We start from the raw sequence: 91,015 nt of genomic DNA, 5'->3' as shown, positions 1-91,015 counted from the left end.
CAACCAGATCAAAATCGAAAACCCACACTTGTGGGATGCCGGGATGAAGGAAGAAGCGACCCAGATGATTCTGCAGGGCACGCAACTGGAGATTGAATACGCTCGCGACACCATGCCGCGCGGGGTGTTGGGGATGAATGCGGCGATGATGGAGGACTACCTCAAGTTCATCGCTAACCGTCGCCTGTCGCAGATTGGCTTGAAGGAAGAGTATCCAGGGACCACGAATCCATTCCCATGGATGAGCGAGATCATGGACTTGAAGAAAGAGAAGAATTTCTTTGAGACTCGGGTTATTGAGTATCAGACAGGTGGAGCGCTTAGCTGGGATTGATTCCTAAGCCAATTAGCACTTGCCGGATTTGAGCTAATAGCTATCACGATCTAAAGAAGCCCTGACTAGCTCAGGGCTTTTTTGTATTCGCTGAACGCAAAAAATCCTACAAGGACGTAGGAAATTTCGTAGACGTGATAATGGCCGCTCAGTATCGTCCGAGGGTTTTCTACCCTCGGCGACTGTATGGATACGCAAAAAGGTAATGCAGGCTGGAGTGACGCGGAGCTTGAAGCTTCGGTCGATGCCTATTTGAAAATGTTGAAGCTTGAGCAGAGTGGCCAGGCGTTCAAAAAATCGGTGGAGAACCGTTTGTTACGCGAAGGGCCGTTGAGCCTGCGTAGCGCTTCGTCTATTGAGTACCGCATGCAGAATATTTCTGCGGTGATTCAGCTGTTGGGTTGGCAACCCATCAAAGGTTACGTGCCAGCTAAAAACGTTGGCGTCGGTGTGAGTGCTCGTATTCGCGCGGTGCTGGAAGCTAAAGCTGTTTTGGATGCAGAGACTTATGTCGCTACAGCCGATGAAGCGGAGCTTGAGGCGCGTGCCGCCACGTTGCAGAAACTGGCGATTACCGCAGAGCCACAAGGGATAGTGAACCCGCAGCAGGTCAGTACTACCAGCACTTCTTATGTGCGGGCCCCTCAGGTGCGAGCTTGGGTTCGACAAAAAGCAAAGGGCATTTGCGAAGGCTGTGGTGAACCGGCGCCGTTCACAGGACATGACGGCACGCCGTTTCTTGAAGTGCACCATGTTAAGTTTCTAGCTCAGGACGGTTCGGACCGGACCAGTAACGCAGTGGCACTGTGCCCGAACTGCCATCAACGTTGCCACCGGTCGAGTGATCGACACGTTTTTACAGCAGAGTTGTATTTGAAAATCGCGAGATTGCGGGAAGAGTAAACTCCGGCAGTTATAGAACATGTATTTCGAAAACCCGCTCCACAAAATCGAGACCATCCCGTGAACCCAGACATGCTCGAATCCGGTCCATTAGGCGCCAAGGTGCTGTCGGTCTTTGACTTCGACGGCACCCTGACCCACCACGACAGTTTTGTGCCCTTCCTGAAGTTTGCTTTTGGCAAGTGGGAGTTCAGCCGGAGAATGCTGAAACTGGCCGTGCCTGGTGTGCGGTTCCTGCTGCGCCAGATCAGTCGTGATGAGCTCAAGGCGCAACTGATCCGCACGTTTATGACCGGAGTGGAGAAAGCGTGGGTACAGCAGAAGGCCGAGGAGTACTGCCAGGCGAACTGGGCGCGATTGATGCGTCCGGCGGGCGTGCAATCGGTTGAGGATGAGATTGGGTCTGGGGCGGTGGTGACGTTGTGTTCCGCTTCGCCGGCGTTGGTGTTGCAGCCTTTTGCAGATCGGCTTGGGATCAAGTTGATTGGGACGGAGCTTGAAGTGGTGGATGGCGTGCTGACGGGGCGGCTCACGGGTAATAACTGTCGGTGTGAGAATAAGGTGCTTCGACTTGAGGCCGTTTATGGGGATCTGGGTGAGTATCGGCTCAGGGCTTGGGGCGATACTCGCGGGGATCGGGAGTTATTGGCGGCGGCGCAGGATGCGCATTTTCGGCACTTTCATTCGGCCAGGCGGCGGGGGCGGCAGCGCTGATGCCATCGCAGCCTCGCTAAAGCTCGACCCACATTGAATTTCCTTCGCGGCTGATATTTGGGCAATATCCCGCTATTAATAGCGAAATATCTCACGGACCCGAGCCCATGAAATTCGATACGGCCTACTGCCTGAGTCTCGACGAAAAGGTGTCGATCTACGACGTTCGGGATCTGAATTTCGATGAAACCGCCGCCTTTGATTCGGACAAGGACAGTTTCCTCTGCCCTAACGATGAATGCCGGGCGGCGTTTGCGGCGGGCAACGCGCTGGGCACATTCAACGCGAAGAACGTCAACTACCTGCGCACGCCCCACTTCAAAAACATCCCCAGCACCCGTCACATTGACGGCTGTCGCTACGCCAGTCACAGGGCAGCAACCGGCGAAGCCGAGGATGCACGCGAGGAAAACTTCCCGTCAGAGTTTGTCCTGGCCCGCCGTCAGTACGAGCGCAAAACGCCAGTGGTCGGAACCGAGGGCGCTGCTCTGCAGGCCCCAGTGGAAACACCCTTAAACCGCAACACCGAATCCCACAGTTCCAGCGACACCACGCCAGAAAAGACCAGCGTCTTCGCCCACCCGGTGGAATGCTACGTCTCCAACATCGACGACAAGGACAAGCTCAAGGGCATGCCGCTGAAGATCGGCGAGCACAGCGCGACTTACTGGACGTTTTTCAAGAAGATCGAATACCTGCAGGACAACAAGGGGCTGATCTACTGGGGACGAATCAAGGAGATCAAGGATTACCAACGCAGCTTTCGCATCGACTTCGAAAAGAAGGTCTGGCTCGACAAGAAGCCCTACTCAGTCAACGTCTACCTGAACAAGGCGCTCATCGAAAACTACCGCAAGCGCAAGGCGTTCCTGGAGCAGATCAAGGCGGCGGTGGACAGTGAGCGGGCGTTGTATTGCTTCTTCTATGGGGTTACGCCGGAGTTGAAACAGGTCCCGAGCAAGAAAGACCCCGAGCAGACGTTCGGGGTGTTCAGTGCCGATATTCAGAACCTGGATCACCTGATTATTCGGGAAGCGCTGGGACTGGAAGAAAAATAAAAAAATCGCACGCAGCTTTAGAACAGTTGAAGGCTAACATCGCAGTAGTCATGAAAAGGTTTGTATTGAAAACCTGGAAGTGGCGGAATAGAGCAGCGCAGACCCAGAGAAAAAATCCAGTTGATGAGCGGTCAAAACAACTGTACAAAAACACAGTATAGTTTGTCCTCCCCCGTCGGACTCCTGGAGAAAGCCCATGTCCTCTCTGGCAATGAGCAGCACCGTAGATCAACAAATCGTCCTCCATCAATTCACCCCACGGCACAGCGTCCAGGCCCGCGCGATGCTGGGCTGGAGCCGGGAAGACTTCTCCCGTGAAGCCTTGGTGGAGGTAGACGCGATTCAACACTTTGAAAGCCATGGCGAGGTCGATGACAAGACCCGCCTCACCCTGGGGTTTCGCCTGGAGGCTGAGGGGCTCGTGTTTTTCCCGGGGTTCGCGCCGGGCTGGGGAATGAGTGTGCGGCGCCCCACTGCCGTGATGGCTACTGCCGAGACTGCCCCAAGAGGCATCATCTCGCGGATTCTGGGCTCAGCACCTGCATCAACTGCCCCAGCAACGCCTCAACCGAATGGTGCGTAGAGTCCAGTCGAATCAGCGGGCAACCGAGTTCCTTCATCCAGGCTCCATGCCGGCGCAGGCTGTGGAGGCTATAGCTATGATGGCCGTCGTTGTAACGGGCGGCCAAGGCCGGGAAGGCGGTGCTTTTTTCGTAACGACTCAAGCATCCGGAAGGGTACTTTGCCGTAACGCCTGCTGATAACCCCGTACCAGTGCCTACAAAAAGCCCTTTTGCCAAAGCGGCCCTCAAGCCAGCCCGCGCCTCAACCCAAGGCGTGTTCTTCAACCCCATCAGGCTCGATATCCAGCCACCAGGCTCGTCCCCGATCAGGTTGCGTCAGCATGAATGCCTGGCCCATGGGCGGCGTGGCAATCGACACATTACGCTCCCAGGCCAGCACCATGATGCGATCAAAGGGTTCGTGCCAAGCGTGAAATGCCAGGTCGAAGGTGCCGTTGTGGATCGGCAGCAACCAGCGACCCTTGAGGTCAATGTGAGCCTGCAAGGTTTGCTCTGGTTGCATATGAACATGGGGCCAGTCGACGTTGTAGGCACCGGTTTCCATCAGGGTCAGGTCAAACGGCCCGTACTGCTCGCCGATGTGCTTGAAACCGTCGAAATAGCCGGTATCGCCACTGAAGAAGATCCGCCGCGCATCATCGATGATCACCCACGAGGCCCACAGTGTTTGGTTGCCATCGAACAGGCTGCGGCCGGAAAAATGCTGGGCCGGGGTGGCGACAAAACGAATGCCGTCGACCTCGGTGCCTTGCCACCAATCCAGTTGCCGGACTTTACTGGCGTCCACGCCCCACTTGATCAGAGTGTCGCCAACACCCAGCGGCGCCAGAAAGTAGCGAGTCTTGTCCGCTAGTTGCACCACGGCCTGGCGGTCCAGATGGTCGTAATGATTGTGGGAAAGAATTACTGCTTCAATCGGCGGCAGCTCATCAAGGCTGATGGGCGGTTGGTGGAAACGCTTGGGGCCGGCCCAGCTGAAGGGCGAGGCGCGCTCGGCGAACACGGGGTCGGTAAGCCAGAACTTGCCGCGCATTTTCAACAGGACCGTGGAGTGACCCAGGCGAAACACGCTATGGTCGGGGGCGGCGAATAGCTGCTCGCGGGTCAGGCGTTGCACCGCAATCCCGCCCACAGGGCGGGTACTGCGGGGTTTGTGGAAGAGCATTTTCCAGAAAATCCGTAAAGTCTTGCCAAAACCCGCGTGCTGCACGCAAGCGTGATTGCTGAAGTGACCTTCCTGCTGTTTGGAAGATTTCAGCGTAGAAGATGAAATAAGACGGGGCGATATCGTGGCCATTACGAGGTGACTCCGAAGCGTGCCAGTAACTACACTGTACAGTGTAGTTTCAAGGTTGCTACAAAACCCGGAACAAGTAAACTACCGAGTGTAATTTTCTCCACAGAGCCGAAATCCCCTCATGACTGCACCCCAGCGCCTCACCGACCGTAAACGCGAAGCCATCGTGGCGGCTGCCATCGCCGAGTTTCGCGACAACGGTTTCGAGGTCACCAGCATGGACAAGATCGCCGCCACGGCCGGTGTGTCCAAGCGTACGGTGTACAACCATTTCCCCAGCAAGGAAGAATTGTTCACCGAGATCCTGCATCAACTGTGGGCCAGCAGCGTGGCGCAACTGGACGTCAGCTACAGCAGCGAACACCCCTTGCGCGACCAATTGCGGGTGTTGCTGCAAGCCAAGATGAAGATGATGTCGGACGCCAATTTCCTCGACCTGGCGCGGGTGGCAATTGCCGCCACTATCCACTCACCGGAGCGAGCCCAAGATATTGTCAACCGCCTGAGCGAGCGGGAAGAAGGTTTCACCCTGTGGGTCCGAGCCGCACAAGAGGATGGCCGGCTCAAGGCAGTCGACTCGTGCTTCGCCGCTCATCAGGTGCAAAGCCTGCTCAAGGCTTTCGCCTTCTGGCCGCAAATCACCCTCGGCCAGCCCACCCTGGATGCAGCCACTCAGGCCAGTGTCATCGAGTCGGCCATGGATCTGTTTCTGGCTGGCTACGAGATCACCGACCGCCGTTAAGCCGCTTCCTCGCAAACGGCCCCAGCCGATCCTGTCGCCTGCGCGACATCAGCAGGTCGTTTTTGCCTAACCCCCCCGGTTTGTGCGCAAATGGCCTAGAAGGACACTGATTATTCCTGCGCGAATCGCTGACAATATTCGCCTATCATCTGGCATATATGGCCTTTCGATAATGTGCGCCTTCGTGTTCGCCAAAAAAAAAAACCTGACGCAGGAATCTATGGAAAACCTACGAGGCAAAGGGCTGTCATTTGCCAGACGCATTTATCGGCCAAGGATTATCGGGCTGGGCATTGGCAGCATCTGTGTGCTTGCCGCCCTGTACCCGCTGCCGATGCCGAGTTGGGTCTGGGGCTTGTGGCTGTTCAACGCCTTTATCTGGCCGCACCTGGCGTATCAGCTGTCGAGCCATTCGCCGTTTCCCTACCAGGCAGAGCGGCGCAACCTGCTCTATGACTCGCTGTCGGGCGGATTTTGGGCGGCGGCAACCCAATTCACACCACTGACCGCGGTGACAATCCTCGCGATGATGACCATGCACAACGTCGCGGCGGGCGGCAAGCAGCTGATGATTCGGGGTGCCCTCGCGCAATTGGTGGGTATCGCGCTGGCCTGGCTGGTGTTCGGGCCTTCGTTCAACCCCAATGTAAGCCTGATCCAGGTGTATGCCTGCCTGCCGATGTTGACCCTCTACCCGGTAGCCATCGGCATGGCCAGTTACCGTCTGGCCATCAAGCTGTCCGAACACAAGCGAGCCTTGAGCGCCCTCGGCCGTACCGACAGCCTGACCGGCCTGCTCAATCACGGCTCCTGGAAGGACCTGCTGCAACTGAAGTTTCACAAGTGTCAGCAGCAACAAACCCAAGCTACCATCGCCCTGATCGACATCGATCACTTCAAGAAAATTAACGACGCCTACGGCCACATCGTCGGCGACCGAGTGCTGCGGCAACTGAGTAAGGAACTGCGGCGCAGCGTGCGGGAAAACGACCTGACGGGGCGTTATGGAGGAGATGAGTTCTGTGTGATTCTTCCAGACGTGTCCCAGGAGCAGGCTAGCTATGTGATGGAGCGTTTGCGGGAAATGTTCAGCCGTTACCGCGACCCGCAAGCCCCTGAGCTACGGGTCAGCCTGAGCATCGGCCTGGCCTCCTACCAACCGCAATTCACCCAGGCCCACATGTGGCTCAATGCTGCTGACAAAGCGCTGTATGCCGCTAAAGGCACGGGGCGCAACCGCGTTGCTGTCGCAGAAAGCGTGATTGCCCGTTCTGCCTGAACATACGCTGATAACAGGTGCGAGCGGCGGGCCTGTAACACCCTTCGCCCCTGTCACGGCCTTCGAGGGCAACAGCGGGGATTTTCACGTGTTCGACAGGGTCATCGGTCTATAGTGGATCACTGTCTTATGCCGATGATCCGAGCCCGCCATGACCCCAGATAAACCTCAAGCCAAAGTCGATCACCTGCGTTTCCATCGCGCCCACGCTCACCTGGAGCCGACCTTTGGTAACGACACCTTCGCCCTGAAAGCCGAAGCCTTTGCGCGCTTCTTTGGCACGCCGACCTTCCTCGGTGCGCAAACGGCGATTGTGGTGCTGTGGGTGGTACTCAACGGGACAGGCGTCACCCACTTTGACGTCTACCCATTCATCCTTCTCAACCTAGCGTTCAGCCTGCAATCGGCCTATGCCGCTCCGCTGATTCTACTGGCCCAAACGCGCCAGGCCGCCCGGGACAAAGCCCAGTCCGACGCCGATGCGCAACACCGCGAAGCCCTGGCCGTAGCCAATACCGAGCGCCAAGCCCAGGCCGCCCAGAACACCGCGCAACTTCTGGAGTTGCTGGAGCAGAACACCCGGCTGACGGAGATGACCAAACAGCTGACCGAACGCATCGAAAGCCTGACCAGCGAGATGCATCAGCAGTTTGTGCGCAAACCTTAGCCCCCAGGCAACCGCACATGCTGGCCCAACTCATCGAATAAGGTCACCACTGAGCGCAGTGCTCGGCAGTCAGGCCGGGTCAGCAACCACAGGGCCGTGTCATGTCCGACGAGCGCCGGCCCCAGGGGTTGTAAGCCGTGATGCTCACCCAAGAGAAAATCCGGCAACGCCGCTACGCCCAACCCGGCGCGCACCAACTCAGTGACTGAAAGCATGCTGTTGCAGCGGTAGCTTGGCAGCACTCCCGGCAAGTGCTGGCGGCGCCAGGCCACCGTCGGGTGATCGGGCAAAAAGTCATCCGGCGCGATCCAGGCCAGGGCCGCCAGGTCATGCCCGTCATGCTGCTGCCCGTAACTGGCGCTGGCACAGACCCGATAAGCGACCGTCCCCAGGCAACGGCCCACCAAATGCTCCGGTGGGGCCTTGGTCAACCGCAGGGCAATGTCAGCGTCGCGGCGGCTGAGGTTGGCGAAGTCATTGGATGTGCTCAACTCCAGGGTCAACGCCGGGTACCGGGGCATGAATTGCGCCAGGGCCGGCAGCAACAAGCCTTGCAACACCGAGTCGGTGCAGGTCAGGCGCACCGTACCGCTGATCACCTCACCGCCCTGCTCCACGCCGATGCGCGCGGCTTCCAGAGCCTGCTCAGCGCGTTCGGCCTGCTCGGCGAGAGCGGTGGCCAAGGTGGTGGGCAAGTAGCCAGCGCGGCTCTTTTCAAACAAGGCCTGGCCCAGCGCAGCTTCCAGACGCCGCACCGCCCGGAACACCGTGGACACATCGACTCGCAGCAACGCCGCCGCCCGCGCCAGGGTGCCGCCGCGCACCAGGGCGAGAATCAATGAGAGGTCGGGGTAGTCGATTCGATAGTGCGCAGCTGCATTGAGCATGTGTAATAACGCCAATATTGATTGCGTGAACGCCAATCTATAGTGGCCACTAGGACTCAACAAGCCAAGGAATACAACCGATGACTAAAACCTCCGTGCACCTGGCCCTGATCGGTGACTACGACCCGCAGGTCACTGCGCACCAGGCCATCCCCGTGGCCCTGCAACTGGCTGGCGATGCTTTGGGGCTGACCGTGGATTTCGACTGGTTGGCTACCGACACCATCAACTCCATTGAACAGTTACAGCACTTCGACGGATTCTGGTGTGTCCCCGCCAGCCCCTATCGGGACTTGGATGGCGCGCTCCTGGCGATCCGTTATGCCCGCGAACAGCAGCGCCCCTTCCTCGGCACCTGCGGCGGTTTTCAACATGGCGTGCTGGAATACGCCCGCAATGTGTTGGGCTGGGCCGATGCCGAACATGGTGAACTAGCGCCGGATTCGCCTCGCGCGGTGCTATCGCCACTGAGTTGCACACTGGTGGAGACGACCGACAGCATCCATCTACTGGAAGGCTCGCGTACTGCCAACGCCTATGGCAGCCAAGACATCAGCGAAGGCTACCGCTGCCGCTACGGCGTCAATCCCGACTTCGCTAACGCCCTACTGAGCGGTGCCCTGCGTGCCACCGGCCATGACGCTACTGGCGATTTACGAGTGGTGGAACTCGATGATCATCCGTTTTATGTCGCGACGCTGTTCCAGCCGGAACGGGCTGCCTTGAAAGGCATCGTCCCACCGTTGGTCAAGGCATTGCTCAGGGCCTCGGCATGATCGCCCAAACACCGGCCCCGCCCTACTACGCGGTGATTTTCAGCTCACTGCGCACCGAGGTGGATCAAGGCTACAGTGAAGCCGCCGAGCGCATGCTGGAACTAGCCCACGAACAGCCAGGCTTTCTCGGCGTTGAGTCGGCCCGAGGTGAGGATGGCTTGGGGATTACCGTGTCCTACTGGAGCAGCGAGGCAGCAATCCTCGCCTGGAAGCAGCATGGCGAACACCGTGAAGTGCGTGAACAAGGCCGGTCCACCTGGTACTCGGCGTTTCATACGCGGGTATGCAAGGTGGAGCGCGCCTATGCGTTCGCTTAACTGACCAGACTGCGCACCGCACTGATCTGCGCGATTTCCACCCGGCGCATGTACACATGCAGCGGTTCGGTGATGTTGATGCGGTCGTCGATGTTCTGGTCCAGCAGCAACTGAATGTGCTCACGGGACAGGGTCATGGTCTGCTCATCAACAGGCAGCCAGACAAACTCACTGGTGGGGATGATGCCGTCGTCGGCGACGTCCATGCCGAAGGAATCTTCGCTGAAACGCACGATGTAATGGCCGGTCTTGCGGTTCAGGCCAACAAAGCCGTTGAGTTGGTCGGCTGCCTGGCAGATAAGCTCGGACGTGATGCGCATGGTAAACCTCACTGAAAAGTCCCACAGGGGAAGTGAACGATGGTTTACACACGAGGCAAGAAAAGAAGGCAATGCAGGTTTCCCTCTAGTGGGGAAACTCGGGCCAAGAGTACTGCAAAGCACGGCACAAAAGCGCAGAAAAATGGCCCATGCGCACGTTAATGTCGGTTTGGTGATAGCGCGTTTTGCATTCAATTGTTAAAAAGGAAGCCTTCTTGAAGCTACCTCCACGAAAGGACCTCGCATATGCCTGTCACGTTTACCAAGAGTGCCCTGCTGCTCGCCCTGATGCTGGGCCTTGGCCACGCACAGGCTGCCAGCCCGATCAGCTCGACTGAACTGGCAACCAAGGAAGGCATTCCCCATCCTGCGGTCATTGCTCATCGAGGCGCGTCCTTTGATGCTCCGGAGTCCACCGCCGCGGCCTATAAAGTGGCCCGTGACCTGGGTGCCGACTACCTGGAACTGGACCTGCAACGTAGCAAGGACGGCGTGCTGTTCGCCCTGCACGACAACAACCTGCAACGCACCACCGACGTCGCCACCCAATTCCCTGAGCGCAAGGACAGCCCGGCCAACGAGTTCACCATGGCCGAGCTGAAAACCCTGGACGCCGGCAGTTGGTTCAACACCGTTTACCCGGATCGCGCACGGCCAGGGTTCGTCGGGCTGAAAATTCTTACCCTTGATGAAATCATCAAAATTGCAGAAAGCAACCCGCAACATAAACCAGGCTTGTACATCGAAACCAAAGAGCCGAAGCAGTTTCCGGGGATCGAGGGTGACCTGAAAAACAAGCTATTGGACAAAGGTTGGCTGAGTTCTACCGGTTCCAACCAAGCCCAGAAGGTCATTGGGGTCGGCCAAGGCAAGGGCCGCGTGGTGCTGCAAACCTTCGAGAAGGACAGCCTCAAGGAGCTGCAGAAGGAAATGCCTAACACGCCAAAAATCCTTCTGCTGTGGGTGGGTGAAGGCAGCATTGAACCCAAGTCCAAAGTGACCTTCGCCGAATCCGGCGAGACCACTAAAGCCGCCTACTACGCCAAGCAGGAACCCAAGGACAACGCCGAGTTCGAAAAATGGATCGACGAGGCCAAGAGCCTTGGCGCCATCGGCACCGGCCCATCGGCCCTGCTGACCAACAGTGGTGACCAAAGCTATTCGGATCTGGTCCAGCCATGGATGAACCAGATGACCCACGACAAGGGCCTTCTGGTGCACGTCTACACTGTCGACGAGCCGGTGGACTTCAAGAAAGTGATGGACGCCGGTGTCGATGGCATCTTCACTAACCGCGCCGCCGAACTGCTCAAGTACTACAATCGCGCGCCAGCTTCGAGCGTGTCGAACCTGCTGGAGGACAATGGTTACTGAGTGGCCCGCCCCAAAAAAACGAGTGGTCAGGTCACCTGTGGCTCGGCCGTTTTAGGCCCAGAAGCTGCAGCAAGTCCTGACCACTGCCGAACCCTCCCTTGAAACCCTGGACAACGCGCGAGTCGAGCGCGCCCCACAGGATAAAGGGCGCCAACCCCGCCGTTGCCTCCAGCATCTGGTGCGACGGATGTAAGGGCCCCTCGCTTTTGCAAAATCGCTTCAAACAAGATGAAAAAAAGCGCGGTCGTAGGAGCTGAGCGCAACCAGGTTGTTGGCTTGAAGTGCGTGCATGGTGCCGCATAATTTTGCGCCTTTTGAGTAATCTCCTCATTTCAATTGGGCATTGAAGTCTGAGTGTTTACGGATCGCGTATTTAGTTAAACGGCAATGGCATCCGACTGTTATTGGCTGCGTCCCGACAGGTCAGCCCCCTTGGGTAGTAATGACTGATCAAACTGTTGATGTTTTCGTTACTGCCGCGCTGCGGGTTGTGCGGATCGCAGAAGTAGGTCGTTATGCCGGTTTTCTGGGTGATCTCGGCGTGTCGCGCCATCTCCCTACCCTGGTCGTAGGTCGCGCTCTTGCGCATTGCCAGCAGCATGCCGTTAAGCGCTGCACGGAAGCCCTCCGTCGACGAAGTTGCCGTCGAGTCAATCATTTTTACTAGCATAAGGTGGCCACTGGTCCGCCCAGTAACGTGCCTATAGAAGAGGCGTTGCCTTAGCCTTAATCAGGTCGCACACTCCCAGTGCTCAGGCATCAGCCGGCCTTCGATCTCCGGTGGGCGCACGTGGATGCTGACCATATCGGGGATACGGCGACGCCAATCCATGCCGCCAGAGCGCGGCTATCGCGTCGTCTTGCTTTGGCGTAGGCAGATAATCAGCACCTTACCCAGTTCGCCGACCGGCAAGGCGTGTCTGCCGGACTCTTACGCTTAACCAAAGTTAGATTTTTTATCCCGGATTTTTATTCGTAATTCAGAAACAACGAGCCCGCATCCTCATGAAAGTGAGGTGCGGGCTCTTCACTGGCCAGATCTGTAATCAGAAACGCATGCCTTGAAACGGATTCCAGCTTTGTTCGCCTTTCACTTCTTTTAGATAGTAGGAGTAGTTGGCCGTGAGCGCATAAGTCAGGGAAACCGCGATATTCAGACCTGTGTTCAACGGCCGAGGAAAGTCCATACCAAAGATCGAAAAAATCACACTGAGCACGACGTTAATTGCAAGAGTGATACCCAGCATGGCAAGGTTTTTCTTCCAGAGGCCCAAGACGAATAGGTAGATAGGGCCGAAGAAAAATGCAATCAAGTTGGCGTTAATACGCATTTTTTTCTTGACGCCAGACTGCATTTTGATTGCCTCCTTGTATCGTGGATCGCTCGGCGAACCATAACTGTCAAAAAAATTAAAGCGTTCCTACCATTTTGCGTTGTATTTACCGGTGCTTTGCACTTGTTCATTTGTATTCATTTTTGCGGCTCCTGATGATAATCAATTTTTTACAGGCCATCACTTAAATAGATATAGGAAATACTCTGAATAAATGATGAGACTTTCCCAAAGTTAAAAGCCTGGCGATGCTGACGCCCCATCAAACACCTTAACTTTGTCAAGTATTTATTTTCTTCGGCAACATTTAACTTTCAGCCTCTCCTCTGGGACTGCTAGCGATCAGACTGGCACCACAGGCGGTTTTCATTCCGTGCAGCGCCACGGGAATACCGCCAACATCCAGCAAGGTGCTGCCCTGCGAAATCGGAAACACGCCTTTGCATAAAGGGCATACAACCTTATGCCCTACACCCGCCATGGGCTTGCCGTTCAAGTCGGTTTGAGGAAATGCTTCAATCACTGTTCCACCGTGGGTGGTGGAGTCGCCAAGCCGAATGATGTCCATGGCTGTGTCAGTCCTGTGTGTTCCAAAAGGTCGGACGCGTGCCGCCCGGGTGATGTCGGGTTTGGGCCGAGGTTTACAGATCATCCATCCAGTCGACCTTGGGTTTCAGGCTGGCGACGAACTCTTCGATGGCGTAATCGCCGTTTTCGAATTTCGCCAACGAAGGTGCTGGCCGCGGGCTTGTAGTTTCGGGCGCGGGGGGCACTTCATTGCTACTGGCGGTTTGCGGCATCAGGCTAACGCCGAACTTATTACCTACAGGTTTCTTGCCTGGTGTGGGTGAGGTGATAGTGATGATCGTGGCCTGGTCCTGGCGGCGTAGAGGGATGACTACGCTGGTATCGGCGTTCTGGTAACTGGCCATGGTAGCCAGGGCAATGCCAACGAAGGGTGACGCGGCGCCGGTATCGCCCAGGCGCTGGGTCAGATCATAGCTTTCGCGGGAGTCGAGCAGGTCGAGTGAGCTGTGGGCTGCGGCGAGAGCCGGGACCAATTCGGCCAGTGGCGTGCTATTCAAGCCTGCGTCGTAGAACACGCGTGCCGGTGTGGGGGCAATTCCGTCAGTGGCTTTTTTCCAGCCGCTGGCCAGTTGTGCGCTCAGGGCGTCACGTTTTAGACGCTCGCCATTGTCTGGACGTTGCAGGGATACGGTGACGGGCCGATGCATCTTGGCCAGCACCGGTAGCGCATCCCATTGCTCAAACGCTCGTTGCGTCCAGGGCTGCGGGATGAACTCGGATGGCTGGAACTCCACGGGTGGTTTGCGCCAACCCCAGCCGGTAAATTTGGGGTCGATTTTGTTGTCGTTGACCTTGGCGTACTGTGCGTAATAACGCAGCCATTCGACACGTTCGGGGCGGGCGACGACTAGAGCGACCATGGTGTCGGTGAGTTTGTCGGGTTGGCGTGGGCCGGCGACAGCACCGAGTGACTTAAGAGAAGTATCTCTACTCGATAAAGCGCCTGCCATATTGATGCCTTCGACGTTGTAAATCAGGACGGCAGGCAGGTCTGGGTTGTGCTCGAACAGTTGGAAGATGTTTTCAATGAGGCCTTCGGGTGTGTCGTTACAAACAACACCATCTTTTACATTACTTATGCGATGCCAGTGAAGACCAGCATCAGTACGAAAGCTATTGACCATACTCGTCAACATTTCGCGTGTTTGTTCAGGCGCGAAACGCAAGTTCGGTGTATTGGCGTTCCAGTCACGGACCACGGTAATAGTGGGGATCGGCCACTTTTCTATGAAGTCTCGCAACCCTAATTCTAATGCGTCAGCTTTTCGCTTGGAATAAGCCATATTTTTGTCATCGGCGGTGATCGGATACTTCTTCGTATCCACGGGCAGGATGCTGCCCACATGTAGGGTCTCCAGTTGCTTAGCATTTTGTTCGTGCAGCGCTTGCCAAATTTGTCCCTGACGAAATACATCTAGGCTAACACCAATACTGAGCACGTCCAAAGTTTCCAGGTGAGGTGAAGAGGACGGTGCACGAAAACGAGTGTCAGCGGACATAATAGAGGCCTTTGGGGTCGAGGTGTAAGCAGTCACCGAAGTGGCTGGAGTGGCAAAGCAACGGGCGGATGCCAGAGAGGACTCTGCCGCCAGAACTAAGTGGCTGTTTAGCAGCAAGCCGGTAATAGACAAGTAAGGGAGTATGCAGCGCATTAGGCTTCCCCCCCGAAGCGCACGGGTTTACCGAGTTTCTGGCCTTCCAACGTCTGTGTTGCGACTAACAAGGGCATGGTGCTCTTTACGGTATCTGGCAGCGTCCCGGTTTGACGGTACCTCACTGTGGAGTCGATCAAAATCCTATGTTCATCTTGAAGGTAGAGCTGCTGAACCTCTTCCTCTGGGCGTTCGAAGTCATCTTCATTTTGACCGATTATGTCGCCGTCGGTCCTTTTCCAATCCAACCGCCAATCTGCCACCCGGCACAAATACGCATAAAAAGTCGTATCATCCACACTCTCCCCAGCGCCAATAGCCAAGTCATACGCCAATACTCGCCGGCTATGTTCCGGGTTGTTCGGAATGGCTGAGTGAAAGGACAACGGTTCCCGATACTCTTCCTGCAAACGCAGCCGTGCCTCATATGGGGTCTCCGAACGCGTGATTAACACTTGACCATCACCTTTGGCACGGGCAGCGAAAACGGAAGTGGAGTGCGCCTTGTCTTTACCTTCATTGAGAGCTCTTTCTACGCTGAGCGGGTCGCGTCCATATTTAAATGCATCGGGTTCACTCATCAGTTCGCTTCTTGCGTGTCGAGTGTCTTCGGCCGTCCAGCCTTTGTTGCTCACCGCTATCGCCGCGTCTACAGGGTCAAGCGTATCGGTGGACTGGTAGATCCCGCTTTTGGAATCATCTCCAGGGGCTGTCACCGTTCCATCCGCCGAAAAGTCGGTGTAGACAGGCACCGGCAGCAATGGCGCGGTGAGCATGACCTGACTTCCAGGCTCAAGCTCGCCACGCACAAAGGAAAGCCTCTGTTTAAAAGGCAGCCCCGTGTCATCCCAAGTACCTTCGCCCTTAATTCGCAGGGGATACACATAGGGCGGTGTGTGCAGGCCGATCAGCTCCTTTTCGCCGCCACGTTTTCGCAAGGTAAAAACGCGTTGGTGAAAGCGATTAGGCAACAGCGTACGTGCCGGTTTGCCATGCACCTCGTCACCCACCCCTTGCCAACCAATACCCTTTACGTTAGCCAGCCCCACGGTCTGGTCATGGGGCGTGAAATACAGGTAGGTACAACCGCGGTTGTCCCGCTCATTGAACGGGACTTTTTCTCCATCGATGTTGGCTGCGCTTCCTGCACTACCCATCCAGTCCGGACCGCCAATGGCCCCATAGCCCTGGCAGTTTTTAAGGGCAATCTTCGATAGCGCCGGGGACTGATTAGGAGCACCTGCAATGAACTGCAAGATGCCATTGAGGGTCGCCATACGCGCCTCGGCGGTTTGTTGGCTGCGGCCCGTCTGAAACTTTTCGGTAACGGGTTCAAACAGGCTATAGGGGGAGTTGATCATCACCACGCCGTCCGCAGGACGCACGCCCTCATCTTTGAGGAACGCATGTGCAACCAGATTGATCAGCGTCCCCTGGCTATGACCCACCACATTGACGGTGTCGTTGGGGTAACGCTTGCGGATGATCTTGATCAACATCGCCAAGCGCATAGCGGCCAGTATCATGTAGCGGCGCCCTGCGGCGGTGTACAACGGGTGGGTCAAATCGCCGCCAAGTGCATCCAGGGAAATGAAACCAAACAACTTGCCGTTAAACCCCTTACCCCACATATCCGGCAAGTTGGTGGTGGCATTGGCGAACTGGCCACCTTCCTTGGTACCTGCCTTGTCCAGACGGTTGTTATTACGGTCCAACCATTCACCGTGAGGTTCATTCTTTTTGATGAATTCCTCTTCTTCGCGAAAGCCCCAATAGAATGGGACGACGACGCTGCGATTCGTACCACCGTTGCTGGAAGCACCGAACTTACGTCGGTAATACATGGCATCGGGATTGGTCGCTTTGCCGTTGTCATCTTTAGGCTCGCTGTATCCGGCCGACGTCAGGTACCCGGGGTTGCTCGCGCCATTGGGCAGTGTCGGCGACAGGTCCAGGCGCTCATTGAGGCCTTTACACAAGCCGCGTTCGATACGCTCATAGCAACCGGCCAGATCATTGACACCATGCACGACAATGGTTACGCAGGGTTTTGGCGGCGGCGGGATCAGGTGTACGTCACCGCCACCCGGCATGGTGATCGATTGCGCAGAGCAGATTTTTTTCGTCTGGACAGCGTCATTCATCGTGCATCTGCTCCATGTGGTATTACTCCGTTTTCATCAACTGCCTGGATCATGTTCGACCTAAAACCAAACTTACGGCCGTTGATCGCCCCGTTGAGGTGGCCTCTGAAATTAACGTGCTGCGCCGATCGCTTTTACATTCTTCTTAGTAGCGAATCGACATCCGATTTACTCGCCGACGGATTTGATGAGCTTGTTCAAGGCCGCGTTTACGATGCTCACGGTGTCTTGTGAATAGCCACATTGACGATGTTCATCGCATCTTTTTGCAACAACTGCGTGGCGCCCTGTGCATCGGTAGTACCTGTGAGGATGTCCCCATTGCCCATGGTTATTTCGTACGGCATGTTGGGCATCGCTGAGTGCCCATCGATCTGCTTGAGCATGAAGCGTCGCTGGGTGTCACCAACCTTGAACTTCGGCAGCTCTGCCGCAAGACTGGCACCACCCAGCATGCTGTGTTTGGCTGCCTTGACCGTGAAGTTGCCCGGCATGCCCAGCTCAATATTGCCGCCCTTGAGGGTGAGGTAAGCACCGCCGCACATCAGAGTGATGTGCTCACTGGCTGAGATCAGCACGTGCTTGTTTGTCGCGCTGACTTCCACACTCTGATCCGCCTCCAGGCGGATATTGTTCTTCTGGGCCTGCAGCAGCATCAACCCTTGGTGGGTGATCTGGCGCATCTCGCCGCTGTGGGCAAATAACCCCAGATCCGTACCCGCATTGACTACGAACTTCTGTCCGGAGGTCAGATGCTGGTTCTCTTGGGCCACGCTGTCGATATGCTCGCCGGCCGCCAGCGTAAGACTGTTGGGAGACGTCACCGCCACACCCGCTTCGCCACTCAGGGCGATGGCGGGTTTGCCGCCGTTGCCTTTGTCAGGTTCATTGTTTGCACCGTAGCCCAGATCACGCACTGCCTCGCTGAGGTTTTTCTGATGGGTGGTGTCATGGCCAACGCCTTGGTTATCGGCAGCATAGTCACCCAAGCCCTTCGCCAGTTGCAGCGCGGCTTCCAGCACCTGCACCACCGTGCCACGGTCGAGATGTCCCCCTCCAGCATTGAGTTGTGCCTCTGTACTCAGTAGCAACCCTTTAGCAGCTCTCAACGCACCCTGTTCGTCTGTGCGTAGCTCAAAACCTTCGCCACGGGGCTCACCGCCACTCGGGCGAGGATGAGTCAGGTAGCCCAGGTGCAAGGCCGTGCTGCCGTGATCACTCATCAAGGCAGCACTGATCTGCTTGGTGGTGTCGTCAATGCGCAATTCGTTGGCCCGACCGCCCTTGTACTCTTTGCTTTTGATGGTGCTGAGCGTTTTGAAACTGGGCAGTTGGTAAGGAGGCATGTTGGTCGCACGATAAGTGCGGCCAGTGATAATTGGCTGGTCACAATCTCCGTCGAGGTAATCAACAATGACCTCCTGACCAATACGCGGGATTGCCATGGGGCCCCAGTCAGCACCGGCCCAGTTCTGCGACACCCGAATCCAGCAGGAACTGAAGTCATTGTTTTTGCCTTCTCGGTCCCATGGAAATTGAACCTTTACCCGGCCAAATTCATCGGTGTAGATCTCTTCTCCTTCGGGCCCCACCACACTGGCAATCTGCGGTCCGTCCATACGAGGTTTAGGCAGAGGGGCAGGACGCCATTCCATTTGCTCAGGAATGATCTCGGCAGTGAAGTCGTAACTTACGCCCATTTCGGAGTCGGCAGACTCTTCTTGTTGGCTGGTGTGCTGCACGCCTTTATGTGTGATTCGTACCGTTCGCCACCAGCGGTTGAAGTCTGCCCTAGGATGACCCGTGAGTTGAAAAGACAGACCCGGAATCAGCCGCGGGTCGTCACCTTCCACGATGGCAACTTGAGCATCACGACGGTGGCCGCGCAGGCGATTTTGCGTAAAGGGTTTGCCAACCGTACTAACCTTATAGCGGCCCGGATAATCGTAGCGCTCATAGTGCGGGGCTTGGCGCTCCAGATCTTCGCCGACGGTATGCTGTTGCTGGTCGAAAGTGGGACGTTTGAAGGTGTAATCACGCTGGGTTTACTCGACCGTTCTCACGTTCTCCGTATAACTGAACGCATAAAGCACCGGCTGCATAGCATCTGCGGCAGGCTGCGTGGTGTACAGCACCGGTCCACCCTGGATGCGCTCTTGAACATAGAGCTTGTCGCTCTGGATCAACGTATGGGTGGTTGCGTCATGTTTGAAGAAATAGAACAGACCTTCTTCGGTGGACAGCCGATCAAACAGGTAGAGATCAGTGTCCCCTGCTTGAGCGCAATATTCGCGGGGCAAGTGCTCGGTATTTATGCGTTGTTCGTAATCGAGTACGCCGTGCTCGGACAGCACCGATTTGAGTATGTCGGGCACGTTTTTCTGTTGGAAGATGCGCCAGTCGGAACTCAGCGAAAGGCGGGCCAAATGCGGTTCAACCAAGACACGGTAACGTGTACGCCGGAACCCTGTCTTGCCTTGGGTGAAGCTTGAGATCATCCCATGAACATGGCGAACAGCTGTGGCGCCTTGCCAGATTGTGAGCAGTGCTGGTTGATCGAGTACTTGGCTAAAATCGATATTGGCGTTGAAACTGGCCAGCTCTAGCGACAGCCGATATGGCTCGGAAATAGCTTCCTCCAACCGAAACTCAACGACCTCAAACTCTGTCCGACCGGACGGCACAGAAAAGGTGAACCTCAAATCCCTTTGACGCATATGACCGTTCCCTATTCCAAATAACGAGCGTTGAGCAAGGAGGAAAAAACCTTCGTATAAGGCGCTGATTCTTGAGCTGAAGAGATAAGCAAAACCCGATACTCAAACCACAGCCTGAGCACCGCACGCTAGCAAGACGGCAAAGGGATTGATGTAAGAAGAGTCCTAAAGTTCGCGCGAATTTTCGTTTTTTCAGAGCCCTATGATTCGTTCAACTAAACTTATGACTCCCCACCAAGTTCACGCCATGCTGCTCTTAAGTAGCGAACATCCAGGACCTGTCCTGTACATCAACCCGTTAAAACCGTAGAGCCGCTGCACACTGTGATGCACCGCGTGCAAACGCCGCGGGCAACGATCCCGTTGCGGCGCTGTCTACCAACCACAGCGCCCATCCGATAAACACCGCGCAGAATAAAGGCGCGCACACCCTGGCCATCAACTGTTTCATCTGTGTCTCCCATGATTGAGACAGCAGCATGAAATCGCGCTGCGGTAGCCGCTTGAACAAACGACGCAATCGACCGGCCAAATTAAGGATAAGTTAAGTTGCGCTGGTTAACCTGATCCCACTTAAACAGCTCACCCAGAAGGATCCACACCATGAAAAAGCTGACTGCTCTGTTCGCCGCTACCGCCCTGACCCTGACCGCAGGTCTTGCCCAGGCCGATGTCCGTCCTGATCAGATTCCAGGCCTGCTCAAGTCCGGCGCCGTCATGGATTTCGAGAAGCTCAACGCCGCAGCCCTGGCTAAACACCCTGGTGCGACCATTGTCGACACCGAACTGGAAGATAAAGCCGGCCGCCTGATCTATCAGACCGAACTGCGTGACACCAGCAACGTGAAATGGGACGTGGACCTGGACGCCAAAACCGGCGAAGTCCTGACCAACAAACAAGACACCTGAGTTAAACCCTGAAAACGCCGCGCCACCCTCGGGTCGCGCGGCGTTTTTTATGGGCGTTAATCCTACCTGTCACCCAATTCTAAAACCGTCACAAAACCGTCAAATCGACTTGCCATGATGCGCTCAAGCGAACCTGTGAAATCTCCTTCAGGCGCTTCCTCTGTGAGCCTCCATGAACCACAGCATCGACCACGGCCATCAGGATTCAGATCTATTTGGCCTGCTTTACGGTTTCCGTTTCAGGCCGGGTGAAAAAGCCGAGCAGATTGATTCGGCTGCTGCTCTGAAAGCCTTGCAGCAGCCCGCTGATCCCGACGAATTTCTTTGGCTGCACCTGAACCTGGCCCACGCGGCGTGCGAACGCTGGATGCAGGCGCATCTGGAATTGCCGGAAGAGTTTTTCGAGACCTTGCACGAAGGCTCGCGCTCCACTCGCATTGAGCATGTGGACTCGGCCTTACTGGCGGTGGTCAACGATGTGGTGTTCAACTTCAGCAGCATGATGTCTTCGGACATCTCCACCCTGTGGGTCTGCGCCCGTAGCCGATTGCTGATCAGCGCTCGCCTGCAACCGCTGCACTCGGTGGACAAGCTGCGCTCCTCGGTCAAGGCCGGCGAACGCTTTCGCTCGCCCCTGGAATTGCTCGTGCATTTACTGCGGGACCAGGGCGAAGTGCTGACGCAGATCGTGCGCAAGACCAGTATCAGTGTCGACCAGATCGAGGATCAGTTGCTGTCCTCACGCCTGTCCACCAACCGCTCGGAACTGGGAGCCATGCGCCGAGTACTGGTGCGCCTGCAACGCCTGCTGGCGCTGGAGCCGGGTTCGTTGCTGCGCTTGCTCAACCGCCCGCCGCAATGGCTACAGAAAGAAGACGTGAAGGAGCTGCGCAAGTCCACCGAGGAATTTGCGCTGATCATCAACGACCTGATGGCCCTGGGGGAGCGGATCAAACTGTTGCAGGAAGAGATCGCCGCCAACCTCAACGAACAGAGCAACCGCACCCTGTTCACCCTGACCGTGGTCACGGTACTGGCGCTACCGATCAATATCATTGCCGGTTTTTTTGGCATGAACGTCGGTGGCGTACCGCTTTCCCAGGACCCCGAGGGCTTCTGGGTTCTGGTGGCGCTGGTGGCAACGTTTACCTTGATTGCCGGGCGCTGGGCGTTTCGCAAGCGCAAGGATTATTGAGCCCCTCTTGCCTTGAGAATAAGGGTGCAATGCTCCTCGTAGCAGTCGAGCCCCAGCGAGGCTCGACAATTGCTACGGCCGGTCATGCCAGAGACTGATTTATGGACCAGCGGCACACTCAATCCTCTAAACACTGACTTACCGCAGTATCCCTGTAATATTCTGCAATGATCATGGACGGCATCCTTCCTCACTGGATGCCCCTGCATGGCCACCTCTTCCCTGACCGCTTCCACACGGGCTCACGCAGCCGATTCAAAACCCCAGTTGGACCAGAAGCCCAGCCTGTTGACGGTGATCACTTTCTTCACCGTCCTCGCCATGGGCCTGCTGTTCACCGCCTACAGCCTAATGCGCGACATGCACGAACTGGGCACGGTGGTGACTACCTGGACGCCATTCCTGCTGCTGGGTGTGGCGCTGCTGATCGCCCTGGGCTTCGAGTTCGTCAATGGTTTCCATGACACCGCCAACGCCGTGGCGACGGTGATCTACACCAACTCGTTGCCGCCACATTTTGCCGTCGTGTGGTCTGGATTCTTCAATTTTCTCGGGGTGCTGATGTCCAGTGGCGCAGTGGCGTTCGCCATCATTGCCTTGCTGCCGGTGGAGTTGATTTTGCAGGTCGGTTCATCCGCCGGCTTCGCCATGATCTTCGCCCTGCTGATCGCGGCGATCCTGTGGAACCTCGGCACCTGGTGGCTGGGCCTGCCGGCGTCTTCGTCCCATACCTTGATCGGTTCGATTATCGGCGTCGGCGTGGCCAATGCCCTGATGCACGGGCGTGACGGCACCAGCGGCGTGGATTGGAGCCAGGCATTCAAGATCGGCTATGCGTTGCTGCTGTCACCGCTGATCGGCTTCGTCTTCGCGGCACTGCTATTGCTGGCACTGCGCGCGTTTGTGAAAAACCGCTCGCTGTACAAGGCACCCAAGGGCAACACCCCGCCGCCGTGGTGGATTCGCAGCATGCTGATCGCCACCTGCACCGGCGTCTCTTTCGCCCATGGCTCCAACGACGGACAGAAAGGCATGGGCCTGATCATGCTGATCCTGGTGGGTACGTTGCCGATGGCCTACGCGCTGAACCGCACCATGCCGGCCGACCAGTCGCTGCAATTTGCCGCAGTAGCCCAAGTCACCCAGCAAGCCTTGGTGAAAAGCGCACCGCAACCGGCCCCGGCCGACCCGCGTCCGACCCTGTCGACCTACGTACGCACCAAGGAAGCAACGCCGCAATTGATCCCCGCCCTCGCCGCCCTGACCGGGCATATCGGTGAAGAAGTGAAAGGCTATGGCTCGTTGGCCAAGGTGCCCGCCGAGGCCATGGGCAACGTGCGCAATGACATGTACCTGACCAGCGAAACCATTCGCCTGATAGACAAGGGCAAGGTCGGCAATTTCGACGCCGACACCCAAGGCAAGCTGCAACTGTTCAAGCAACAGATCGACAACGCCACCCGTTTTATTCCGCTGTGGGTGAAAATTTCCGTGGCCATCGCCCTAGGGCTTGGGACTATGGTCGGTTGGAGGCGCATCGTGGTAACGGTAGGAGAGAAGATCGGCAAGACCCACATGACGTACGCCCAGGGCGCTTCGGCGGAGATGGTAGCGATGCTGACCATTGGCGCGGCGGACATGTTTGGCTTGCCGGTGTCCACCACCCACGTGCTGTCCTCGGGCGTGGCCGGGACCATGGTCGCCAATGGCGGCGGCTTGCAGATGAAGACCATCCGCAACCTGCTGATGGCCTGGGTGCTGACCTTGCCAGCCGCGATTGTGTTGTCGGGGAGTTTGTACTGGTTATTCACCCAATTGTTCTGAGTTGTGGCGAGGGGGCTTGCCCTAATTGCTCGCTGACGGCAGCAACTGGATCACCGGCCAGCGGATCGAAGCGTCGGGCGGGATGTTCCTGTAATACCAGCGGTGCAAACGTCGGAGCCGTCTTACACCGTGAGCGCCCGACGTTGCATCAGTTTCTCGCGCAGTACGTCGTACCCCCAGTGGTACACGTAGGTGTACGGCAGGAAGAACAGCAGCACGCCGATGTCGAGGATAAACGCCTGCAACAGGCTGATATTCAGCCACCAGGCAATCAGCGGGACACAGCCAATCACCAGGCCGCCTTCAAACAGCAAGGCGTGCAGCACACGGGTCCAACCGCCGTTGGCCAGTTGCAGGCGCGCCTTGAGGCGGTCGAACAGGCTGTTGAAAATGATGTTCCAGCTCAGCGCCATCAGGCTGATCGCCAGGGTCACCATGCCCATTTCCAGGGCCGGTTTATCCATGATCCATGCCAGCAGCGGCGTGCAGATCGACAAGGCCATGACCTCGAAACCGATGGCCTGGAAAACGCGTTCAGTAATTGACTTGGTAGGGTTCATGACCCAGCTCCATGAGTGACGACGGTTGCCATAATTACCCCTCAGACCGATACTTCATAACTAATAACCATCGACCAAGGCGATAGATCGTGGCCTCTCATGAAGTGTTGCAGGCGTTTGTCCAGGCGGCGACCCAAGGTTCGTTTTCAGCTGCGGCGCGCAAGCTTGGCAAGAGCCAGTCCACCGTCAGCGCGGCGGTGGCGAGCCTGGAAATTGACCTGAACGTGGTGCTGTTTGATCGCAGCAGCCGCAAACCCACCCTCACCCCGGCCGGCCATGTCTTGCTGCAACGGGCCGAACAGGTGCTGGAGGCCAGCAGCCGCCTGGAACTGGCGGCCAGTCAACTGTCCCAGGGGCTGGAGCCCAGGCTCAGTATCGCCATGTCCGATACTTACCAGTCGCAGCGCTTTGAAACCGCCATCATCGCTTTTGCAGAACGTTACCCCGACCTGGAGCTGGAATGGCTGATCGCCGAATGCGATGACCTGATCGATCTGGTGCAAAGCGGCCGGGCGCAGATTGCCTTTATCGAACAGCAGGAGGTTTATCCGCCGGACCTGACCAGTTCCCCGGTGGAAGAACGCACGGAAATCGCCTTGTTCGTTTCGCCCCAACATGTGCTGGCCAGCCTTGAGGTCGTCGATCAGCAGACCTTGCAGCAACACCGCGAGCTACGCCTGGCGAGCATCGTCAACCCTTATGACAACCGCGCCACAGGCCGGGTGTGGTCGGCGGCCAGTTACCTGATGCTGATGGAAATGGCACAGCTGGGTTTCGGCTGGGCGCCGCTGCCGCGCTGGCTGGTGGAGCGTTTCGGCAACGATAACCTGCAGGAACTCAACGTGCGCGGCTGGCCGCGTTCGGTGGCGGTGGATGCGCTGTGGTCACGCCAACGTCCGCCTGGGCCAGCCGGGAGTTGGATGTTGGGGAAGATACTGGAGTAATCCCGGATAGCGACGCGCCAGCCAGCGTGGAGCGCGCTGGCTCGTGTCTACAGGCGATCATCCATGTTCAGTTGCATCAGACGCCGCTCGATAAATCGCCGCTCCGGTGTTTGCTGGGTCAGTTCCAGAGCCCGCTCAAAGGCCACCCTTGCCTCCTCCACCCGCCCCAACTGCCGACAAAACTCCCCCCGTGCCGAATGCGCCAGGTGGTAGTCCAGCAATTTCCCACGCGCCAAAACCCCATCGACTTGCCGCAACCCCGCCAACGGCCCGTCGCGCATGGCCAGCGCCACCGCGCGGTTGAGTTCGATCACCGGCGACGGCATAGCCCTGAGCAGTACGTCGTAAAGCCCGACAATCTGCGGCCAATCGGTCACGGCGGCGCTCAAGGCTTCAGCGTGCACGGCGGCAATTGCCGCTTGCAGGCAGTAAGGCCCGAAACGCCGGGTGGTCAGCGCCTTCTCCACCAGGAGACAGCCTTCGGCAATCAAGGACGCGTCCCACAATGAACGGTCCTGTTCGTCCAGCAGCACCAACTCACCGCTTGCCGAGGTACGCGCCGGGCGCCGGGATTCGTGGAGCAACATCAGCGCCAGCAAGCCCATGACTTCCGGTTCCGGCAGCAACTCCATCAACAACCGCCCTAGGCGAATGGCTTCGCGGGTCAGGTCATCACGGGTCAAGTCCGCGCCCATGGATGCCGAATAACCTTCGTTGAACACCAGGTAAATCACCCGCAATACACTGTCCAGGCGTTCGGATAATTCGGTCAGGGACGGCACTTGATAGGGAATCCTGGCCTCACGAATCTTGCCCTTGGCCCGCACGATACGCTGGGCGATGGTGGCCGGCGAAACGAGAAAGGCTCGGGCGATTTCCTCGGTGGTGAGGTCGCAGATTTCACGCAAGGTCAGCGGCACCTGAGCATCCGCCGCCAGCGCCGGGTGGCAGCAGGTGAAGATCAGGCGCAGGCGATCGTCTTCCACGTCTTCAGCGCTCCAGTCGGCCTCTTCCAGCGCTTCGGCCTGGGCCAGCAGCAGCGTCTGGGACGCGGCTAACCGTGCCTGTCGACGCAAGCGGTCAATCGCCTTGAAGCGCCCGGTAGACACCAGCCAGGCGCGAGGATTTTCTGGTACGCCGTCCTGCTGCCAGCGCTCGACGGCGACGAAGAACGCCTCGTGCAAGGCTTCTTCGGCGAGGTCGAAATCGCCCAGCAAGCGAATCAGCGTGGCGAGGATGCGCCGCGACTCGCTGCGGTAAACCGCTTCAACCTGGGCCTGGACTGTCAATCGAGCATGCCTTCAGTGACCAATGTCACCAGCCGATCCAGGCTCTGGCCCCAGCCCTCATGAAAGCCCATGGCTTCGTGGGCCTGCTTGTCGGCCTCGGTCCAGTGCATGGCCCGGGCGGTGTAGAGGGTTTTACCGGCGACTTCTTCGAGGGTCACTTCGGCGGTCATGAACGGCTTGCCCGACGGAATCCAGCCTGGAGTGAAGGCGTCGGTGAACACCAGCCGCCGTGGCGCAACGATCTCCAGGAATACGCCCTGGGTCGGGTACTCGGTGCCATCCGGGGCCCGCATCAGGGTGCGAAACAGCCCACCGACCCACAGGTTCATTTCGCACTCGGGGGTGGTCATGCCATGGGGCCCCCACCATTGTTGCAACAACGCAGGTTCCGTCCAGGCGCGAAACACCCGGCGGCGTGGCGCGTCGATCAAGCGGCTGATGGATAATTCGAATTGGGCGGGCTGTACACCCGCCTGGGGTTGAGTGCTCATGGGTAAATCTCCTGAGTTTTATGATTATTTTGTTCAGAGATTCAATTCACGCACAGGGCGTACTTCCACGCTGCCGACCCGCGCCGCCGGAATGCCCCCGGCGAGCTGGATCGCTTCATTCAGGTCCCTGGCGTCGATAAGGTAAAAGCCCGCCAGTTGCTCCTTGGTTTCGGCAAACGGCCCGTCGGTGATCGACAACTTGCCGTTGCGCATACGCACGGTGGTGGCTGTCGTGACCGACTCCAGCGCCTCGGCGGCAATCATCCGCCCGCTACCTTGCACCGATTCGGCATAGGCCTGGCATTCGGGATCATTCGGGCTTTCAGGCAAGCTGTGAAGCAACTGCTCGTCGCTGTAGACCAGGCATAGGTACTTCATAAGATTCTCCGTTTTCGGACTATCAACTATGGCTGCAGATGAGCGGGTTGGCTGAATTCCCGACGATCAGGGTTTGAGCTCAAACAAGCCCGCACCGGTTGCCATGTCAAAGGGTGTCGGCCAGTGTTCATGGCGATGCTCCTTTTATGGAAAAAATCACGGAAGACACCCTTAGTCGAGTGGGCATTCGGCAAATCGACAAGTCGGTGAAAAATAATTGCGCTCACGGCAAACCCGCTAGAATCCGCGCTTCTTTGTAGGATTTCGGATGCCCTGCCGATGGAAACCCGCCTTGTCGCCTATGAGACGCTGAACGCTGTGCAGCAACAGCAACTGAGCGCCCTTGAAGTCCATCCCGAGCAACTACCGTATTCCGGCGACATCTACTGCGCGCTGAACACGCTGCTGGTCAACCCCAGCCCCGGTATCAAAGGCTTCGCGCTGTTGGCCGACGAGATTCCCGTCGCCTTTCTGCTGCTCAAACGCCCGCCCTGCCTGCCCCATTGGGCCGACGAACACAGCGCCACCCTGCATGCCCTGCAAGTCGACCGCAGCCAGCAAGGCCAGGGGTTTGGCAAAGCCTGCCTGCAGGCGTTGCCCGCCGCAGCGCAATTGGCGTGGCCGCAGATCAAGGCCCTGGAGTTGTCGGTGGACAATGACAATGTGGCGGCGATGGGGCTGTATTTGCAGCAGGGTTGGGTAGATAGCGGTGAGGCTTACAAAGGACGAATTGGCTATGAGCGCCGGCTGGCGTGGGTGTTTGCTCAGGAGTAAAAGCCCGACTACTCCGACTCGGGCGCCCCCAAAGGCTTCAAGAAGTAAACCACTCGTTCGGTTTCAGCGAAGCCCAGAGATTGATGCATGGCGTGGCTCCCCTGGTTATCCAGCAGCGCATCCGAGGCCAGTTCCGTGCAGCCCATTTCCCTGGCCCACTGTTCGACAGCCGCCACCAATTGCCGGGCCACCCCGTTACCACGACTGGCTGGCACTACGTACAAACCTTCGAGAAAGGCCACCGGAGAGGTACTGGTACCGTTGACGTAATCACACCGGATCGACGCCTCGGCAAAACCGAGGGCGTTGCCGCTGTCATCGTTGAAAGTCAGCACAAGATAGCGGTCTGGAGCGCTCAACAGAGTGTGCATTTCATGCTCATTGCCCGGTTCCGAATCCGAACCCGGCCACAGGGCAACGCGCAGAGCCTGCCAGCCAGTGAGGTCGAGCAAAGTACAGTGCCTGATCATCAAAGGGTCACTCGAGAGAAAACGACCAAAGAGCATAAATCATCTTTGGCCACGGTTTCAGGCCTTTGCTTCAACCGGCAACCAAATCTCCACGGTGCCAGTGCCTTTATCTGCATTGAAGTCGGCGCTATAGCGCTCAAAATCAGGCCCTACGACCTTGTATCCAGAACTTGGCAGCCATTCATATATAACCCGCTCATAGGTCTGTTTAAGTGCCTGCACCGGGCCGTAGTGGGGGAAGACCGCATAGCGGTGGGCCGGAATTTCAATCGACTGGAAGTTGCTCGGCACATCGCTCTTGGCAGGCACTTCGACCCCAGCGATGTAATCGAACTCATCGTGCCTAGAGTTGTAGCAGACGCCGTAGCTCATGCCGCCAACGCGTTTACGAATACCCTTGATGCAGCTATCGAACAACTCCCACAACCTGGGAATATCCCCCATCGTGGCCTTGCCGTAACGGCCGCCAACACCCGCGATCACCAGGGCCTTGCCCTCTTCCATGCGCGGTTCCAGTGATAGCTTTGCCTGTTGATTCATCTGAACAGTCTCCATCAATGAGTGAATAAAGCCTTACCGAGTATAGGGTCATACAGGCGTTTCACTCAAAGCACAAAATATTCATCGCGCCATCTGGACAACTGGCCATCATCGCCCGTATCGTCTGCCCGCAGGCCACCGCAGTGGCCGACGTCGCTCGGACGGTTCCGGGCGCTTACGTACTTCGAGGCAACACATGGCAGACCAAGGTTCGCCGCGCCGCTTTGCGCGCATAGATCGACTCCCCCCTTACGTATTCAATATCACTGCCGAGCTGAAGATGGCCGCCCGTCGTCGTGGCGAAGACATCATCGACTTGAGCATGGGCAACCCCGACGGCCCCACTCCACCGCATATCGTGGAAAAAATGGTGACCGTCGCCCAGCGTGAAGACACCCACGGTTACTCCACTTCCAAAGGCATACCGCGTCTGCGCCGGGCGATTTCGCGCTGGTACAAGGACCGCTATGAAGTGGACATCGACCCGGAAACCGAGGCCATCGTCACCATCGGTTCCAAGGAAGGCCTGGCGCACTTGATGCTCGCCACCCTCGACCAGGGCGACACCGTATTGGTGCCCAACCCCAGCTACCCGATTCACATCTACGGTGCCGTGATTGCCGGTGCCCAGGTACGTTCGGTGCCGCTGATTCCCGGCGTGGATTTTTTCGCCGAGCTGGAACGGGCAATTCGCGGTTCGATCCCCAAGCCGAAGATGATGATCCTGGGCTTTCCGTCCAACCCCACCGCACAGTGCGTGGAGCTGGACTTCTTTGAACGGGTGATCGCCCTCGCCAAGCAGTACGACGTGCTGGTGGTGCATGACCTGGCCTACGCCGACATCGTCTACGATGGCTGGAAAGCCCCCTCGATCATGCAGGTGCCCGGCGCCAAGGACATCGCGGTGGAGTTTTTCACCCTGTCCAAGAGTTACAACATGGCCGGCTGGCGCATTGGTTTCATGGTCGGTAACCCGGAGCTGGTCAACGCCCTGGCACGGATCAAGAGTTACCACGACTACGGCACCTTTACCCCGCTGCAAGTAGCCGCGATTGCTGCATTGGAAGGCGATCAGCAGTGTGTGAAAGACATTGCCGATCAGTACCGCCAACGCCGCAACGTACTGGTCAAGGGCCTGCATGAGTTGGGCTGGATGGTGGAAAACCCCAAGGCATCGATGTACGTCTGGGCGAAGATTCCCGAAGCTTATGCGGTGATGGGTTCGCTGGAGTTTGCCAAGAAGTTACTGCTGGAAGCGAAGGTTTGCGTATCACCGGGGATCGGCTTTGGCGAGTATGGGGATGATCATGTGCGCTTTGCGCTGATCGAGAACCAGGACCGGATTCGCCAGGCGATACGAGGGATTCGCGGGATGTTCCGGGCGGATGGGCTCGTGCAAAAAACCGGCGCCTGACACACATGTAGGAGCGAGCTTGCTCGCTCCTACAGTGGTTCGCTGATGTGGCCTACACCACCAACGACAGCAACATGATGAACCCCAACGCCACGATGGACAGAATCGTCTCCATCGCCGTCCAGGTCTTGAAGGTCTCGGCCACGGTCATGTTGAAGTACTGCTTGACCAGCCAGAACCCAGCATCGTTGACGTGAGACAGAATCAACGACCCTGCACCCGTCGCCAGCACCAGCAACTCCAGGTTCACCCCCGGCACCATCCCCACCACCGGCACCACGATGCCTGCACCAGTAATGGTCGCCACCGTCGCCGAACCGGTCGCCACGCGAATCACCGCCGCCACCAGCCACGCCAGCAGAATCGGATTGATCTGCGCTGTCACCGCCATATGGCCAATTACGTCACCCACGCCACTGGTCACCAGCATCTGCTTGAAGCCGCCGCCTGCACCGATGATCAGGATGATGGCTGCGGTCGGCGCCAGGCTGGCGTCGAGCAACTTGAGAATCTGTTTGGAACCGATGCCCTGGCGATGGCCAAAGGTGTACAGCGACAGCAGCAACGCCAGGAGCAAGGCGCTGATGGGGTGGCCGATCATGTCCATCCAGTTGCGCACGATATGGCCGTCCGGCAGGGCAATGTCGGCGAAGGTTTTCAGCAGCATCAGGAAGACGGGCAGCAACACGGTGATCAGGGTTACGCTGAAGCTCGGCAGCGTTTTGGAGTCTGATTCGCGAGCCAGTTGATCCACCAGTTCCTGGGACGGGTTGCCGGGGATGTACTTGGCAATGAACGTGCCGTAGAGCGGGCCGGCAATGATCGCCGTAGGCAGCGCGACAATCAGGCCGTAGAGAATGGTCTTGCCGATATCGGCACCAAACACGCCAATGGCCAGCAGCGGGCCCGGGTGCGGTGGCACCAGCCCGTGGACCGCCGACAGGCCGGCCAGCAGCGGGATACCGATCTTGATCAGCGACACGCCGGTGCGGCGGGCGACGATAAACACCAGCGGGATCAACAGCACAAAGCCGATCTCGAAGAACAGCGGGATGCCCACTAGGAACGCCGCAAACATCATCGCCCACTGCACCCGCTCCTTACCGAAGGCGCGGATCAGGGTCTGGGCGATCTGATCAGCACCTCCCGATTCGGCCATCATCTTGCCAAGCATCGTACCCAGCGCCAGGATAATCCCGACAAAGCCAAGCACCCCGCCGAAGCCGTCCTGAAACGCCTTGATGATCTTGTCCACAGGCATGCCCGAGGTCAGACCAAGGAAGCCTGCCGCGATGATCAGCGCAATGAACGGATGGAACTTGAACCGAGTGATCAAGACGATCAACCCGATAATGGTGACCACTGCATCAAGCAGCAGGTAGGAATCGTGGGACATGCCAAACATGGGGGGTGTCTCCTGTTTGTTGTTGTTATTAAAGCGGGTATTGAATTTCCTGCGTCAGGACAGCGCTACCTTGTCCGGCAAAAAATTATTTGATTGGTTCAAAGCCGTGTTGGCGCCACCAGGCATCGGTTTGCTCGGCCAATTGCTCGACGCTGTCTTTGCTGGCATTCAGCGCCAGGGTCAACGGCTCGCCCACCGGGGATTCGAGGGTGGCAAACTGGCTGTCGATCAGGCTCGCTGGCATGAAATGGCCGGGGCGATGGGAGACGCGGTCGGCGGCGACCTCACGAGTCAGCTCCAGGAAGACAAAACCCAGGCCCGGCGCAGCCTCGCGCAGGTGGTCGCGGTATTTCTTCTTCAGGGCAGAACAGGTCAGCACCGGATGCTCGCCAGCTTTAAGCGAACGGCGCAGCTCCTCACAGAGGATGTCGAGCCAGCCGGCACGGTCGTCGTCGTTGAGGGGGTGACCAGCGCTCATTTTTTCGATGTTGGCGGCAGGATGAAAGCTATCGCCTTCGATGGCCGTGGCGCCGTTCAACAGGCACAAAGCCTCGCTGACGCTGGACTTGCCACAGCCAGAAACACCCATGATCACCAGGGCAGTAACAGGTTGACTCATGAAACACCTCAGGACGCAGACAGCGCTACCTTTGCCAGCCGTAAGACTAATGCAAAAATAGGCTTTCCCGCGCCTTCTTGTCATTTTTATGGAGTGACGCGTGCATCCTCGCCAGGGACTCAAACAGGATCAGGCAACCCGACGCTCAAGTATTTGCAGGCTTCTGGAGACAGCGCTACCTTAGTGCCTCGATTTTTGTTTGGCAAGCCGCCTGATGACCTCCAAGAACGATAAGAATACCCGCACGACGGGACGCCCCACCCTCAACGAAGTTGCACGCCTGGCCGGTGTCAGTCCGATTACCGCCTCCAGGGCCTTGCGCGGTATCAGCACCGTGGCCACCGAACTGGTGGAAAAAGTGCAGAAGGCCGCCGCCGAGCTGAGCTACGTGGTCAACCCCGCCGCCCGCGCCCTGGCTTCGGCCCAGAGCCAGTCGGTGGTGGTGCTGGTACCGTCGTTGTCCAACCTGTTGTTCATCGAAACCCTAGAAGCCATTCATCAGGTGCTGCGGCCCAAAGGCTTTGAGGTGCTGATTGGCAACACCCATTACTCCCGTGACGAAGAAGAAAACCTGCTGCGCAACTACATGGCCTATCAGCCGCGTGGCTTGCTGCTGACCGGATTTGATCGCACCGAAAGCTCCCGCCGCATGGTCGAGTCGAGCAATGTGCCATGTGTATACATGATGGATCTGGACCCTGGCGCTGGCTTGAACTGCGTTGGCTTCTCGCAAACCAGCGCCGGCGAAACCGCTGCCAAGCACCTGATCTCGCGGGGCCGCAAGCGCTTGGCCTACATCGGCGCGCAACTGGACCAGCGCACCCTGCTGCGAGGCGAAGGCTTTCGCCGGGCATTGCAACAGGCCAGGCTGTATGACCCAGACCTGGAGCTGCTGACACCGCGTCCGTCATCCGTTGGCCTGGGCGGTGAACTGTTCCTGCAAATGCTGGCCAGCCATCCCGATGTGGATGCGATCTTTTTCGGCAACGACGACCTGGCCCAAGGCGCCCTGCTGGAAGCCCTGCGCCACTCAATCAAGGTGCCGGAACAAGTGGCAGTATTGGGTTTCAACGACCTGCCCGCGTCCTCATTCATGGTGCCGCGCCTGAGCAGTATCAGTACGCCTCGGGAGGCCATTGGCCGACGGGCAGCTGAGCATTTATTGACGCTGTTGGCGGGTAACAAAATTGCCAAGCCGGTGGTGGATATGGGGTTTGAGTTGATGGTGCGCGAGAGTACCTAAGCCGATCGCGCATGACTCAACCCCTGCGTACTGGTGGCGCAGAGCGTGGGAACGATCTTAAACAACCTCGTTGCCATCCCACGTCCCTGCTAAATTGCCTGCTGCCAATTCACCATTGTCAGGGAAGCACCATGGGACACACGCTGAAAATCTTGGGTCGCACTTCGTCCATCAACGTACGAAAAGTCCTGTGGACCTGCCAGGAACTGGACATCACCTACGAGCGTGAGGACTGGGGGATCGGTTTCTCCCCAACCCAGTCGCCCGAATTCCTGGCCCTGAACCCCAATGCCCAGGTTCCGGTGATCCTCGATGAAAACGGCGTGCTGTGGGAATCCAACACCATCTGCCGCTACCTGGTGGGCCTGCACCAACGCCATGACCTGCTGACGACCGAACCGGCTGCGCGGGCACGCGTCGAGCAGTGGATGGACTGGCAAGCCACCGAACTCAACCCCTCCTGGGGCTATGCCTTCCACGCCCTGGTGCGCAACAACCCCGACTTCCAGGACACGCAACGCATCGCCGCCGGCGTACGTGGCTGGAACGACAAGATGGGCTTGTTGGAACAACAGCTGATTCGAACCGGGGCTTACGTGGCCGGTGAAGACTTCACCCTCGCTGACATCCTGATCGGACTATCAGTGCATCGCTGGCGGATGACGCCCATGGCGCGTCCGTTCTACCCTGCTGTCAGCGCTTACTACGAAAAGCTCAGCCAACGCCCTGGCTTCAAGACCTTCGCCCTCGACGGTCACAACTAAGCACAAGGACTACACGATGAAAGGACTCAACGCCTTGTGCATCGACGCCAAGCGCCTTGCCTGTCACCGGCAATGTTTGACCGTCTACAGGACAAACGTTGCCTCAACCACCGCACCGCAGCCCGTAAACCGGGCATTTGCCCCTCGGCACGCTAATTGCTCCACCTGACGCACCGCCCACACTCACAGGTGCCCGATCATGTTGGTCAATACCCAAGCTGCTTCAGTGATTCAGCAATCCAAGCGTTCCGACATGGACCCCGCCAACGCCGCCGCCAGCGCGCTGTACAGCGGCGTCATGCAAAACGTGCAGAACGCCGTCACCGCCACACAGGTACAGGCTACGCAAAAGGCCAAGGATACCACCGCCGACAACGTCGAGGCAGCCTTTGCCAAGACCCGCGTACAACTGCAAACCACGCCAGAGACCACCGCCACGCCAAAAACCGAGGCCAGCACCCAGGCTCGGGCGGACTTCAACGAGTACATGACCAAAACCCCGGCCGAGCGTATTCGCGATCAGATCCTCAAGGAAAAGGGCCTGACCGAAGAGGATGTTAAATCCATGCCGATTGAGCAACAGACCTCGATTGCCAATGAAGTGGCCGACCGCTTGAAGGCACAAACTGCGGAACAGATCGCGGCTAAAACCGCCGACCCGCAAGTGCAGGCAGTGAAAGAGACCCTGGCGGCGATTTGATCGCAGCTGAACATGCGCTGTCTCCCGTAGAGACTCTGTCGAGCCCCAGCGAGGCTGCGTTGGGGGCAACTTGGTGCTGGGGGCTGATCTGATAGCCTCGCTTGGGCTCGACAACTGCAGGGGGTTATTGCAACTGCAACGTCGAGTTGAACTGACTGATAGCATCCACCACATGCCGTGAGCCTTCCTGAATTTCCAGAATCACTTGCCCCGCCTCATTGGCCAATTCCACGCCAAGCCCGGTGCGACTCAAGCTCGACTGCATGCTCGACACCGCGCTCAACGACAGGTCGTGGTTCTTGCGCACCACATCGACAATCTCCAGGGTCGCCTGACTGGTGCGAGCCGCCAGGCTGCGCACTTCATCGGCCACCACCGCAAAGCCTCTGCCATGCTCGCCGGCGCGAGCTGCTTCAATGGCGGCATTGAGTGCCAGCAAGTTGGTTTGATCGGCAATGCCGCGAATGGTCTGGACGATGCTGCCAATGATGTCCGACTGCTTACTCACCGCATCGATGCTCAGCGCCGCCTCGTTGAGGTCGCGGGAAATTTCTTCGATGATCTGCACCGTTTGCTGGACCACTTCCGAGCCTTTTCGGGCGCAGACGTCGTTTTGTACCGAGGTGCTGTGGGCCGACTCGGCGGCGGTGCGCAGGGTGGTGACTTGATCGGTAATATCACTGGCGAACTTCACCACTTTGTACAGCCGCCCGCTAGCATCGAAGATCGGGTTATAAGAGGCTTCCAGGAATAACGTCTGCCCGTATTTGTCCTTACGTTCAAACCGATGAGAGTGGTATTCGCCGCGATTGAGAGAGGCCCAAAACGCCTTGTATGCCGGCGAATCGGTTTCGTTGCGATGACAGAATATGCTGTGGTGCTGACCTACGATTTCGTTGAGGGAGTACTTCACCGTCTTCAGAAAATTTTCGTTGGCATTGATGATCTGGCCCTGCGGGGTGAACTCGATCACCGCCATGGAGCGACCGATGGCGTCCATCAGGCTTTGGTTCTCATGTTCGTGATGGACCCGTGCCGAGATGTCCGACGCCACCTTGATTACGCTCTGCACCTTGTTGTCGGCGCCGATCACCGGCATATAACTGGCTTCCAGCCACACTTCCTGACCGCTTTTATTCAAGCGCATAAAGGTGCCACTGATCGGTTCGCCTCGGGCGAGGTCTCGCCACAACTTGGCGTAGGCGTCGCTGCGGTAGAACGACTCTTCACAAAAAATCCGGTGATGCTTGCCACGGAGTTCTTCAGTGCTGTAGCCCATGGCCTTGCAGAAATTCTCATTGGCATCAAGCACCATGCCGTTGCAATCGAACTCGATCATCGCCATGGATCGGCTAATGGCCGCCAGCTTGGCTTTGGCCTCGGTCAGCGCGCAGGAAAAACGCTCGATTTCCAGCAGGGCGGATTTGTGTTGGCGGTTAAACATGATCGGATCACCTTCAGCGCTGTCTTTGATTGACGGTTAGTTTTTGTATTTGACCCACTACCACTTTCCACAAAACAGGCAAACGCAGTCGTCCAGAGACAGGACAAGTGTCAGGCGATCGATAAGTGATGGTTAATCGGAGAGTCCATGAGGCAACACTCTTATCAAGTCATCCTTTTCTTGATGGCCCCGTCTGGGGCCTGCTTCAACCGACACACGCAAATCCATTTAAACCACCACTCCCTTTTTCCCGGCGCCTTGGCATGCGCACTCGTTTCATTCATATTTTCAATAGTGATAGTTGATCACTATTGAAATCCACTCAAAACGCTTGATATGGCAAGCGACATAAATGGTTATGGGTGAGCATAGACAGGGCTTGGCGCTATGCAAGGCCATTAATCGGCCAGCATCTGTAATAACGCATTGATAGTTGTTGACCAGGACGACGTCGCGGGGGGATTGGCCAAGGCATGACCTGAAATGCCATTACCAGAGGAGTGCGCCGCTGCCTATAAACGCAGCCAAGGCCAGCACATCCACTGATCCCGAGCGATCCTGATCCAGGTGGGCCACCTGACTGCGAACGGCCCGATGGATATGCTCGGCGCCCTCCCCTAATCGAACCGTGCCACGCAGGTCCACCGCCTGCGCCGCCACGATCAATTCGATACTGGCCAGCCACAACACACGCTGAGTAAGCTGGCGCGTCTTCTCAATAACCGCCAAGGCCTGCCCGGCATAATCCTCAACGCGATCCGCCACCGGCACGCTCACCGCCGGCAGCGGGTTGGCCAAGTGCCCTATCTCGGCCAGCAACGCTGCGCTGGTACGTTGCAACGCCGCCATGCCGACATGGCCGGGTTGGCTGACCAGAAAGCGTGGTAACTCACTGGAGGTCGGTGACAACAACTTGGCAACCCGTTCAGCCGAACAAGCCGCCACGCGACTCAGCGCCAACCCCAATCCCTCTCCCGCCAACGCCAGATGGGTGCTGTCGAAATTAGCCGTCGCCAGCACTTGCTGTTCTTCGCTGATCAACGCCGGGTTGTCAGCACCGCTGGCCAGTTCCAGCTCAATCTGTTCACGCAACTGCTGCAACGTTTGCTGCGCCGCGCCTTGAACCACCATGGCACAACGAAAGCTCAACGGGTCTTGCAGACGACGCGGGTTGGCGGCCAACTCACCACCCTCCAGCAGCCGCAACAACGCCGCCGACTGCTCGGTTTGCCCGGCCGCCGGACGCAACCGCGAGGCCCAGGGCTGGAACGGACTGAGGTTGGCGCGATAGCCCTCACAGGACAGTGCGATGCCTGCCAACAACGCCTGCAACGCCCGATCGGTCTCGGCAACAAGTAACGCGCCAAGGCCGACACTGGCCGAATTCGCCGACACCAGCGCCAGGCCATCCTTGCCTATCAGTCGCGCCGGTTGCAGCCCATAGCGTTGCAGCGCCTGGTCGGCAGGCATTCGCTCCCCATCACATCGCACCCAACCCTCGCCCAACAGCGCCAGACTCAAGTGCGCCAGCGGTGCCAGATCGCTCTCACCGAGGGAACCCAGCAACGGCACCTCAGGCTCGATCCCGGCATTGAGCAAAGCCAGCAGACTGTCAGCCGCTGCCGGGGAAATCCCCGAACGTCCCTGAGCCAGCCCCGCCAAGCGTGCGGTGATGATTGCCCGCAACTCCTGACGATTGGCCAAACGCCCAACGCCCACGGCACGTCCCAACGGGATGCGCGCTTGCAACAGCGGATCGTCCAGAGGCACCTGCACATCCACCGCCGCGCCGAGGCCGGTGGTCACGCCGTAGATCGGCTGGCCCTCGGCAGCAAGTTTGAGCAGCAGTTGGTGCCCGGCATCGATACGCTGGCGGGCTTCATGGCTGAGGGCTGCCGGCGTATCCCGCAAGGCGATATCGAGCAGATCCGCCAGCGCCAGCCCACTTGGATCAACGTGAATCATGCAAACCGCAACCGCTGGCCGATGCCCAGACGCTTGGCCTTTTCCAGCAGCGCATGGCCGAGGGCGATGTCGCTGAGGCTCAAACCTCGATGCCAGAACAGGATGGTTTCTTCGGCGTTTTCCCGGCCGCTTTTCAAGCCAGCGACAATCTGCCCCAACTCGGCGTGCAAGGTCTCGGCGCTGAGTTTCCCGGCATCAACATGCGCCCGCAACGAACCGAACAAACCGCCCTTGCACTGGCCCCAATCGTCCACCACCTGCTTGCTCATGATGTCGGTCAGCGACAACTCCACCGCGCTCATGGTGCCGTAGGGCACCACAAAAGCGCCAGGTTTGATCCACTCGGTGCGCAACAATGGCTCGGGCTGTTCGAGGCGCGAAGCCTCGACCACGATGTCGGCGCCACGCACCGTTGACTCCCAATCGTCGGTGACAATTACCGGCTTGCCAAGGTCGCGGCGCAGGCGTTCGGCGAAGGCTTCGCGGCTCTCGCTGCGCCGCGAATGCACGCGGATCTCCTCGAAATCGAACAGGTGATCCAGCAGCCGCACGTTCCAGTACGCCGTGCCTCGCGCGCCGATATGGGCGAGGACTTTGCTGTCCGGCCGGGCCAGGTATTTGGCGCCGATGGCGGTGACTGCGCCGGTGCGCATGTCGGTAATGGCCGAGGCGTCGAGGATTGCTTTGGGCACGCCAGTAGCCGGGTCCAGCAGGTTGAGAATCGCCAGCTCCGACGGCAGGCCCTTGCGGTAGTTGTCGACAAAATCCCCCACCACTTTGACGCCGGCATAGCCGATATCACCGCCCAATACGCCGCGCAGCACATTGAAGTGACCGTTAACCTCGCCACCGGGAATCAGGTGCGTGCGCGGTTCGATCACCGCCTCGCCACGGCCCTGGATCGCCAGGCTGGTTTCAATGGCGGTGAGAATTTCGTCGTTGCTCAGTTCCAGGGCATCAATGTCCAGGCCGTTGAGAAAATCGATGTAGATCGGTTGCATGGTCTGCTCACAGATAAGTTACGGGGCCTTGAAGACGATCTGTTGCACGTCGACCTTTTTCGGGATCAGGCCATTGGCGAAAAACAGGTCGGCGGTGCGCTGCTGGTTGGCGATATCAGTCGGCCCCAGCGAATGGATCGGCTGGCTGGCGCGGTGATTGAAGTAGCTTTCCACCACCGCCCGTTGCAGGCCGAGGGCCTGGGTCATGCGGTCGATGCTGTCGTCACGCTGGGTCAGCGACAGTTGCTGGGCCTGGCCGAACACCTTGAGAATCGGCGCGATGGCCGTCGGGTGCTGTTTGGCGAACTTGCCGTTGGCGATGAAGAACGTACCGCTGGGATTCAAGTCCTGGCCGTCACTGAGCAACCGCGCCGAACCGTCCAGCAACACCGCCGAGTAGTACGGGTCCCAGATCACCCAAGCGTCGACCTTGCCCTGTTCAAAGGCGGCACGACCGTCAGCTGCCGACAGGTAGACGAGGTTCACCTCCGTCAGTTTCAGCCCGGCCTTTACCAGGCTTTTGAGGAACAGGTTATGAGCGCTGGACCCCTTGAGCAGGGCCACGCGTTTGCCCTTGAGGTCGGCCAGGGACTGCACGGTGCTGGCCTTGGGCACGATGATCGCCTCGGTCTTGCCGTCGCTGGGCTCGACGCCGATGTACTGCACATCAATACCGGCGACCTGGGCGAAGATCGGCGGGATGTCACCGATGTTGCCGATGTCCAGGCTGCCGCCGTTCAAGGCCTCGATCAGTTGCGGGCCGCCGGGAAATTCGATCCATTGCACCTGGGTGCCGGGCAGCGCCTGTTCCAGCAACTTGTGCTCGCGGGCGAGGACCATGCTGACGGAGCTTTTCTGGTAGCCGATGCGCAGTTGAGCGGGTTCGGCGGCCAGCAGTTGGCCGGCGAACAATGACAACAGGGTTGCAGCAAAAACCTTCAACATCAGAGACTCCCTTTAACCTTCGTCGCCACATCCGCTGGCACCCACTGCTGCCACACCTGTGGTTGCTCCTTCAAAAATGCCAGAGCCACTTGCCGGGGCTGCTGACGTTTTTCGCTCATCTGCCCAAGGATGCCGTTGAGCAGGTCAATCGGCAGGTCGACTTTTTCAAAGAACGTCACCAGTTCCGGGTACTTGGCCTTGAACGGCGCCGAGACACCAATCGCCAAACGCGCCGGCATTGAGCGGGTGCCTTGTGGGTTAGGGTTGTTGGCGTCGGCCAGAGTTTTCCAGGCTTGGGCGTTGAACTCAGGCTCTTCGAGCTTGATCAACTTGAAACGCCCCAGCAGCGGCGTCGGCGACCAGTAGTAGAACAGCACCGGTTTGCCACGGCGGATCGACGAGGCGACCTCGGCATCCAACGCCGCGCCAGAGCCGGTGCGAAAGTTGACGAAGCTGTCAGTCAGGCCGTAAGCCTTGAGTTTCTGACTGTTGACGATCTCCGAGGTCCAGCCAGTGGGGCTGTTGAGGAAGCGCCCGCGCGTCGGGTCTTCGGGGTCGCGGAACACGTCTTTGTAGCGTGCCAGGTCGGCGACGGATTTCAGCTCGGGCGCCAAGGGCTTGATGCCGCGCTCGGCGTCGCCCTTAATCACGTATTCCGGCACCCACCAGCCTTCGGTGGCGCCCTTGACCGTGTCGCCGAGGCCAAACACCTTGCCTTCGCTTTCGGCCTTGACCCAAGCCGGACTGCGCCCGGCCCACTCTTCGCCGATCACCTGAATATCGTCCTTGGCTAGGGCGGCTTCCAGGCTCACGGTGCTGCCAGGCAAGGTATCGGTGGGATAGCCGTAGCCTTTTTCGACGATCAGCCGCAGGACTTCGGTGATCAGGCTGCCGCTTTCCCAAGTGATGTCGCCGAAGTGGATGGGGTTGGCAGGCTCGGCGGCGGGGGTTTGTTGGGACAGCAGGCTCAAGGCCAGGAGGCTGCCGCTCAGGAGCTTTTTCAGGTGGGTCATCGTCAACCTCGTCGTTGTTCGGTGATTTACAGACGCCTTGTGGCGAGGGGCAAGCCCGCTCGCCACAAGTGCTCTATGGGTTAAAAGTCATAACTGAGCCGCGAGTAGTAAAACGCCCCTTCCGGCGCCGACGGCGACAGGTAGCTGTACTGCTGGCCCGGGGTCTGGCGCAGGCGGGTATTGAAGTCGTCGGGTTTGCTGTCGAACAGGTTGTTGGCGCCCACCGATAGACGCAGTTGCTTGGTGAAGGCGTAGTTCACGTCCAGGTCGGTGTTCCATTGCGCGCCAAAAGTCTGGTCGTACTGGGCGTTGGCTTCGGAGGCGGCGTATTTGCGGTATTTGCCGTAGCGGGTTTCGCTGAGGGCGATGGTCCACTGGCCGATCTTGTGGGTCGCGCCAAGTACCAGTTTGTCTTCGGGGTAACCGTGTTCCAGGAAGCCGCGGGCCTCGCGGGTAAGCACGTCAAAACCGTTGGGGTTCTCGTGGACCTTCTCGATAGTCGTCTTGGCCCTGGTGTAACCCGCCGACAGGCTAAGGCCGCCGTACTGCGCCAGATCGAGGTTGTATTTGCCGACGATATCGACGCCACGGGTGCGAGTATTGGCCGCGTTGGTCATGAACTGCGCCCAGGTGTACTGGCCAAAACCTGCGTCCTTGAGGATCTGTTCGGCACGCGGTCCGGAAATACCACCGCTGTAGAGCAGGCGATCACGAATGGCGATCTGGTAGGCGTCGATGGTCAGCGAGGTTTGTTCGGTGGGGCGCAGCACCAGGCCCAACGAGTAGTTGGTGGACTTCTCGGGCTTGAGCGGTTGCGCACCAAGGGCTCGGGCGGCCGGGTTGTCGGCCGGTAGCATGCGGGTCAGCACCGGGTTGCCGTTGATATCGACGTTGGTGGTGGTGGTCCACGACGTGCCGATCTGGCCCAGTGTCGGTGCGCGGAAGGAATTGTTCACCGTGGCCCGCAGGCCAACTTGCGGGGTGAAGTCATACCGCGCCGAGAGTTTGCCGGTGGTGGCCGAGCCAAAGTCCGAGTAGTGCTCGGTACGGCCGGCAATACCCACCTGAAACTTGTCGGTGATCTGGTTTTCCAGGCCAAAGTACACGCCGCCCACATCACGGGTGTAGGTCCCGGCATCGTCCGGGGTCAGGCCGGACGCCTGCACCGCACCGACTTGCACGCCATCGATACCGCCGTAGGAGTATGAATCGTAGTCGCCCGCCTCCAGCCGATACTTTTCATTGCGGTAGGCAATGCCCGCCGAAACGGTCAGTGGGTGGCTGGACCAGTTGACGTCCAGGTCCTTGGCGTAATCCAGGCCGATGTTGGTCTGTTCGTTGATCAGCGTGGCGACGTCAAATTTGGTCGGACTGTTCAGGCCATAGCTGGGGTTGACGGTGTTGAAGGCCAGTTCATCGTGTTTGTCGCGGCCATAGGTGGCGCTCAGGTCGAAGCGGCCCAGGCTGTCGTCTTCGTAGCGGCTGCCGATGGTGAAGGCGCCGTCTTCATAGCGGTAACGGTATTTGGGGATGGTGCCGTTGGGGTAGATCCCCGGCACGTTGTTCGGGTTACTGGCCAGCAGCGGTGGCGTGTTGTTCACCGATTTGTCCTGGCCGAAGGTGGCAAAGCTGTAGAGCCGCCACTGGTCGCTCAGGCCAATCTCGGCGTTGGCCGCCAGGTTGTATTTGTCGCGCCCGGCGCCGCCCCAGCGCGGGTCTTGCAACTGGCCGTCGGCGACGTATTTATCACCGATATCGGTGGGTTTGTTGTTGAGGCTGTTGAAGCTCAGGGTCAGGAAACCGTCACCCGGCAGGCCCAAGCCGTACCAGCCATCGGTGGTCTTGCTGAAGCCGTCGCCCTGGGCGTATTGGCCCAGCTGGGTATTGAGCTGGCCGCCGCTGTCTCGCTCCTTGAGAACGATGTTGACCACACCCGCTACCGCATCGGAACCGTACTGGGCCGAGGCGCCGTCACGCAGCACTTCGACGTGGTCGATGGCGCTGATGGGGATCATGTCCAGGTCCACCGGCTGCGCGCCAATGAACGGCACGCCACCGGAGATATTGACCACCGCCGAGGCGTGGCGACGCTTACCGTTGATCAGCACCAGGGTCTGGTCCGGCGACAGGCCGCGCAGGGAGGCACCCTTGGGATTCTGGCCACGGGTGGCGCTCTGGTTCTGTGGAAAGTTGAACGAGGGCAGCAGTTGGAACAGCGCCTGGTTGAGGCTGGTGGCACCGGTTTGCTTGAGTTCTTCGGCATTGATCACGTCCACCGGCGCGCTGCTGGTCAGAGCCGTGGCATCGCTGCGACGGGTGCCGATGGCGACCACGCGGTCCAGGGTTGGCGCCTGTGCAGCAGTGGTTTGTGCCTGGACATTGCTGGTGGCTTGGACGCTTTTCGCGGCGCCTTCCTTGATGATGAAAGCGCCGTCCGGGCTGACTTGAACTTGCAGGCCGGTGCCCTTCAAGGCCGCGTCCACCGCTTGTTGCGCAGACAACGAACCGTCGACGCTGGCCGAGGAATAGCTGCCCAGTTGCGGGGTGAAGGAAATCACCTGGCCACTTTGCCGGCTGATATTGAGCAGCACTTCATCCAGCGGGCCGGGCGCGATGTGATAGACCTGACGCGCATCTTCGGCGCTGGCGGCAAAGGATAAAAACAGACTGGCCAACGGCACCAGGGCAAAGGTTCGAAGCGGCACACGGATAAACTGGCTCACATTGGCTCCCCCCAAGGAAACTCCATAACGCTGCTCCCCGCAGCGCTTATGGGAGTGATGTGGGATGGCGCGGGAAAAACTTGCAGATCGTTTGGTTATGTTCTTAGAACTGACCTTTGGACCCGACACATTCCAATGCGAGAGCCCCATTTTCTGTAGGCGCTCGTGCTCATTGGGTTTGTAGTGGTCTTCAGGCCGCACCGACAGTCACCCACAACCCCGTCCGGCGGGTAATGTGAATCGGTAAAGTGCGCGCCAGGGTGTCGAGAATTTGCTGGGGATTGTCCAGCCGGTACAGGCCGCTGACCCGCAACCCGGCCACAGCGGGATCGAGGCGCAGCACGCCGTTGTGATAGAGGCGCAAGGCGTCGAGGACCTCAGCCAGCGGCCGGTCGCGCACTTGCAGGAAGCCGTCGATCCAGGCCGTTGCGCCCTTCGAACTGGGCTGCACCTGACCAAACCCATAACGGTCGTAACTGACCTCGTGCCCGGCCATCAACTGCAGGCGTTCGCCATTCTGGCCGTCGATTTCCAGGGAGCCATTGAGCGCCACGACATGGCCCTGCCCTTCCCGCTCACGCAGCAACAGGCGATTACCATAGGCCCGCAGTCGCGCTTGATCGGTCTGGATCAAAAACGGCCTGCTCGTGTCATTGGCGATTTTCACCAGCAACTCCCCGTCTCGCAGACGCACCAACCGGCGTTGCGGGTCGAACTGGATGTCTGCCGCGCTGCGGGCATTGAGCAACAACTCGCTGCCGTCGGCCAACGCCACCGTGCGCCGTTCGCCGGTGCCAGTGCGCACATCGGCCATCAACTCTGTAAGGGGCACGCCCAAGGGCTTTGCCAGCAGGCTGGCGCCTAGCACCACGCCAGCACCGATCAAGGCGCCGCGTAACAACGTGCGTCGGCTGGCGGGTGCGTCCAGCGCCCGCTGCAACACCTTGCCGCTGACGCCCTGGGCCAGCGGTATCTGAAATACGTCGAGGCGAGTTTCGAGCTGTTGGCACAGGATTTCATGACGGGGATCTTCAGCACGCCATTGGTGATAGCGCTGCCAGTCGGCGGCACTGGCCTGACCCGAGCGCAGCAGGACGATCCAGCGGGTAGCGCTGTCGATCAGTTCGTCATTCATTCCAGGCACAGCCGCAGGCAACGATTGACGGCGCGGGTCATGTAGTCGCTGACCGAGCGCTGGGAAATCCCCAGTTCTGCGGCAATTTGCGGGTAGGTCAGGCCATTGAGTTGCGACAGCAGAAAGGTTGCCTTGACCTTGGCCGGCAGGCCGTCGAGCAACTGATCGATGGCCTGCAAGGCTTCGAGCATTTGCGCCAGGTCTTCGGGCGAAGGCGCCGACGATTGTTCGTCGTGCTCCAAGGCGTCGAGATAGGCGCGTTCCAGGTCGCGGCGGCGCCAAAGCTGATACATCAAGCGTTGGGCAATGGTGGTCAGCAAGGCGCGGGGCTGGCGGATCGGCACCACGCCGGGGGAACTCAGGAGTTGGACAAAGGTGTCGGCGGCAATGTCTTCGGCGTGGGCGCGGGAATCCAGGTGCCGATGCAAACGGCTGCACAGCCAATCGTAATGACTGCGGAACAATCCGCCCACGTAGTCGCTGTGAGAAGTGTCGGCGCCGGACATAGTGGCTCCATTTGAGAAGGTTGCACGGTATGTCCGGTGTTCCGGTGAAGCGATCCTAGCAAGGCTGCTTATTCTTTAATAATATTTAAAGGGTATTTTTATATAACTTTATTGAAGTTTCGCAAAACCCGCCGACCGGGCCTGCTGCTGGTAATCCAATAGAGTCTGGTAATCCGCTTCGCTGGCAGGAAGCACTTCCTGCACACCAAGGACTTCAACCACTTGGGGCAAGTCCTGCAACGCCAGGTTCATCGCCTGACGAACCCTTGCGACTTGCTCATCATTCAAGCCCAACGCGCCGATGTAGGGCAGCGTCGGACTGATCGCGCTGCGAGTGACGATGCGCAGCCCGGCGACTTCCTCTGGAGCAAACCGCGCCAGGTAGGCGAAGGTCACGCTGTCGATGGCAGCCAGGTCCGCACGGTCCTCGCGCAACCAGCGCAGGCTGTCGCGATGCCCGCCGCTGATGGCGACGCTGGCGAAGAACCGACCCTGGCGATGCAGGGGCGCCAGGCGCTCGCGCAACAGGTTCATGCCGCTGTTGGAGTCTTCGCCATTGATCACGCCGCGACTGGCGTAGAAGTCCGCCAAGGTTATCCGGGGATTGTCGTTGCGAGTCAGCAGCAAGCTGCAATGATTGCCCGCGCTGCTGTCGGGCAGTTCATAGCGGGGCCGACCGATAACGCGCACTTGGCCGCGCAACTGGGTCATCAGCGGATAGCCGCAGGTTTGCGTCAACAGCAGCTTGGGAGCACACCACAGGCTTAACAAGTCAAGGTGGCCGGCATTCAGGCGCGTCGCGCCCACGTGTTGAAGGATGCGCGTCAGCCATTGCTCGTTGGCCTGCACGACCTGTTGCGGCGCCGTGTACATCAGCAACTCAGCGTAGTGTTCGCTCATGCCTACCTCTTCAAACAAAGGGATGCCGTGGGCTGTCGATGGCCTTGAGTCCGTGGCGGCCGATCAACCGACCATAACCCTGCACCACAAAACCGCCACTGCGAGCCTGCCATTGTTCGCGGCGCGCACGGTAGACCCTCGGCAGGAAATACCACGGCAGTTTCGGCACGTCGTGGTGTACCAGATGCAGATTGAGGTTGAGGAACAACCAGGTCCAGGGCCACCCGGCTTCGTTGATCACCGTGCGCTGTTCGGGTTGCGGGTGCGGGCGGTGTTCGTAGTAGGAACGGATCATCGCCACCGACAAGGCCGGCACGCTGACCAGCGCCAGGTAATGCCATACCGGCAGCGCGCTGTAGCGGGCGATGAAGGCCAGCATCAGCAGGGTCAGAGTGCCGTGGGTCAGCCACATCAACCAGGCCTGGCGCTGGCCTTGACGCAAGCGCTGCAACGCTTCCCACCCCAACGCCCACAAGGCCAGGGGCGCGCCCAGCAGGAAACGTCCGACGATGGTTTTGTTAAGCCAATGCAGCCCGCGTTCGAAACGGGAACTGCCTGCCCATTGTTGCTGGTTGAGGTAGCGGCTTTCCGGGTCGAGGCCGGGAATGGTCAAGTCTTCGTCGCGGTGGTGCAACAGGTGGCTGTCGCGGTACAGGGTGTAGGGATACCAGACCGCCAGGGGCGCGTAGCCGAGAACTTTGTTCAGGGTATTGAAGCGGGTGGGATGGCCATGCAGCAGTTCGTGTTGCAGGGACAGCCAGAGCACCACAATCGGGATCAACAAGGCGGTGCTCAACCACAAGCCGAGCCAGGAGCTGGCGAGAATCACCACGATCCAGCTGGCATAGACGCCGATCAGTAACAGCCAGGTAGGCCATTCCGTGCGGGCGGTGAAGCTTTGCTCCAGGGCTTCGATTTCCTGGCGTTGGGTTTCATCGAGGTAATTGGACATCGGCGGGCTCAGGGCAGGCTGGGCCGACGAAAAAGTCGGCTTCATCCTGCTCTGTGCAATGAGACGGGGAAATCTTGCAGATCGTTTGGTGCTTAGCTTAGAAGCAGATGTTGCGGTGACTACCGAGAATCAATGCCCAAACAAACCCGCTTCGGATTTTTTGGTTTTCTTGTCGGCGCGTTTTTCATCGGCGGTCTTTGCCGGTTTTTTCTTCGCGGCTTTCTTTGAATCCATGCCTTTGGCCATGATGCGTGCTCCACTTACAGGGGATGTAACAAGGGGTATAACACCTATTGCCCGACAGAAGGTGCTTTGCCCGACTTATAATCCCCGGCCCACGATCACGGCTGTCAAAAAACCATGCCTGAGTTGCATATTGATCTGCTGGCAGAGCCTTTATGGCCGCTGCTGAACAAGTTTTACCGCAGCCACAATTCGCCGATGAAAGCCGTCAAGGGCGGGCAATTGTGGGTGGCTCGGCACAGCGAGATTGTCGCCGGATTGTGCTTGAGCCCTGTGGTCGGCGGGCAATGGCTGACCGGGCTGTTTGTCGAGCCGTTGTGCCGTAGGCAGGGGCTCGCGGCGCGACTAATTCGTGAGGCCGTTGCGCCGGTCGAAGGCACCGTTTGGCTATTCTGCCATCCGGAGCTTGAAGGGTTTTATCAGGGGATCGGGTTTACTCAGGAAACAGTGCTGCCGCAGTCTCTGGCGGAACGACTGGCGCGCTACAAACGCAACAAGCCAATGATCGCCATGGGCTTGGAACCGTTGGAGACGGTCGACCGACGATAATGTGTGATCGGCGGTTGTGAGCTGCTGCGACCGATGCGCATAGATATCTACACATCTTGAAGACAGCAACTGACGCAGTTGTCGAGCCCCAGCGAGGCTACGTTGGCCGCACCGTGTGAGCCGGATCACTCATCGGCAGTAGGATCCATATCCGGAAACATCACATCAATAAATCCAAACTTGCTGAAGTCGGTGATCCGCGACGGGTACAACCGACCGATCAGGTGATCGCACTCATGCTGCACCACCCGCGCATGAAAGCCGTCGGCAATGCGCACAATCGGCTCGCCCTTGGGATCAAAGCCTTCGTAGCGAATCTGTTGATAGCGGTCCACCGCGCCGCGCAAGCCAGGCACCGACAGGCAACCTTCATAACCCTCTTCCAGCACCGGGCTTAGCGGCGTGATCAGCGGATTGATCAGAATGGTCTGAGGCACCCCCGGGGCATCCGGGTAGCGTTCGCTGCTCTCGAAACCAAAGATTACCAGTTGCAGGTCGACGCCAATCTGCGGTGCGGCCAGGCCCACGCCGCCAACGTGCTCCATGGTCTGGAACATGTCGTCGATCAACTGCCACAACTCAGGGCTGTCGAACATTTCCAGCGGGACCGGTGGCGCGATACGCAGCAGGCGCTCGTCGCCCATTTTCAGGATTTCACGAATCATGTTCAGGCTTCGTTGGTAGTGGGTGCGAATGGTCCCGGCCAAGGCCCGAGACGTGCTGTTTTTCATCGTGTTCGCCGAAGTCCTTTTCACCAGGAGCCTTGCCTTCGGTGGACATGTGCTCGATCACCGCATTCATCTCTGCGCCGAGCAACAGCACGGCCGCTGAAATGTAGAAGTACAGGAGCAAGACGATGATCGCGCCGATACTGCCATACATGGCGTTGTAGTCGGCAAAGGTTTTGACGTAATAGCCAAAGCCCAGGGACGCGATGATCCACACCACCACCGCCAGCACGGAACCTGGGGTGATAAAGCGGAATTTCTGTTTCACGTCGGGCATCACGTAGTACATCAACGCCACAGCGAACATCAGCAAGATTACGATCAATGGCCAGCGCAGGATGGTCCACAAGGTGACCACGAATTCCTGCATGCCGATCTGCATCGCCAGCCATTCCATCACTTGCGGCCCGAGGACCATCAGCGCGGCTGCGGCCAGCAACATGCCGGCGATGCCCACGGTGTAGAAAATCGACAGGGGGAAACGCTTCCAGATCGGCCGGCCTTCGACCACGTCGTAGGCGGCGTTCATTGCACTCATCATCAGGCGCACGCCCGCAGAGGCCGTCCACAGCGCAATGACGATACCCACCGACAGCAAGCCGCCCTTGGATTGCTGCAACTGGTCAATCACCGGGTTGACCTGCTCCAGGGCCTGGGGCGGCAACACCAACTCCGACTGCAGGCGCAGCCAGGTAAAAAAGTCCGGCAGGTGCAGGAAACCGATCAGCGCAATGAGGAACAGCAAGAAAGGAAACAGCGAGAACAGCATCTGGTAGGCCAGTGCCGAGGCGTAGGTAGGCATCTCGTCATCGACGAACTCGGTGATGGTGCGCATCAGCACGCGATGCAGCGGCAGATCTTTTAATACTGGAAAAATCATAGCGTCTCCTTTCGCCGCAAAAGGTTGAGTTCGTGGGCGACTCAGGGGCCGTTTTCTACATCAAAGTAGCCTATTTGGCGACATTGAAACAATTTCGAAACTTTAATCACTGCGTGTGACACAAAAACGGCCATCCGTAGATGGCCGCCTCGCTGCTCAAGTGCAGTCAACCGGGTCAGGCTTTATCGATGGTTTTCTTTACCGCATCCTTGGCCTTGCCGACGGCTTGCTGAGCTTCGCCTTTCTTTTCCTGAACCTTGCCTTCGACCTGCAACTTATCGTTGTCAGTAGCGTTACCGACACCTTGCTTAATGTTGCCGATGGCTTCGTTCGCCAAACCTTTTGCCTTATCCGCTGTGCTGCCCATGGTATTACTCCTGTGAACATTCAAGGGTTTTGGTCATTACGCAAGGGTTGACCCTGGGCCTTTGTGCAGAGTTTCAATTATTTTTACCCAGGCATTTCATCGCACTGCACAGGTTTGGCTTTATGTTTTGCGGCCAACCCACGAGAATGCCCGGCACATTCAGGCTCAAACGCTGAATAACAGATCCCGTAGGAAGGTTATGAAACTCAATAAAACACAGGCCATCGCCCGCAGAAACCTGGAACTGGGCGGTGCCGTGCTCGGCGTCAACAACTGCCACTTCACCGACCTGGACCGCAAACGCAACATCTGGTGGTTCGACCTGCCGGTGGGCCGTATTGCCGTGGGCCAGTACGAGTGGATTCATTTGTTGATGCACAACGCAGACAGCGACCAGTTGCTGCACTTGAAAGTGCCGACGGCGTTCCTGCGTGAAAAGCTTGAAGGGTTGGTGGTGCGCAATGCTGGCAAGCGCAAGCCGGAGATTACCCTGGAGCTGAGCGCCGACAAGGATTCGTTCCTGAAAGATGTACGCCCGGCAGGTGCCGGTGTGAGCTTTACGCAATTCATGTTCTGACACTGATCGTCCCCACGCAGACCAGAGCGCAGGAACGATCACTCAACAAAAAGCCCCGCAAATGCGGGGCTTTTTGTTGGATGGCGTGTTACTTCTTCATACCCAGTTTCTTCAGTTCTTCATCGCGCAACTCTCGTCGCAGGATCTTGCCAACGTTGGTGGTCGGCAATGCATCGCGGAACTCCACGGCCTTGGGCACCTTGTAGCCGGTGACGTTGGCGCGCATGTGCTCCATCACCTGTTCTTTGGTCAGGGTGGCGCCCGGCTTGACCACGATGAAGATCTTGATGATCTCTCCGGACTTCTCGTCCGGCACACCGATGGCCGCGCATTGCAGCACGCCCGGCAGGCCGGCCAGTACGTCTTCCAGTTCGTTGGGGTAGACGTTGAAACCAGAGACCAGAATCATGTCCTTCTTGCGGTCGACGATGCGCATGTAGCCGTCTGGCTGGATAATCGCGATGTCACCGGTCTTCAACCAGCCTTCGCTGTCAAGGACTTCGGCGGTGGCGTCCGGGCGCTGCCAGTAGCCTTTCATCACTTGCGGGCCCTTGACGCACAGCTCGCCGATTTCCCCCAGGGCCAACTCCACGCCGTCATCGGTGATGATCTTGCACAAGGTCGATGGCACCGGAATACCGATGGTGCCAATCTGGATGTGCTGGATCGGATTGACGGTGGCCACCGGGCTGGTTTCGGTCATGCCGTAGCCTTCGCAGATGGAGCAGCCGGTGACCGCTTTCCAACGCTCGGCCGCCGCTAGTTGCAGGGCCATGCCTCCGGACAGGGTGACTTTCAGCGCAGAGAAGTCCAGCTTGCGGAAACCTTCGTTGTTGCACAAGGCAACAAACAGTGTGTTCAGGCCGACAAAGCCACTGAACTTCCACTTAGACAACTCCTTGACCATCGCCGGCAGGTCGCGCGGGTTGCTGATCAGGATGTTGTGGTTGCCGATCAGCATCATTGCCATACAATGAAAGGTGAAGGCATAGATGTGGTACAGCGGCAGCGGCGTGATCAGGATCTCGCAACCTTCGTTGAGGTTGGAACCCATCAGCGCCTTGCACTGCAGCATGTTGGACACCAGGTTGCGGTGCGTCAGCATCGCGCCCTTGGCCACGCCGGTGGTGCCGCCGGTGTATTGCAGCACCGCCACGTCGTCGCTGGTGGGGCTGACTTCGGTGACCGGCTGGCCGTACCCCTTGGCCAGCACGTCGTTGAACTTGATCGCCTTGGGCAAGTGATAAGCCGGGACCATTTTCTTCACATACTTGATGACGCTGTTGATCAGCAGCCGCTTGAGCGGCGGCAACAGGTCAGCCACTTCGGTAACGATCACATGCTTGACGGAAGTCTTGGGCACCACGTTTTCTGCCAAGTGCGCCATATTGGCCAGGCAGACCAGGGCCTTGGCCCCGGAGTCGTTGAACTGGTGTTCCATTTCCCGCGCGGTGTACAGCGGGTTGGTATTGACCACGATCAGGCCGGCACGGATAGCACCAAATACGGCGACCGGGTATTGCAAAACGTTAGGCAGTTGCACAGCGATTCGATCACCGGGCTGCAAGTCGGTATGCTGTTGCAGGTACGCGGCAAACGCTCCGGACAGCTCGTACAACTCACCGTAGGTGATTGTCTTGCCCAGGTTGCTGAAAGCCGGTTTGTTGGCGAAGCGCTGGCAGGACTGTTTCAGTACCGCCTGAATATTTGGATACTCGTCTGGATTGATCTCTGTAGCAATCCCGGCGGGGTACTTATCCTTCCAAAAGTCTTCGTTCATGGAAGCCCACTCCTCAGCGACGCGAATTCATCATCGCATTTGATGCGATTATTATTTGTTTGTATTTTTTAGGGTGAGTCTGGCTGTTTCAAGCAGGCCGAGAGGTCACAAAGCGCGCCGAGAGTAGCAGCTTTGCCAAGGGCCGCCTAGAGCCAAAAGCAGGCCCTACAGTCATAACCATGACTCAAGAATATCTAATGGTCACTTTTAGAGCAAAGATTCTATAACCAGAGAAAAGGCTCTGGAATGGGGCTTTCCCAGCCTCAAGAGCTGACGCGGAGCGTCCAAAGCGGCATTCCCACGCAGAGCGTGGGAATGATCTGACTTCTATCTAGGCGATATCGCGAAGCTCTCTGCGCAAGATCTTACCTACTGGTGTCATCGGCAACGACTCACGCAATACAATCTGTTTGGGCACCTTGTAGCCAGTGAAGTTGGCCTTGCAGTAGCTCTTCAGCTCTTCAAGGCTGACGCCTTGGGCGCGAGCCACCACAAACAGCTTCACCGCCTCCCCGGTGCGCTCGTCTGGCACCCCGATCACCGCACAACTGGCGACGTTTGGATGGGCCATGACCACGTCTTCGATTTCATTGGGGTAGACGTTAAAGCCCGAAACAATGATCAGGTCCTTCTTGCGATCGACGATGCGCACAAAGCCGTCGGGGTCGATCACTGCAATGTCGCCGGTCTTGAGCCAGCCTTCGGCGTCCAGGGTCTCGGCGGTGGCGGCTGGCTGCTGCCAGTAGCCCTTCATCACTTGCGGACCTTTCACACAGAGTTCTCCGCGCTCTCCTAATGGCAACTCCACGCCTTCATCATCAATGACTTTCATCGCCGTGCCCGGCACGGGAATGCCGACCGTACCCAGCCGTGACTTGTTGCCATAGGGGTTGGTACTGGCCACCGGCGAGGTCTCTGTCAGCCCATAACCCTCGCCAATAGCGCAGCCGGTGAGTTGCTGCCAACGTTCGGCGGTGGCCTTGACCAATGCGGTGCCGCCGGAGTTGGTGAGCTTGAGATGGGAAAAGTCCACGTTCTTGAAATCAGGGTGATCCATCAGCGCCACAAACAACGTGTTGAGCCCCAGCAGCCCGGAAAAGCGCCACTTTTTCAGCTCCTTGATAAAGCCGCCAATGTCTCGGGGGTTGGTGATCAGTACGTTGTGGTTGCCGGAAACCATCATGCACATGCAGTTCGCGGTGAAGGCATAGATATGGTACAGCGGCAGCGGCGCGATCATCACCTCCTGCCCCTCCTTGATCAGCGGATGGCCGTCGTCACCGATTTGCGACATGCAGGCGCGCACCTGCTGCATGTTCGCCACCAGGTTGCCGTGGGTAAGCATCGCGCCCTTGGCCAGGCCGGTGGTACCGCCGGTGTATTGCAGCACGGCGATGTCGTCGAGGGTCACCGGGTGAAGGGTGATCGACAGGCCAGCGCCCATGCGCAGCGCGCGCTTGAACGAGACGGCCTGGGGCAGGCTGTAGGCCGGGACCATTTTCTTCACTTTGTCGACCACGGTGTTGATCAGCCAGCCCTTGACGGCGGGCATCAGGTCGCCCATTTTCGCTTCGATCAGGTATTCGATCTCGGTATCGGCGGCGACTTCCTGGACCCGCGAGCCGAACAGATTGAGGTAAACCAGGGCGCGAATGCCGGCATCCTTGAACTGATGACGCATTTCCCGTGGCGTGTACAACGGGTTGGTATTGACCACGATCAGGCCGGCACGCAAGGCGCCGAACACGGCAATCGGGTATTGCAGGACGTTGGGCATCTGCACCGCAATGCGATCGCCCGGCTTAAGGTCGGTGTGCTGTTGCAGGTAACCGGCGAACGCCGCACTCTGGCGCTCAAGCTCGGCGTAAGTCAGGGTGACACCCATGTTGCTGAACGCCGGACGATCGGCAAAGGTCTTGCAGGAACGCTCGAAAACTTCGATCACCGACTTGTAGACGCTAAGGTCGATGTCGGTGGGAACGCCCGCCGGGCGTTTGTCATTCCAGAAATCAGGTTGCATTATTCTTGTCCTTTTACCTGAGTGTGCCCGACCGCTTACTGCTGATTATGGAAAGCGGAGCTTTGGGGACGTTAGCAGCTATGGCCAAACAGGCAAATACACAAAGTCATGTCATTGATTGTATGAATCTTGTCCCTGAGGCCTGGGCTGATCAGACGCCTGCCCACGGATGAGCTATACACTGCAACGACACCGAGCAAAGGAAGCGCCATGAACCACACCACTTTCTGGCTGACCGCGAATGACCGCAGCCGCCTGTACGTCAACCAGTGGCTCCCGGACGGGCCGCCCAAGGCGTTGATCATGTTGGCCCACGGCATGGCCGAGCACGGTGGTCGCTACACCCGCCTGGCCCAGGAACTGTGTGACGCCGGTTATGGGCTGTACGCCCCCGACCAGCGTGGTCATGGCCGGACCGCCGACGAAGGCACCCTCGGGCTGTTTGCCGAGAAGGATGGCTGGAACAAAGTGGTGGGCGACCTGGCCAGCCTCAACCAGCACATCGGCCAGCAAGCGCCTGGGGTGCCAATCATTCTGCTGGGCCACAGCATGGGCAGCTATATCGCCCAAGCCTATCTTTTGCACCACAGCGCCAGCCTGCATGGAGCGATTCTCAGTGGCTCGAATTTCCAGCCAGTGTCGCTATACCGCGCCGCGCGTGTGATCGCCCGCGCCGAACGCCTGCGCCAAGGCCTGAGGGGCCGTAGCGCACTGATCGAGTTTCTGTCGTTCGGCTCTTTCAACAAGGCTTTCAAGCCCAATCGCACCGCGTTCGACTGGCTCAGCCGCGCCCCGGACGAAGTCGACAAGTACGTCAACGACCCGCTTTGCGGCTTCCGATGCACCAACCAGCTATGGATCGACCTGCTGGGCGGCTTGCAGCAAATCAGCAAAGCGTCCAATCTCGCTCAAATCGATCCGGGCCTGCCGATCTTGGTGATGGGCGGTGAATGTGATCCAGTCAGTGAAGGCAAGCGTCTCAAGAACCTGGCCCACGCCCTGCGTGAAGCCGGCTGCCAGAACCTGCAGCTGAATATTTACCCGCAGGCGCGCCACGAATTATTCAACGAAACCAACCGTGACGCAGTCACAGCCGATGTTCTGGTGTGGCTGACCCAGGCCGTGAACCATCGTCGGCCTGCGCGATGCGAATAACTATTTCGTTTAAAATCAACGCATTAAGATTACTGATTAGCCACAGGATGCACCAATAGATGACCCAGGTTACCAACACTCCGTACGAAGCTCTCGAAGTCGGCCAGACCGCCAGCTACAGCAAAACCGTTGAAGAGCGCGATATCCAGCTGTTCGCGGCGATGTCTGGCGACCACAACCCGGTGCACCTGGACGCCGAATTTGCCAAGGCAACCATATTCAAGGAGCGTATCGCCCACGGCATGTTCAGCGGTGCTCTGATCAGCGCGGCGGTGGCATGTGAGTTGCCTGGTCCCGGCACTATCTATATCGGGCAGCAAATGACCTTCCAGAAGCCGGTGAAAATCGGCGATACCCTGACCGTGCGTCTGGAAATTCTCGAAAAGCTGCCCAAGTTCCGGGTGCGCATTGCAACCCAAGTGTTTAACCAAAGGGATGAGTTGGTAGTGGATGGCGAAGCGGAGATTCTCGCGCCGCGCAAGCAGCAGACGGTGACATTGACTCAGTTGCCGGCAATCAGCATCGGCTGATTATCGCCCACCCATGAAAAACCCCGCATTTGCGGGGTTTTTTTATCACTCAAACACGACTCAAGACTGAGCGCGCGCCTGGTTACGCAGGACTTTTACCTGATCGTGATTGCGTTGCACGCCATGGAACTGCCGTTCAACCAGATCACGAATGCCCAGCAAGTTATGTTTGTTGATTTTCTCGATGGCCTCTTTATAGGCCTTCAGTGCATGGTCTTCACCGCGCTCGGCTTCGTTCAACACGGCCTCTTCATCCTTGCCGGTCACCAGAGACTTCACGTCGACCCAGCCGCGATGCAAGGCGCCGCTGACGCTACCGGAGTCTTGCGGATCACCACCCAAGGCACGCACGGCGCTCTGCAATTCAGTAGCAGCGGTGGCGCAATCGGCAGAGCGCTTTTGAAACAGCGCTTTGAGTTCTGGATGCTTGATGTCTTCGGCGCAGGTCTTGAAGCCTTCCTGGCCGTCTTTGCTGGTTTCGATCAGGTCATTGAGAACGGAGATCGATTCTTTGTTGATGTCAGTCATTTTTCAATTCCTTCCCGGGTTAAGACGCTTGCCTTAGTGACTGCAGTGCCCGTGCCAGCTTTTAAAAACTAAATAATCTTTACTTTTCATATATTTACAGATTATCAAAAAACTGTATCCGCTTTATTTGCATGATCTGTCATTTGGCCTTCATGCAGAATGCCTGTATTTTCCAAGGTATCGACCTGATTGCCTGAAGCCCCATGAATCCTGAAAAACTCGAACTGCTGATTACCCGCCAAATGCCCTTCGGCAAGTACAAGGGCCGAATCATCGCCGACTTGCCTGGCCAATACCTGAACTGGTTCGCCCGTGAAGGTTTCCCTCACGGCGAGCTCGGAGGTTTGCTGGCGCTGATGCAGGAAATCGACCACAACGGCCTGTCCGAATTGCTGGAGCCGCTACGCGCCAAACACGGCAAGCCCGCCCCTCGTCATTAAAGGAGCCCGACCATGCAACGGAACGCAGACAGCACCCGCGACGAACTTCACTGGCAGGCCATCGCTCAGCGCTATGACCTGGAGCCCGGCCCCATCAACCTGGAAAACGGTTACTTCGGGCGCATGAGCAGTGCGGTACTTGACCAGTATCAGAACAATGTTGCCTTCATCAATCGCAGCAATTCGATCTATGTGCGCCAACATTACGAGCAGGGCGAAAACGTCGAGGTTCGTGACCAGTTGGCGCACTTGTTGGACGCCGATCCCGAAGCCATCGCCCTCACCCGTTGCGCCTCCGATGCGTTGCAATCGCTGATCCGTAATTACAACCGCTTGCAGCCGGGCGACCAGGTGCTGATCAGCGACCTGGAATACGACACCGTCAAAGGCGCCATGCGCTGGCTGGCGCGCCATCGTGGGGTGGAAGTGGTCGAGATTGCCCATGCGCATCCGGCCAGCGTCGATAGCCTGGTGCAGACCTACCGCGATGCCTTTGCACGTTACCCACGCCTAAAATTGCTGGCCCTGACCTATGTCACCCACCGCACCGGGCTGGTGATGCCGGTCGAAGCGATTGCCACAGCAGCCAGGGAACACGGCGTTGATGTCATCCTCGACGGCGCCCACGCCCTGGGCCAGATCGAATTCAACCTGGCACAGCTGGGCATCGCCTTTGCAGGCTTCAACCTGCACAAATGGATCGGCGCGCCGTTGACCCTGGGTTTTATCTATATCGACCCGCGGCGGTTGGCGGACATTGATCCAGACATGGGCGAGTTTCACTACCCGACCACCGATGTACGCGCCCGCACGCCCTACAGCACGCCGAATATTCCAGCGCTGATGACCTTGCCACTGGTATTCGAAGAGCATCGAGCATTGGGTGGCGCCAAGGCCAAGGTGCCCGCCTCAACTACCTGCGGGATTTGTGGGTGCGTGAGGTGCGGCCATTGCCGGGGGTTGAGGTGCTGACGCCGGATGATCCACGGCTGTATTGCGGCATCACGGCGTTCAAGTTCACCGGGCAGGTGGATCAGCAGGGGATGGTGGATCGGCTCTTGAATGAGTACAACCTGTTCACCACAACCCGCACCGGGGCGGCATTTGGCAGTTGTATTCGGGTGACGCCGGGGTTTGTGACTTCAGCAACGGACATCGGTGTTCTGGTTAAGGCGATTACCGAGTTGAGCCGTTGCTCGTGATTTTCACCAGACAAAAAAAAGCGGTGCACCGACCAAGGGCACCGCAAAAAACCGTAGAACACAGCAACAACGATTCGGTAGATCCAATCAGTCCAGCAGCGCCAAGGCCTCGGCGGTGCATTCCTGAATGCGGGCCCAGTCGCCGTTCTTGATCCACTCGGGGTCAAGCATCCAGCTACCGCCCACGCACATCACGTTTTTCAACGCCATGTAGCTCTTGATATTGGCCGGGCCTACGCCGCCAGTCGGGCAGAATTTCACTTCGCCGAACGGACCGCCAAGGGCCTTGATGGCGGCGACGCCACCGCTCACTTCCGCCGGGAACAGCTTGAAGCGGCGATAACCCAGGCCGTAGCCTTCCATGATGCCGGAGGCGTTACTGATGCCTGGCAACAGCGGAATCGGGCTGTCGACTGAAGCCTCCAGAAGGTCACGGGTAATGCCGGGGGTGACGATAAACTGCGAACCGGCAGCTTCAGCCGCCGCCAGCATGGAGCGATCCAGCACAGTGCCGGCGCCGGTCATTAGCTCCGGGCGCTGCTCGCGCAGCACCTGGATGGCCTTGAGGCCAAACTGCGAACGCAGGGTCACTTCCAATGCGGTCAAGCCCCCAGCCGCCAGGGCATCGGCCAACGGCAGGATGTCCTGTTCGCGGGCAATGGTGATCACCGGCAAGATCCGCGCCTTGGCGCAGAGGCTGTCGATCAGGGCAACTTTGTCCGCCATGGAAACGGTGGGTTGAGGGCTTTTCATCGCGGCTGATCCTTGGCTTATGGGCACCAGTAAATCTCTAAAGTAGGTTGCAAAAACGCGCGAACCGGCATGGCAGCGACATCGTCACTGGCCAGCGCTTCGCTCAGGGTGGTCAATTTCGAATTGCCGGAAATCGACAACACGGTGTACTTGGCGGTGGCCAGCAATGCGCGACTCATGGTCAGGCGTTGGTGAGGCACGGTAGGCGCCAGCATCGGCCAGCAACGGCGCGTGCCGTCCACTTTCAATGCTTCGGTCAGGTTCGGGCTGTTGGGGAACAGCGACGCGGTGTGACCGTCATCGCCCATGCCCAACACCAGCACATCAATCCCAGGCAGCTCTGCCAACTGGCGATCAGCCTGCTCGGCGGCGGCCTCCAGGTTAGCCGCGACACTGTACAGGCTCAGAAACTTGGCCTGGGCCGCCGGGCCTTGCAGCAAATACGTCTTCAACAGGCCGGCGTTGCTGTCGGCGTGTTCCACCGGCACCCAGCGCTCGTCGGCCAGGGTAATAACCACCTTGGACCAGTCGAGGCCTTGCTTGGCCAGGTTCTGGAAAAACGCCACCGGGCTGCGGCCACCGGAAACCACCAGGGTCGCCTCGCCACGGGCACTGATGGCCGCGCGCAGTTGCTCGGCCACGTCATTGGCCAAGCCCTCGGCAAGCAGCACCGGGCTGCGGTACTCATGGGCGCTAACGCCCTGAGGCAGTTTCAATTCAGATATCGCCATACCACGACCTCCCATCCCGCGTAATCAGTGCAATGGAGCTCATCGGCCCCCAGGAACCCGCCGCATACGGCTTGGGCGCGTCACCGGACTTTTTCCAGCCGGCGATCAACTGGTCACACCACTTCCACGCAGCTTCGATTTCATCTTTACGGACAAACAGGTTCTGATTGCCGCGCATCACTTCCAGCAACAACCGCTCGTAGGCATCGGGAATCCGCGCGCTACGATAGGTGTCGGAAAAATTCAGTTGCAGCGGCCCGCTGCGCAGTTGCATGCCCTTGTCCAGGCCCTGCTCTTTAGTCATCACGCGTAAGGAAATCCCTTCGTCCGGTTGCAGGCGGATGATCAACTTGTTGCTGATCTGCAGGCGCTGCTCGGGGGCGAAGATGTAGTGGGACGGTTCCTTGAAGTGGATAACGATCTGCGACAGCTTCTGCGGCATGCGCTTGCCGGTACGCAAGTAGAACGGCACCCCGGCCCAACGCCAGTTACGAATATCGGCACGCAGAGCGACGAAGGTTTCGGTGTCGCTCTGGGTGTTGGAGTTCTCTTCTTCCAGATAACCCGGCACCGGCTTGCCGGCGCTGTAGCCGGCGATGTACTGGCCACGCACCACCTGGGTGGTCAGACCCTCTGGGCTGATAGGCGCCAGAGCCTTGAGCACTTTGACTTTCTCGTCACGGATGCTGTCGGCGGACAGGTCGGCCGGCGGGTCCATGGCAATCAGGCAGAGCAGTTGCAACAGGTGGTTCTGGATCATGTCTCGCAGTTGCCCGGCCTTGTCGAAATAACCCCAGCGACCTTCGATACCGACCTTCTCGGCCACGGTGATCTCCACGTGGGAGATGTAGTTCTGGTTCCACTGGGTTTCGAACAGGCTGTTGGCAAAGCGCAGGGCAATGAGGTTTTGGACTGTCTCTTTACCCAGATAATGGTCAATACGGTAGGTGCGATTTTCCGGAAAAAACTGCGCGACGGCGTCGTTAACCTTGCGGGACGAATCCAGGTCCGAGCCGATGGGTTTTTCCATCACCACACGGGTGTTTTCCGAAAGGCCGACCTTGGACAGGTTCTCGCAGATCGCGCCGTACACTGCTGCTGGGGTAGCGAAGTAGGCAATCAGACGCTGCTCGTGACCGGCTTTTTCGGCCAGGGCGACGTAGTCGTCAACCTTCATGAAGTCGACGTGCAGGTAAGTCAGGCGTGCCAGGAAGCGTTGGACGATGCTTTCGTCCAGTTCCTGACCCACATATTTACGTAATTCTTTCTCGATGTAGGCCAGGTGCTGTTGCTCGGAACCGGCTTCACGGGCCAAGGCCAGGATGCGAGTATCGTCGTGCAAGAGCCCGGCACCATCAAGTTGATAGAGGGCAGGAAACAACTTGCGCAGCGCCAGATCACCCAAGGCGCCAAACAGGGCAAAGGTGCAGGGTTCTACGGTTATCGAAGGCATGATGTTTGTTCTTTTATCAAGTTAAGCTACAAATACCTTTTTTTAAGGCATCACTCAAGGAAAAATGTAGTAATAATCACAACATTTTCCCGAATTACTGATTGCAAGTGGTGGTGTTCAACTACCCTCAGTAGGATAGGCCACCGCAAAGGGCCGCTCGTCGATTGGTTGACGACCCTTATTTGCATCGTCGCCCTAAGGAAACACTGAATGGACCGCGTGCGAAATCTCCTGGAACAGATCCAGAAACGCCTCGAAGAATTGAACAAGGCTGAACGTAAAGTCGCCGAGGTCATCCTGCTCAACCCGCAGCAGGCGACCCGCTTCTCTATCGCCGCCCTCGCCCAGGCTGCTTCGGTCAGCGAACCGACGGTCAACCGCTTTTGCCGATCGTTCGGCGTCAGTGGTTACCCTGAACTTAAATTGCAGCTGGCACAAAGTTTGGCCAGTGGCGCCGCGTATGTCAGCCGCGCCGTGGAGCCCGATGACAACCCCGAGGCCTACACCCAGAAGATCTTTGGCAGCGCCATCGCGTCCCTGGACAGCGCCTGCCAGGCCCTGGACCCGAACCTGATCAGCAAAGCTGTAGACCTGCTGATCCAGGCCCGGCAGATTCACTTCTTCGGCCTCGGTGCTTCAGCACCCGTGGCCATGGATGCCCTGCACAAGTTTTTCCGCTTCAACCTGGCGGTGACGGCCCATGCCGATGTGCTGATGCAACGGATGCTCGCCTCGGTGGCCCACACCGGGGAGTTGTTCGTGATCATTTCCTACACCGGCCGCACCCGTGAACTGGTGGAAGTGGCACGCATTGCCCGGGAAAACGGCGCTTCGGTGCTGGGCCTGACTGCCGAGAACTCACCACTGGCGAAGGCCAGCACCCTGAGCCTGAACATTCCGCTGCCGGAAGACACCGACATCTATATGCCGATGACTTCGCGGATCATCCAATTGACGGTACTGGATGTGCTGGCCACCGGCATGACCTTGCGCCGTGGCGTGGATTTCCAGCCGCATTTGCGCAAGATCAAAGAGAGTTTGAATGCCAGCCGGTATCCGGTTGGGGATGAGTTCAACTAGGCCACATCTTTATCGACAGTACTGGCCTCATCGCGGGCAAGCCCGCGATGACAGCATCAGCAACACTGCAGATTCTGGACTAGACTCCCGCCCGCGCCTGCAAACTCAAATGCGCCCTCTCCCCCGGCGCCAGGCTGGTACCGGCCATCGCCGACTCAACGCAGACAAACCCCGCCGCCTCGTTAAAACTCACCCCCAGCAACGGCCGACTGCCCGGATGCCACACCACCGTGTCGGTGCTGTCGCCGGTATCGATGCACAGTTCCCGCTGCCAGGCATGGTCCTTTAGATGCAATTCGCCGTCATGTTGGAACACCCGCTGGCAACCGCCATCGACCCGCAGCTCACCTTCCTGCTGGCACGTCTGGCGACTTAGTTGATCATAACCCTGCACGCCATCGAGCCCAGACAGCGCTACCTCACCGACGTTGCCAATCCGCCAATAAGCGTGCAAAGCGTGGCTCAGTTGGCAGGGCAGTTCGTCCTGATGCTCGGTACCCAAGCGTAATTCCAGGCTCTCCCCAAGGTGCGCATGCAGGTCGACCTGCCAATCGCACAACTGCAATTGCCAGTGCAAGCGCACGCCATCGTCGTCGGTGCTGCTGTCCAGTAGTTTCCAGTCGATCAATCGTGCCCAGCCATGGGACGGCCAAGCGTTTTCGCTGGGGTGACGGCCATACCATGGCCAACACACCGGCACGCCACCACGGATCCCGCCCACTTGCGGCCACTTGGCCGCACACCACAGCCAGGGTTTCTGGCCCTTGGGCTGAAAGTGCAGCAGTTGTGCACCCTGGCGACTGAACACCGCCTGGCACAGCGGGTGGTCGATCACCAGCACCTCGCGCATCTGAAAGCGCTCCCACGCAAACACCGGACGTTCGCGCAGGGATGTGAAAAAGCGTTGCAGCGGATGCTCATGCATGTGCCACGGTCCTGAAAATCATCACAACGCGTCCCAAAAAAAACGGATAGCCAAAGCTATCCGCAAAATGCGCACAGAGAGAAGGAGCTTATCGCAACAGCGTTAGAACACCGACTGAATTTTCAGGCCGGCGACCAAGGCGTTGTCGACTTTATCCACGCCACCTGGATGCACAACGTATTGCAGGTTGGGACGCACGGTCAGCCAGTTGGTGACGTGGAAGCCGTAGTTGATTTCAGCGTTGTATTCAGTGCTGAGAATCGGCCGGTAGCCCATGTTGTCGTAGTCATCGATACCGTTGACAGCGTTAGCCAACTTGGCGTTCTTCGCAACATCGTCGTTCACGTGGATACGCGCAATACCAATACCCATATCATCCTTCGGACGGGAATCGAACGCGCCTTTGTACACCAGCATCACCGACTGGTAGTTGTCGACAGTGTTGGTGTCCTTGTCATGGAACGTAGCGTTGGCTGCGATGTTCAGGCCGCGCGACGCGTCACCGTTGTGGGTGGTGAGTTGCTGTTGGGCCACGAACCAGTAGCCGTGCTTACTGCTGTGGGTCGCGTAATCCTTGTTGTTCGGGCTTTGCGGAGCACCATTGGCGCCTTCATAGACGTCATTGGCCTCGGCGGTACTCTTGTAGTAACCGACACGGTATTCGCCCGGCAGGTTGTTCACCTTAGGTGACCAAACCAGTTCAACTGGCAAGATGGTGCCTTTGGTACCACTGCCGCTGAGCTTGAAGCCGTTGCCGCTTTCCAGTTGCGACGGGTTCTGGTTGTACGCACCGATCTGTGCGTAGAACTCAGGCGTGATGTTGTACTTCACGCGGATCGCCGCCTGGCTGACCGGCCAGTTGTACCAGATGCTGCCGACCCAGTTACCTACCTGGGAACCGCAGAACGCCAGGTTCTGGAATTCGCACGGGAAGGTGTTGAAGTCTTCGCCTTCGCCGAAGTAACCGGCCTTGACGTCCAGTTTACCGTCGAGGAACTGGTGTTGGACCCACAACTGGGTCAGACGGGTCATCTGCCCACGACCCCAGACTTCCTGGGAAGAACTGAAGGTGCCGGCACGCGGGTCGCCGATACGGTCGTTGGAAATGTTTCGACCATTACGGTGAGTGACCTGGATCTTGGCCTGGGTGTTATCCCAGCCGATCAGTTTTTCCAGGTCCAACGCCACGCCCAGGCCGTACTGGTCAGAATAACGTGCAGTCTTGTCGTCGTTGTAGCCGCCCTTGAGGTTGGCACCTACTTCACCGACGTAGTCCATCTTGATGTCGATACCTTGCTCGATCAGCTTGGTCCGCTCACCACCCCAATCGCCCGTCATCCACTTGGAATCAGCGCTAAACGCATCGTCCGCCATCGCATTAGCAGACAAGACCAGTGCTGCCACACCCGACAATTGGCAGATCAGCCGGGTATTGATGTGTTTCTGTTTCATCCGTACATCCTCGTCTTTATTGTTATTAAACTGTTTTTATCTAACGCGGTTTACATTTTTTATCTAAAACAATGAGTTATCTGCCCTTGCGGTGCTCTTAACGTCCCTTGAACTGGGCGACGTTGTCGGCACGATCCTGTGCGGGCAACGACGCGACAGTACCCAGGCGCTCGCCAGTCTTCGCGTCGAACAGCAACACCTTGGCCGGGTCGAACTGCAGGGTCAGGGTCTCGCCCACCTGTGGTGCCACATCGGGCGCCAGGCGGCAGCAGACCTTGCTGTCATTGAGCGTGACAAAGACCAGAGTGTCCGGCCCGGTCGGCTCGGTCACTTGTACCTCGGCACGAATGGTCGGCATGCCCGCCGACTCGCCGGACGCCAGCACGATCTGCTCCGGACGAAGGCCCAGAATGACCTCACGGTCTTCAAGGCCGATGTCGCTCATGCTCATCGGCAATTCACAACGCGCCTGGCCGCTGTCCAGCAGCGCCACCAGGCGGCCATCCTTGCGTTGCAAACGCAGTGGAATGAAGTTCATTGGCGGTGAACCGATAAAGCTGGCGACGAACAGGTTGGCCGGATCGTTGTAGATCTGTTTCGGCGTGCCGAACTGCTGAATGATGCCGTCCTTCATCACCGCCACTTTGTCGCCCAGGGTCATCGCCTCGATCTGATCGTGGGTGACGTAGACGGTGGTAGTTTTCAGACGCTGGTGCATCAGTTTCATTTCGGTGCGCATCTCGACCCGCAGCTTGGCGTCGAGGTTGGACAGCGGTTCGTCAAACAGGTAGATCTTCGGCCGACGGGCCAGCGCGCGGCCCATGGCCACACGCTGTTGCTGACCACCGGACAACTGGCCCGGCTTGCGATTGAGCAAGTGCTCGATCTGCAGCAGCTTGGCGACCCGCGCGACTTCCTCGTCGATGGCCGACTGCGGCATCTTGCGAATTTTCAGACCGAATTCGATGTTCTCGCGCACGCTCATGGTCGGGTACAGCGCGTAGGACTGGAACACCATGGCGATGTCGCGATCCTTGGGGCTCATGCCGCTGACGTCCTGGTCACCAATCATGATCGCGCCGCCGGTGATGTTTTCCAGGCCGGCGATGCAGTTCATCAGCGTCGACTTGCCGCAACCCGAAGGTCCAACAAGAATCAGGAACTCACCTTCCTTGATCGACAGTTCGATGTTCTTCAGGGTGTCGGGCAGGCCGGCGCCGTAAGTCTTGTTTACATTGCGAAGTTCGAGCGTTGCCATGATTACCCCTTGACTGCGCCGGCCGTCAGCCCGCGCACGAAATACTTGCCTGCGATCACATAGACCAACAGGGTCGGCAGCCCGGCGATCATCGCCGCTGCCATATCAACGTTGTATTCCTTGGCCCCAGTACTGGTGTTGACCAGGTTATTGAGCGCCACCGTGATGGGCTGCGAGTCGCCACTGGAGAACACCACGCCGAAGAGAAAGTCGTTCCAGATCTGAGTGAACTGCCAGATCAGGCAGACCATGATGATCGGAGTCGACATCGGCAAAATGATCAGGCGGAAGATCGTGAAAAATCCTGCGCCATCCAAACGTGCAGCCTTCACCAGCACATCGGGAATGCTGACGTAGTAGTTACGGAAGAACAGCGTGGTGAACGCCAGGCCGTAAACCACGTGCACGAACACCAGGCCGGCGGTGGTGTTGGCCAGGCCCATTTTGCCCAGGGTGAACGAGGCCGGCAGCAGTACGGTCTGGAACGGCAGGAAGCAACCGAACAGCAACAGGCCGAAGAACAACTGCGAACCACGAAAACGCCACATCGACAGCACATAGCCGTTCAGTGCACCGATGGCAGTGGAGATCAGTACCGCCGGGACGGTGATCTTGATCGAGTTCCAGAAGTAGCCATCGACCGTAGCCCAGGCCTTGACCCAGCCGATGCCGCTGACCACCGTCGGCCAGCTCAGCAGGTTGCCGGTGCTGATGTCTTCCGGCGTCTTGAAGCTGGTCAACAGCATGACCACCAGCGGCACCAGATACAGCAGCACGGCGAGGATCAGCACCGTGTAGATCGCGATGCGACTCAGGCTGATGGAGGATTTATGGGCGAGACTAGTCATTGCGCTTGGTCCTCAGCTCGGAGTACAGGTAAGGCACGATGATTGCGAGAATCGCACCGAGCATCAGAATCGCACTGGCCGAACCCATGCCCATCTGACCGCGACTGAAGGTGAAGGAATACATGAACATGGCGGGCAGGTCGGACGAGTAGCCCGGACCACCGGCAGTCATCGCCGCCACCAGGTCAAAACTCTTGATGGCGATGTGCGCCAGAATCATCACTGCGCTGAAGAACACCGGACGCAGGCTGGGCAGCACCACTTTCCAGTAGATGCGCGGCATGCTCGCGCCATCGATCTGGGCGGCACGAATGATCGATTGATCGACACCGCGCAGGCCAGCCAGGAACATCGCCATGATAAAGCCCGAGGCTTGCCACACTGCGGCAATCACCAGGCAATACACCACACGATCAGGGTCGATCAGCCAGTCCAGGCGAAAGCCTTCCCAGCCCCAGTCACGCAACAGTTTGTCCAGGCCCATGCCTGGGTTGAGCAGCCATTTCCAGGCGGTACCGGTGACGATCATCGAGAGCGCCATCGGGTACAGGTAAATGGTGCGGATAAAACCTTCGCGGCGGATGCGCTGGTCGAGGAACACCGCCAGCAGCACGCCGATTACCAGGGTGATGCCGATGAACATCCCGCCGAAAACCGCGAGGTTCTTGCTCGCCACCCACCAGCGGTCGTTGTCGAACAACCGTGCGTATTGCGCCAGGCCTACCCATTTGTAGGACGGCAGGAAAGTCGAGTTAGTGAACGACAGAAGGAACGTCCACAGGATATAGCCATAAAAGCCCACCAGAACGATGAACATGCTGGGCGCCAGCACCAGTTTGGGTAGCCAGCGCTGCAGTGCATCGAACGGCGAGGCTTTGCTGAACACAGCAACAGAACTCATGGGGAAAATCCGCGCAAGGGAAAAATTACAAAGGCATTCCTTGTGGGAGCGGCGGTGCGCCGCTCCCACAAGGGTTTACTTGGCAGACTTGATCGCTGAGCCCAGTTGCTTGGCGGTTTGCGCAGGGTCGGCCTTCGGGTCGTTGATGAAGTTGGTCACCACGTCAAAGAACGCACCCTGTACGGCCAGCGTGGTCGCCATGTTGTGCGCCATGCTCGGTTGCAGGCCGCCGGACTTGGCATCCACCAGGAAATCCTTGGCCGCGGTCTGGGCGCAGGAGTCAAAACCGTACTTGCCCATGTCGCTCAGCATGTCGTTACGAACCGGGATCGAGCCCTTGTTGATGCTGAAGACTTTCTGGAAGTTCTCACCCAGGACGACCTTGGCGATGTCCTGCTGACCCGCCGCAGTACCCTTGTCTTTCTGCTTGAACACCGCCAGGGAGTCGATGTTGTAGGTGAAGGCTTTTTCGGTGCCAGGGAAGGCTACGCATTCGTAGTCCTTGCCGGCGACTTTCTTGGCCGCTGTCCACTCGCTCTTGGCCCAGTCACCCATGATCTGCATACCGGCCTTGCCGTTGATGACCTTGGCCGCTTCCAGGTTCCAGTCCTGGCCCTTGCCGTCGGCGTCCATGTAGGTCGCGACTTTCTTCAGTTCTGTCAGCGCCTTGACCATTTCAGGACCGGTCAGGGTGGCGTTATCCAGATCGACCAGGGCTTTCTTGTAGCCGTCTACACCCATGACCGAGAGCACTACGGCTTCGAAAACGGTGCTGTCCTGCCAAGGCTGGCCGCCGTGAGCGAGCGCGATGAAACCCGCCGCCTTGAGCTTGTCGCCGGCCGCGTAGAATTCCTGGAGGGTGGTAGGATTTTTTTCGATACCGGCTTTTTTGAAGACTTCAGGGTTGATCCACAGCCAGTTGACGCGGTGAATGTTCACCGGCACGGCGACGTATTCACCTTCGTACTTCACGGTATCGGAGACTTTCTTGTCGAGCAGGCTGTCCCACTTCTCTTCCTTGGCAACGTCCTTCAGGACATCGGTGTCGAGCAGCCCGGTAGACGCCCATTCCTGGATGTCCGGGCCTTTGATCTGGGCAACACCTGGCGGGTTACCAGCGACCGCACGGCTTTTCAGCACGGTCATGGCTGTGGCACCACCGCCACCTGCGACGGCGCCGTCTTTCCAGGTGAAGCCGTCTTTCTCGACTTGGGCCTTCAGGACATCTACCGCCGCTTTCTCACCGCCGGAGGTCCACCAATGCACAACTTCAACCGTCCCTTTCGAGTCGGCGGCAAGAGCAGTGAGGGGAAACAACGAGGCAATGGAAATAGCGACGGCGAGGCGATTAATCGCGTTCATCTGAGTACCTTTTCTTGTTGTTATGCATGCAAGTCTGGTGCTTGCGCTGCATGGGATTCTAAACAGGGATTTTTGACTTGCAGGTAACAAAGGGACGCTCCTATGTCACCAGCTGGTTACATAGGCGCCCGTGCCCAGAGCGCTGGCCATGCTCGGAGATAAGGGGAGGCCGGGCAGCAGCACCGCTTGCCAGGCATGGTACAGGTCCGGCTTGCCACCCCAAACCTTGCTGCTCGGCAGGTTTTTCGGGCTCAGTTCATGGTGCCAACTGCCATGGATGCGGTCGATAAAGTGGATTTCACAGAACTCCCAGAACCGCCGATACCAGGTTTCGTAATGCAGCTCGCCGGTGCGTTTGAGCAAGGCCTGTGCAGCGGCGCTGGCTTCGGCGTGGGTCCAGTGCAAACGCTCGCGCACCACCGGACGTTGCTCCCAGTCGAGGGTGTAGACGATGCCGGGCGCGCCATCCACGGCCCAGCCGTATTCGCAGGCGCTGGCGAATAAACTCTTGGCGTCGGCCAGCAGCCAGTTGGGTGTAAGCAGCCCGGTTTGCTCGCGCGCGGCTTCCAGATGCAACACCAGGCGCGCCCATTCGAAACCGTGGCCGGGGGTGATGCCGTAGGGACGAAAGCCGTCGGCCGGGTTATCTTCGTTGTAACCACGCAACGGTTGCCAGTGGCGGTCGAAGTGTTCGATCACCATGAATTGATTGGTGCCAGCGTGGTTGTGGATGACACGCTCGACGATGCGCAGCGCCCGGTCCAGCCAACGTTTGTCACCCGTGACATCGGCCAGGGCAAGGAAGGCCTCGGTGGCGTGCATGTTGCTGTTGGCGCCGCGATAGGCTTCTACGCCGCCCCAGTCCTGCGCGAAGGATTCGAGCATCGCGCTCTCCTCCTCGCTCCAGAAGTACTGGTCGATGATGTGGATGGCGTCGTTGAGCAAGGTTTGCGCACCGGGGGCTCCGGCTACCACGGCAGAGCTGGCCGCCAGGGCGACAAAGGCATGCAGGTAGGCAGCCTTGCCGGTGTTGCCGTCGCTGGCGCCTGGGGTCGCGAACCAGCCGCCATATTCAGCATCCCGCAGCGGGCCACTGAGGCTTGCGACGCCGTGTTCCACCAGGTCGGCGTAGCCCGGCAGCCCCATGGCATGGGCCATGGCGAAGCTGTGGGTCATGCGGGCGGTGTTCATGGTTTCGGTGCGGGCATTGGTGGGCAAGCGACCTTGGTCGTCGAGGTTGCCGAAACCGTCAGGGAGTTTGGAGGCCTTGGCGAACGACAGCAGGCGCTGGCCTTCAGCGGCGAGCCAGGCGTGATGGGCGGGTGCGTTCAGCCAACTGCTGGAAGGCAGCGGTTGCATGGTCATGATTGGCCCTTTTTGTTTTTGTGGGGTGGCAGGAGTCTAAACAAAGGGAGGGCGGGGGCAAGTAACCAAGAGGGCTGGAAATGTCACTGACTGGTGACATGAGTCGAACAGATCACTTGTGATGAGGGCTTTCTGTGGCAAGCCCCCTCGCCACAACAAGCCCACTCATTCAGGAGGTCATTGCCCGAGCGGCGTGACCTTGGCTGGCGCGTTGAGTTGCTGCTGCAGGTTCTGCACCTGGCTCTGCAAGGTAGTGATATTGCGGGTGGTCTGGATGCGGAACACATCGAATTCTTTGTTGGTAGGACCCTCGGAAGCAGCCGGACGGTTGTCCTGCTCGCTCTTGAGTACCAGTAGATCCTGCTCCAGGCGGGCGATGGCCACCGTTGGATTGCCCTGCTTCTTCAAGGACGCCACATCGGTGCTCAGCTCCTTGACCTCGGCATTCACCTTACCCGCTTCAACTTGAGCGGCTTTAAACGTCGCCAGTTCAGCCGCCAGGGCTTTGGCCTGGGCTTGCAATTGCACATTGGCAGTCGCCAGCTCAGTGGTGCTGGCAGTCATCTGCGCCAGGCGCTTGTCCAGGTCGGTAGCCTGACCGGCCACTCCTTGTTGCTGCTTGCCCTGCTCCAGCAATTGGCTTTCAAGCTGCTTGATCTGCATCTTCAGCGCTTCGCTGCCGTTATTGACGTTGGCCTCACTGGCCACCACCTTGCCGGAAATGTCCTGCAGGCGCCCTGCCGCTTCTTCGCTAATGCGCGCGAAGCTTTCCTGGGTCGCCACCAACTGCTGCCCCATCAGGGAAATCTGCTGGAAGCTCCACCAGGCAAGACCGGCGAAGGCGAACAACAGCGCGCCAACCAATGCCCACAGCGGGCCGGTGCTCGCACTCTTGACCTTGACCACCGGTGCGGGTCGGGAGCGTACGGAAGTGGCCGGGGTCGGCACAAAATCATCGTCGTCCGCACTGTCGGCGCGAAGGCTCGGCACATTGTCGAAGTCGTCGTTAGCATCGTTACGCATGAATCAACCTTAAACCCTTGAGGTAGCCACATGGAAAGCCCAGCGGCGGGAGTATAAACCCCTTGCACGTTGCGTTGATCGGCCATGAACCCGAAATTCGGTTCCCGGTGTATTGCCGGTTATTTGAAGGCCGCATCCTGAGCCTTCCACCAACTGCAAAACTCATCGAGAGCGGTCCACAGGCTGACCTTGGGCTGGTAGTCGAGGTAATGCTGGGCGCGGCTGATGTCAAGGGTGAAATCCTTGTTCATCACCTGCATCCCCAACCGTGACAGGGCAGGCTCCGGGCGCCCCGGCCACATCGCGCAAAACGCCTCGTTGAGCGCCGCAACGCTGTAGGACAAACCGTAGGAGCGGTAACGGGTGACCTGAGGCAGTTCCATTTGCCGCATCACGTAGTTGACCACATCCCACACCGGCACCGGCGCGCCGTTACTGATGTTGTAAACCTTGCCCAACGCAGAGCCCGTGGCGAGCAAACTGCTGAGCAGCGCTTCGTTGAGGTTGTGCACACTGGTGAAGTCGACCTTGTTCAGGCCATCACCGACGATCGCCAGACGATTTTTGCGCTGCATTTTCAACAGGCGCGGGAAGATGCTCATATCGCCGGCGCCCGTGACAAAGCGCGGGCGCAGGGCCAGTACTTCGAGGCCGAATTCCTGGGCGCCGAATACCTTTTGCTCAGCCAGGTACTTGGTGGCTGCATAAGGATGCTTGAAGCGTTTGGGCACTTGTTCTTCGGTCAACCCCAGGTGATCGCGGCCATCAAAATAGATCGACGGCGACGACAAATGCACCAAGCGCCCTACCCGCTGTTTGAGGCAGGCTTCTACGACGTTTTCGGTGACCAGCACGTTGCCCTGGTGAAAGTCCTGGTAACGCCCCCAAAGCCCTACGGCGCCGGCGCAATGGACCACGGCTTCGACATCGTGGCACAGGTCGCGCACCAGGTCCGGATCATTCAAGTCACCCTGGATAAACTCGGCGCCACGCCTTACCAGGTGCTCGACACCTTCGGCCCGGCGCCCGTTGACCCGCACGTCCAGGCCCTGCTCCAGGGCGAAACGCGCAAAGCGCCCGCCGATGAAGCCGCTTGCGCCGGTGACCAGAATTTTCATGTATTACTCCGCATTCTTTGGTTTTTCCTACCTGTTGCCTTGACGCTGACTGTCACTCCAAGGGCACCAGCAATTGGCCGCTGGCCCGTGCCAGATGCTCGGTCAACAAACCGAGCAATTGCCCGCCACTGCGCCAATGATGCCAGTACAGCGGCACATCAATGGGCTTATCTGGCAATAACTCCACCAGGAGACCGCGCTCAAGCTGGTCGCGCACCTGCAACTCGGGCACCAGGCCCCACCCTAAACCGGCTTCCGTCAGGCGGATAAAACCTTCGGACGATGGGCATAAATGGTGTTCGAAACCACCGTCGACGCCCAAGGACGCCAGGTAGCGATGCTGCAGAAAATCGTCAGGGCCAAACACCAATGCGGGGGTACGCGCCAGTTGATCGGTACGCACGCCATCGGGAAAGTGCCGGGCGATAAATGCTGGGCTGGCCAGTGCCCGGTAACGCATCGCCCCCAGCAACAAACTGCGGGCACCGGCGACCGGCCGTTCACTGGCGCAAACACAGGCGGCCACTTCACCGGCACGCATGCGTTTGAGGCCAACGGTCTGGTCTTCCACCACAAGGTCCAGCAGCAGGTGCTGTTCGGCGCAGAAATCACCCACCGCTTGCGCCCACCAGGTCGCCAGGCTGTCGGCGTTCAAGGCGATGCGCAGGCGTTCAGGCATGCCCTCTTCGTCCAGCGCCGGGACCTGGCTTTGCAGGTCGCGCTCCAACAGCCGTACTTGCTGCACGTGGTTGAGCAACCTCCGTCCGATTTCCGTAGGCACAGGCGGCGTGGCTCGCACCAGCACAGGCTGGCCGATTCGCGCTTCCAACAGTTTGATGCGCTGGGAGATCGCCGATTGCGAGATGCCCAGCACCTGGGCACCGCGCTCAAAACCGGCTTGTTCCACCACCGCCGCCAGGGCGGAAAGCAATTTATAGTCGAACATCAGTTTCCCTAATGAGCGATCAGTAATATTGGTTTTTCTTATACAGCGTTGGGCCGGAGAATAGCCAGCATCGCTTCTTATCTTCAAGGATCATCCACATGGCTGGCGAAACCGCCCTGGCAACCCTGTTGCGTAGCATGAGCCCGCACCTCAATGACGGTGACTACGTGTTCTGCACCCTGGCCGACAACCGTATCCCGGAAGGTTGCGAGGTGATCGGCAGCTTCCGCGAGCAGGAAGGTTTGACGGTGATCGTCGAGCGCCAGCAGGCCGAACAGGCCGGGTTGCCGTTCGAATATGTGGCAGCGTGGATCACCTTGAATGTGCATTCGGCCCTGGAAGCCGTTGGCCTGACCGCGGCATTCGCCAGCGCCTTGGGCAAGGCTGGCATCAGTTGCAACGTGATCACCGGTTACTACCACGATCACTTGTTTGTCGGCCGCGACGATGCTGAACAGGCAATGACGGTGTTGCGGCAATTGGCGGCGCACGCGGAGTAAACCTTATGTGGCAAAGCTATGTGAACGGACTGCTGGTGGCCCTGGGGTTGATTATGGCCATCGGTACACAAAACGCCTTTGTCCTGGCGCAAAGCCTGCGCCGTGAGCATCACCTGCCGGTGGCGGCACTGTGTGTGGTCTGCGATGCGCTGCTGGTGGCCGCTGGGGTGTTTGGGCTGGCGACGGTACTGGCGAGCAATCCATTGCTGCTGGCCATTGCGCGCTGGGGTGGCGCGGCGTTCCTGCTGTGGTACGGCGCCCTCGCCTTGCGTCGGGCCTGTTCGCAGCAGAGCCTGGGCCAAGGGGCAAACCAAAAAGTTCGCTCGCTGCGTGCGGTGATGCTCAGCGCTTTGGCCGTGACGCTGCTCAATCCTCACGTGTATCTCGACACCGTATTGTTGATTGGGTCGTTGGGCGCCCAGCAAACCGAACCCGGTGCCTATGTAGCAGGCGCCGCCAGTGCGTCATTCCTGTGGTTTTCCTCCCTGGCCCTGGGTGCGGCGTGGCTGGCACCCTGGCTGGCGCGCCCTGCGACGTGGCGCCTACTGGACCTGTTGGTGGCAGTAATGATGTTCAGCGTCGCCTATCAATTAATAAGCGCCGTCTGATCTTAATTGAAGAGCATCCAAAAGACTTTGGAACCTCTATCCCACACAGTTGTTGCGTGGTTATGCCGCACCCCCGGTGCTATGATCCTGTCCCTGCGCCGCAAAGAGTACAAACTCCCCGGCGCTTGTTTGGCCGCCCGTGATCGGCCTTGCGCTCACCGCAACTGACCTGATTAGGAGAATCATCATGGCTTTCGAATTGCCGCCGCTGCCCTACGCACACGATGCCCTGCAGCCGCACATCTCCAAGGAAACCTTGGAATTTCACCACGACAAGCACCACAACACCTATGTCGTGAACCTGAACAACCTGGTGCCTGGCACCGAGTTCGAAGGCAAGACCCTGGAAGAGATCGTCAAATCCTCTTCGGGCGGCATCTTCAACAACGCCGCTCAGGTCTGGAACCACACCTTCTACTGGAACTGCCTGGCGCCAAACGCTGGCGGTCAACCTACCGGCGCGCTGGCTGAAGCCATCAACGCTGCTTTCGGTTCGTTCGACAAGTTCAAGGAAGAATTCACCAAAACGTCCGTCGGCACCTTCGGTTCCGGTTGGGGTTGGCTGGTGAAAAAAGCTGACGGTTCCCTGGCCTTGGCCAGCACCATCGGCGCCGGCAACCCGCTGACCAGCGGCGATACCCCGCTGCTGACCTGCGATGTCTGGGAACACGCCTACTACATCGACTACCGCAACGTGCGTCCAAAGTATGTGGAAGCGTTCTGGAACCTGGTCAACTGGAAGTTCGTCGCTGAGCAATTCGAAGGCAAGACCTTCACTGCTTAAGCAACCCTTGCAGTAGAAAAAGCCCGGCAATTGCCGGGCTTTTTTATGCGTTTTATGCGGTCAACGTGGAACCCGATGAGTAGCTGCTGCCACCTAGTCGATGAGGAATAACCCTCTCATCCCTATCGGAGATTTCACGATGTCTATGTCAGCATTAGCAGCACTCCCCGTGATTGGCGAACTGGCCAAAGCGGCTGCCGATATAACCAAGTCGATTGCGCCCCTGATCCAACCCTTCGCCGACGTGATAGCGAAAACATTGGGCGACACACTGAAAAACACAACCGCGGAGCAAAACAAGTCCGTAAATTTCGACGCCACGATAAAAGCGCAGAACAAGACCATCATGTTCAGCTGAGGTTCGAACCTCAAAATCCACCGTTCCAAACCTGCCCATAAGTTACCCGTTTCCAGCCCCCGCTACCGCGCAGGCGGATGTAAATCCGCCGCGCTCCATCGCCCAGAAACGAGCCAGCGCGGTGTCAAACCTGCAACTACTTCAATGTACCTTTGACTGCCATCACGGGATTGCCAATACTCATGGCATATTGAGGCTACCCGTATGGAACAAGGAATGACCCTTTGAAGCTGGAACTCAAAAACAGCTTGTCGGTGAAGTTGCTACGGGTGGTGCTGCTTTCGGCATTGATAGTGGGCGTGGCACTGAGCGTGGCGCAGATCGTCTTCGATGCCTACAAGACGCGCCAGGCCGTGGCCGGCGATGCCCAGCGCATCCTCGACATGTTTCGCGACCCCTCGACCCAGGCCGTCTATAGCCTGGATCGCGAAATGGGCATGCAGGTCCTCGAAGGCCTGTTTCAGGATGACGCTGTACGCATGGCCTCCATCGGTCACCCCAACGAAGCCATGCTCGCGAAAAAAAGCCGCGACTTGCAGCAATCGCCCAGCCGCTGGCTCACTGACCTGATTCTCGGCCAGGAGCGCACCTTCACCACACCGCTGGTAGGGCGCGGGCCCTACAGCGAGTATTACGGCGACCTGAGCATCACCCTCGACACCGCCACCTACGGCAAAGGCTTTATTGTCAATTCGGTGATCATCTTTATCTCCGGGGTGCTGCGAGCCCTGGCCATGGGCCTGGTGCTGTACCTGGTCTATCACTGGCTACTGACCAAGCCGCTGTCGCGGATCATCGAGCACCTGAGTTCGATCAACCCGGACCGCCCCAGCGAGCACAAGATCCCACAGCTCAAGGGCCACGAAAAAAACGAGCTGGGCCTGTGGATCAACACCGCCAACCAGTTGCTCGAATCCATCGAACGCAACACCCATCTGCGCCACGAGGCGGAAAACAGTCTGCTGCGCATGGCCCAGTACGACTTCCTCACCGGCCTGCCCAATCGTCAGAAACTGCAGGAGCAACTGGACAAGATCCTGATCGACTCCGGCCGCCGGCAGCGGCGAGTGGCAGTGCTGTGTGTCGGGTTGGATGACTTCAAAAGCGTCAACGAGCAGTTCACCTACCAGGTCGGCGACCAATTGTTGCTGGCCCTGGCCGACCGTCTGCGCGCCCACAGCGGCCGCCTCGGCGCCCTCGCCCGCTTGGGGGGCGACCAGTTCGCCCTGGTCCAGGCCGATATCGAGCAACCCTATGAAGCCGCCGAACTGGCGCAAAGCATCCTCGATGACCTGGAAGCCGAATTTGCCCTCGATCACGAGCAAATCCGTCTACGGGCCACCATCGGCATCACCCTGTTCCCGGAAGACGGCGACAGCACCGAGAAACTGCTGCAAAAAGCCGAACAGACCATGACGTTGGCCAAAAGCCGCTCACGCAATCGCTATCAGTTCTATATCGCCAGCGTCGACAGCGAGATGCGCCGCCGCCGTGAACTGGAGAAAGACCTGCGCGAGGCCTTGGGCCGCGGTCAGTTTTACTTGGTGTATCAGCCGCAAATCAGCTACCGCGATCACCGTGTGGTCGGCGTCGAAGCCTTGATTCGCTGGCAACACCCGGAACATGGCCTGGTACCACCCGATCTGTTCATCCCCCTGGCGGAGCAGAACGGCACGATTATTTCTATCGGCGAATGGGTGCTGGACCAGGCTTGTCGGCAACTGCGGGAATGGCATGACCAGGGCTTCACCGAACTGCGCATGGCCGTCAACCTGTCCACGGTGCAATTGCACCACGCCGAGTTGCCGCGAGTGGTCAATAACCTGCTGCAGATCTACCGCCTGCCGCCCCGCAGCCTGGAGCTGGAAGTCACCGAAACCGGCCTGATGGAAGACATCAGCACCGCGGCCCAGCACCTGCTGAGCCTGCGCCGCTCCGGGGCATTGATCGCCATTGATGACTTCGGCACGGGTTACTCATCCCTCAGTTACCTGAAAAGCCTGCCCCTGGACAAGATCAAGATCGATAAAAGCTTCGTCCAGGACCTGCTGGATGACGACGACGATGCCACCATCGTGCGCGCGATCATTCAATTGGGCAAAAGCCTCGGCATGCAGGTCATCGCCGAAGGAGTGGAGACCGCCGAGCAGGAGGCCTACATCATCTCCGAAGGCTGCCACGAAGGTCAGGGCTATCACTACAGCAAACCGTTGCCGGCGCGGGAGTTGGTGGCATACCTGAAGCAAGCCGAGCGCAATAACTCCGTGACTCTGTGATGGATTTCAGCTCACTACACGGCGTAGCCGCTGTTGAGTAGAACGAAGAAGCGGCTACGCCGATGATGGCACTCCGGGGCGCGGTGCTGGGCCAGTGGCAAATCGATATTAACTATTTACAGCGTTAACCCTTTACAGAAAATGCAAATCTTTCGCATTATGTCGTAGTTTTGCGCGCAGCCATGCGCCCCGATAATCTACCGAAGCAGGATGTTCGCCATGATTCGTATGCCCCTGGCCACCGCCAGTCTGCTGGCCATCGCCATTTCTCTCGCCGGTTGCGGTGAGGGCAAAGACAAGGCTGCTGCTCCTCAAGCACCTGCTGCAGCCGCCAGCACTACCGCACCAACTGCCGGCACGGCAGGCCAGGTCGACGAGGCCGCCGCCAAGGCAGTGGTCGCGCATTACGCTGACATCGTGTTCGCGGTCTACAGCGATTCCGAGTCCACGGCGAAAACCCTGCAAGCCGCCATCGACGCCTTCCTTGCCAAGCCGAACGACGAAACCCTGAAAGCGGCCCGTACCGCCTGGGTCGCCGCACGTGTGCCGTACCTGCAGAGTGAAGTGTTCCGCTTCGGCAACACCATCATTGACGATTGGGAAGGTCAGGTGAACGCCTGGCCATTGGACGAAGGCCTGATCGACTACGTCGACAAAACCTACGAACACGCCCTCGGCAACCCGGGCGCCACCGCCAATATCATCGCCAACACCGAGATCCAGGTCGGCGAAGACAAGATCGACGTCAAGGACATCACTGCAGAAAAACTCGCCAGCCTCAATGAGCTGGGCGGTTCCGAAGCCAACGTTGCCACCGGCTACCACGCCATCGAATTCCTGCTCTGGGGCCAGGACCTGAACGGTACCGGCCCTGGCGCCGGCAACCGTCCGGCCTCGGACTACCTGCAAGGTGAAGGCGCCACTGGCGGCCACAACGAGCGTCGCCGTGCTTACCTGAGCGCTGTGACCCAGCTGCTGGTCAGCGACCTAGAAGAAATGGTCGGCAACTGGAAGCCCAACGTCGAAGACAACTACCGCGCCACCCTGGAAGCGGAACCTGGCACCGACGGCCTGCGCAAAATGTTGTTCGGCATGGGCAGCCTGTCCCTGGGTGAACTGGCAGGCGAGCGCATGAAGGTGTCCCTGGAAGCCAACTCGCCGGAAGACGAGCATGACTGCTTCAGCGATAACACCCACAACTCACAGTTCTACGACGCCAAAGGCATCCGTAACGTCTACCTGGGCGAATACACCCGTGTCGACGGCACCAAGCTGACCGGCGCCAGCCTGTCCTCCCTGGTGGCCAAGGCTGACCCAGCCGCCGACGCAGCCCTCAAGGCTGACCTGGCTGCCACCGAAGCGAAAATCCAGGTCATGGTTGACCACGCCAACAAGGGTGAGCACTACGACCAGTTGATCGCGGCAGGCAACGAAGCTGGCAACCAGATCGTGCGCGATGCCATCGCCTCCCTGGTCAAGCAAACTGGCTCCATCGAGCAGGCGGCCGGCAAGCTGGGCATCGGCGACCTGAACCCGGACAGTGCCGATCACGCGTTTTGATCGCCAAGGGTTGAGTGAGTGAATGAGGCGGCCTTCGGGTCGCCTTTTTTATGCCCGGTTTACATGGTCTGCACCACAGGTAGAATGGCGGCCTTTCCTGTCACCCGAGTGGACCTCATGGCGTTGCCGACCTTACGGATCATCGGTTTCATTATCGGCATCTTCCTGATCACCCTCGCGATCGCCATGGTGGTGCCAATGGCGACCCTGGTGATTTTCGAACGCACCAGCGACCTGCCGTCCTTTCTCTGGGCCAGCCTGATCACCTTTATCGCAGGGTTGGCCTTGGTCATCCCCGGTCGCCCGGAACACGTGCACCTGCGTCCTCGGGACATGTACCTGCTGACGGTCTCCAGTTGGGTGGCCGTCTGCATGTTCGCCGCGCTGCCATTCCTGCTGACCCAACGCATCAGTTACACCGACTCCTTCTTCGAAAGCATGTCCGGCATCACCGCCACCGGTTCCACGGTGCTCAGCGGCCTGGACAACATGTCGCCGGGCATCCTGATGTGGCGCTCGCTACTGCACTGGCTCGGCGGTATCGGCTTTATCGGCATGGCGGTGGCGATCCTGCCACTGCTGCGTATCGGCGGCATGCGGCTGTTCCAGACCGAGTCCTCGGACCGTTCTGAGAAGCTCATGCCCCGCTCGCACATGGTGGCGCGGCTGATTGTGGCGGCCTATGTTGGTATCACCATCCTCGGCAGCCTGGCGTTCTGGTGGGCCGGGATGAGCCTGTTCGATGCGATCAACCACGCCATGTCGGCAATTTCCACCGGCGGTTTCTCCACCTCCGATGAATCCCTGGCCCACTGGAAACAGCCAGCGGTGCACTGGGTAGCAATAGTGGTGATGATTATGGGCAGCTTGCCGTTCACCCTGTACGTCGCCACCTTGCGCGGCAACCGGCGGGCGCTGCTCAAGGATCAGCAGGTGCAAGGCCTGCTCGGATTGCTGCTGGTGACCTGGCTGGTACTGGGCTCCTGGTACTGGTGGACTACCGATCTGCACTGGCTGGATGCGTTGCGCCACGTGGCACTGAACGTTACCTCCGTGGTGACTACCACCGGTTTCGCCCTTGGGGACTACAGCCTGTGGGGCAACTTCTCACTGATGTTGTTCTTCTACCTGGGTTTTATCGGTGGCTGCTCAGGCTCCACGGCTGGCGGGATCAAGATCTTCCGCTTCCAGGTGGCCTACATCCTGCTCAAGGCTAACTTGAACCAGCTGATTCACCCGCGTGCAGTGATCAAGCAGCAGTACAACGGCCACCGTCTGGACGAGGAGATCGTACGTTCGATCCTGACCTTCTCGTTCTTCTTCGCCATCACTATCTGCGTGATCGCCCTGGCCCTGTCACTGCTGGGCCTGGACTGGATGACCGCGTTGACCGGCGCCGCCAGTACCGTATCCGGCGTAGGCCCTGGGCTGGGGGCAACCATCGGCCCGGCCGGCAACTTCTCCAGCCTGCCGGATGCCGCCAAGTGGATACTGTCCCTAGGCATGCTGCTGGGACGGCTGGAGATCATTACAGTGTTTGTGCTGTGCATTCCGGCGTTCTGGCGTCACTGACGGTCGCGGCACCCTCCAACAACCGCGCCCGGTACTCGCCGGGCGTGGCATCGAACCAACGCCGGAATGCCCGGAAGAAGTTGCTCGGATCGGCAAACCCCAACAAGTAGGCAATTTCCAGCAGGGTCATCGACGGCTGCGCCAGATATTGCTCCGCCAATTCGCGACGGGTTTCGTCCAGCAGGGTCTGGAAACTGGTGCCCTCCTCCTGTAAACGCCGCTGCAGGGTGCGCTGGGACAGGTGCAGCGTCTGGGCCACCACCTCGCGCTTGGGTTCGCCTTGGGGCAGCAGCCGGCACAGCATTTGCCGCGCCTTGTGGGTCACCCGGCTTTCCGAAAAGCGCGCCAGATACTCGCCGGCGAAGCGATCATGCAGCAACGCCATCGCCTCGTTCGCCGTGGGCAGTGGCGCTTCCATATCCGATCGCTCGAAGATCAGCGCGTCATAAGGGGCGTTGAACACCAGGGGCGCATGGAATGCCTGTTTATAGGGTTCCAGATTCGCCGGCTGATCGCCCTGCACCAGCACCTTGCGCGGTTGCAGGGTTCGTCCGGTCAGCCAACCGCATAATGCCAAGGCACAAGCCAGTGACGCCTCGGCACTTTGCCGGGTGGGTGGTAGATGGTCGCCGTGTACCGTAAGAATTAGCGCATAGCCTTCGGGTAAAAGTCGGAAACTCAGGTCGGCGCTTTCGGCAATGATCCGCTGATAACGCACCAGGCGCATAAAACCTTCAGCCAGGGTGCGGCTGGACATCAAGGCATAGCCAGCCACATGAAACGACGCCGGGCGCACTACCTTGCCCATGTTCAGGCCAATCGCCGGGTTGCCCGACAACTCCACCGCCCGCTGCCAGAGCCGGGTCATGGAGTCCTGCGGGAAGCGTGCATCAGGATCATCCAGAGCGGCGTAGTCCAGGCCAAGCTGCTTGAACAAGGCGCGGCAATCCAGGCCGTCCATCTCCAGTGCCTTGACTATCCCCATCGCCCAGCTTGCAGAAGTCGTTCGTTCGCTCATGGCGTTTTTTAACACGCTTTCCAATAAAGGTAGGCTGAAACCACAGCCAAGAACCCAAGGATACTAAAGTGGCATCTATTGTCACTGGCCGTTACCACTGATGACTCTAGACTCAAATAAGCTCCCCGCCGAACATCTGTCGAGCAGAACAATAAACAAAGGGCCGTCCACCGTGGAAAACGTCAGACAATTCAAAAGCTTCGCTGAGTTTTATCCCTATTACCTAAGTGAACACGGCAACAGCACCTGCCGCCGCCTGCATTTTATTGGCACCAGCCTGGTGATTTTTATTCTGGCGTTTGCCGTGGGCAAAGGCGCCTGGTGGCTGCTGCTCGCGTTGCCGGTGGCCGGCTACAGCTTTGCCTGGATCGGCCACTTTTTCTTCGAAAAGAATCGTCCGGCGACCTTCCAGCATCCGCTTTACAGCTTGTTGGGAGATTTTGTGATGTACCGCGACATGGTTCTGGGCAAGGTACCGTTTTAGTCCACACCTTAAAAACAATAAGAGAACCGCCGATGAACCAGCAGGCCCGCTTCACCCATATGCAGGACGGCACCCAGGAAGACTGGGCGATCATCGCCAGGAATTTCAGCGCCTATGCCCGGCAATTGCCGACACGGATTGTCGCGCACCTGCGGTTGTTGGAAGGCGACTTCGGCGGTTTTCCGGTGGACCGCCTGACCCACTCGCTGCAAACAGCCAGCCGCGCCTGGCACGATGGCCGTGACGAAGAGTACGTGGTGTGCGCACTGCTCCATGACATCGGCGATACCCTGGGTTCCTATAATCACCCGGACATCGCCGCCGCTATCCTCAAGCCCTTCGTCAGCCCCGAGAATCTGTGGATGGTGGAAAAGCACGGGGTTTTCCAGGGCTACTACTTTTTCCACCACCTGGGGATGGACCGCCACTTGCGCGAGCAATTTGGCGACCACCCGCAGTACCAGCAAACCATCGAGTTCTGCGCGCAGTACGACGCGGCAGCATTCGACCCGGCCTACGACACCCTGGCGTTGAGCTTTTTCGAACCGATGCTGGCCCGGGTCTTTGCCCAGCCGAAGAACTCGATCTACAAGGCGGCGATGGAGCGCCAGGGCCAAGTGTGACCTCTTGTCACTTGCGTCTTTGCGATGAAGGTTCGTACATCCGCCGATATAAAAGTCTTTTTGTCATTTACAGTGCTGTATCCTGCCAAGGCTTTCTGAAAGCGCGGAATCACCTGCAATTGAAAAAACAGACCTTGCGAGGAGCGACGACGATGCACGAAATACCTAATCTCCCCTTCCCAAGCCTGCGCGAAACTGAGCAGCCAACCCCGCAACAGGCCGGCAGCGAACAGCCCCAGCCAAAAGAGGCAAAGCCAGTCGACAGCGAAAGCCAGGACTGAGTGCCGTACCCAGACCGTGTGGAAAGCGTGACATTGAGCGCTTTCCACACCGCCTGAACACCGTGAGACTCCCGCCATGACCAACACCGCCAACACCCCGCCCGACAGCGCCTTGCTCGACACTGCCTTGCAGATGGTCGACGTCTGGAACCGCCTCAGTGCGCAAAAACAGGCCCTGCTGCTCAAGCGCTTCGGCACCCAGGAAAACGCCCTTGCCGCCTTGGTAACCACGCAGTTGCTCAAGCCTGCCGAGCGCTAACAGGCGTCTGCGTCCTGGCCCCTCCCACAACAGGCTGGTCATCGCCCTTCATGATGAAAAGATGCACGCGCTCCTGGCCGTGCACATCGTCATTCGCCTGGTGGAAGACCTGAACAGACGCCCCCCCGGCAGTTGGCATCCCAGACCTTTGATCCAGACTTTTTCGTTTTGCCGCCCTGCATCGACCAATGCATCGGTATCATAAGCAGCCTATCTTTTCCTGCTGCGACAGTGGACCTCTCCCCATGCCAGATACCCAGCGCCCCATGGCGGTCACGCTGCAAGTTGTTTCCATCGTTCTCTTCACCTTCATCGGCTACCTGAATATCGGCATTCCCCTGGCCGTGCTGCCGGGCTATGTACACAGCGACCTGGGCTTCGGCGCCGTCATCGCCGGCCTGGTAATCAGCGTGCAATACCTGGCCACCCTGCTGAGCCGGCCGTATGCCGGGCGCATCATTGATAACCTGGGCAGCAAGCGCGCGGTGATGTACGGCCTGGCAGGTTGCGGCCTGAGCGGCGTGTTCATGTTGCTCTCGGCCTGGCTTTCGGACCTGCCAGCGCTGAGCCTGACCAGCCTGTTGATCGGCCGCCTGGTGCTCGGCAGCGCCGAAAGCCTGGTGGGCTCGGGCTCCATCGGCTGGGGCATTGGCCGGGTCGGCGCGGTAAACACCGCCAAGGTCATCTCCTGGAACGGCATCGCCAGCTACGGCGCCCTGGCGGTCGGCGCGCCGCTGGGGGTGCTGCTGGTCCGTCACTTCGGGCTATGGAGCATGGGTGCCAGTATCATCTTGCTCGCGGTGCTGGGCTTGCTGCTGGCTTGGCCGAAAGTGGCGGCGCCCATCGTGGTGGGCGAGCGCTTGCCATTCATGCATGTGCTGGGCCGCGTACTGCCCCACGGCTGTGGCCTGGCGTTAGGCTCCATTGGTTTTGGCACCATCGCCACCTTCATCACCCTGTATTACACCACCCAACAATGGGACAACGCGGTGCTGTGCCTGAGCTTGTTCGGCGCCAGCTTTATCGGCGCGCGGCTGTTGTTCGGCAACCTGATCAACCGTATTGGCGGCTTTCGCGTGGCGATTGTCTGCCTGTCGGTGGAAACCCTGGGCCTCTTGTTACTGTGGCTGGCACCGGACGCCCACCTGGCATTGGCCGGGGCGGCGTTGAGCGGGTTTGGCTTTTCCCTGGTGTTTCCGGCGCTGGGTGTGGAGGCGGTCAATCTGGTGCCAGCCTCCAGCCGGGGTGCGGCGGTGGGGGCGTATTCGCTGTTTATCGACCTCTCGTTGGGCATCACCGGGCCACTGGCCGGGGCGATTGCGGCGGGGTTCGGCTTTGCGTCAATCTTCCTGTTTGCAGCCATTGCGGCGTTTTTTGGATTGCTGCTGAGCCTGTACTTGTACCGGCAGGCGCCGAAGCACCGTGAAGAACGGCAAGCGACCTAGAAGTCGATTTTGCCGCGCCCGGCCTTGATACTGCCTCGTTTGGTCTTGGATTCCAGGCGGCGCTTTTTTGAGCCCATGGTGGGTTTGGTGGGGCGGCGTTTCTTTTCGACCTTGGTGGCGCTGAGGATCAGTTCCACCAGGCGTTCCAGGGCATCGGCGCGGTTTTGTTCCTGCGTTCGGTATTGTTGGGCCTTGAGGATCAGTACGCCTTCAGTGGTGATGCGACTGTCGCGCAGGGCCAGCAGGCGTTCCTTGTAGAACTCAGGCAGAGACGAGGCCGGGATGTCGAAACGCAGGTGTACGGCACTGGAGACCTTGTTGACGTTTTGGCCACCGGCGCCTTGGGCCCGGATCGCGGTCAACTCGATCTCGGCATCTGGCAGGTGCACGTTGTTGGAAATCAGCAGCATTGGAGGGAGTTGGGTCCTTGGGTTTGGTGGGGTCAAGGATACGCGAATCTGGCGGGGTTACAGCCGGCTGGGGGTGGCTCGTGCGTATTCCAGGCACAAGCCAGTAGACACCCCTACTAAACAATAGAATCGATGTCTAGCGTATGAGGCGCACCGATGCGAGAGGCAAACATCAAATCGCCATCGTCCTGCTGAGGAATCATTGCAATCTGCACTTGCAGCTTGTTCTCCCGCTGGCCCTTCCAGCGATGCAGAGCAGCTTCCAAGTTGGGAGATTGCGCAGCGCTGCCGTAGACATCGACAAGTGCCAGATGGCGTTCGTTTTGTTTTTTAAGCCGTTGTAGCGAGTCGAGAAGATTTTGCGACTCTTTGTTCAAGTCAGTCACTGTTTGTATGTACTCAGGATCATTGTTGCTATAGCGCTGAGTGTTCCTTGTTTGCTTACCTTGATCCTGTACTTTGGTGCGCATCGTCTCCAATGCCGCCGCCACCAGTTCGTATTCCCGCCCAGTGACTACCGTCCCGTTCGTTTCCTGAGTTTGCTGCCAACGTCGAAAGGTCGCCCAAGAGAACGGGATATAAGACCCCGGTATACTGTGATCACCTAAACTCATGGCTTGATCGATAAAACCACCACGAAATGGCAGGTCGCCATCTTTGGCGAGAGCCCGAGTGCAAGCGGCCTCTTCTATGGAGGCACAACCCGGATTCCAGAGAATCGACGACTTTTCCTTCCTGGTAAAATCCACGGGCATAAAGTGATGCAACGTGCCGTGGTGCTGATAAGGATCGCCACCAACACGAACAAGACCTGCGACGAAGATCAATATGCCTAAAACAGGGTTGGTAATAAAAAGTGTCGCTAGCCCAGGAATCCAGATGGATCGTCGTGCGTTCATCCAGGGTGCGGGGACACCGGGAATCATATCGTTGTTGTTCACCATCCGGTGGTGCGTCAGCGGCTCGGCAGCCGCGATGAACGTGGCATCACCCACGCGTGGCGATCCATAGGTGTAAAGGAGAATGTCGTATTTCTGAGTTTCATCACATCGCAATGCTTCCGCCAGCAGCAATGCAATCGCACCACCCAGACTATGGCCACTGATTATGATTTTTTGACCGACATAAAATCGGAATAAATAGTCCTGAATAAACTTCTTCAACGCCTGATAGGCATCGTAAAAGCCATGATGGACCTTCCCTTTACCCTCTTTGAAGGGAACTTGTGCCGCATCCGCGTCACGCCACCAATCTGACAATTCCAGTGTTCCACGGATAGCGATCAGTATGATTTCATCATGATGCGTGATGAACGCCTGCGTGCTCTTTCCGCTAAGCCGATTCTTGCTGGCGTCATCAAAAAAATGCAGATTGGCAGGGTGCTCCTGAGTGTCGCTCGGCTTGTTTTGCTCATACTGCATTGGGTCGAACGGCAAAATCTCAAAGCGCTTCGAGTAAGGAACTTCTTCATACAGAGGGAAGTACCGGTGAACTGGCGACTGTGAACTGTCTACCTTCCAACTTTCTCGATAGTTTGAAAGTGCATCACCAAAAAAGTTACCGACGCTGGGATCCAGTGGGAAACTCACAGAGTCTACAGGCTTCTCGGCGGGGTTCTGGCCGAAGTCGGAATAGCTCAAATTCGCCATGATTGCAAGCTGATACAGGTTGAGTGCGCTGAAGGCGTCGTCGGTTGAGAGCATGGGTCTAAACGCACGCAGTGGGCGCACCTGTAGTAGCGTGTGTCGGTTCGACAGCAGCCCAACACCAACCGGAGATAAAGGCTCTGGACCAAACGTCAGCTCATCAAGCGCCCTTACCAGGATGTCATCCGGCGGGTATTTACGGTCAATCACGGGGGGAGGTAAGTGTGCGCTGCGTTTGACAAGATCCCGCACCTCTACCTGAATGAATTTATCTCCCGCTTTTAGCGCAGGGTTGTTGTCGACAGGGAAACCGTCTTGGTGAAAGAAGCGGGTTTGTTCGGCGCGAACTTGGAGTTCGGTAATCGGAAGTGGATATGACTTACGGATCATCAAGTCGTTATAAACAACCTCGCCGCCTGCATATGCGCGATCTAACGTTAATACGACAGGCCCACGATAGCAGTCTTCAATTTTGGCAAACCCTTTGGCGTCCAGCACCCCCGCGTACTGTTGCTTCGCGCTGTCCTGAAGGGTATAGGCAAGGCCAGCATACGGTTTGCCATCACCGAACTCGTCTACCAACTGAAAACTAACCCAGTGCCCTTTGTTTGGGCAGGCAAACATCTTGCCGCTGAAAGCCGGCTTATCCCCATCTTCCATGGGTTTATACGAACTCATCCTTTGATGTCCTTATTCGGTGCAGTTGGGGTAGACGGTGCAGTCACGTCCATCAGGCATTTTGAAGGGTTTGAATTGAGGGGGAGTTACACAGAGTTCCTCGATGTCGCGCCCCCAGTTCCCCTTGCACGGTTTCCATCCACTAGTTGTTTTAATCCAATAGCGATCAAAGTAAGGCAGCTCCTCTTTCGCCACCGCCAGCATCAACTTCACGGTCTTGCCCGCTAACTGATCGCGTTGCAACGCTGCGCCCGCCAGGCTTTTCTGCACAACGCCATTCGCGTCGAGCGCCCGACACTCCAGGATTTTGACGATGTAACGATACGGACCCATCGTGCGAAACAACCACTGGCACTGGCCCTGAAAGACCAGAGGTCCCGAAGTGGGGAAAGGGCGAACCGTTTCTGATGGCTCATCATGAATCGATAAACCGGCAGTCTGTAGACTCATGTCCAGCTCACGCTTGCCCCACTGTCCTTCGATATGCAGCACCACCTTTGTCAAAACCATTGAACACCCCTTCGCTGTGTCCGTCAGTGGCAGCTTGAACTCAACCGGACGCACTCCTTTGGGCTGCTCGCTTTGGATAAGGTTATGCCCGGAACACGCCTCGCCTGAGGCTGAGTCGTAATACGCCATCGGACTAATGGTGAAGTTTTCCGGCATATCGGCCTGGAAGGTAAAGCTTTCTGTTTGCGCCATTGAGCAGCCCGAAGCGACCAAGGCCATTGCGCTGATAAACAAGGCTCGTAGGAGCTGGGGAGTAAAGCGTCGTACGTGCATCATGCTGATTGCTCTCCTGACCAGAATTTCGCTTCATCAAAAAGTCGCTCGAAGTGCACCTGCGGCGCTTCGCCGGCATGAGGCAACCAGTTTTTCATGATGGGTAGTTCAGTTTCATTGAGTTTGTTGATGATCAAAAAATGCACTTGCTCAGGGGCAGACCATCCCCATTGCTGAGCCTGCGAGAGTTGTTCTGCGAGCCAAGTGCTTGGGTCTTGGCGCTGGCTGAGTCGCACCAGATCGTCGCTGTGTTCTGCCCACAAATACCGGTAGATATTGGACTGAAGTATCTCCATCGACTGACTTGCCGGTAAGGGGATGTTCAGCCACATCGGATCAGCAGGAAGCGGGTGTTCGCCGGGAACAGGGTTGTGGGTGACTTCCCAGCGTGCACCTTCCCAGTAACACACACTGATCGCGGGCCCCAGGTACTCAGGGCGAGCCTCTTCAGGGATATGTCCCAAGGCACGGGTGAGGACACGATTATCGTGAAAACGGTACAGCGCCTGATTAGGCCGAGTGCCTATAATTATGCGTTCACGCCAGTGTTGGGTCAGCGCGGGCAGGTCATCTTTGCGAATACTCGCAAGCCAGCCCCAATTGCGCTCGGGCACCTTGAGTAGTTCTTTGATGCGCCCATCGTCAGGATTGTCGATGAGGAATATGAAAGGCCCCGCATCAGCCAAAGCGGAGACCTGAGTCTCGCTGTACACACTGCGGTGCTGATCAGGTTGGCAGGTATTCAACAAGGCTTGGCGGGCGTCGAACTCACCTTCCGAGTCCAGAATCAGGCACAGGGCATGGTCGAGTTTTAGCTGATCGATCATCCATTGCCGAGGGCAGGCAGCCATCATGATGTCATTCCTTTGGGCAGGCAAATACCGTTTTTACAGGCCTCGCAAAGCGGGCAGATGTCAGTGCCTTTAACTTTACTTGCCGCCATCAGCGCATTTTGTGTCGGGGCCATCATAGACAGTGCGGGAGGGGTCGCCAGGGCCGCTAATACACCTGGCAACAACGGATTGGCAGCCGTTCCTCCAGCAGGCGCACCACCGATTTGAATCTCGGTACTGCTGAAAATACCGCCAGGGCCAATCACGATATGTTGACCACCGCCTTTCAAGGTGATGCTGGCTCCAGCGTCCAGGATCAGATGGGCACCGGCCTTGAGGTGGACCTGTTGACCAGCCTCGATTACCACCGTTTGCCCTACACGGGTGTGGCTACTACTGGCGACCTGCAAATAGTCATTGGCTTTGAGCTGGACTTTGCGGTCAGCGGTGACGGTGCGTTGCTCTTCAGCTTCCAACACGGCGATGCTGTTGCCCTTGATGATTTCCTTACGCTCGTTACCGACTTCCAATCGACTGTCATTTTCGACCTTCTGCTCCATGTCACGCTGAGCCCGTAGGTAGATCAGTTCCTGGCCACTGCGGTCTTCAATCGACAGCTCGTTGTAGCCGCCACTGGCGGGCGAGCTTTGGCTACGCAGGACCGTTTTGGTTTTGTTCGCGGGCAACGGGTACGGCACAGGCGTGACCTTGTTAGGCACGCAACCGGTAATCAACGGATTGTCGGGATTACCTTCCAGGTAGGTCACTGGATTTGCCCCTACAAAACCGGACACCAACTCCCTGTTAAATTGGTGCTGCCGCCAAGCGCCTGAACTCCCTCGGTGAGCGATAGTTCAAAGCGCTGTGCGGATGCTGCTCGTTGTAATGTTCAA

The 91,015-nt window shown here is 58.4% G+C and carries 87 protein-coding genes and 6 pseudogenes; 39 read left to right on the top strand and 54 right to left on the bottom strand.

All coding sequences use genetic code 11. The features are described from left to right. The 5 genes from FQ182_RS23120 to FQ182_RS23100 all read left to right on the top strand — a co-directional run. Positions 1 to 334 (top strand): ribonucleotide-diphosphate reductase subunit beta (locus FQ182_RS23120; RefSeq protein ID WP_178114506.1); only part of this gene is annotated, 334 nt, incomplete at its 5' end. 186 nt (positions 335 to 520) lie between these two features. Further along, positions 521 to 1,237 (top strand): HNH endonuclease, encoded by a 717-nt coding sequence (locus FQ182_RS23115; RefSeq protein ID WP_149413839.1) that lies wholly within the window; start codon positions 521 to 523, stop codon positions 1,235 to 1,237. A 72-nt stretch (positions 1,238 to 1,309) separates the two neighbouring features. Continuing rightward, positions 1,310 to 1,951: an HAD-IB family hydrolase gene (locus FQ182_RS23110; protein ID WP_149413838.1), complete on the top strand. Its 642-nt coding sequence runs from the start codon at positions 1,310 to 1,312 to the stop codon at positions 1,949 to 1,951. Between the two features lie 107 nt (positions 1,952 to 2,058). Continuing rightward, entirely contained in the window at positions 2,059 to 3,009 is a 951-nt protein-coding gene (locus FQ182_RS23105) for a hypothetical protein (protein WP_149413837.1), read from the top strand. A gap of 196 nt (positions 3,010 to 3,205) precedes the next feature. Then, positions 3,206 to 3,592, top strand: a complete 387-nt coding sequence (locus tag FQ182_RS23100) for an XRE family transcriptional regulator (RefSeq protein ID WP_149413836.1) — start codon at positions 3,206 to 3,208, stop codon at positions 3,590 to 3,592. A gap of 242 nt (positions 3,593 to 3,834) precedes the next feature. Here FQ182_RS23100 and FQ182_RS23095 read toward each other — a convergent pair whose 3' ends face one another. Further along, complete coding sequence (locus tag FQ182_RS23095) at positions 3,835 to 4,890, bottom strand: MBL fold metallo-hydrolase (RefSeq protein WP_149413835.1); 1,056 nt, start codon at positions 4,888 to 4,890, stop codon at positions 3,835 to 3,837. A 121-nt stretch (positions 4,891 to 5,011) separates the two neighbouring features. Here FQ182_RS23095 and FQ182_RS23090 point away from each other — a divergent pair, with 121 nt between their 5' ends. From FQ182_RS23090 to FQ182_RS23080, 3 genes are all read left to right on the top strand, one after another. Then, positions 5,012 to 5,632, top strand: coding sequence for a TetR/AcrR family transcriptional regulator (locus FQ182_RS23090; RefSeq protein WP_149413834.1), 621 nt, complete (start codon positions 5,012 to 5,014; stop codon positions 5,630 to 5,632). A 220-nt stretch (positions 5,633 to 5,852) separates the two neighbouring features. Further along, positions 5,853 to 6,911 carry a diguanylate cyclase gene (locus FQ182_RS23085; RefSeq protein ID WP_149413833.1) on the top strand — a complete coding sequence of 353 codons (1,059 nt, stop codon included), beginning with the start codon at positions 5,853 to 5,855 and terminating at the stop codon, positions 6,909 to 6,911. A gap of 151 nt (positions 6,912 to 7,062) precedes the next feature. Then, the gene (locus FQ182_RS23080) at positions 7,063 to 7,578 is read left to right on the top strand and encodes a DUF1003 domain-containing protein (protein ID WP_149413832.1); all 516 of its coding nucleotides are present in this window, start codon (positions 7,063 to 7,065) and stop codon (positions 7,576 to 7,578) included. Here FQ182_RS23080 and FQ182_RS23075 read toward each other — a convergent pair. Continuing rightward, positions 7,575 to 8,465, bottom strand: coding sequence for a LysR family transcriptional regulator (locus tag FQ182_RS23075; protein ID WP_149413831.1), 891 nt, complete (start codon positions 8,463 to 8,465; stop codon positions 7,575 to 7,577). The two genes, FQ182_RS23080 and FQ182_RS23075, sit on opposite strands and share 4 nt — an antisense overlap. 80 nt (positions 8,466 to 8,545) lie before the next feature. Here FQ182_RS23075 and FQ182_RS23070 point away from each other — a divergent pair, with 80 nt between their 5' ends. Next, a complete protein-coding gene (locus tag FQ182_RS23070; RefSeq protein ID WP_149413830.1) occupies positions 8,546 to 9,241 on the top strand; it encodes a CTP synthase in 696 nt (231 codons plus the stop codon). Further along, positions 9,238 to 9,558 (top strand): antibiotic biosynthesis monooxygenase, encoded by a 321-nt coding sequence (locus FQ182_RS23065; protein WP_149413829.1) that lies wholly within the window; start codon positions 9,238 to 9,240, stop codon positions 9,556 to 9,558. Before FQ182_RS23070 ends, FQ182_RS23065 begins: the two co-directional genes overlap by 4 nt. Here the strand turns inward: FQ182_RS23065 and FQ182_RS23060 are convergent. After that, positions 9,555 to 9,878, bottom strand: coding sequence for a DUF2025 family protein (locus tag FQ182_RS23060; RefSeq protein ID WP_149413828.1), 324 nt, complete (start codon positions 9,876 to 9,878; stop codon positions 9,555 to 9,557). The genes FQ182_RS23065 and FQ182_RS23060 overlap by 4 nt on opposite strands. 246 nt (positions 9,879 to 10,124) lie before the next feature. Between FQ182_RS23060 and FQ182_RS23055 the strand changes: the two genes are divergently transcribed. Beyond that, positions 10,125 to 11,252 (top strand): glycerophosphodiester phosphodiesterase, encoded by a 1,128-nt coding sequence (locus FQ182_RS23055; protein ID WP_149413827.1) that lies wholly within the window; start codon positions 10,125 to 10,127, stop codon positions 11,250 to 11,252. Positions 11,253 to 11,625: 373 nt separating this feature from the next. On the opposite strand, the gene FQ182_RS31045 is transcribed toward FQ182_RS23055, so the two are convergent. From FQ182_RS31045 to FQ182_RS23025, 7 genes and pseudogenes are all read right to left on the bottom strand, one after another. Then, positions 11,626 to 11,910, bottom strand: coding sequence for an IS30 family transposase (locus tag FQ182_RS31045; RefSeq protein ID WP_371923908.1), 285 nt, complete (start codon positions 11,908 to 11,910; stop codon positions 11,626 to 11,628). 101 nt (positions 11,911 to 12,011) lie between these two features. Beyond that, entirely contained in the window at positions 12,012 to 12,080 is a 69-nt protein-coding gene (locus FQ182_RS31040; RefSeq protein WP_371923909.1) for a hypothetical protein, read from the bottom strand. 218 nt (positions 12,081 to 12,298) lie between these two features. After that, a pseudogene (locus FQ182_RS23045) lies at positions 12,299 to 12,727 on the bottom strand (DUF2628 domain-containing protein). A 166-nt stretch (positions 12,728 to 12,893) separates the two neighbouring features. After that, on the bottom strand, positions 12,894 to 13,154 hold the full coding sequence (locus tag FQ182_RS23040; RefSeq protein ID WP_149413826.1) for a PAAR domain-containing protein: 261 nt from the start codon (positions 13,152 to 13,154) through the stop codon (positions 12,894 to 12,896). Between the two features lie 73 nt (positions 13,155 to 13,227). Further along, the gene (locus tag FQ182_RS23035) at positions 13,228 to 14,826 is read right to left on the bottom strand and encodes a DUF2875 family protein (RefSeq protein ID WP_306108732.1); all 1,599 of its coding nucleotides are present in this window, start codon (positions 14,824 to 14,826) and stop codon (positions 13,228 to 13,230) included. After that, positions 14,826 to 16,970 (bottom strand): DUF3274 domain-containing protein, encoded by a 2,145-nt coding sequence (locus tag FQ182_RS23030; protein ID WP_149413824.1) that lies wholly within the window; start codon positions 16,968 to 16,970, stop codon positions 14,826 to 14,828. Before FQ182_RS23030 ends, FQ182_RS23035 begins: the two co-directional genes overlap by 1 nt. A gap of 218 nt (positions 16,971 to 17,188) precedes the next feature. After that, positions 17,189 to 19,687: pseudogene (locus FQ182_RS23025) on the bottom strand (type VI secretion system Vgr family protein). 603 nt (positions 19,688 to 20,290) lie between these two features. Between FQ182_RS23025 and FQ182_RS23020 the strand changes: the two are divergent. The 3 genes from FQ182_RS23020 (at position 20,291) to FQ182_RS23010 (ending at position 23,615) form a co-directional block, all read left to right on the top strand. Continuing rightward, entirely contained in the window at positions 20,291 to 20,596 is a 306-nt protein-coding gene (locus tag FQ182_RS23020; protein ID WP_133099475.1) for a PepSY domain-containing protein, read from the top strand. A 172-nt stretch (positions 20,597 to 20,768) separates the two neighbouring features. After that, positions 20,769 to 21,791: a transporter gene (locus FQ182_RS23015; protein ID WP_149413823.1), complete on the top strand. Its 1,023-nt coding sequence runs from the start codon at positions 20,769 to 20,771 to the stop codon at positions 21,789 to 21,791. 207 nt (positions 21,792 to 21,998) lie between these two features. After that, positions 21,999 to 23,615 carry an inorganic phosphate transporter gene (locus FQ182_RS23010; protein ID WP_149413822.1) on the top strand — a complete coding sequence of 539 codons (1,617 nt, stop codon included), beginning with the start codon at positions 21,999 to 22,001 and terminating at the stop codon, positions 23,613 to 23,615. 122 nt (positions 23,616 to 23,737) lie between these two features. Here the strand turns inward: FQ182_RS23010 and FQ182_RS23005 are convergent, their stop codons facing one another. Then, positions 23,738 to 24,175 carry a multidrug/biocide efflux PACE transporter gene (locus FQ182_RS23005; protein ID WP_149413821.1) on the bottom strand — a complete coding sequence of 146 codons (438 nt, stop codon included), beginning with the start codon at positions 24,173 to 24,175 and terminating at the stop codon, positions 23,738 to 23,740. A gap of 89 nt (positions 24,176 to 24,264) precedes the next feature. Here FQ182_RS23005 and FQ182_RS23000 point away from each other — a divergent pair, with 89 nt between their 5' ends. Next, positions 24,265 to 25,119: a LysR family transcriptional regulator gene (locus FQ182_RS23000; protein WP_149413820.1), complete on the top strand. Its 855-nt coding sequence runs from the start codon at positions 24,265 to 24,267 to the stop codon at positions 25,117 to 25,119. A 47-nt stretch (positions 25,120 to 25,166) separates the two neighbouring features. Here FQ182_RS23000 and FQ182_RS22995 read toward each other — a convergent pair whose 3' ends face one another. The 3 genes from FQ182_RS22995 to FQ182_RS22985 are packed head-to-tail and all read right to left on the bottom strand — an operon-like array spanning position 25,167 to position 27,277. Continuing rightward, positions 25,167 to 26,408, bottom strand: coding sequence for an RNA polymerase sigma factor (locus FQ182_RS22995; protein WP_149413819.1), 1,242 nt, complete (start codon positions 26,406 to 26,408; stop codon positions 25,167 to 25,169). Beyond that, positions 26,405 to 26,899 (bottom strand): SRPBCC family protein, encoded by a 495-nt coding sequence (locus FQ182_RS22990; RefSeq protein WP_149413818.1) that lies wholly within the window; start codon positions 26,897 to 26,899, stop codon positions 26,405 to 26,407. The genes FQ182_RS22995 and FQ182_RS22990 overlap by 4 nt, the downstream gene beginning before the upstream one ends. A 33-nt stretch (positions 26,900 to 26,932) precedes the next feature. Continuing rightward, positions 26,933 to 27,277, bottom strand: coding sequence for a YciI family protein (locus FQ182_RS22985; RefSeq protein ID WP_149413817.1), 345 nt, complete (start codon positions 27,275 to 27,277; stop codon positions 26,933 to 26,935). 279 nt (positions 27,278 to 27,556) lie between these two features. Here FQ182_RS22985 and FQ182_RS22980 point away from each other — a divergent pair, with 279 nt between their 5' ends. After that, complete coding sequence (locus tag FQ182_RS22980) at positions 27,557 to 28,051, top strand: N-acetyltransferase (RefSeq protein WP_149413816.1); 495 nt, start codon at positions 27,557 to 27,559, stop codon at positions 28,049 to 28,051. Positions 28,052 to 28,059: 8 nt separating this feature from the next. Here the strand turns inward: FQ182_RS22980 and aac(6') are convergent, their stop codons facing one another. Next, positions 28,060 to 28,521: an aminoglycoside 6'-N-acetyltransferase gene (gene aac(6') / locus FQ182_RS22975; RefSeq protein ID WP_149413815.1), complete on the bottom strand. Its 462-nt coding sequence runs from the start codon at positions 28,519 to 28,521 to the stop codon at positions 28,060 to 28,062. Between the two features lie 57 nt (positions 28,522 to 28,578). Further along, entirely contained in the window at positions 28,579 to 29,061 is a 483-nt protein-coding gene (locus FQ182_RS22970; RefSeq protein WP_149413814.1) for a GyrI-like domain-containing protein, read from the bottom strand. A 196-nt stretch (positions 29,062 to 29,257) separates the two neighbouring features. Between FQ182_RS22970 and alaC the strand changes: the two genes are divergently transcribed. After that, entirely contained in the window at positions 29,258 to 30,475 is a 1,218-nt protein-coding gene (alaC, locus tag FQ182_RS22965) for an alanine transaminase (protein WP_149413813.1), read from the top strand. Between the two features lie 52 nt (positions 30,476 to 30,527). Here the strand turns inward: alaC and FQ182_RS22960 are convergent, their stop codons facing one another. Then, entirely contained in the window at positions 30,528 to 31,880 is a 1,353-nt protein-coding gene (locus tag FQ182_RS22960; protein WP_149413812.1) for a GntP family permease, read from the bottom strand. A gap of 85 nt (positions 31,881 to 31,965) precedes the next feature. Next, complete coding sequence (locus FQ182_RS22955) at positions 31,966 to 32,499, bottom strand: gluconokinase (RefSeq protein WP_149413811.1); 534 nt, start codon at positions 32,497 to 32,499, stop codon at positions 31,966 to 31,968. A 211-nt stretch (positions 32,500 to 32,710) separates the two neighbouring features. Here FQ182_RS22955 and FQ182_RS22950 point away from each other — a divergent pair, with 211 nt between their 5' ends. The 3 genes from FQ182_RS22950 (at position 32,711) to FQ182_RS22940 (ending at position 35,206) form a co-directional block, all read left to right on the top strand. After that, complete coding sequence (locus FQ182_RS22950) at positions 32,711 to 33,742, top strand: LacI family DNA-binding transcriptional regulator (protein WP_178114509.1); 1,032 nt, start codon at positions 32,711 to 32,713, stop codon at positions 33,740 to 33,742. Positions 33,743 to 33,873: 131 nt separating this feature from the next. Beyond that, positions 33,874 to 34,506: a glutathione S-transferase family protein gene (locus tag FQ182_RS22945; RefSeq protein WP_149413809.1), complete on the top strand. Its 633-nt coding sequence runs from the start codon at positions 33,874 to 33,876 to the stop codon at positions 34,504 to 34,506. Between the two features lie 199 nt (positions 34,507 to 34,705). Further along, complete coding sequence (locus tag FQ182_RS22940) at positions 34,706 to 35,206, top strand: hypothetical protein (RefSeq protein WP_149413808.1); 501 nt, start codon at positions 34,706 to 34,708, stop codon at positions 35,204 to 35,206. 124 nt (positions 35,207 to 35,330) lie between these two features. Here FQ182_RS22940 and FQ182_RS31035 read toward each other — a convergent pair. The 11 genes and pseudogenes from FQ182_RS31035 to FQ182_RS22890 all read right to left on the bottom strand — a co-directional run. Further along, a pseudogene (locus FQ182_RS31035) lies at positions 35,331 to 35,750 on the bottom strand (methyl-accepting chemotaxis protein); the annotation flags it as partial. 123 nt (positions 35,751 to 35,873) lie between these two features. Beyond that, positions 35,874 to 36,650 (bottom strand): annotated as a pseudogene (locus FQ182_RS31030) (PAS domain-containing protein); the annotation flags it as partial. A gap of 489 nt (positions 36,651 to 37,139) precedes the next feature. Next, on the bottom strand, positions 37,140 to 38,615 hold the full coding sequence (gene hutH / locus FQ182_RS22930) for a histidine ammonia-lyase (protein WP_149413806.1): 1,476 nt from the start codon (positions 38,613 to 38,615) through the stop codon (positions 37,140 to 37,142). Continuing rightward, positions 38,612 to 39,616 carry an ornithine cyclodeaminase family protein gene (locus tag FQ182_RS22925; protein WP_149413805.1) on the bottom strand — a complete coding sequence of 335 codons (1,005 nt, stop codon included), beginning with the start codon at positions 39,614 to 39,616 and terminating at the stop codon, positions 38,612 to 38,614. Before FQ182_RS22925 ends, hutH begins: the two co-directional genes overlap by 4 nt. An 18-nt stretch (positions 39,617 to 39,634) precedes the next feature. After that, on the bottom strand, positions 39,635 to 40,561 hold the full coding sequence (locus tag FQ182_RS22920) for an aliphatic sulfonate ABC transporter substrate-binding protein (protein ID WP_149413804.1): 927 nt from the start codon (positions 40,559 to 40,561) through the stop codon (positions 39,635 to 39,637). Beyond that, positions 40,561 to 41,574: an ABC transporter substrate-binding protein gene (locus FQ182_RS22915; protein WP_149413803.1), complete on the bottom strand. Its 1,014-nt coding sequence runs from the start codon at positions 41,572 to 41,574 to the stop codon at positions 40,561 to 40,563. The genes FQ182_RS22920 and FQ182_RS22915 overlap by 1 nt, the downstream gene beginning before the upstream one ends. A gap of 80 nt (positions 41,575 to 41,654) precedes the next feature. Beyond that, positions 41,655 to 44,297 (bottom strand): TonB-dependent receptor, encoded by a 2,643-nt coding sequence (locus FQ182_RS22910; protein ID WP_149413802.1) that lies wholly within the window; start codon positions 44,295 to 44,297, stop codon positions 41,655 to 41,657. A gap of 190 nt (positions 44,298 to 44,487) precedes the next feature. Then, positions 44,488 to 45,432 carry a FecR domain-containing protein gene (locus tag FQ182_RS22905; RefSeq protein ID WP_149413801.1) on the bottom strand — a complete coding sequence of 315 codons (945 nt, stop codon included), beginning with the start codon at positions 45,430 to 45,432 and terminating at the stop codon, positions 44,488 to 44,490. Beyond that, entirely contained in the window at positions 45,429 to 45,938 is a 510-nt protein-coding gene (locus FQ182_RS22900) for a sigma-70 family RNA polymerase sigma factor (protein WP_149413800.1), read from the bottom strand. Before FQ182_RS22900 ends, FQ182_RS22905 begins: the two co-directional genes overlap by 4 nt. Positions 45,939 to 46,046: 108 nt before the next feature. Next, on the bottom strand, positions 46,047 to 46,838 hold the full coding sequence (locus FQ182_RS22895) for a phosphate/phosphite/phosphonate ABC transporter substrate-binding protein (RefSeq protein ID WP_149413799.1): 792 nt from the start codon (positions 46,836 to 46,838) through the stop codon (positions 46,047 to 46,049). Between the two features lie 10 nt (positions 46,839 to 46,848). After that, positions 46,849 to 47,790, bottom strand: coding sequence for a fatty acid desaturase (locus FQ182_RS22890; protein WP_149413842.1), 942 nt, complete (start codon positions 47,788 to 47,790; stop codon positions 46,849 to 46,851). Between the two features lie 360 nt (positions 47,791 to 48,150). Between FQ182_RS22890 and FQ182_RS22885 the strand changes: the two genes are divergently transcribed. Beyond that, on the top strand, positions 48,151 to 48,582 hold the full coding sequence (locus tag FQ182_RS22885; RefSeq protein ID WP_149413798.1) for a GNAT family N-acetyltransferase: 432 nt from the start codon (positions 48,151 to 48,153) through the stop codon (positions 48,580 to 48,582). 125 nt (positions 48,583 to 48,707) lie between these two features. Here the strand turns inward: FQ182_RS22885 and def are convergent, their stop codons facing one another. The 3 genes from def to FQ182_RS22870 form a co-directional block, all read right to left on the bottom strand. Next, complete coding sequence (gene def / locus FQ182_RS22880) at positions 48,708 to 49,247, bottom strand: peptide deformylase (RefSeq protein WP_149413797.1); 540 nt, start codon at positions 49,245 to 49,247, stop codon at positions 48,708 to 48,710. After that, a complete protein-coding gene (locus tag FQ182_RS22875; RefSeq protein WP_149413796.1) occupies positions 49,237 to 50,190 on the bottom strand; it encodes a YihY/virulence factor BrkB family protein in 954 nt (317 codons plus the stop codon). Before FQ182_RS22875 ends, def begins: the two co-directional genes overlap by 11 nt. 175 nt (positions 50,191 to 50,365) lie before the next feature. After that, on the bottom strand, positions 50,366 to 50,557 hold the full coding sequence (locus FQ182_RS22870; protein WP_149413795.1) for a CsbD family protein: 192 nt from the start codon (positions 50,555 to 50,557) through the stop codon (positions 50,366 to 50,368). A 199-nt stretch (positions 50,558 to 50,756) separates the two neighbouring features. Between FQ182_RS22870 and FQ182_RS22865 the strand changes: the two genes are divergently transcribed. Next, positions 50,757 to 51,134, top strand: a complete 378-nt coding sequence (locus FQ182_RS22865) for a hypothetical protein (protein ID WP_149413794.1) — start codon at positions 50,757 to 50,759, stop codon at positions 51,132 to 51,134. Positions 51,135 to 51,222: 88 nt separating this feature from the next. Here the strand turns inward: FQ182_RS22865 and fadD1 are convergent, their stop codons facing one another. Continuing rightward, positions 51,223 to 52,914 (bottom strand): long-chain-fatty-acid--CoA ligase FadD1, encoded by a 1,692-nt coding sequence (fadD1, locus tag FQ182_RS22860; protein ID WP_149413793.1) that lies wholly within the window; start codon positions 52,912 to 52,914, stop codon positions 51,223 to 51,225. Positions 52,915 to 53,245: 331 nt separating this feature from the next. After that, a complete protein-coding gene (gene fadD2, locus FQ182_RS22855) occupies positions 53,246 to 54,934 on the bottom strand; it encodes a long-chain-fatty-acid--CoA ligase FadD2 (RefSeq protein WP_149413792.1) in 1,689 nt (562 codons plus the stop codon). Between the two features lie 210 nt (positions 54,935 to 55,144). Between fadD2 and FQ182_RS22850 the strand changes: the two genes are divergently transcribed. Beyond that, positions 55,145 to 56,089 carry an alpha/beta hydrolase gene (locus tag FQ182_RS22850; protein WP_149413791.1) on the top strand — a complete coding sequence of 315 codons (945 nt, stop codon included), beginning with the start codon at positions 55,145 to 55,147 and terminating at the stop codon, positions 56,087 to 56,089. A gap of 59 nt (positions 56,090 to 56,148) precedes the next feature. Continuing rightward, positions 56,149 to 56,619: a MaoC family dehydratase gene (locus FQ182_RS22845; protein WP_149413790.1), complete on the top strand. Its 471-nt coding sequence runs from the start codon at positions 56,149 to 56,151 to the stop codon at positions 56,617 to 56,619. Between the two features lie 60 nt (positions 56,620 to 56,679). Here the strand turns inward: FQ182_RS22845 and FQ182_RS22840 are convergent, their stop codons facing one another. Next, positions 56,680 to 57,147, bottom strand: coding sequence for a PA2169 family four-helix-bundle protein (locus FQ182_RS22840; RefSeq protein WP_149413789.1), 468 nt, complete (start codon positions 57,145 to 57,147; stop codon positions 56,680 to 56,682). A gap of 203 nt (positions 57,148 to 57,350) precedes the next feature. Between FQ182_RS22840 and FQ182_RS22835 the strand changes: the two genes are divergently transcribed. Beyond that, on the top strand, positions 57,351 to 57,587 hold the full coding sequence (locus FQ182_RS22835; protein ID WP_017340422.1) for a DUF3820 family protein: 237 nt from the start codon (positions 57,351 to 57,353) through the stop codon (positions 57,585 to 57,587). A 12-nt stretch (positions 57,588 to 57,599) separates the two neighbouring features. Next, positions 57,600 to 58,789, top strand: a pseudogene (locus tag FQ182_RS22830) (aminotransferase class V-fold PLP-dependent enzyme). An 87-nt stretch (positions 58,790 to 58,876) separates the two neighbouring features. Here the strand turns inward: FQ182_RS22830 and FQ182_RS22825 are convergent. The 3 genes from FQ182_RS22825 to zwf are packed head-to-tail and all read right to left on the bottom strand — an operon-like array spanning position 58,877 to position 61,726. Then, the gene (locus FQ182_RS22825) at positions 58,877 to 59,542 is read right to left on the bottom strand and encodes a bifunctional 4-hydroxy-2-oxoglutarate aldolase/2-dehydro-3-deoxy-phosphogluconate aldolase (protein ID WP_149413788.1); all 666 of its coding nucleotides are present in this window, start codon (positions 59,540 to 59,542) and stop codon (positions 58,877 to 58,879) included. 17 nt (positions 59,543 to 59,559) lie between these two features. Beyond that, complete coding sequence (gene pgl / locus FQ182_RS22820) at positions 59,560 to 60,273, bottom strand: 6-phosphogluconolactonase (protein WP_149413787.1); 714 nt, start codon at positions 60,271 to 60,273, stop codon at positions 59,560 to 59,562. Next, entirely contained in the window at positions 60,260 to 61,726 is a 1,467-nt protein-coding gene (gene zwf, locus FQ182_RS22815; RefSeq protein WP_149413786.1) for a glucose-6-phosphate dehydrogenase, read from the bottom strand. The genes pgl and zwf overlap by 14 nt, the downstream gene beginning before the upstream one ends. Positions 61,727 to 61,945: 219 nt before the next feature. On the opposite strand from zwf, the gene FQ182_RS22810 reads away from it, so the two are divergent. Next, positions 61,946 to 62,806 carry a MurR/RpiR family transcriptional regulator gene (locus FQ182_RS22810; protein WP_178114508.1) on the top strand — a complete coding sequence of 287 codons (861 nt, stop codon included), beginning with the start codon at positions 61,946 to 61,948 and terminating at the stop codon, positions 62,804 to 62,806. Positions 62,807 to 62,885: 79 nt separating this feature from the next. Here the strand turns inward: FQ182_RS22810 and FQ182_RS22805 are convergent, their stop codons facing one another. The 10 genes from FQ182_RS22805 to FQ182_RS22760 all read right to left on the bottom strand — a co-directional run bounded on the left by FQ182_RS22805 (position 62,886) and on the right by FQ182_RS22760 (position 74,004). Beyond that, positions 62,886 to 63,731 carry a D-hexose-6-phosphate mutarotase gene (locus tag FQ182_RS22805; RefSeq protein ID WP_149413785.1) on the bottom strand — a complete coding sequence of 282 codons (846 nt, stop codon included), beginning with the start codon at positions 63,729 to 63,731 and terminating at the stop codon, positions 62,886 to 62,888. 102 nt (positions 63,732 to 63,833) lie between these two features. Continuing rightward, a complete protein-coding gene (locus FQ182_RS22800) occupies positions 63,834 to 65,183 on the bottom strand; it encodes a carbohydrate porin (protein ID WP_149413784.1) in 1,350 nt (449 codons plus the stop codon). A 97-nt stretch (positions 65,184 to 65,280) separates the two neighbouring features. Next, on the bottom strand, positions 65,281 to 66,441 hold the full coding sequence (locus FQ182_RS22795) for an ABC transporter ATP-binding protein (protein ID WP_149413783.1): 1,161 nt from the start codon (positions 66,439 to 66,441) through the stop codon (positions 65,281 to 65,283). A gap of 2 nt (positions 66,442 to 66,443) precedes the next feature. After that, positions 66,444 to 67,289, bottom strand: coding sequence for a carbohydrate ABC transporter permease (locus FQ182_RS22790; protein WP_149413782.1), 846 nt, complete (start codon positions 67,287 to 67,289; stop codon positions 66,444 to 66,446). Continuing rightward, positions 67,282 to 68,190, bottom strand: coding sequence for a carbohydrate ABC transporter permease (locus tag FQ182_RS22785; protein ID WP_133099514.1), 909 nt, complete (start codon positions 68,188 to 68,190; stop codon positions 67,282 to 67,284). The genes FQ182_RS22790 and FQ182_RS22785 overlap by 8 nt, the downstream gene beginning before the upstream one ends. A gap of 75 nt (positions 68,191 to 68,265) precedes the next feature. Then, positions 68,266 to 69,552, bottom strand: a complete 1,287-nt coding sequence (locus FQ182_RS22780) for an ABC transporter substrate-binding protein (protein WP_149413781.1) — start codon at positions 69,550 to 69,552, stop codon at positions 68,266 to 68,268. A gap of 105 nt (positions 69,553 to 69,657) precedes the next feature. Beyond that, positions 69,658 to 70,917, bottom strand: a complete 1,260-nt coding sequence (locus FQ182_RS22775; protein ID WP_149413780.1) for an AGE family epimerase/isomerase — start codon at positions 70,915 to 70,917, stop codon at positions 69,658 to 69,660. 177 nt (positions 70,918 to 71,094) lie between these two features. Continuing rightward, positions 71,095 to 71,940, bottom strand: coding sequence for an ATPase (locus FQ182_RS22770; protein ID WP_149413779.1), 846 nt, complete (start codon positions 71,938 to 71,940; stop codon positions 71,095 to 71,097). A 119-nt stretch (positions 71,941 to 72,059) separates the two neighbouring features. Further along, a complete protein-coding gene (locus tag FQ182_RS22765) occupies positions 72,060 to 73,058 on the bottom strand; it encodes an NAD(P)-dependent oxidoreductase (protein ID WP_149413778.1) in 999 nt (332 codons plus the stop codon). A gap of 52 nt (positions 73,059 to 73,110) precedes the next feature. Further along, complete coding sequence (locus tag FQ182_RS22760) at positions 73,111 to 74,004, bottom strand: LysR family transcriptional regulator ArgP (protein WP_149413777.1); 894 nt, start codon at positions 74,002 to 74,004, stop codon at positions 73,111 to 73,113. 98 nt (positions 74,005 to 74,102) lie between these two features. Between FQ182_RS22760 and FQ182_RS22755 the strand changes: the two genes are divergently transcribed. From FQ182_RS22755 to FQ182_RS22725, 7 genes are all read left to right on the top strand, one after another. Continuing rightward, on the top strand, positions 74,103 to 74,504 hold the full coding sequence (locus FQ182_RS22755; RefSeq protein WP_149413776.1) for an ACT domain-containing protein: 402 nt from the start codon (positions 74,103 to 74,105) through the stop codon (positions 74,502 to 74,504). 5 nt (positions 74,505 to 74,509) lie between these two features. Continuing rightward, positions 74,510 to 75,112, top strand: coding sequence for a LysE/ArgO family amino acid transporter (locus tag FQ182_RS22750; protein WP_149413775.1), 603 nt, complete (start codon positions 74,510 to 74,512; stop codon positions 75,110 to 75,112). 187 nt (positions 75,113 to 75,299) lie between these two features. Then, on the top strand, positions 75,300 to 75,896 hold the full coding sequence (locus FQ182_RS22745; protein ID WP_017125974.1) for a superoxide dismutase: 597 nt from the start codon (positions 75,300 to 75,302) through the stop codon (positions 75,894 to 75,896). 139 nt (positions 75,897 to 76,035) lie between these two features. Continuing rightward, positions 76,036 to 76,254 carry a hypothetical protein gene (locus FQ182_RS22740; RefSeq protein WP_149413774.1) on the top strand — a complete coding sequence of 73 codons (219 nt, stop codon included), beginning with the start codon at positions 76,036 to 76,038 and terminating at the stop codon, positions 76,252 to 76,254. Between the two features lie 224 nt (positions 76,255 to 76,478). Further along, a complete protein-coding gene (locus FQ182_RS22735; protein WP_149413773.1) occupies positions 76,479 to 78,530 on the top strand; it encodes a bifunctional diguanylate cyclase/phosphodiesterase in 2,052 nt (683 codons plus the stop codon). Between the two features lie 219 nt (positions 78,531 to 78,749). Continuing rightward, positions 78,750 to 80,090: an imelysin family protein gene (locus FQ182_RS22730; protein ID WP_149413772.1), complete on the top strand. Its 1,341-nt coding sequence runs from the start codon at positions 78,750 to 78,752 to the stop codon at positions 80,088 to 80,090. 117 nt (positions 80,091 to 80,207) lie between these two features. Further along, positions 80,208 to 81,662: a TrkH family potassium uptake protein gene (locus FQ182_RS22725; RefSeq protein WP_149413771.1), complete on the top strand. Its 1,455-nt coding sequence runs from the start codon at positions 80,208 to 80,210 to the stop codon at positions 81,660 to 81,662. On the opposite strand, the gene FQ182_RS22720 is transcribed toward FQ182_RS22725, so the two are convergent. Next, positions 81,619 to 82,680 (bottom strand): AraC family transcriptional regulator, encoded by a 1,062-nt coding sequence (locus FQ182_RS22720; protein ID WP_149413770.1) that lies wholly within the window; start codon positions 82,678 to 82,680, stop codon positions 81,619 to 81,621. The two genes, FQ182_RS22725 and FQ182_RS22720, sit on opposite strands and share 44 nt — an antisense overlap. Positions 82,681 to 82,852: 172 nt before the next feature. Here FQ182_RS22720 and FQ182_RS22715 point away from each other — a divergent pair, with 172 nt between their 5' ends. From FQ182_RS22715 to FQ182_RS22700, 5 genes are all read left to right on the top strand, one after another. Further along, the gene (locus tag FQ182_RS22715) at positions 82,853 to 83,164 is read left to right on the top strand and encodes a DUF962 domain-containing protein (protein ID WP_149413769.1); all 312 of its coding nucleotides are present in this window, start codon (positions 82,853 to 82,855) and stop codon (positions 83,162 to 83,164) included. A gap of 32 nt (positions 83,165 to 83,196) precedes the next feature. Then, entirely contained in the window at positions 83,197 to 83,787 is a 591-nt protein-coding gene (locus FQ182_RS22710) for an HD domain-containing protein (protein ID WP_149413768.1), read from the top strand. 152 nt (positions 83,788 to 83,939) lie between these two features. Next, positions 83,940 to 84,068 carry a hypothetical protein gene (locus tag FQ182_RS30450; protein ID WP_256666316.1) on the top strand — a complete coding sequence of 43 codons (129 nt, stop codon included), beginning with the start codon at positions 83,940 to 83,942 and terminating at the stop codon, positions 84,066 to 84,068. Positions 84,069 to 84,144: 76 nt separating this feature from the next. Then, complete coding sequence (locus tag FQ182_RS22705) at positions 84,145 to 84,327, top strand: hypothetical protein (protein ID WP_133099529.1); 183 nt, start codon at positions 84,145 to 84,147, stop codon at positions 84,325 to 84,327. Positions 84,328 to 84,572: 245 nt separating this feature from the next. Beyond that, on the top strand, positions 84,573 to 85,772 hold the full coding sequence (locus FQ182_RS22700) for an MFS transporter (RefSeq protein WP_149413767.1): 1,200 nt from the start codon (positions 84,573 to 84,575) through the stop codon (positions 85,770 to 85,772). Here the strand turns inward: FQ182_RS22700 and arfB are convergent. The 5 genes and pseudogenes from arfB to FQ182_RS22675 form a co-directional block, all read right to left on the bottom strand. Then, positions 85,769 to 86,182: an alternative ribosome rescue aminoacyl-tRNA hydrolase ArfB gene (gene arfB, locus FQ182_RS22695; RefSeq protein WP_149413766.1), complete on the bottom strand. Its 414-nt coding sequence runs from the start codon at positions 86,180 to 86,182 to the stop codon at positions 85,769 to 85,771. The two genes, FQ182_RS22700 and arfB, sit on opposite strands and share 4 nt — an antisense overlap. A gap of 116 nt (positions 86,183 to 86,298) precedes the next feature. After that, a complete protein-coding gene (locus FQ182_RS22690) occupies positions 86,299 to 88,506 on the bottom strand; it encodes a lipase family protein (protein ID WP_256666315.1) in 2,208 nt (735 codons plus the stop codon). Between the two features lie 12 nt (positions 88,507 to 88,518). Next, on the bottom strand, positions 88,519 to 89,292 hold the full coding sequence (locus tag FQ182_RS22685; RefSeq protein WP_256666314.1) for a hypothetical protein: 774 nt from the start codon (positions 89,290 to 89,292) through the stop codon (positions 88,519 to 88,521). Next, on the bottom strand, positions 89,289 to 90,143 hold the full coding sequence (locus FQ182_RS22680) for a DUF4123 domain-containing protein (protein WP_149413765.1): 855 nt from the start codon (positions 90,141 to 90,143) through the stop codon (positions 89,289 to 89,291). Before FQ182_RS22680 ends, FQ182_RS22685 begins: the two co-directional genes overlap by 4 nt. Next, positions 90,140 to 90,889, bottom strand: a pseudogene (locus FQ182_RS22675) (type VI secretion system tip protein VgrG); the annotation flags it as partial. The gene FQ182_RS22680 and the pseudogene FQ182_RS22675, both read right to left, overlap by 4 nt. Positions 90,890 to 91,015: the final 126 nt, after the last annotated feature.

The organism is Pseudomonas sp. ANT_H4, assembly GCF_008369295.1.
Classification (GTDB): domain Bacteria; phylum Pseudomonadota; class Gammaproteobacteria; order Pseudomonadales; family Pseudomonadaceae; genus Aquipseudomonas.
This window is presented reverse-complemented; position numbering and strand designations above follow the sequence as displayed.

What these genes read in the sequence shown, in the direction of transcription:
- FQ182_RS23115 (WP_149413839.1), top strand. Translation starts at nt 521, where the DNA reads ATGGATACGCAAAAAGGTAATGCAGGCTGGAGTGACGCGGAGCTTGAA.
- FQ182_RS23110 (WP_149413838.1), top strand. Translation starts at nt 1,310, where the DNA reads ATGCTCGAATCCGGTCCATTAGGCGCCAAGGTGCTGTCGGTCTTTGAC.
- FQ182_RS23105 (WP_149413837.1), top strand. Translation starts at nt 2,059, where the DNA reads ATGAAATTCGATACGGCCTACTGCCTGAGTCTCGACGAAAAGGTGTCG.
- FQ182_RS23100 (WP_149413836.1), top strand. Translation starts at nt 3,206, where the DNA reads ATGTCCTCTCTGGCAATGAGCAGCACCGTAGATCAACAAATCGTCCTC.
- FQ182_RS23095 (WP_149413835.1), bottom strand. Translation starts at nt 4,890, where the DNA reads ATGGCCACGATATCGCCCCGTCTTATTTCATCTTCTACGCTGAAATCT.
- FQ182_RS23090 (WP_149413834.1), top strand. Translation starts at nt 5,012, where the DNA reads ATGACTGCACCCCAGCGCCTCACCGACCGTAAACGCGAAGCCATCGTG.
- FQ182_RS23085 (WP_149413833.1), top strand. Translation starts at nt 5,853, where the DNA reads ATGGAAAACCTACGAGGCAAAGGGCTGTCATTTGCCAGACGCATTTAT.
- FQ182_RS23080 (WP_149413832.1), top strand. Translation starts at nt 7,063, where the DNA reads ATGACCCCAGATAAACCTCAAGCCAAAGTCGATCACCTGCGTTTCCAT.
- FQ182_RS23075 (WP_149413831.1), bottom strand. Translation starts at nt 8,465, where the DNA reads ATGCTCAATGCAGCTGCGCACTATCGAATCGACTACCCCGACCTCTCA.
- FQ182_RS23070 (WP_149413830.1), top strand. Translation starts at nt 8,546, where the DNA reads ATGACTAAAACCTCCGTGCACCTGGCCCTGATCGGTGACTACGACCCG.
- FQ182_RS23065 (WP_149413829.1), top strand. Translation starts at nt 9,238, where the DNA reads ATGATCGCCCAAACACCGGCCCCGCCCTACTACGCGGTGATTTTCAGC.
- FQ182_RS23060 (WP_149413828.1), bottom strand. Translation starts at nt 9,878, where the DNA reads ATGCGCATCACGTCCGAGCTTATCTGCCAGGCAGCCGACCAACTCAAC.
- FQ182_RS23055 (WP_149413827.1), top strand. Translation starts at nt 10,125, where the DNA reads ATGCCTGTCACGTTTACCAAGAGTGCCCTGCTGCTCGCCCTGATGCTG.
- FQ182_RS31045 (WP_371923908.1), bottom strand. Translation starts at nt 11,910, where the DNA reads ATGATTGACTCGACGGCAACTTCGTCGACGGAGGGCTTCCGTGCAGCG.
- FQ182_RS23040 (WP_149413826.1), bottom strand. Translation starts at nt 13,154, where the DNA reads ATGGACATCATTCGGCTTGGCGACTCCACCACCCACGGTGGAACAGTG.
- FQ182_RS23035 (WP_306108732.1), bottom strand. Translation starts at nt 14,826, where the DNA reads ATGCGCTGCATACTCCCTTACTTGTCTATTACCGGCTTGCTGCTAAAC.
- FQ182_RS23030 (WP_149413824.1), bottom strand. Translation starts at nt 16,970, where the DNA reads ATGAATGACGCTGTCCAGACGAAAAAAATCTGCTCTGCGCAATCGATC.
- FQ182_RS23020 (WP_133099475.1), top strand. Translation starts at nt 20,291, where the DNA reads ATGAAAAAGCTGACTGCTCTGTTCGCCGCTACCGCCCTGACCCTGACC.
- FQ182_RS23015 (WP_149413823.1), top strand. Translation starts at nt 20,769, where the DNA reads ATGAACCACAGCATCGACCACGGCCATCAGGATTCAGATCTATTTGGC.
- FQ182_RS23010 (WP_149413822.1), top strand. Translation starts at nt 21,999, where the DNA reads ATGGCCACCTCTTCCCTGACCGCTTCCACACGGGCTCACGCAGCCGAT.
- FQ182_RS23005 (WP_149413821.1), bottom strand. Translation starts at nt 24,175, where the DNA reads ATGAACCCTACCAAGTCAATTACTGAACGCGTTTTCCAGGCCATCGGT.
- FQ182_RS22990 (WP_149413818.1), bottom strand. Translation starts at nt 26,899, where the DNA reads ATGAGCACTCAACCCCAGGCGGGTGTACAGCCCGCCCAATTCGAATTA.
- FQ182_RS22985 (WP_149413817.1), bottom strand. Translation starts at nt 27,277, where the DNA reads ATGAAGTACCTATGCCTGGTCTACAGCGACGAGCAGTTGCTTCACAGC.
- FQ182_RS22980 (WP_149413816.1), top strand. Translation starts at nt 27,557, where the DNA reads ATGGAAACCCGCCTTGTCGCCTATGAGACGCTGAACGCTGTGCAGCAA.
- FQ182_RS22970 (WP_149413814.1), bottom strand. Translation starts at nt 29,061, where the DNA reads ATGAATCAACAGGCAAAGCTATCACTGGAACCGCGCATGGAAGAGGGC.
- alaC (WP_149413813.1), top strand. Translation starts at nt 29,258, where the DNA reads ATGGCAGACCAAGGTTCGCCGCGCCGCTTTGCGCGCATAGATCGACTC.
- FQ182_RS22960 (WP_149413812.1), bottom strand. Translation starts at nt 31,880, where the DNA reads ATGTTTGGCATGTCCCACGATTCCTACCTGCTGCTTGATGCAGTGGTC.
- FQ182_RS22955 (WP_149413811.1), bottom strand. Translation starts at nt 32,499, where the DNA reads ATGAGTCAACCTGTTACTGCCCTGGTGATCATGGGTGTTTCTGGCTGT.
- FQ182_RS22945 (WP_149413809.1), top strand. Translation starts at nt 33,874, where the DNA reads ATGGGACACACGCTGAAAATCTTGGGTCGCACTTCGTCCATCAACGTA.
- FQ182_RS22940 (WP_149413808.1), top strand. Translation starts at nt 34,706, where the DNA reads ATGTTGGTCAATACCCAAGCTGCTTCAGTGATTCAGCAATCCAAGCGT.
- hutH (WP_149413806.1), bottom strand. Translation starts at nt 38,615, where the DNA reads ATGATTCACGTTGATCCAAGTGGGCTGGCGCTGGCGGATCTGCTCGAT.
- FQ182_RS22925 (WP_149413805.1), bottom strand. Translation starts at nt 39,616, where the DNA reads ATGCAACCGATCTACATCGATTTTCTCAACGGCCTGGACATTGATGCC.
- FQ182_RS22920 (WP_149413804.1), bottom strand. Translation starts at nt 40,561, where the DNA reads ATGTTGAAGGTTTTTGCTGCAACCCTGTTGTCATTGTTCGCCGGCCAA.
- FQ182_RS22915 (WP_149413803.1), bottom strand. Translation starts at nt 41,574, where the DNA reads ATGACCCACCTGAAAAAGCTCCTGAGCGGCAGCCTCCTGGCCTTGAGC.
- FQ182_RS22905 (WP_149413801.1), bottom strand. Translation starts at nt 45,432, where the DNA reads ATGAATGACGAACTGATCGACAGCGCTACCCGCTGGATCGTCCTGCTG.
- FQ182_RS22900 (WP_149413800.1), bottom strand. Translation starts at nt 45,938, where the DNA reads ATGTCCGGCGCCGACACTTCTCACAGCGACTACGTGGGCGGATTGTTC.
- FQ182_RS22895 (WP_149413799.1), bottom strand. Translation starts at nt 46,838, where the DNA reads ATGAGCGAACACTACGCTGAGTTGCTGATGTACACGGCGCCGCAACAG.
- FQ182_RS22890 (WP_149413842.1), bottom strand. Translation starts at nt 47,790, where the DNA reads ATGTCCAATTACCTCGATGAAACCCAACGCCAGGAAATCGAAGCCCTG.
- FQ182_RS22885 (WP_149413798.1), top strand. Translation starts at nt 48,151, where the DNA reads ATGCCTGAGTTGCATATTGATCTGCTGGCAGAGCCTTTATGGCCGCTG.
- def (WP_149413797.1), bottom strand. Translation starts at nt 49,247, where the DNA reads ATGATTCGTGAAATCCTGAAAATGGGCGACGAGCGCCTGCTGCGTATC.
- FQ182_RS22875 (WP_149413796.1), bottom strand. Translation starts at nt 50,190, where the DNA reads ATGATTTTTCCAGTATTAAAAGATCTGCCGCTGCATCGCGTGCTGATG.
- FQ182_RS22870 (WP_149413795.1), bottom strand. Translation starts at nt 50,557, where the DNA reads ATGGGCAGCACAGCGGATAAGGCAAAAGGTTTGGCGAACGAAGCCATC.
- FQ182_RS22865 (WP_149413794.1), top strand. Translation starts at nt 50,757, where the DNA reads ATGAAACTCAATAAAACACAGGCCATCGCCCGCAGAAACCTGGAACTG.
- fadD1 (WP_149413793.1), bottom strand. Translation starts at nt 52,914, where the DNA reads ATGAACGAAGACTTTTGGAAGGATAAGTACCCCGCCGGGATTGCTACA.
- fadD2 (WP_149413792.1), bottom strand. Translation starts at nt 54,934, where the DNA reads ATGCAACCTGATTTCTGGAATGACAAACGCCCGGCGGGCGTTCCCACC.
- FQ182_RS22850 (WP_149413791.1), top strand. Translation starts at nt 55,145, where the DNA reads ATGAACCACACCACTTTCTGGCTGACCGCGAATGACCGCAGCCGCCTG.
- FQ182_RS22845 (WP_149413790.1), top strand. Translation starts at nt 56,149, where the DNA reads ATGACCCAGGTTACCAACACTCCGTACGAAGCTCTCGAAGTCGGCCAG.
- FQ182_RS22840 (WP_149413789.1), bottom strand. Translation starts at nt 57,147, where the DNA reads ATGACTGACATCAACAAAGAATCGATCTCCGTTCTCAATGACCTGATC.
- FQ182_RS22835 (WP_017340422.1), top strand. Translation starts at nt 57,351, where the DNA reads ATGAATCCTGAAAAACTCGAACTGCTGATTACCCGCCAAATGCCCTTC.
- FQ182_RS22825 (WP_149413788.1), bottom strand. Translation starts at nt 59,542, where the DNA reads ATGAAAAGCCCTCAACCCACCGTTTCCATGGCGGACAAAGTTGCCCTG.
- pgl (WP_149413787.1), bottom strand. Translation starts at nt 60,273, where the DNA reads ATGGCGATATCTGAATTGAAACTGCCTCAGGGCGTTAGCGCCCATGAG.
- zwf (WP_149413786.1), bottom strand. Translation starts at nt 61,726, where the DNA reads ATGCCTTCGATAACCGTAGAACCCTGCACCTTTGCCCTGTTTGGCGCC.
- FQ182_RS22805 (WP_149413785.1), bottom strand. Translation starts at nt 63,731, where the DNA reads ATGCATGAGCATCCGCTGCAACGCTTTTTCACATCCCTGCGCGAACGT.
- FQ182_RS22800 (WP_149413784.1), bottom strand. Translation starts at nt 65,183, where the DNA reads ATGAAACAGAAACACATCAATACCCGGCTGATCTGCCAATTGTCGGGT.
- FQ182_RS22795 (WP_149413783.1), bottom strand. Translation starts at nt 66,441, where the DNA reads ATGGCAACGCTCGAACTTCGCAATGTAAACAAGACTTACGGCGCCGGC.
- FQ182_RS22790 (WP_149413782.1), bottom strand. Translation starts at nt 67,289, where the DNA reads ATGACTAGTCTCGCCCATAAATCCTCCATCAGCCTGAGTCGCATCGCG.
- FQ182_RS22785 (WP_133099514.1), bottom strand. Translation starts at nt 68,190, where the DNA reads ATGAGTTCTGTTGCTGTGTTCAGCAAAGCCTCGCCGTTCGATGCACTG.
- FQ182_RS22780 (WP_149413781.1), bottom strand. Translation starts at nt 69,552, where the DNA reads ATGAACGCGATTAATCGCCTCGCCGTCGCTATTTCCATTGCCTCGTTG.
- FQ182_RS22775 (WP_149413780.1), bottom strand. Translation starts at nt 70,917, where the DNA reads ATGACCATGCAACCGCTGCCTTCCAGCAGTTGGCTGAACGCACCCGCC.
- FQ182_RS22770 (WP_149413779.1), bottom strand. Translation starts at nt 71,940, where the DNA reads ATGCGTAACGATGCTAACGACGACTTCGACAATGTGCCGAGCCTTCGC.
- FQ182_RS22765 (WP_149413778.1), bottom strand. Translation starts at nt 73,058, where the DNA reads ATGAAAATTCTGGTCACCGGCGCAAGCGGCTTCATCGGCGGGCGCTTT.
- FQ182_RS22760 (WP_149413777.1), bottom strand. Translation starts at nt 74,004, where the DNA reads ATGTTCGACTATAAATTGCTTTCCGCCCTGGCGGCGGTGGTGGAACAA.
- FQ182_RS22755 (WP_149413776.1), top strand. Translation starts at nt 74,103, where the DNA reads ATGGCTGGCGAAACCGCCCTGGCAACCCTGTTGCGTAGCATGAGCCCG.
- FQ182_RS22750 (WP_149413775.1), top strand. Translation starts at nt 74,510, where the DNA reads ATGTGGCAAAGCTATGTGAACGGACTGCTGGTGGCCCTGGGGTTGATT.
- FQ182_RS22745 (WP_017125974.1), top strand. Translation starts at nt 75,300, where the DNA reads ATGGCTTTCGAATTGCCGCCGCTGCCCTACGCACACGATGCCCTGCAG.
- FQ182_RS22740 (WP_149413774.1), top strand. Translation starts at nt 76,036, where the DNA reads ATGTCTATGTCAGCATTAGCAGCACTCCCCGTGATTGGCGAACTGGCC.
- FQ182_RS22730 (WP_149413772.1), top strand. Translation starts at nt 78,750, where the DNA reads ATGATTCGTATGCCCCTGGCCACCGCCAGTCTGCTGGCCATCGCCATT.
- FQ182_RS22725 (WP_149413771.1), top strand. Translation starts at nt 80,208, where the DNA reads ATGGCGTTGCCGACCTTACGGATCATCGGTTTCATTATCGGCATCTTC.
- FQ182_RS22720 (WP_149413770.1), bottom strand. Translation starts at nt 82,680, where the DNA reads ATGAGCGAACGAACGACTTCTGCAAGCTGGGCGATGGGGATAGTCAAG.
- FQ182_RS22710 (WP_149413768.1), top strand. Translation starts at nt 83,197, where the DNA reads ATGAACCAGCAGGCCCGCTTCACCCATATGCAGGACGGCACCCAGGAA.
- FQ182_RS30450 (WP_256666316.1), top strand. Translation starts at nt 83,940, where the DNA reads ATGCACGAAATACCTAATCTCCCCTTCCCAAGCCTGCGCGAAACTGAG.
- FQ182_RS22705 (WP_133099529.1), top strand. Translation starts at nt 84,145, where the DNA reads ATGACCAACACCGCCAACACCCCGCCCGACAGCGCCTTGCTCGACACT.
- FQ182_RS22700 (WP_149413767.1), top strand. Translation starts at nt 84,573, where the DNA reads ATGCCAGATACCCAGCGCCCCATGGCGGTCACGCTGCAAGTTGTTTCC.
- arfB (WP_149413766.1), bottom strand. Translation starts at nt 86,182, where the DNA reads ATGCTGCTGATTTCCAACAACGTGCACCTGCCAGATGCCGAGATCGAG.
- FQ182_RS22690 (WP_256666315.1), bottom strand. Translation starts at nt 88,506, where the DNA reads ATGAGTTCGTATAAACCCATGGAAGATGGGGATAAGCCGGCTTTCAGC.
- FQ182_RS22685 (WP_256666314.1), bottom strand. Translation starts at nt 89,292, where the DNA reads ATGATGCACGTACGACGCTTTACTCCCCAGCTCCTACGAGCCTTGTTT.
- FQ182_RS22680 (WP_149413765.1), bottom strand. Translation starts at nt 90,143, where the DNA reads ATGATGGCTGCCTGCCCTCGGCAATGGATGATCGATCAGCTAAAACTC.